The sequence below is a fragment of the Nocardioides donggukensis genome (assembly GCF_014842875.1).
Lineage (GTDB): Bacteria > Actinomycetota > Actinomycetes > Propionibacteriales > Nocardioidaceae > Nocardioides > Nocardioides donggukensis.
Genome location: NZ_JACYXZ010000002.1, coordinates 57,672 through 173,014 on the forward strand (window position 1 = coordinate 57,672; position 115,343 = coordinate 173,014).

Consider the following 115,343-nt stretch of genomic DNA (forward strand, 5'->3'; position numbering starts at 1 on the left):
TTTGGGACGACGGCCATCCTCGTTTCCCGCAGCCAGTTGCCGAGGGAACTGGCCCCTATGGCATCCCAGACGCGTCGAGTGAACTCACTAGATGGAAGAGTCTCCCGTGCTCGGGGGCTTGGATCGTCACCCCAAATGATCAGCTCCGGCAGCAGCCCGTGGTAGGCCTCGGCGAAACCTTCACGTATGCCTTCGGCAAAGTCCTCCTCGCTTCGAGGTGGTGTCGAGGGAAGTGACCCAATGGGGACGCCAGGTGTCGATCCTCGGTCGCCCAGTTCCTTCTCGACGTCGAGCCAATCTTCGTCTGGGAGGATTTCATCAATGACGGCCGCATCGGTCGCCGGCCGCTGCGGCATCACGACGTAGCGGGAGAACGTGTACACGGCCGTCGGCGCGACTCGTTCTAGGCCCGGTGAACTCGTGGGCGGGTCAAGGAGGCCGGCCAGTCGAGCTTCCAACGCGCGTGCCATTGGCTCGGAAACCACTGGGTCAGCCAACGATGACACCTCCCTGAATTCCGACGTCGGCGGGCGCAGTGCCTCGAAGCACGTCTCGGGTCCCGGGACGCCAGGACACAGCCGATTCGATGGCCGCAGCGGCAACGTCACTGTCGGACGCCGTCAGCGCGTCCGGCCCAGGCTGACCTACGCCGACAAATGAGACGTCGGCCCCGCGTGCCCAAAGTACGGCACTGACTTCGCGAAGATGCCGACGGGACGCGGCGTCCGCCAGCGGCCAGACAATGACCCGCAGTCCATTGCTACTCGGCATCGCCTCAAGAGTTGGTGGAACGGACGGGCCGGTCAGCGTCCCGACCCCCATGAAGTTAAGGCTGCGCAGGCGCTCGACGGCCGGCACTCCCTCGCACAGGATGAGCTGATTGGCAGACAGGTCTCGACTCCCGTACAGCGGCAGCAGGGCAGCCTGAGGCTGTGTCACGTTCCCCTGAGCGTCTATCCAGTCCGAACGGACGCTCACCAGACCATCTGCGAATCTGTGCTCTTGTACAACCAGTTCCCCCACGGTGCCATCCAGCAGTGTCAGTTTCAGCCGTTGAGTCGTCGGGGTGCCGCTTGCTACCGCGAGCGGGGGCCGAAGCGCGCGCCAGGGATCGACCCCGACTCCGGGCTCTGCCCGGCTCCGAGTAAGCCGCGCGGCACCTCCGGAGCGCAAGGCGGCGCGTAGTGCAATGTAGGGATCGATCTCGGTCGGCATTCGCCACCTCCTCAACTCTTGCTGTGCGCAACTCGAGTGTCGCAAGCTAGGATCCGAACCATCGCGCTTGGACCTGTACCGAGACCACAACTCCTGCGGAGCACCCCGAGACCGGCCCTCGAACCTCCGGAGGCAGAAGTCCCGCCACGACTGCCTCCCGGATCCGCTGAGTTTCCTCGGCGGTTTGACACTCGTCCGAAGCCTATGCCGGGCAACTGCTGGAGGCAGTCCCAGTATTCTGGGATCTTTCCGTCCTATGCGATGGCTGTGAAAGACTGCGGGATGGCTTCGCACGCTACTGTCGATCGAGTCTTGAATAGGCTCGACAGTAGGGCACGTCAGGGGCTACAGGTGGCAGAGTTCTTGGCTGACGTGGAGGACCTGCTTCAGTCCGTCTTGCCGCATGCTGCGGCGTGCGTCGGGATGCTCGATCCGGCCACGCGGCTGGTCACATCGGCACACAAGTACGGCGACTTGGCCGGCCGTGACGAGCACGATCGTGATTGGGGACTCATCGAGTACGGAACGCCAGAGGAAACCAGTTTCATCACTCTGAGTCGCGCTCGAGTGCCCGCCGCGTCGGTGGATCGAATCACGCACGGCGACCGCCGTAGGTCGCGTCGGACGCGAGATCTCATCGAGCCACGCTTCGGCTATGGAGACGAACTCCGATGGGTAGCACGAGACGCGGGAAGCACATGGGGCGGCGTCGCGCTGTTCCGCTCTGCTGGCGAACGAGCCTTCCAGGAAGCCGACGTCGTTTTGGCGACGAGGTTGTCGTCCATCGTGGGGGCAGGCTTGCGCTGCGGCCTCATCGCTCAAATGGCTAGTCCGCCGCATCAACGAACGGTGGCACCCCTTGTGTGGATCGTTGATCGCAACGACTCGATGACGCTGCTCACCCCAAGGGCTCAACAGGACTCTCCGGGGATCGTTCCGTCGCTGGGTCCGCCGGCCCTTGCGGGAGGGTTGGTCGCCGCGGCGCGCAGATACGGCCGAGGACTCTGCGACGAGGCACCTCACTGCTGTCTCCGTCTCGGCGATGGACGGTGGGTCAGCGTCGACGCTGTCCCCATATCCCGCCGTGACGGCCGGGGCGGGGACGTCGTGGTCACGATGGTCGAAATGGGGGCGTCCCCGATCGGTCCGCTCGTTGCCTCAGCGCTCGGGCTTTCACATCGCGAGCGCGAAGTGACCAGGCTGGTCTTGGCCGGGGAGACCACGGCGGAGATCGCAGGCCGTCTGCACATTTCGACTTACACCGTCCAAGATCACTTGAAGGCCGTTTTTGAGAAGGCAGGGGTACACAGCAGACGTGAACTCGTCTGTAAGGTGTTCTTCCACGTCTCCGCGGCATTTGCGGAGGCGCCCAAGGGCGGATAGAGCGAAAGGACGGTGGCCGGCAGCCCCTCGTCCAACATCCGGGCTGCCAGGTATTTCGCCGCGAACGCGGCCTCACCGTCTACTCAGTGGCGAGCATCTCTCCTCGCTGGAATGGGGGATGCTCTCACGACACGACTTCGAGAACACCACCCAGGCCCAGGCCGTCGAGCTGGACTGGTGCTACGGGTTCTAACAGAACGATTGGCGACACATCTTGTTGATCGGTGGTGCGGGCAAGGCTGGATCGGCTGTCCGTGTCGAGCTCGCCACTCGTGGGCACGAGATCCTTGTCGTGGGCCACAGCACGGGCGAGTTGTGTCACGACACCTGCGAACCCGGCCAGCTGGACGCGATGTGGGCCGCTGTCGGCGAGGTCGACGCCGTGGCCAGCGCCGCGGGGTCGGTGCCCCTAGTTGCCGACGCGGGACCTCACCGCAGAGGACTACCAGTCCGCCTTCGCAGGCAAGGTGTTGAGCCAGATCAGCCTGGTGAGGTCTGGTCTCGATCGCGTCGCCGAGCAGGGCTCGTTCACCTTGATCTCCGGGATCCTTGCCCGTAACCCGTAACCCCGTGCGCACCGGCGCCGCAGCCACGATGGCAAACGGAGCGGTGGAGGCGTTCGTGCGCACCGCCGCGATCGAGATCGCTCCTCGCCGTATCAACGTGATCGGCCCGTCGGTGTCATCGAGAGTCTCCACGAGTACGGCGGCACGTTCCCCGCGTTCGGCTCCACCGACCTCGCCGACGTCGCGCGCGCTTACGTGAAGTCGATCGAAGGCGCCGGGGACCGGCCAGGTCATCGCGCTGCCATTACCACCCGCCGAGTGGCGCTCGCCGTCTACCTCGCCCTCGGGGGTCCTGAGCTTCGTGTTCACGGAGGTGGCCCTCGAGGTCATTACGCCAGGGCAGACCTGCCTGCTGCGCCTGGTGCTCGGAGCGATCCCCATCGCGGCCATTGCCATCGCCCGGGGCCACCTGCGACGGTGGCACTGGCGCCACACCCAGCACTTCGCGGTCGTGTCGGTGCTCGCCGCAGGCCTGCACTTCTACTCCTTCGCCTCCGGCACGCCAGCGCCTCGACAGCGGCGTCGCGGGCGCACTCAGCGGCAACATCCCGCTGTTCGCAACGATCGGCGCCGCAGCGCTGGTCGCCGGTGAGAACATTAGCCGCGGCAAGGCCGCCGGGCTCGCGATCGCCACGACCGGCATCGTGCTGCTCGCCTAACCCTGGAGCGCCAGCTCGGTGGACCCCGGCGGCCTGCTGTTGAGGCTCCTCGGCTGCGCCAGCCTGGGTGTGTCCTTCGCCTACACAAGGCGCTTTGTGACACCACTCGGCGTCCACCCCGCCGCCTCGGCCAGCTACCAGATGGTGCTCGCCGCGCTGGGGTCCTGGTGTCTGCATTGAACCGCCCCGGGTCTGGTGGAGGCGTTGATCCCACGGAAGGGTGGAGTCATGCCAGCACCGAAGAAGTACCCGGTCGAGATGCGGGACCGGGCTATTCGACTGGTCGAGGATCTGCTTGCGGATCCCGATCTCGGGCTGTCAGTCACCGGTGCGTGTAGCCGGGTGTCTGAGCAGCTGGGCATCAACCGTGACACGTTGCGGGGCTGGGTGAAGCAGGCCCAGATCGATGCCGGGACCAAGCCGGGCCTCTCGAGCGACCAGCAGCGGCGCCTGAAGGAGCTGGAGGCTGAGAACCGTGAGCTGCGGCGGGCGAATGCGATCTTGAAGACCGCCTCGGCTTTCTTCGCGGCGGAGCTCGACCGCCCATCGCCACGCTCGTGAGGTTCATCGATGAGCACCGCCACGACACCGTCGATGGCAGGGAGTTCGGGGTCGAGCCGATCTGCAGGGTGCTGACCGAGCACGGCTGCAAGATCGCCCCGGCGACCTACTGGGCCCATGCGAAGCGACCGACATCTGCCCGGGCGGTTCGGGATGCGGAACTGATCGTCGAGATCCGCCGGGTCCATGGGGCCAACTACGGGGTCTATGGGGCTCGCAAGGTGTGGCGTCAGCTCAACCGCGAGGGCATCGCGGTGGCCCGCTGCACCGTCGAGAGGCTGATGGCTGCCGAGGGCCTGACCGGTGCCGTGCGGGGCGCGGCCAAGCGCACCACACGCCCGGACCCGGCCGCGCCGCGACCCGAGGACCTGGTCGAGCGGCAGTTCGTGGCCGCTCGTCCCAACCAGTTGTGGGTCGTTGACTTCACCTACGTGGCCACCTGGTCGGGGTTCGTCTACGTGGCGTTCTGCGTCGACGTGTTCGCCCGGGTGATCACCGGTTGGCGGGTGTCGCGGTCGATGACCACCGATCTGGTCCTGGACGCCCTTGAGATGGGGATCTGGCAGCGACAGCGGCAAGGCCATGACATCCAAGGACTGGTGCACCACTCCGACGCCGGGTCGCAGTACACCTCGATCCGCTACACCGAGCGGCTCGCCGAGGCCGGCGCGAAGCCCTCGATCGGGTCGGTCGGTGACTCCTACGACAATGCGACGGCCGAGTCGATCATCGGCCTGTTCAAGACCGAGGTGATCCGTCGCCGCGGACCCTGGCGCACCCTCGACGACGTCGAGATCGCCACCCTGGAATGGGTCGACTGGTTCAACAACCGACGCCTCTTCGAGGCACTCGGCAACGTCCCACCAGCCGAGGCCGAGACCAACCACTACCTCACAGCCGCAACAGCTGAGACCCTCGAAATGTCAGAACCCAGCCTCCACTGAACCCGGGGCGGTTCAGTCTAAGACCCGAGCGACTCACTCGTTGCAAGCCGATTCAATCGGCGGCCACCCCGCGCCTCGGGCGCCCTTTCGCGCCAGTTTGGACTATCGGTCCTTCGCCGCTTGCTGGTACTCGGATGGCGGCTTGGGTCGTCGAATGGCCGCCCGGCGCCATGAGCTCGGCAAGTCTGGCGCAGTGGCGGGAGACTTCGGTAAGCGCGCCCCGGCTGAGGTCGTGGACCCGAGTGACTTAGCGCCACGCAACCTGATGGACGTCGGCGCTTGCGCACTGCATAGTAGTAGTGCGACGCGTCAACGGGTGACGCGGATCCGGGGGTCTGCCGATGGCCGGCGACTTGCTCATCAGGGGGCAGCAGAGACTGGATGCTGCCCCCGAAGACGACTTCGCGCAGATCTACGGCGGTCAGGTTCGGTACGTGCCGCGGGTGCGGGTGATTACGCGCGCTGGTGGCGCCCGCGGCACCCAGGACCGGGTGCCGCTGGACGGCGACGACGATGACATTGTCGAGATCGAGACCGCGGATGGCGTCGTCACGTTCACCAGCCTGCGGCAGGCACGGGGCCGCGCACGCGGTGAGCGGACGCAGTACCTCGACGAGGCGTTCGGCGGGGCCCGGCGCGGCGGAAGCCCTGTGGTCGACGTACGGGTGATCGACTTCAGCCCGCTGAAGTCCGAGGTCAAGGACGACTTGACGTTGCTGCGCCAGCCCGACACCTGGGCGCTCGACAAGGCTGGCCGGCTGCTCCTGAGGGAACCGGCTCGGGCTGCGATGCAACGGATTGCGGCGTGGCTGGACAAACCGGTGCTGGACAACGCCGCCGAAGAACTGCGCAGGAAGAGGCCCAAGGTCCGCGGACTCTATGCCGTAGACAAGCAATTGCGGCTCGATCCCGGGGATCGGCTAGAAGAGGAGCGGGCACGCGCGTTGTCCGTCGATGAACCGATTCTGGTGCTGCTCCACGGCACGTTCTCCCACACCGAGGCAGCCTTTGGGGGACTGCGCGGTGCGGAGGCATGGGAGACGTTTGCCGACAAGTATGACGATCGGATCGTCGCGCTCGAGCATGCGACTTTGTGCCAGAGTCCCCTGCAGAACGCTATCGACCTGGCGACACTGCTTCCCGAGGGTGCCCGACTGCACATGATCAGTCACTCTCGGGGTGGGTTGATCGGGGACTGCCTCAGCTTTGTCCAGGCCCACGATGGCGCGGACCTCGATCTTGACCTGTTCGACAAGCGTCCCCGGCCCAGTTTCCTGCCGCAGGGTGACGCGGATCCGCGTCGCGAGCAGTTTGAGGAACTCGGGAGAGTGGTCCACGAACGGAACTTGCGGATCGAGCGGTTCGCGCGAGTTGCCTGCCCTGGTAGCGGCACTCTGTTGGTGTCGAGGCGCATCGACAAGTACGCCTCGTTCCTCTTCAATGTGCTCAAGTTGGCTCCCGGACTACAGGGCACTGGGGTTATTGAGGCGGTCAAGCTGATCGTGCTCACGTTCCTCGACCAGCGCAGCGACGTCCTGGCGGTGCCCGGCCTCGAGGCCATGATGCCGGAGTCCCCGTTTATCGGAACCCTCAACATGCGAGCCCGGACAAAGGCTGCCGACGGCATGGCGGTGATTGCCGGCGACGTGGAGGGTAGCGGCGTCCTTAAGCGACTTAAGGTGCTCGGCGCAGACGCATTCTTTCTGGCCGACCACGACATGGTCGTCAACACCCGCGCCATGATCGGGGGCGTTCCACGCGTCGACCCTCGCGTCGCAACCTTCCGTGGGTCGGCGTACTCCCACTCCAGCTACTTCACCGACGCGGCGGCTCGCGCCGCGACCCTGGGGTGGTTGGATGGCAAAGCTGAGGGGTTCGAGCCTGAGCTGGTAACGAAGCGACACCGTTGGTCGCGACGCCGAGACGCCACAATCGCGGCCGACGGCTGCGTCCTGATAGTGCCTGACCTGATGGGGAGCACGGTCAGCGTAGGCGGGCGCCGGGTCTGGCCCGTGCCGGCTGAGTTGTCTCGTGGCCTCGAGGACTTCCTGAGCAACGATGGCTGGAACGCCGACGGTCTGGTTTCACCATACGATCCGATACTCGAGGCTCTCGACGCGGTTGGATTTAGGGTGGAAGTGTTCCCGTACGACGGGCGTCGGCCCCTAAACGAGACCGCACGCCAGCTGTGCGACCGTGTGCGTGAACTGTTTGACAGACCCGAGTCCACGCTGCACGTGGTCACGCACGGGGCGGGTGGCCGGATTCTGCGGCTGGCACACGCGCTCGAGCCGGCCACGATCGGGCGGACCGGACGACGGGTGCTCCTCAGCCCGCCGCTCGAAGGATCCGTGCTCGCTGCTGCTCGGGTCGACGGACTCGATCCCCTTTCTGCGGCCCTGTCGGTCCTCACCGGGATCACGACCGATGACGTGGGAAAGCTGGTCAAGGAGCACTTCCCGAGCCTCACGGAACTTGCATCGAAGCCGGAGGATGACTCCGCGCCCTGGTTGGGCTACGTCTCGGTCTATGGGCGAGCCCGCACCACCATCGTCCCGCGCACAGTGCGACGGGGCGCCGCCGGGCGGGCCGACGGCTTCGGGCTCAGCCCTAGCGGCGACGGTCACGTACTGCCCTTGAAATCGCATGGCGAGGAGGAAGTGCTGTACGTCGACGCGCCTTTCGACGACCTCGTCAGCGCGGATGAACCCGTTGAGCTGGTCATTTCACTCCTGCTTGAGCCCGGCGCCGCACTCCGCGGTCAGGATGTGCGGGCACCCGGCAGCAACATCACCACCGACAAGGCCACCGTGGCCCCGGCTGAATACACGGCGCTGCTGCCCGACGCCGACGACCTGGTGTGGCGGAGCATGGGGGCCCCACGTCCGGCCGTCCGGCGTGGGAGGCTCGACGTTTCGGTGGTGCACGGGAACCTGACGGCCGCACGAGAGCGCCTCGTGGTGGGCACCCAGGATGGCACGCCCATGGGAGGTGCGGAGAAGGCACTGGACGAACGACTCGAGGGTGCATTGAGCCGACACCGGCTGGTTGGTCAGTACCCCGGGCGGCTCAGCAGTTGCCAACTCTTCGTCCGATCGGACCTCGAGGGCCCCGGCGCAGCGATCATCGGACTGGGCGGCCCCGGCGACCTCACGCCGGGCGCCCTTACGGCAGGCTATACACAAGCCGTTGAGCGTCTCGTTGCCGCACTCCCCGAGGACCCACAAGGTGAACGTGTGGGACGCGAGATCGAATTGGGAACTGTGCTCATTGGCACTACCAGTCTGGGCGGACTCAATGTGGCTTCGGCCGTCAACGCTGCCATCACCGGCGTTCGCCGCGCGAACCGCCGGATCCGAGACCTTGAGATGGACACACAGGTAACCACCTTGAGGATCTACGAGTTGTTCGAGGAACGGGCCAAGGAGGCGCTCGAGGCGGCCGCGAAGATCACTGACAACGACGCGGACGGCGGAGACGCTCTAGTGGTCAAGAAGGTGCTTGTGGAAGGCGTTGGCCGGCGTGCAGGCAGCCCGTCGGCGGCCTATGCCGAAGATCGATGGCGCTCGATCCGGGTCAACATCCCGAAGGTCGGCTCTGGCGGCACCGACACGATGGACCTCTTCTTCAACGAGATCGGTCGTACCGCTGGCGCCGAGACACTGCTTGGGCGCGGGCAGCGCCGGATCATCGACGAACTCATCGAGCGATGCGTCGGCACACCGTACGTCGATGAACAGACCTACAACACGCTCTACGAGCTGGTGGTGCCACGTCCCATGAAGGGCCAAGGTCGGCCTAGCGAGCACATCATGTACGTGCTCGACGACCACGCGGCAAAGTTGCCGTTCGAGATGTTCGCGACCCGCTCGTTTGACGATCGCCTGATCCCCACCGCAACCGAAGTTGGGATGATTCGTCGTCTTGAGATCGGTGCCCGCCCGGCTGCAGTCCGGCCGTCCTCAGGGCGACGAGCACTGGTGATCGGCGATCCATACGCAGGAGACGACTTCGAACCCTTGCCCGGGGCTCGGCACGAGGCAGAGGTCGTAGCCGATCTCCTCGAATCGCGCCGCTTCCGCGTGACACGGCTGATCTCACGTCGCGATCGAGACCCCAAGGTGGGAACCGTGGATGTGCTGAACGCCCTGTTTGCGCACGAATACCGCATCATTCACATCGCTGCGCACGGCACCTTCCACAGAAAGGTCCTAGTTCGCAACGGCGTGATGATCGGGCCGAACACGCGCTTGACGGCACTGGAGCTTCGGCAATTGCAGACAACTCCTGATCTGGTGTTCCTGAACGCCTGCCACTCCGGCGCCCGGGTCGACCATGCCAACGAGTTGGCAGCGAACGTAGCGCGCTCGTTCATCGACGACGGGGTCCGCGCCGTCGTGGCCACCGGTTGGGCTGTAGACGATCGCCCGGCTGGCGACTTCGCACAGGCTTTCTACAGCGGATTGTTGGGCGGAGAAAACCTCGGCATGGCGACCCTCAACGCCCGAAAATTGGTACACCGCGTCCACGGTCGTACGTCTAACACGTGGGGTGCCTATCAAGTATACGGCGAACCGGCGTTCCAGTTCGAGCGCGACACGACGCTGGTGGTCGTCGACGATCCCAAGTCCAGATTGGAGTTCCGCAGTCGGCTCGCGCTGCTTGCCGACCGGGCCCGTGGGTCCCGGAGCAGCCACCTGCAGCACACGAGCATCGCCGCACTCCAGGCCGCCGACGGCGCTGAGCTCGCAGCCATCCAAGAAGACCTCGAGAAGCTCGAGAAAGAGGCAGGGGAGAACAAGTGGCTCCAAGGGCTTGAGTACCAAGAAGTGGGCGAGGTGTGGCGCGACCTTGCGGACTATGACAATGCGATTCGGGCATACGAGTCGGCGCTTGCGGGCGGGGGATCCGCGGCCGGCCTCGATATTGTCGCCCAACTTGTCAGCGCTCACGCCCATGAGGGGGCAAACCATGTGCGGACCGGGCCGGGGAAGTGCATCGTCGACCACTTCGGACGCGCCTGCAAGCTCCTTGAGCTCTGGAACGATCTCGTCTCCGTCGACACGCAGAGGTTACCGGACGACCCACGCCCCGCCGGCGTTGGCGCGGATCATCTGCGGAGTCGGGCCAACCTCGAGCAGCACATGCTTTGGCTTTCCGTCGAAGAACACGCTGGTCTCGATGAGGCAATCGAGCGCACTCGCAGCCACTTTCAGGCCGCCTGCGACGCGAACCCCGGGGATGCAGGAGAACACTACTTAGAACTGGGGGCCACGGTCCTGGCCTGGCTTCAGTGGCACCGTCGACAGCGTCGTGCGTCCCGGCCCGCGCCGGCAACGCTGGAGAACCGGGCAGTCGCCGCGCACGAGGCAGCGGTGCAGGCCCCGTGGTCTTCTGAGCCGTTCGAACGGCAGCGGGTCGCTGACGCCGAACTCGCCCTACACCTACTGACCGGAAGGCCAGGATGGGAACAGGTGCGGGCGGGATACGAACGGGCGTTCCGAAAGTCGGTCAGCGTTCGGGAACGCGAGGCGGTCGTGCTCTACCTGGAGCTCATTCACCGGGTGCTGCCGCCGGGCTCCCCGCGCCTTGCCTCGGTCGATCGCCTTCGTCGAAGCCTCGCCACTTGGGTTCCCGGCTTCCAAGCGTCCTGACGTGAGCGTCGTGCCGATGCCGACCCGCCATGAGATTGGCCATCGTGTAGACATTACAGCCAGGTTCATGACGTCGGCCGAGGGCGTCGAATCGGCGCAGCAGCTTCGAACGCGAAAAGACTAGAACGCGTTTCCGATGACTACTCCGCCGGGGCGGGAAACCCATCGGGACAGCGACCCACGACGGTCTCGTCATCACTGCGCGGCTGCTTGACGCTGTCGCACACCTCCTCGACGCCGACGGCGACGACCTGAACGCTGACGGCAACCAGGCCGTCGCGCACTGGACCGCAGCAGCACGCCGCGCCGGCGGCATCGACCTCGACACCTACCGGCACGACGACCCCTCCTCCCTCGCGCCGGAGCTTTCCGGGCCATCCTCGCGGCAGATCTCGACTCGGCCAGACCCCTCGACATGGGCGCGGTTCTCACCGCCGCGGCCCTTCTGCCAGCACCATTGCTGTTCATCCGAACACCCGAAGCCAACGCGATTTCGGGCCGTGGACGCCGCCCGCCGAACCTGAGCCGGGCAGTGCGACGGTCGCGGTCGCCCTGGTGTCGATCGACGACACATCAGCACCCTGAACGAGACCGAGCTCCAGCGGCCCTCACTTGGTAGGGCCACCAAGACGCCGGTGACCCGGACACCTACGAAGGAACTGGCAGCCTTCACGTGCGGTACGCCGTCCCAACCCCGCAGTACGCACCGCCGGTCCTGGTGTGCCTCACCTGGCGCGGCACCGACGAGGACGGCAATCAGAAGAGCCAGCCCCTCGACGTCGCTGGCCACCCCGAGTTCCGTGTTCGGTGGCGTCTCGAGCGGGGTCGTAGGGACGCACCCAGTACGAGGTGTTCGACGAGCATTTCCCCGGGCATCTACGAGCGGCTCGCCGGCTACCCGCACAACCAGCTCCGGCCGTTCGCCCGACTCCTCAACGCCATCTCCCGCGCCGGGCTCGCCATGACCTGCAACAAGAAGTACCGCCGTGGCCAGTACGTGAGAGAGCACCAGTTCCACGACGACCTGCATGCTGCCCTCCTCGCCGACCCGACCCTCGAAGGACGAGTCGAACGGAGCACTCCGCTCGGGCACGGTTTCTCGACACCCGACATGACGGCATCACCGCCGAACTCAAGGTCGCCCGCGACCAGCCTGTCACCCGCGAGTCCGCCACCAAGTACATCGGCCAGCCCACCCAGTACGCCGCTGCCGACGGTGTCCGGCTCTCCATCCTCGTTGTCCTCGACATGAGCCGGAAAGTGCTTCCCATCGGCACCCCCCGAGAACTACCTGTTCGTCCTCGGCCCCAAGCAGCACGGGATGACCGACCCGCAGTCTGCCAGCGTCGTCGTCACCCTCGTCATCAACGGTAACCTGCCCGTGCCCAGCAGCTGGTCGCGCCGCAAGACACCGACGACCGACACCTCCTGACCCGCCGCGGCGCCTATGGCGATTGCCGAGGAGACCGTCAGCGGCCGCTACGAGGTCCGCGTCGCCTTCGTCCGACCGCGCTACTGACGCTCTGACCTGGCACTTTGCGAGCAGCGCCGCGGCTTCAACGCACAACTGCTTTACAGATAACCACCGGAAAAGGCAGTATTCTGTTATGGCGATCAGGGGCGACTTCCTGACGACCCAAGAGGTGTCCGACCTCTTGGGCGTCGAGGCGCGTCAGGTCCGCATCCTCGCCGAGGCGGGGTCCATCACTCGCATCGCCCGCGGCATCTTCGACCGCACATCAGTGGAGCGCTACCGCGCTGAACGCGGCTCCGGCCGGACCCGGACGTGGGCAGAGCACACCGCTTGGGGAGCCATCGCGATGCTCTCGGGCGCGGCCCCGTTGGGCCTTGGCGATGTCCAGACGTACCGGCTCCGCGCCACGCTGCGCGAGATCACCGACCCCACCGAACTGACCATCCGGCTGCGAGACCGCGCGACCGTCACCACCTGGTCCGGCCACCGTTCGGTCATCGAGCGCGTCCGCAACGAGCTTGTCATCCCTGGCCGCCAGCGGCTGGGGCTCGTCGAGGACGACGCCATCGTCGACGGCTACATCCATGCAGACCGGATCGCTGACCTCGTGCGCCGCTACAAACTGGGCGAGGACAGCACCGGGTCCATCACGCTGCGCTACACCTACATGGACATCGACTTCATCAAGTACCTGGCAGCGCTCAACAGGACGCTCGCCGCTGTCGATGCCGCCACATCCCTGGACCCACGCGAACGCGGCGTGGGGGAGCAGGTCCTGGTCCGCCGGCTGGAGTTGTTCCGCGAGAATGCCCGACAGTAAGCCCGCGGGCGTCGAGCGCCCCACCATCGACGTCGCCACCGCACCCGGAGGCTGGCCCGACCCGTGGCCGAACGTTGCCGAGATCGCCGCGGTACTGCCGACCGACAGGTGGACTCTGGTCGGCGGCCTGATGACCCAGTTGCACTCCATCCACCACGGCCTGGACATCGTGCGCCCGACAAACGATGTCGACATCGTCTTGCACATCGAGACCTCCCGAGGCGTTGCGAACGAGACCGCGACGGCGCTGCGCTCCCTCGGCTACGACCTGCGTTCGGCCGTCGATCCGCGCGACAACACCGCGCACCGCTTTTACCGCGGCGCAAGCAAGATCGACCTGGTCACCGACCGCCCCGACGAGGAGTCGGAGGAGGTAGTCGACGTCCTGGTCTCCGACCACCACGCCCCGAAGGTCACCGAACGACTCGCCGGACGCGACATGGTTCGCATCGAGGGTGGCACCCAGGCGCTGCGGCGCACCATCAACGCGCGGCTGGAGATCGAGCCTGGCACCGTCACCACGGTCTCGGTGCCCGGCCCGTTCGGCGCGCTCGTCTTGAAAGCAGCTGCGTACAAGACCGACTCGCGTGACTCAGACCGGCACCTGCGCGACGCCGTGGCCCTGCTGGCATGCATCGACGACCCGTTCGCCGAGCGCGAGGGATTCACCGGCTCCGACCGATCCCGGCTCCAGACCCTGCGCACCCGGCTCACACCCGGCGACATCTCCTGGACGGTACTGACCGGCCAGCCCCGCATCGACGCCGAGACGACCCTGGCGATCCTCACCGACGAGGACTGACCCGGGATCGAAGCAAACCCCGGTAGATCAAGCGGCCATTCCACACCACGGGGTGGAGCCCGGCAATGCCGCACCTCGGCCGGAGGCCGACCATGCCTCGCTCCGGCCTGAGCTCGGGTCTCTTCGATGCTGGCTGGCTGATCGGTTTCGATGCGTGTCCATCCACGGTCAGCTGTTCGGACTCTGCGCCGCTTGGCTGAGCGAGCCGGTGCACCTCAGAGGAAGGCCCTCTCCACGTACGCTCCTGCGCGTGAGCGAATTGCGCGTCCCGATGGCTGAGGAACTGGTGTGGGCCAACGTGGTTCGGCCCAAGGTCCCGATGTGCTATTTGGACCTGAATCACATCATCAATATGGCCAAGTCGCTCTCCGACCCGACAAAGGCACCCGCTGGCTCTCGCGACCTGTACGACTCCGCGAAGCGGGCGGCAGACGAGCACCGGGTGGTGTTCCCGATCTCCGCCACCCACTTCCGGGAGGTTGCGAAGATCGCCGATCACCGGCGCCGCGTCGCGCTCACGGACGTGTTCGAGCAACTGTCTGGCTTCAAGTACCTTCTCGGTCGAACTCAGATCGCGCGCCTCGAGCTGGATGCGGGAATCCGTGCCCTGTTGGGCGAGCCGACCGGTGACCCGGTGCCGCTGATCCGGCCCACCGTGGGACAGGCGTTTGGGATCGCGGGGACCCTCAAGGTCGGCGACGTTTCCGGCGCCGACCGCAGCGCCGCGGTGCGCGCACTGCTGGGCGACGACAAGTACGACGAGCTGATGGCGCAGATGAACCTCGAGCTCGAACGGCATCTGCTTCGCGGCCCGGACGACGCCCAGCGAGCCGTCTTGACGAAGGATCCGCGCTACGACCCCGACGTGATCGAGCACGGGATGCAGAGCCGGCTTGATCGTGAACTAGACACCTGGCCCACACTCGACGCGCACCCGGACTTTCCGATGGTACGAATCCGCGACGCAATCGCGGGTCGAGAGTTCTACCACGAGTGGATGACCCCGTTCTTGGAGATCCTGACCGACCGAGGGGTCGAGATAGCCGAAGACCTTCCGACGCCGGAGCAGTTCGCTGCCCTGCAGGCCGCAATGCCGCACCACCAAGTCGCGGTCAGCATCAAGACCCGCTATTTCCGTAACCGCGAGCACGCCTGGACTGTTAACGACGTCTCCGATATCGACGCCGTCTCAGTCGCGTACGCGTACTGCGAGGCGGTCTTCACGGACAAGGCGGTGCGTGCCGCGCTCGCCGACTCGACCGAGCTGCGGTCGATGGGTACGTTCCTCCCGCGCAAGATCCCTGCGTTGATCGACTGGCTCGACGCCCGGCCGGTGGTCGCGGATCCGGAGACTCAGGTCCTGCACTCGCTGGTCCATCGCTGATCTCAAAGTGCACCACCTGAACAGGTTCCTGCAGGTCGGCTGCAGGTCGTTCTCCACTCGCTCGCGGATTCGACCGGGGGACCATTTAGTGTCCAGATTGGGCCAGTCCGAGTCGGTACTAGACGGGTATACTGGGGCTGGAAGCGAGGGCGAATCTCTCACCACACCGAGCGAATCGGTAGCTTCCGGCCCGAGACCGTAGTAGCCGCGATGCCCCTGATCACGTCCAGAGGCTTCCGGTTCAAATCCCGGCGCATGTGGCGCCCTCCTGCTAATCGTTCGGCGCCGTGGGGAGCGGCGCATCCCAACGATCTCGGGTCCGCATGAGGTAACTAAGCGGGACGTTTCACCGGACAGGTCTTGCGGGACGCCGCGGGATAACGAACCTCGTGGGCTGGGCGAGTGCCGTAGCCGGTTCGGCTACCGGGACGGAGTCGCGGGGCGGGTGTTGAGGACTCTCTGGTCGGCGTGTCCGTCCTGTTGGAGTTTGCTGCGCACGGCTTGGCGAAAGCCGGATTGCCGTCCCTAGTCGCCGCGGCCGGGTGCGACCAACTCGACCAGGCGCGCGACCGGTCGGAAGGCGAGGCGCGCTGCCAGCGCCAGCGACGGGCGGATAGGAACGCGGCCGTGGCATCACCCTGCCGTCGCGCCGAGTCGATGGTGTCGATCCCGACGTCGCACAACCTCTCGGTCAAGTCAAAGACGGCGCAAACCGCGACCGTCACCTCGTCGACAACGCGCAGAGCCGCGGCCGGAGGGTCCTCGGTGTTGGCACGGACATCAGCTGGCAGATCGGCCAGCACGGCAGGGTCGAGCGGCGCTGACACCACCACGCCCGGCGCCTCGAAGCGTCTGGCGGGTACCGGTTGCTGCGTATGTGCACGACGAACAGCCGGGGGGGTCCAGTCGGTTAGCGCCGCGCGCGGACCTCGCTAGCCCGGCGCTAACCGGCGAGCATATTCGAGCCGGCTGGTGGCCTTGCGTGAACTAGGGTGGGCGCCGAGTCGCACGGTCACCTCCGACCTCGTGCTCGGATGCAAGAGGAAGTGGCGATAGTGGCGACGAACCCATCTTCGCGGACCGACCCGCGTGACCTGCTCGGGGAGTGGGGCAACTCCGCTGATGAGTGGGTGCGATACATCGTGCGGCACGTGCTCACCGGGGCGGGGCCGCTGAGCCAGGACGAGGCAGCGGGTGCCTACGCTCTCTTCCGTCAGGAGAAGGCTTTCGATCCGCGCGCGCTCCCAGTCGAGGAGCCGCTAGCCATCACGGAGTCCGAGGACGAGGCGATCGAACCGCTTGCCCTGACCTCCATCTCGCAGGTGGTCGGGGTCAACGCGCTCGTCGAGGGTGGCGTAATCGAGCCGCACGCCGGCCTGACGATCCTGTTCGGTGAGAACGGCACCGGCAAGACCGGGTACTCGCGCATCTTCAAGGCGCTCGCCGCAAGCCGCACGGTCGACGTGATCCTCGGTGACATCGAGGCAGCGACACCCAAGCCCCAGTCCGCGCTCATCACCTACACCCTCGGGTCGGACGCCAAGACCTACACCTGGACCGGCAACCAGGGCGTAGCTCCGTTCACGCGCATGTCGATCTTCGACAGCCCCTCCGTCAGCTTCCACGTCGACGACGACCTGGAGTACGTGTACGTGCCGGCCGCGCTGGCCCTTTTCAACCACGTCATCGCCGGCATCAAGTCAGTCCAGGCCACTATCGATCAAGCCGTCACGGAGCTACGGGCCACCGCCACCGGGCTCGTCTCCCGATTCCCGCGAGCAGCGAGTGTCTACCCGCTCATCGAGACCCTCGGCGCGTCCACAGATCTCGAGCACTTACGCTCCATGGCCGACACCAGCCCCGACGTCGATGCCCGCACCGGCGACCTGCGACGAACGGTCGCCGCGCTGGAGGCCGACACCATCAGCGCCGAGATCAAGATCCAGCAGCGCTTGGAAAGTATCTTGACCCAGGCATCGCTGGCCGCCACCACCATCGCCGATCTCAACGTCGACGCCTACACCCGTGAACGCGACACCCTGCGCACCCTGCAGGAGGACTACCGCACCTTCCGCACTGCGCTATTCGAAGCAGCCGATCTACCGGCTGAGCCCGATGACACCTGGAGCGCATTCATCGTCGCCGGGGAGAGCTACCAGGCGCACCTCGTGGCCGAGGGCGCCCACGACGCAGACCGCTGCCTGTACTGCCGGCAGCCCCTTAGTGAGGCCGCACGCGAGCTCATCGGCAAGTACTCGGAGTACCTCGAGGACAAGATCACCGCCGACATCACGGCATCCACCACTCGACTCAAAGCGCTGACCGCGCCGGTAACCGGCACCCAGGCAAGCGACGCGGCCGCCTTCGCCGCCGAGTACTCCGAAAGCACCATCACCAGCGCGACCGACACCGACACCGGTGCCGGCGGGTCCGGGGACGCAGGCGGCTCCGAGGACAAGCCTGCGTTCCACGTCGAGCTCGACCGGACCCTGTCGACCTTGACGCAACTGACCGAGCTGTTGAGCAACACCTCCGAGGTCAGCGGCACACTCACCGAGCACGCCGCATCCGATGCCGAGACGCTCCGGAGTGCTCTGGGCGCCACCTCCGAGAGGTTGGCCGAGCTTCGGTCGCAGGCCGAGACTCGCTCGGAGACGTTGATGGCGAAGAAGAAGGAGCTGGTTGAGCTCGAAGCAGCGGCCGAGCTCGGCAGGTCATGGTCACTAATCGACGCTCAGGTTAGCGACGCCAAGCAAGCCGACCGGCTCACGCTGCTGGCCAAGCCCATGCCAGGGCTGCTACGCGCGGTGACTGGGCTCGCCAAGACGGCGAGCGACCAGATGATTAACGAGAGCTTCGACGCCTTGTTCACCGAGGAATGCGCGGTACTTCGTGCTCCGACCCTGAACATTGAGTTCGTGGGCCGTCAAGGACGCGCGCAGCGTCGCAAGGTCCTAACCGGTAAGCACAAGCCCTCCAGCGTGCTCTCGGAGGGCGAGCAGAAGGTGCTCGCGATGGCGGATTTCCTCGCCGAGGCCCGGTTGGCCGGGATCACCGCGCCGGTAATCTTCGACGACCCGGTCTCCAGCCTGGACCATCGCCGCATCAACGAGGTCGCTCAGCGCGTCACGCTTCTCGCGGAGACCACGCAAGTCATCGTCTTCACCCACGACATCTTCTTCGCCAGCACGCTGCTCAGTCTCATGGAGAGCAGCAAGCGGTGCGCCTACTTCCAGATCACCGACGAAGACGGCAAGGGCAAAGTCACCCGTGCCACCGGACCGCGCTGGGACAGCCTGAACAACATCAAGAAGAACATCAACGAGACCATCCAAGCCGCAACCGGCCAAGACGGCGACGCGCGGGCAGCACTCGTACGCACCGGCTACGACTGGATCCGCGCCTGGTGCGAGGTGTTCACCGAGACCGAGCTCCTTCAGGGAGTCACACAGCGTTACCAGCCCAACGTTCGCATGACCAACCTGTCAAAGATCAAGGCCGAGGCGCTCCCCGAAGCGATTGAGACTGTCAACCGGGTCTTCGAGGAAGCTTGCCGCTACATCGACGGACACTCCCAACCCCTACCGGCCCTGGGCGTCAGCCCCACCCTGGCCGGACTGGAGGCGCACTGGGCCGAGCTCACCACAGCACGCAGCACCTACCTCAACGCTGGCAGCTAGAGGCGATCGCGGCCCGGCCGGTCGCGCGCCGGGCTGGGGGCTTGGTATCCCACCAGGTTGCGGCCCCACCCTCTTCTCGGGCTGGCCCCGGCCCGCCGCACATCCACGTCGCAACAACCTCATTCACCGCTCGCCGAGAGGGGGCGCCGCCGGTTGAGCGCAACCGGACCCCGGCCGACGACGACCCGAGTCACGGCGTCCCAGTTCGGGTCGACCGGCACAGGGATCAAATCAGACTTCGCGATCCACTCCATCTTGCGGACGGGCTCTAGCGCGGCATCGTCGAAGTAGATGACCTAGGCCTCGCGAGAGAGGGTCCTGCCCATTCCAGTCGAGGATCCTGATCTGGAGGTCCTGGACGAGCAGGATGACGCAGGTTCCGGCGTGGGTTCGGCCGATGCCGATGTGGTGCAGTCGGCTGTGGTGGCGCAGTGTGACCGAGCCGGCCTTGTCGACGCGGTCGTGTCGGATCCGCTCGTGGGTCTTGGGGTCGGTGGTCGGTCCCGGTAGTGCCTTGGGCATCGAGTCGTAGAGCGTCGCCGGGGTGGCCCGGTGGGGTAGTGAGCGGTGCGGGCGTCGGTGGTCGTACTCGTCGGCGAAGAGGTCCAGGAGTGCTTGGAGTTCGGCGGTGCTGCTCGGCTGTACGGGTTGGGCGCGTAGCCACTTCTTCATCGTCTGCTGGAAGCGCTCGGCTTTGCCGCAGGTGGTGGGGTGGGCTGGTCGGGAGTTCTTCTGGACGATGTGGCGGCGGCTGAGCTCGGCCTCGAAGGAGTTCTTGCCGCCCTGCCGGCCGTGGCCGGCCAGTCTGACGGTGTAGACCATGCCGTTGTCGGTGAGTGTGGACGCGGGAATGCCGTGCTGACCTGCGGTTTCCCTGAACGTCTTGAGGACGATCGGGGTGGTGACCCGGGCGTGCGCGGACACGTGCAGGGCGTAGCGGGTGCAGTCGTCGAGCCAGGTGATGATCTCGACGTCCGCCCCGGGGCGGCCGTCGGGGCGGGCCAGTCGGTAGTGGGTGAAGTCGGACTGCCAGGTCTCGTTCGGCATGGAGGCTTCGAACCGGATGTAGGAGGATCTGGGTCGCTTCTTCGGCTCGGGGGTGATCAGTCCGGCCGCGCTGAGGTGGCGGCTGATGGTCGACCTGGAGACCCGGTGTCCGTGGTGGTGGGCCAGGTGCCAGGCGATCGTGTCCGGGCCGGCGTCCAGGCCGGCGTCTGCCAGTTCCTTGCGGATCCGCACGATGAGGTCGACCAGCTCGGGCGCGAGAGCACCCGGAGAGGTCTTTGGGCGACGCGAGCGCGGCTCGAGGGCCGCTTCGCCCTCGGTCTCGTATCGGGCCTTGAGCTTGTAGACCCAGGCGCGGTGGATCCCGTAGCGGCCGGCGACCTCGGCCGGGGTCTGGTGGTCGACGAACAGGGCGGTGATGACCAGGCGGGCCTTCGACGTGGGCTGCGGCATGGCCGAGCATCGAACGGCCCTTGGCTGTCGCCGATGACTTGAGAGAGGTGTCGCCGATGTCGTGAGACATCTGTCGCCTATGTCCTGAACCAGCACACTGTCAGCCCGACCAAAAAATCGCCTCTGACCTGCGGAAACGCAGGTCAGAGGCGGTTCTGGTTGGGACGTACGACGCCACGGCGTTCGTGTACCAGTCGTAGGCGATTCAGACAGCTACCCATTGCGGACCCAGGGATCACGCCTGGCGACGGGCGACGAGCTGCTCGACCAGAATGTCGCCGTGCCCCGCATGCCGGGCGAGCTCCTGGACGAGGTGCGTGAGAACGAACCGTAGGCTCACGTCTCCGGAGTGCCACCTGTAGGTCTCGTTCAGATCGCGCCCCGAAGCGATGGCCCGCGACCGCGCGCAGGCGTCGACGTACGACGCTCGGACCGTCTCCACGGTGTCTTCGTCGCCGAGCAGGAAGCTGTCGTCGACGTCGTCCGGCAGGGCCAGGTCGGCGCGCGGCACGCCGGCCACGCGGTGGTGGAACCAGACCCGCTCCACGAAGGTGGCGTGCTTGACCAGACCGAGCGGGGTGGTCCGCGAGGGCACCAGCCGGGCCCGTGCCTCGTCCTCCGAGAGACCTTCGAGCAGGCCGACGATCTCGTTGCGCTGGCGGTCGACCATGCCCTCGAGCAGGGCCCTCTCGTCGGCAAGCAGGATGTCCATGCGGGAGCCTAACCCCGACGATGGCGCCGATGCCTGCTTCACCGCCGCCTCCTGTCGGCCCGACGAAGGACGCGGCGCCGTCCTGAGAGGGCGAGATCAGCCTGAAGGCGCCGACGAGCTCCAGGGCAGCGTCAGCGATCGGTTGCTGACGATTCCTGCCGCCGGTCGGCGGGCGCGGTCGCCTCCGGCCGGATACCGCGGATGAGGAGATACCCGATCATCCAGAACTCACCGACCGACGCCGGAAGGGTGAGCCCTTCGACCAGCAGGCTCGACCGGTCGGCGAAGGCGTGGTCGACGACGCTGCTCAGCATGTACCCGACGCCACCGACGACCAGGATCCACCCGAGCGCCCTGGGATAGCGCGCCGTGGTGATCGCGACCCACCCCATCGGGATGAGCCACAGGCCGAAGAACAGGGCGCCGACCCCCCAGGCGTTGCTGCTCAGCTCGTACAGCAGGCCCACGGTCGCGGCCGCGTCGCCGGCCGGTGCCAGCGAGGTGTCCTCGGCGACGGCGACGGCCGTGGCCAGGAAGGCGGCGCTGGCCATGATCGCCACCGCATTGACCAGTCCGAACGCGGCGATGGAGACCGCGGCGACGTTGCTGACCCCACGGAACAGCTTGTAGAACCAGATCGCCGCCAGCGCCTGCGTGACGACGATCCCCATCTCCAGCACGACGCCCAGACGGGCCAGCCCGCCCTGGTCCTGGAGATTCGCCAGCGTCGCCGCCGCGTCTGCGTCGACGTAGATCGCGGGGCGGACCAGCAGGAAGCCGAGGACTCCCGTGACGGCCAGGCCCAGGTACCACGCACCCGCGACCCGGGCGGTCCTCACCTGGTCGGTCATGGCCCCTCCTGTCGAGGAGACGGGTGCTGTGCTCGCTGCTCCCAGCGTAGGGCTGGCGGCGACCGTCGACCAGTGCCCACGGGTGGCTCGCGATGCCGAACCCGCCACCGCGGGCGGCCGCACCACTAGGCTGCCCGGATGAGCGAAGCCGATCACGAGCGCCGGGCCGTCGAGCTGGTGATGGGCACGACGCAGTACGCCGAGACACTGCATGCCCTCGTGGAGCGGACCGGGCGCAACGAGGCCGACCTGAGGGAGGACTCGCGGACCGCGCTGGCCGAGATGGCCGCCTATGTCGACGAGTCGGCCTCGCGGGTGTGGGACCGGATGGGTCGGTGGTTGACGCGCTCCTACGAGGTGGACGTCGACACCTCCACGCTGGCGGACCTGGCCGAGCTGGGTCGGCGGCACTCGCTGGTGTTCCTGCCCAACCACCGCTCCTACCTCGACCCGCTGGTGCTGCGGGCGGCCATGGCGGGGCACGGCTTCCCCAGCAACTACACGCTCGGCGGGATCAACCTCGCGATGTGGCCGCTCTCGGAGCTCGGGAGGCGCAGCGGACTGATCTTCATCCGCAGGTCCACCCGGGACGACCCGGTCTACCCGGCCATGCTGCGGCTCTACCTGGGGTTCCTGCTGCGCCAGCACGCCAACCTCGAGTGGTACTTCGAGGGCGGACGCACCCGCACCGGCAAGCTCCGTCCTCCGCGGATGGGGGTGCTGCGCTACCTCGTCGACGCCTTCCGCGCCAACGGGGACCGCGCCGACGACGCCTACCTGGTGCCGGTCTCCATCGTCTACGACCAGCAGCACGAGGTCTCGGCCCTCTCGCGCGAGGAGGGCGGCGGGACCAAGACGCCCGAGAGCCTGACCTGGCTGTACCGGTTCGCCCGCGCCCAGGGGCGGCGCCGGGGCCGGGTCCACGTGCGCTTCGGTCCGCCGCTGTCGCTGCGCGACGCCCTGGTCGACGCCGGCTCGCGCGCCGAGACCGACGACCTCACCGCGGTGGTGCCGCGGGTCGCCTTCGAGGTGGCTCACCGCATCAACGCCGCCACCCCGATCACCCCGTCCGCGCTGGTGGCCTTCGGGCTGCTCGACAACGACGGCCGGGCGATGACCCTGGCCGAGACTCTCGGCGTCCTCGAGCCGCTCGTCGCCTACGTCCGCCGCCGTCAGCTGCCGCTCACCGCCGATGTCGACCTCGGTCGACCCGAGGGCCTACGTAAGGCACTGGCGACGCTGGTGCGCGAGGGGGTCGTGGTCGAGTACGCCGGCGGGCTCGAGCCCGTCTACGCGATCGCCCCCGATCGGCAGCACGAGGCGGCCTTCTACCGCAACACCGTGACGCACTACTTCATCGACCGCGCGATCCTCGAGGTGGCGCTCGTCCAGGCCGCCGGAGAGGATCCGGACGCCGACGTCGTCGCTGCCACCTGGACCCGCGCGCTGGCCCTGCGCGACCTGCTGAAGTACGAGTTCTTCTTCGCGACCAAGCACGAGTTCGACGCGCAGCTGCGCTACGAGACCGACCTGATGCGTCCGGGCTGGGCCGAGGAGGTCGCCACCACGAGCCAGATCACCGGGCGGCTCTCGGGCTCCCACCTGCTCCTGGCGCACCGGGTGATCGGCCCGTTCCTGGAGGCCTACTCCGTGGTGGCCGACCGGCTGGTCACCCGGGAGCCCGCCGCCCCCCTGGACCGGGACGGGCTGATCGCCGAGAGCCTCGGGTTCGCGCACCAGCGGTGGCTGCAGCAGGACCTCCACTCGCCGGAGTCGATCTCCAAGGACCTCATGGGCGGCGCCCTCAAGCTGGCCGGCAACCGCGACCTCCTCGGGCCGGGGGGAGACGAGCTCCGCCGGTCGCGCCAGCACTTCGCCGACGAGCTGGCCGCGGCCGTCGAGGCCATCGCCGTGGTCCGCTCCCTCGCCCTCAAGGACTGACCCGTGGACGACATCGACGACCTCCTCGCTGCCGTCGCCTCAGGGCCGCAGGGCCCCGAGGTCGGCGCGTTCTTCGACTTCGACGGCACGCTGATCCACGGCTACTCCGCCGCCCTCTACTTCCGGGAGCGGCTGGCCAGCAGGGCGGTGAGCCCGCGCGAGCTCGTCGGCACGCTGGTCGAGGTCTTCAACATGCAGCAGCGCGGGCACGACGTCACGCGCCTGGTCGGGGTCGGCCTCGGCGCGCTGACCGGCACACCCCTGACCGACCTGGAGGAGATGGGTCAGCAGCTCTTCCGGACCCGGATCTCGGGCCAGCTCTACCCCGACGCCCGCCGGCTCGTCCGGGCCCACCTGCGCGCCGGGCACACCGTCGCCCTCGCCTCCTCGGCCACCCGATTCCAGGCACAGGCCGCCGCTGAGGACCTCGGCATCGAGCACCTGCTGGTCACCGAGGTGGAGACGCTCGACGGCATCGTCACCGGCCGGGTGGACGGGCCGATCCTCTGGGGGCCGGGCAAGGCCTCGGCCGTGCTGGCGTTCGCCGAGGAGCGCGGACTCGACCTCACCGAGTCCTACGCCTACGGCAACGGGGGAGAGGACGTCCTCTACCTCGAGACCGTGGGCCGACCCCGGCCCCTCAACGCCGACAGCACCCTCACCCGGGCCGCGGAGGAGCGCGGCTGGACCGTGCACCGGTTGCACCGGCAGCCGCGCCTGACCCCGGCCAACGTGGTCCGGTCGGCCGCGTCCTTCGCCGGCCTGGCCACGGGAGTCGCAGCGGGGCTGGGGATGGGACTGGTCAACCGCGACCGACGTACGGCGCTCACGGTGGCCGCCGCGATCAGCTCCGAGCTCGCCCTCGCCGGCGCCGGCGTCTCCCTGGAGGTCGAGGGTCAGGAGAACCTCTGGCGCTCGCGCCCGGCGGTGTTCGTCTTCAACCACCAGAGCCAGCTCGACGTCGTCGTCCTCGCCGCGCTCCTGCGCCGCGACTTCACCGCGGTCGCCAAGAAGGAGCTCGCCAAGGATCCCACCTTCGCCGCGATGGGCTGGCTCGCCGACGTCGCCTACGTCGACCGCACCGACAAGGTCGCCGCCCGCGAGGCCCTCGCGCCGGCCCTCGAGAGCCTGGCGGCGGGCACCTCCCTGGTGATCGCCCCCGAGGGCACCCGCTCGCCCACGCCCCGGCTGCTGCCGTTCAAGAAGGGGGCCTTCCACCTGGCGATGCAGGCCGGGGTGCCGATGGTGCCCGTGGTCATCCGCAACGCCGGCGAGATCATGCCGGCCCACTCGATGATCCTCTCGCCGGGCACGGTGCGGGTCCGGGTGCTCGCGCCGGTGCCCACCGACGACTGGACCGCCGGCAACCTCGACGAGCAGGTCGCCCGGGTCGAGAGGCTGTTCGCCGACACCCTCGACGACTGGGACACCTCACCGGAGTGACGGGGTGAGACCCGTGGCGGGCCCCGGCCCGGGCCAGCGGGTCTATCCCTCGCCGCCCGCGAGCAGGGACCGCCCCCGGACCAGGAAGGCGCGTGCCGCCGCCGCGGGATCCGACTCGGTGAGGAGATCGGCGTAGCGGAGGACGGCGAGCCGCCCGGCCGACCAGTACGCGTCGTCGGGCCGGTCGTCCGGGTGCCACGGGGCGACGTAGACGTAGGGCAACGGCTCGGGGCCCGGGCCGGCGTCCCTCGACACGTCTCCGGGCGAGAACCCGTAGCTCGCCCGGCTGGTGCCGGCCGGGTCGCCGATCTCGATGGCGGGATCGAAGTGCTCGGGCCAGAGCTGGGGCTCGCTGGCGTGCGTGGACGCGTCGTCCATGGAGAGGGCCTCGAGGATCCCCCATCCGAACCCGAACCACGCCGCGAGCGCCGCGGCGTCGTCCGCGTCGACACCCAGGTCGGCGTCGAGCGGGCCGGGCTCGGGGATGTCGAGCCCCGCCGCCCACGCCACGTCGGGCTCCACCCCGACCAAGGACCCGGCTGCGGCCAACGTCGTGAGCGGCTGGTGCCGGCGGCCGGAGTCGGAGTGGACGACGAGGTCCACACCCTCCACGCCCACCGTCGTCATGCCGTCCGGCCCCGCGAAGGTCGGCGTGGCCAGCCCGCCGGGGGCGACGCGCAGGCCCATCCGGCCCATCGCGTGCCGGCGGGCCGGGCTGACGACGTACGCCGCGACCCGGTGCAGCGCGAGCCTGGTGGCGGGGAAGGAGTCCGCGAGGGGGAGGAGCGGAGCGGTCATGGCGGGGCCTTCGTTCGGGATCGAGGCGGGCTCACATCAGCAGGGGGTCGGTGACGATCTCGACCAGCGAGGGGCCGTCGTGGGCCAGTGCCGAGGCGATCGCGTCGTGGAGCTGGTCGCGCTCGGTGACCCGGACGCCGTACGCGCCGCAGAGCTGGGCGAAGGCGGCGAAGTCGGGGTTGTGCAGGCTGGTCGCCCACACGTCGAACTCGCCGGCCCGCTGCTCCTTGCTGATCTTCCCCAGCTCGTGGTTGTTGAGCAGGACGTGGGTGATGCCCATCCCGTACTTGACCGCGGTCGTCAGCTCCATCGCGTACTGACCGAACCCACCGTCGCCCGAGACGGAGACGACCTTGCGGGTGTCGCCGACGGCCGCCCAGGCACCCATGGCGGCCGGGAGCGCGAAGCCGATCGAGCCCAGGTAGCCCGACATCAGGACGTCCTGGCCGGCCACCTCGAAGTAGCGGCCGAACGAGTAGGTGTTGTTGCCGACGTCGACGCAGATCACGGCGTCGTCCGGGGTCTGGTCGGACAGCTCGGCGAAGACCGAGGCGGCGTTCATGCCCCGGCCGTGGTCGTCGGTGCGGCGGCTGGCCTTCTCCTCGCGCCAGATCCGCCACCGGTCGGCGATCACCGCGCGCTGGTCGACGCACTCCCGCTCGCCGCCGAGGCCCGCGGCCAGGAGGCGGGCGGTGGTCGCCACCGCACCCTGCAGGCCGAGGTCGACGGGGTGGTGCCGACCGATGGCCATCGGGTCGTGGTCGATCTGGATGATGGGCTTGTACGGCGCGATCCCGGTGTGGTTCGAGAACGAGGCGCCGAAGGCGACCACGAGATCGGACTCGTTCATCAGCCAGCTCGCGACCGGGGTGCCGCTCCGCCCGAGGACGCCGCAGCCGAGCGGATGGTGGTCCGAGATCGCCCCCTTGGCCTTGAACGTCGTGATCACCGGCGCACCGATGAGCTCGGCGAGGGCGACGACGCCGTCTATGTCGGCGCGCGCGCCCTGGCCGACCACGATGACCGGGCGCTCGGAGCGGCGGATGCGCTCGACCGCCTCGGCGACGACCTCCGGGGGTGGGGAGATCTCGCGTGGCCCGGTCCGACCATCGGGTCCGGACGCCTGCTGGTTGGAGGGCTCGACCTGCACCTCGTCGGGGAAGATCAGGTGCGCGACGTCCTTGTCCACGATCGCGGTCTTGCACGCGAGCGTCATCAGCTCGGCGTGGTCCGCGGAGGCCAGCACCACCTCCCCGAAGCGGGCCACGTCCTTGAACGCGTTAGCCAGGTCCATGTCCTGGAACGCGCCGCGCCCCTTGGTCTTCGACGGGACCTGCCCCGACAGCGCCAGCACGGGTGCGCGGTCGACCTTCGCGTCGTAGAGGCCGGTCAGCAGGTTGGTGGAGCCGGGCCCCGCGATGCCGAAGCAGGCGGCCAGCCGCCCGGTGAGCTTGCCGTACGCCGTGGCGGCGAACGACGCCGCGCCCTCGTGCCGGATCCCGAAGTAGCGCAGGTCACCGCGTTGCTCGGCGCGGTGCATCGCGTCGGCGAACCCGAGGTTGGAGTGGCCGACCATCCCGAACACGGAGTCCACTCCCCAGTTGACCATGGTCTCGACCATCACGTCCGACACGGTGCGCCCGGGGGCGACCTCGGCGGGGAGCGCCACGTAGACGCCGTCGTCGCGCACCTCGCTGGCGTACGCCTCGGGGGCGTCGTCGAAACCCTCCGGCGGCTGGCCGTTGCACGGGCTGTAGTCATAGCCGTGCCAGGGGCACCGCAGCCACCCCTTCTCGATCGACCCCTCGCCGAGCGGACCACCCTGGTGCGGGCAGCGGTTGCTCATCACCCCGAACGCGCCGGCCGCGTGCGTCACCGCCAGGGTGCGTCGACCCACGCTCACCGTGGTGACGCGACCCTCCGGGAGCTCGTCGACGCCGAGCACCCGGTGCCACTCGAATGCTCCCTCGGGCACGGCGACGGGTTCGGCGGACGGTCGATCGGTGGCGCTCATCCTGACCCACTCCTGTGGCTGGTCGCGGGCACCGCGCCAGCTCCTCCTCACCTCACCATGGCACTGCGCGCGGCGCCGGGCAATGCCGGAGGGGCGCCGTACGCCGGGCGCCGTACGTCGCCCTCGCTCGTGGCCGAGGCAGCGCTCAGAGCATGGAGCCCAGGTCCGACCCGACGGTGGGGTAGGCGGCCGTCGCGGACCTCAGCTGTCGGGTCGTGAGGCCGAGCTTGATGGCCAGGCCGAAGGTGTTGACCAGCTCGGCGTACTCCGGCCCCAGCAGGTGCGCGCCGACGACCCGGTCGTTCGACCGGTCGACCAGGATCTTCGCGGCCGCCGTCGTCTCCCCGATCCGGTACTGCGAGTACCAGCCGCTGGTGTCGGAGTAGCGGACACCGAGGTCGATGCCCCGGTCGCGCGCCTCCTGCTCGAGCATGCCGACGCGGACCAGCTCGGGGATGGTGAAGACCGCGGTGGGGATCCCGGAGTAGTCCGGGGCGGCGCTGGTCCCCTTGAGCATGTTGGACGCGGCGACCTTGGCCTCGGAGACCGCGACCGGAGTCAGGGGCATCCCGGCGGTGTCCGCGGAGTCCCCGGCCGCCCAGACCGCGGGGTTGGTCGTGCTCCGGAGGTGGTCGCTCACCCTCACCCCACGGTCGCCCCACTCGACCTCGGCGTGGTCGAGTCCCAGGTCGGACAGGTCGGGGACCCGTCCCGCGCCGTGGACGACGAGGTCGGTCTCGATCGTCTCCCGGACGCCTGAGCGTTCCAGCGTGACCCGGTGGCCGCGATCGGTCCGCTCGACGCCGGCGATGGTGGTGGAGCGGCGCAGGTCGACGCCGACCTCGTCGCCACGGTCGACGAGGAGCTCCACGAGGTCCGGGTCGAAGCTCTTCAGCGGGCGCTCCCCGCGGTCCACGATGACAACCGAGCTCCCGGCCCGGGCCGCGAGGTGCGCGAACTCGAAGGAGATGAATCCACCCCCGACGAACAGGATCCGCGGCGGGAGGGCCTCGAGGTCGAGGAAGTCGGTGCTGTCGACCAGGTGCTCGTGACCGTCGAAGTCGAGGAGGCGGGGCCGTGCTCCCGTGGCGATCAGGAAGCGGTCGGCGTCGACCGGGACTCCGTCGATCTCCATCCGGTGGGTCCCGGTGAACCTCGCGCGGCCGTGGAGCGTGTCGACGCCGTTGCCGGTCAGCCCGTCCTCCATGGTCGTGGGGACCGGGTCGGTGAAGCCGTGCTTGTGCTTCATCAGGTCCGCCCAGTTGATGGACAGCCCGGCCTCGTCGATGCCTCTGCCGCGCATCAGGCGCGCACCGTCGATGACCTCGGCGGCCCGGCGCAGGATCTTCTTGGGGTCGCACCCCCGGAGGGCGCACGTTCCTCCGTAGGGGAGGGAGTCGACGATCGCCACCCGCCACCCCTGGGCGGCGCACTTGTTCGCGGCGGCGACGCCGGCCATGCCGGCCCCGACGACCATCAGGTCGTACCTCTGCGTCATGCCTGGTGCTCCTTCGCGGTGACCTCGGTGGTCGGCACCGGGCGCCGCCCGTGCCTCGCCCAGCGTGCCCCGCCGACCAGGGCCAGCAGGAGCCCGAGGCCGATCAGTGCCCAGCTCTGCAGGGACAGGCCGGCGACCGCCCCGAGCACCCCCAGGGACAGCAGCAGCGGCAGTCCGCAGCACAGTCCGACGGCCCCGGCGACGGCGGCGATCGGCCCGAAGGTCGTCATCCGCTCAGGCACCCGTGAGCGCCTCTCGCATCTGCTGCAGCGTGGGCGCACCCTCGAACCCGTCGGGGGTGGGGTACCTCCGGCACGACAGCCCGACCTGCAGGCCGGGCTGGGCGAAGGCGTCCACGCCGTCGACCAGGATGCTGGGGGAGCCGAGGAAGCCGATGCGCTCGGCCTCCTCCGGGGTCGAGACGAGGTGACGCGTCACGCTCAGGTCGGGACGCTCGGCCGAGAGCTCCCTCAGCCGCTCGTCTGCGAGCCTCCAGTTGGGGCAGTCGTCGAAGTAGAGCAGTGTGATGTCCATGTCAGCGACGCTAGACCTTGATCCACGGTGCAAGGTCAAGCCGTAGGATGGGGACATGCGCATCGGAGAAGTCGCCGACGCCGCGGGCCTGCCGGCGCAGACCATCCGCTTCTACGAGCGCCGGGGCCTGCTCCCGTCACCGCGACGCGGCCCCAACGGCTATCGCGAGTACGACGCCTCGGTGCTGACCCAGCTCGCCTTCATCCGCAGCGGTCAGGCGGCCGGGCTCACCCTCGTCGAGCTGGCGGGGATCCTGGACCTGCGTCGCGACGGCGCCGTCCCCTGCGCCCACGTCGACGAACTGCTCCGCACCAAGCTCGGGGTCGTGCACGAGCGGCAACGAGAGCTCGTCCTCCTCGAGCAGGAGATCGAGGGCCTCCTGGGCCGCAGTGGCCGGCTCGACCCCGCGGACTGCACCGACAGCACCATCTGTCACATCCTCGTGCCGGACTCCTGAGGGGTCGGCGTCGCCGCCGGACCGCGGGAGCGGAGCGTCTCCGGCCGGCCCGTTGCGCTCCGGTGGCGCACGGAGGAGTGTGTGGACACGGGGAGTCGCACACCCCAGTGGCCGGTGGGCCACCTGCCGGCCGCCATCGCGGGGCCAGAGAGGCCTCGGGTTCCTGCTCTGGAGGAGGCATCATGCGCACATCTCATCTCGTGGCGACGGCCACGCTCGCCCTCGGGCTGGTGGCCGGGACGGGCGGCACCGCGTGGGCGGGGGGTGTGGAGCGCTTCACGCTGCCGGACGAGCAGTTCCCGGTCGACAACCCGTGCACGGGCGCGTCCACCCTGCTCACGCTCACCGACCAGCAGCTGCTCGTCCGGGAGGCCGAGGACGGCAACGGCGCGTTCCACATCACCCAGCACGTCGCTGCCGACTGGCACACCGAGGACGGCTTCAGCGGGCGCTTCCGCGACAACTTCGGCGTCACCGACGCCGACCCGGGCACGTTCACCGACTTCGTCCTCCACCAGCAGGTCCGCTTCGTCGGCCGGAACGCGTCCGGTCGGGTCGCCAAGTTCCGCGGCAGCTACGTGGTGCGGCAGACGCCGGACGGTCCCCGCGCGCAGGTCGAGTTCGAGGAGGCGACCTGCGTCGGGCGGTAGCCGCCCGGAGCCCGATCGCGGTCGGGAGTCAGAAGATCCCGGCGTAGGCGTTGAGGGCGGGCTGCCCGCCGAGGTGGGCGTAGAGCACGGTGGAGTCGCGGCCGATCTCCCCGGAGCCGACGAGGTCGATCAGGCCGGCCATCGACTTCCCCTCGTAGACCGGGTCGATGATCATGCCCTCGAGCCGCCCGGAGAGACGGATGGCCTCGATCGTGGAGTCCACGGGGATGCCGTAGAGATCCCCGGCCCAGCCCTCGAGCACCTGGATCTCCTCCTCGCGCAGCTCGCGGCCGAGGTCGATCAGCTCGGCTGTGGACCGGGCGATCCGCGCCACCTGGTCGCGCGTCCGGGCCAGCGTGGCCGAGGCGTCGATGCCCAGGATCCGCCGCGGACGGGTGTCGCCGCTCTCCTGGAGGGCGGCGAAGCCGGCGATCATGCCGGCGTGGGTGGAGCCGGTCACCGTGCAGACGACGATCGTGTCGAAGAAGACGCCGAGCCGGCGCTCCTGCTCGGCCACCTCGAAGGCCCAGTTGGCGAAGCCGAGCCCTCCGAGCCGGTGCTCCGAGGCCCCGGCCGGGATGCCGTACGGCTTGCCGCCGGCGGCCTCGACCTCGTGCAGGGCGTCCTCCCACGACGTACGGATGCCGATGTCGAAGCCGGCGTCGTCGAGGCGCACGTCGGCGCCCATGATCCGCGACAGCAGGATGTTGCCGACCCGGTCGTTGCCGGGGTCGTCCCAGTCGACCCACTTCTCCTGGACGAGCCGGCACCCCATGCCCAGCCTGGCGGCGACGGCGGCGACCTGTCGGGTGTGGTTGGACTGGTATCCGCCGATGGAGACCAGCGTGTCGGCGCCCTGGGCCAGCGCATCCGGGACGATGTACTCGAGCTTGCGGGTCTTGTTGCCACCGAACGCCAGGCCGCTGTTGCAGTCCTCGCGCTTGGCCCAGAGCTCGGCGCCACCGAGGTGGTTGCTCAGCCGCTCGAGCGGGTGGACCGGGCTGGGCCCGAAGGTGAGCGGGTGGCGGGGGAAGTCGGCCAGTGACATGGACGGGCTCCTGGGTCGGGTCAGACGACGGTGGGCAGCTTCGACAGCGCCTCCGCGACCGACGCCTGGATGTCGTCGTCCTCGAAGGCGTGGTCGGTGACGTCGCCGGCCAGGTACGCGTCGTACGCCGCCAGGTCGAGGTGGCCGTGCCCGCAGAGGGCGGTGAGGATCACCTTCTCCTCGCCGGTCTCGACGCAGCGCTGCGCCTCCTCGACGGCGGCGGCGATCGCGTGCGTCGGCTCCGGCGCCGGCACGATGCCCTCGGTGCGCGCGAAGAGGACGCCGCCCGCGAAGCACTCGGTCTGGGGCTTGGCCACCGCCTCGATCTCGCCGGTCTCGTAGAGGTGCGAGATCAGCGGGCTCATGCCGTGGTAGCGCAGGCCGCCGGCGTGGATCGGGTCGGGGACGAAGTCGTGGCCGAGCGTGTGCATCTTCATCAGCGGGGTCATGCCCAGGGTGTCGCCGAAGTCGTAGGCGTAGGTGCCCTGGGTCAGTGACGGGCAGGCGGCCGGCTCCACGGCCCGGACCGTCGGCGACATCCGGCCGGCCCACTTCTCGCGCAGGAACGGGAACGCCAGGCCGCCGAAGTTCGAGCCGCCCCCGGTGCAGCCGACGAGCAGGTCGGGGGTCTCGCCGATCTTGGCCAGCTGGAGCAGGGCCTCCTCGCCGATGATCGTCTGGTGCAGCAGGACGTGGTTGAGCACGCTGCCCAGCGCGTAGTTGGTGGCCGGGTCCTGCGCGGCCATCTCCACCGCCTCGCTGATGGCGATCCCGAGCGACCCCGTGGAGTCGGGGTCGCGGGCCAGGATCGTGCGCCCCGCCTCGGTGAGGTCCGACGGGCTCGGGTGCACGGTGCCGCCGAAGACCTCCATCATGATCTTGCGGTAGGGCTTCTGGTCGTACGACGCCCGCACCTGCCAGATCTCGCACTCCATGTCGAACTGCGCGCACGCGAAGGCCAGGGCCGTGCCCCACTGTCCGGCGCCGGTCTCGGTGGTCAGCCGCCGCACCCCGGCCTTGGCGTTGTAGAAGGCCTGCGGGACCGAGGTGTTCGGCTTGTGCGAGCCGGCCGGCGAGACGCCCTCGTACTTGTAGTAGATGCGGGCCGGCGTGCCCAGGGCCCGCTCCAGCCGGTGCGCGCGGTAGAGCGGGCTCGGCCTCCACAGTCGGTAGACGTCGAGCACCTCGGGCGGGATCTCGACGTACTGCTCGGTCGAGACCTCCTGCAGGATCAGGTCCATCGGGAAGAGCGGGGCCAGGTCCTCGGGGCCGACCGGCTGACCGGTGCCCGGGTGCAGCACCGGGGGAGCGGGCGAGGGCAGGTCGGCGAGGACGTTGTACCAGCGGGTCGGCATCTCGTCCTCGTCCAGCAGGATCTTGTGCTGCTGCGGATCTCCCATGGCCGGCCTCCCGTGCCTCGCGTGTCCCCCCACGACTCCTCGGACCCTAGTGGGTGGCGCTGGGCCGGTCGAGGGATCGTCGCCGGCTGGTCGCTCTGCTCGTCGCGGCACCTCTGCCATCGTGGGCCCATGACCACGCCAAGGACCGAGGGACGGACCGCACTGCCGGAGCGGATGCGGGCCGCGGTGACCACCCGCCACGGCGGGCTCGACGCGATCGAGGTGCGCGAGCTGCCGGTCCCGGAGCCGGGCCCGGACGAGGTGCTGGTGCAGGTGGGTGGGGCCGGGTGCAACAACACCGACCTGTGGACCCGGGAGGGTGCCTACGGCACCGCGGAGGACCCGGACGCGAAGGCCGGCTGGCTCGGGCCGATCGACTTCCCACGGATCCAGGGCGGGGACGTCGCGGGGACCGTGGTGGCCGCGGGGGAGCGGGCCCCCGGGTCGCTGGTGGGCTCACGGGTCCTGGTGGACCCGGCGCACTACGACGGGCCCGGCCCGGACGCCCTGCCCGACGACATCCTCGGCAGCGAGCGGGACGGCGGCTTCGCGGAGTACGTCGTGGTGCCGGCCGCCCGGGCCCACCCGGTGGACGGGTCGCCGCTCACCGATGTCGAGCTCGGCGCCCTGCCCATCGCCTACGGCACCGCCCTGGGCATGCTCGAGCGCGCGGCTGTGGCGCAGGGCCACACCGTCCTGGTCACGGGCGCCTCCGGCGGGGTCGGCCTGGCCGCGGTCCAGCTGGCCACGGCCCGGGGCGCGCGGGTGGTGGGGGTGTGCAGCGGCAGCAAGCGGGACGGCGTACGGCGGGCCGGCGCCGAGGCGACCGTGGACCGCACGCGCGGTGCCGTCCTGGCCGACGCGTCGGCGGCCGTCGGGACCGGCTACGACGCGGTGATCGACGTCGCGGCCGGCCCGCTGGTGGGCCCCGGACTCGGGCTGCTGCGCCCCGGGGGCCGCTGGGTGGTGGCCGGGGCGCTCGACGGGTGGGCGGTCGACCTCGACGTCCGCCGGCTCTACCTGACGAACCTGGCGCTGCTCGGCTCGACCATGCACACGCCCCGGATCTTCGAGCTGTTGGTGGAGATCGCCCGGCGGGGCGAGGTCCGCCCCGTCGTCGCCGCCACGTTCGGCCTCGACGAGGTGCCGGCCGCCCAGGAGGAGCTGGCCCGGCGCGGGCACGTGGGCAAGCTCGTCATCGTGCCCTGAGAGCGCCCCGGACGAACGCTGGACAAAGATTGGACAAATTCCCATCCGCGGGTGGAGTGTGCTCCGAATCACGGTCGGAACCAGGTGCGGGGACCCGGCTCCACACTCCATCCGAACCGAAGGGAAAGAACGATGAAGAACCGCATCGCAGCCATCGGCCTCACGGCCGCCCTCGCGTCCGCCGCCGTGGCGGTCCCTGCCTCGTCGGCCTCGGCCGGCGACGGCCACCCCCACCCCGGGACGACCAGCCTGGTCGAGGTGCTGGCCGCCGACGGCGTCGGCTTCGACCGCAACTGGAAGGACTTCGACATCGTCGAGCGGGCGGCGCTCACCGTCCTCGAGGCCAAGCCGTCCAGCCCGGTCGGCGTGCTCGCCGACGGCCGGGAGGCGCTCACGGCCTTCGTGCCGACCGACCGTGCGTTCCGGCGGTTGGTGCGTGACGTCACCGGCACGCCGCCGCGCAACGAGCGGCAGACCTTCCAGGCCGTCGCCACCCTCGGCGTCGACACGATCGAGGCCGTGCTGCTCTACCACGTCGTCCCCGGCGCCACGATCGACTCCGCGCAGGCGGCGAAGTCCGACGGCGCGAGGCTCGACACGGCGCTGGGCGAGACCGTGACGGTGGACGTCCGTCCGAACCGGATCTACCTGATCGACAAGGACTACGACGACCGCAACCCGCGTCTGGTCCCGAAGCTGCTCGACATCAACGAGGGCAACCGGCAGATCGCGCACGGCATCCACCGGATGCTGCGCCCGATCGACCTCTGACCGGGTCGCGCCGGTCCCTCGACCGGCCACTCGATCGGCCAGTCCCCGCGACCCGGGGGCGGGCCGGTTGACGTCAGAGCACCTCGGTGCCGTACATCTCCCCGAGCGGATCGGCGATGAGCTCGATCCGGGCGCCGTCGGGGTCGCGGAAGTAGACCGAGACGTCGCTGTGCACCTCGTGCTCGACACCGGCGTCCTGCAGCCTGCGGACCAGTCGCCGCCACCGCTCCGGGGCGACCGAGATCGCCACGTGGTGCAGGCCGCCCAGCACCTCGGCGTACGGGCCGACGTCGAGGCCGGGGAAGTCGAAGAAGGCGAGCAGGTTCTGGTTGCCGATGTCGAAGAAGAAGTGCGAGGAGCCGGGGTAGTCACGGTTGTCGACGAGCTCGGTCAGCGGGAACTCCAGCACTCCCTGGTAGAACTCGACGGTCCGCTCGACGTCGCTGCTGATCAGGGCGGTGTGGTGCAGGCCGCGAGCCGAGGAGTCGGGTCGTTCGGCCGCGGGGCGCAGGTGCCGCTCCCGGATCCGGTCCCGCTCGGCCTCCAGCGCGGCCAGGTCCGGCGTCCCCGACGCGGGGTGATTCTCGCTCACGGCGTCCTCCTCGGTCGTCTGCCCTCAGGATGACAGGTGCGCGGGCTAGCCTCACGCCATGGAGCCCGACGAGTACCAGCGCCACGACGCGACCGACCTGGCCGGCATGGTGAGCCGCGGTGAGGTCACCGCCGCCGAGCTGCTGGCCCTGGCCCGGCGGCGCCGGGACGAGGTGAACCCCTCCCTGAACGCCGTGGTCGCCGATCTCGGCGGAGAGGCCGACGAGCGGGCCGCCGACCCCTCGCTGGCCGGGCCGTTCGCCGGTGTCCCGTTCCTGGTGAAGGACCTCGGGCAGGAGTACGCCGGGTTCCCGACCTCCAACGGCTCCCGGTCGCTGGCCGCCGACGTGGCGGACCGGCACGCGCTCGTGACCCAGCGGTTCCTCGACGCCGGGCTGGTCGTCTTCGGCAAGACCAACACGCCGGAGTTCGGCGCCAAGGGCGTCACCGAGTCAGAGCACTTCGGCCCGGCCCGCAACCCCTGGCACACCGGGCACACGCCCGGCGGCTCCTCGGGCGGGTCCGGTGCGGCGGTCGCGGCCGGGATCGTGCCCGCCGCCGGCGCCAACGACGGGGGCGGGTCGGTGCGGATCCCCGCCGCCTGCAACGGGCTGGTCGGGCTGAAGACCAGCCGAGGTCTGGGCCCCTACGGTCCGCAGACCGGCGAGGTGATGTTCGGGATGGTCACCCAGGGGGTGGTGTCGCGGACGGTCCGGGACAGTGCCGGGCTGCTGGACGCGATCATCGGGCCGGACCCGCGGGCCGGCTACCAGGGTGCGACCCACGACGTCGCGTTCGTCGACCGGATCCGCGAGGCGCCGGGCCGGCTCCGGATCGGCTACTCGGCGTCCTCCGCGATCAACGCCAGCCCCGACCCGGAGGCGGTCGCGGCCGTCGAGGGTGCCGCCCGGCTCCTGACCGAGCTGGGCCACGACGTCGAGGAGGTGGCGCCGCCACACGACGACGAGGCCCTGGCCCGGGACTTCCTGACGATCTGGTTCGCCCAGCTCTACGGCCAGGTCGCCGACGTCAAGCAGCGGCTCGGCGCCAAGGACAGCCAGTTCGAGGCCGACACCCTCGCCACCGCCGAGCTCGGCCGGGCCGCCGGCATGCTCGGGCTGCTGCGCGCGCTGCAGAACGTGAACGGCTACATCCACTCCCTCGCGGACTTCCACGAGCGCTACGACTACTTCCTCACGCCGACCCTGGCCACCCCGCCGCTGCCGGTCGGCGTGACCACGACACCGGACCGGCTCCAGAAGGCGTCGCGGATCGTCAGCCGGCTCCGCGGCGGCAAGGTCCTGGCCGCGACCGGCGTGCTGGAGGAGATCATCTCCGAGAACATCGGCTGGGTCCCCTACACCCAGCTGGCGAACCTCACCGGACGGCCGGCGATCAGCGTGCCGCTGCACTGGACCGCGGCCGGACTGCCGCTCGGCGTCCAGTTCGTCGGCCGCCTCGGCGCGGACGGCGACCTGCTGCGGCTGGCGGCGCAGCTCGAGGAGGCCCAGCCCTGGATCCAGCGCTTCCCGGCCCCGGTCACCGCGGGCTGAGCGCCGCCGCGCGATCAGGCTACGAGCAGCCCGACCCCGAGCACGCTGAGGCCGAGCGCCAGCACCAGCCCGCCGGCGTACACCAGCGCGACCAGGCGATTCGGACGCTCGCGTCCCCTGCCCATGGAGGACAGGAAGAAGCCGGCCGGCATCAGGATCGCCGCGATCGGCACACCGCTCCGTGCCGCCCAGTCCCAGCCGACGGGCAGATCGGCGGCGTCGGCGAGCGGCTGGCAGAGCAGGCCGAGGATGAGCAGCACGCCGGCGTGCGCGTGCCCGGCGCGGGCGAAACCCGCCTGGAACTCGGTCACGCCCCCGCGCTGCCACAGCCGGACCAGGTACACGCCCCCGGTTTCCACGGTGACGAGGGACAGCAGCAGGATCCCCGCGAGGATCCGGCCCTCGTCCGAGAGCACGAGCTCCGACATCTCGACCTCCTCGCGGGCGACGACCGGCCGCTCCTGCTGGCCCTCCATCGTAGGCCCGATCCCGCGGGGTCCGGCCGGCCGCTGGAAGCCGGGGGCCGTCCCGCCGGGTTACCGTGCCGGTCAGGTCACGAGGGACGGGACGAGGTCGCATGCTCGAGATGATCGCCACCGGCGCGTTGGCGGGAGCCCTCATGGGCTTCGTGCTTCAGCGCTCCGACCTCTGCTTCCACTCGATGTTCGCCGGCGCGTGGCAGGGGCGCACCCGTCTGCTGCGCGGCTGGCTGCTGGGCGTCTCCCTCGCCTCGGTAGGCCTGTCGCTGGTCTACCTCACCGAGTGGTCGTCGGGGCTCAACACCGGCCTGGCCTTCCGCCCGGTGCAGAACGTCGTCGGCGGCGTGATCATCGGCGTCGGCATGGTGGTGGCCCGCTCCTGCGTCTCCGGGCTGTTCTACAAGCTCGGTGCCGGGATGCTCGGCGCGGCGGTCGGGATCACGGCCTGGGTGCTGGGGGAGCTGGCCGCGACCAACGTCTCCCTCGACGGACCGACCGTCCTGGCCGGGGGTGAGGCGGGCACCCTCCCGGCCGTCCTCGGTCTGCCCCGGCTGCTGGTGGCCCTGGTCCTGCTCGGCGGTGTCGTGGCGCTGCTCTGGGGGCGCCGCGGCGTGCGCGGTGCCGGCTCCGATCGGAGTCGGGCCTGGTCCTGGCCGCGGATCGGTGTCGGGCTGGGCGTGGTGACCGTGGCCGGGTGGCTGCTGGCAGGCCTCGGCGGCTCCTCGTTCGGCCCGAGCACGGTCGGTGCCGCGAACAGCGTCCAGGCCGGTCGGGTCAACTGGTGGCTGGTCGCCTTCCTGTTCGGCATCGTGCTCGGCGCCCACCTCTCCGCGCGGCAGTCCGGCCGGTGGCGGCCCCGGGGCGAGAACCCGGTCCGGTTCCTCCAGCTGGCGGCCGGCGGTTTCCTGCTCGGCGCGGGTGGCTGGATCGCCGGCGGCTGCAACCTGGGGCACGGCGTCTCCGGCGTCGCCCAGCTCAACGTCAGCTCGTTCGTCGTCGTCGCCGCGATGGCGCTCGGCGTCCTGGCGGCCGGCAGGGCGCGATCCAAAGCGTCCCGTCCCGCTTGGCTCCCCACCCCCACCCGATAGTCGACGAAGTTCGAGTCGTCGGATCCGCTCCAGGACGACTCGAACTTCGTGGACTATCGAGCATGGGGGGCAGACTGGGGTGACCTCATGTCCTCCGAGACGAACGGATCCTCGATGCGCGAACTCTTCACCGACGAACACGATGCCTTCCGCTCGGCCGTGGGCTCGTTCCTCGACAAGGAGGTGGTGCCGCACCACGAGCAGTGGGAGGCGGACGGGGTGGTCTCCCGGGAGGTGTGGCAGGCCGCCGGGCGCCAGGGCATGCTCGGGATGAACCTCCCGGAGGAGTACGGCGGGGGCGGCAGCGACGACTTCCGCTTCAACGCGGTCGTCACCGAGGAGATGGCCTACCGGGGTCTGCACGGCGCGGCGTTCTCGCTGTTCAACGACATGATCGCGCCGTACTACGGCTCGCTGGCGACCGACGAGCAGAAGCGCCGCTGGCTGCCCGGACTGACCTCCGGGGACCTGATCGCCGCGATCGCGATGACCGAGCCGGGCACCGGCAGCGACCTGCAGGGCATCCGCACCACGGCCGCCGACCAGGGCGACCACTACCTGCTCAACGGCGCGAAGACGTTCATCAGCAACGGGATCCTCTCCGACCTGGTGATCGTGGTCGCGCGCACCGAGCCGGACGCGGGGGTGAACGGCTTCAGCCTGCTCGTCGTGGAGCGCGGCATGGACGGCTTCGGCCGGGGTCGCAACCTCGACAAGATCGGCCAGCACGCCCAGGACACCGCGGAGCTGTCCTTCGAGGACGTGCGGGTCCCGAAGGAGAACCTCCTCGGCGAGGCGGGCCAGGGCTTCTACTACCTGATGACGAACCTGTCCCAGGAGCGGCTCTCGATCGCGGTCGCCGGCGCCGCGGCCATCGAGGCGGTCCGGGACCTGGCCGTCGGCTACGCCAAGGAGCGGCAGGCGTTCGGCCGGGCGATCGGCTCGTTCCAGCACAACCGGTTCGTGCTCGCCGAGATGGCGACCGAGGCCAGCCTGGCTCGGGTCTTCGTCGACGACTGCCTCAAGAAGCACCTCACCGGCGACCTGGACGCCGCGACCGCGAGCATGGCGAAGTGGTGGGTCACCGAGACCCAGAAGCGGCACGTCGACACCGCGCTGCAGCTGCACGGGGGCTACGGCTACATGCGCGAGTACCCGATCGCCCGGGCGTTCCTCGACAGCCGGGTGCAGACGATCTACGGCGGGACCACCGAGATCCAGAAGGAGATCATCGGGCGGTCGCTGGGGCTCTGACCGGCCGCTGGGGCCTACGGGCGACGCCCCTGGAACGTGTCGCCGCCCGTAGGCTCCTGCCGCCGCCGCGACGAGAGTCGCGAGCGACGGGTGGAAGCAACGCTATCCGTCCCGGCCCCCAGGGGCGAGCGCGTCGGGGTGCGGGGGAGCCGAAACCGTCCGATCGGGTGAGCGGAACTGCCCGATCGGGCGACAGCGCGAGCGCGCTAGCCTCGCCGTCATGCCCGCCCCACCCCCAGTCCCACCCGCCGAGGACCTCGACGACGCCCTCGACGACGCCCGGCCGCGCGACGACCTCCGGCACCCCGTGAGGCTGGCCGGCCCGCCCCGGCGCGTGGTCTCCCTGGTCCCGTCGATCACCGAGTCCCTGGCGGCGACCGTCCCGGAAGCGCTGGCCGGGGCGACCGACTGGTGCACCCATCCGGCGGATCTCGACGTGCCGCGCGTGCGGGGCACCAAGAACCCCGACCTCGCCGCGATCGTCGACCTGACGCCCGACCTTGTGATCGCCAACCAGGAGGAGAACCGCGAGCTCGACGTACGCCGGCTGCGCGAGCGCGGGATCGAGGTCTGGGTGACCGTGACCGAGACGCTGGACGGCGCGCTCGCCTCGCTCGGCCGGCTCTTCGACGAGGCGTTCGGGGTGGCGCCGCCGTGGCTGGCCGAGGCGGCGACCGAGTGGGCGTCGCCGGGCGAGCCGCTGGGCCGGGCCTCGGTCGCCATCTGGCGGGACCCGTGGATGGTCGTCGGCCGGGACACCTTCACCGGCGACCTGCTCGCGCGGCTCGGCCTGGCCAACGTCCACGCCGACGCGCCGGACCGCTACCCAGCCGTGGAGGTGGCCGACATCGAGGCCCGGCACCCGGACGTGGTGCTGCTCCCGGACGAGCCGTACGTCTTCACCGCTGACGACGGCCCGGAGGCCTTCACGGTCCCCACCCGCCTGGTGAGCGGCCGGCTGCTCACGTGGTACGGCCCCTCACTGGTCGGGGCGCGGTCCGCCCTGGTGGCGGCCGTGGCGCCGGTCCGCTAGAATTACTAGGACGTCCTACTAATTTCGCGGGCCGCCCGACCGACGCCGTGCCCGCTCCCCAGGGAGAGCCACCCGTGAGCGACCTGCACACCCCCGTGAACCCGGTCCGCTTCGTGACCGCCTCGAGCCTCTTCGACGGCCACGACGCCTCGATCAACATCATGCGCCGGATCCTGCAGAGCCAGGGCGCCGAGGTCGTGCACCTCGGTCACAACCGCAGCGTCGCCGAGGTGGTCGACGCCTGCCTCGAGGAGGACGTGCAGGGCGTCGCCGTCTCCTCCTACCAGGGCGGCCACGTCGAGTACTTCGAGTACCTCGTCTCCTCCCTGCGCGAGCGCGGCGCCGGGCATGTCAAGGTGTACGGCGGCGGGGGCGGCGTGATCGTCCACGACGAGATCGAGCGGCTCCGCGCGTCCGGGGTGACGATCTTCAGCCCCGAGGACGGCCAGCGGATGGGCCTGGTGGGGATGATCAACTCCATGGTCCGCGACTGCGACCTCGACCTGTGGGCGCTGGGCCAGGCCCCGGCCGAGGCGGTCGTCGCCGGCGACCGGGCGTCGGTGGCGCGGGCGATCACCGGTGCCGAGCAGGGGGACCTGCCCGAGGACATGCTGGCCGCGCTGCGCGACGCCGCCGCGGCGCGGACCATCCCGGTGCTGGGCATCACGGGCACCGGAGGCTCCGGCAAGTCCAGCCTCACCGACGAGCTGGTCCGTCGGTTCCGCGTCGACCAGCAGGACAAGCTGCGGGTCGCGGTGGTCGCCGTCGACCCGACCCGCCGCCGCGGCGGCGGAGCCCTGCTGGGGGACCGGATCCGGATGAACTCCCTCGACGGGGACCGGGTCCTCTTCCGCAGCGTCGCCACCCGGGGCAGCCGCGAGCTCCCCGAGCACCTCGACGACGTGATCACCGTGCTCAAGGCGGCCGGCTTCGACCTGGTCGTCGTCGAGACCCCCGGCATCGGCCAGGGGGACGCCGGGATCCTGCCCCACGTCGACCTGCCGATCTACGTCATGACCCCCGAGTTCGGCGCCGCCTCGCAGCTGGAGAAGATCGACATGCTCGACTTCGCCGAGGTCGTCGCGATCAACAAGTTCGAGCGTCGCGGCGCCCTCGACGCGATGCGGGACGTGGGCCGGCAGCTGGTCCGCAACCGGGAGGCCTTCGGCAAGCGGCCCGAGGACATGCCGGTCTTCGGCACCAGCGCCGCGACGTTCAACGACGACGGCGTCACCGCCCTCTACCAGCACCTGCGCGGGCTCCTGCAGGAGCGCGGGCTGCCCGTGGAGGAGGGCACGCTGCCGGCGGTCGACGTCCGGCACTCCAGCGGCATCGCCCAGGTGGTGCCCACCGACCGGGTCCGCTACCTGGCCGAGATCACCGAGACGATCCGCGGCTACCACGCCCGCACCGACGAGCTGGCCGAGGCCGCCCGCCGGGTGCAGCGGCTCGAGGCGGTGCACGCCGAGCTGGTCGAGGGTGGTTTCGAGACGGGCGCTGGGGCGCCCTCCTCAACCACCGGGGTCGAGGGTGGTTTCGAGACGGGCGCTGGGGCGCCCTCCTCAACCACCGGGGTCGAGGTGCCCTCCTCAACCACCGGGGTCGAGGCGCCCTCCTCAACCACCGGGGGCGGGGCGCCCTCCTCAACCACCGGGGCGGCGGACGCGGTCGGTCGGCTCCTCGAGCAGGCCCGCAAGGACCTCCCGCACGAGCTGGCCGACCAGGTCGCCGGCTGGGCCGACGTCGTCGAGTCCTACTCCGGGGACGAGCAGGTCGTGGTCGTCCGCGACAAGGAGATCCACACGAAGCTGACCCGGGAGTCGCTCTCGGGCAACAAGATCCGGCGGGTGTCGCTGCCGCGCTGGACCGACCACGGCGAGCTGGTCCGGTTCTGGCGCCGGGAGAACCTGCCCGGCCACTTCCCGTTCACGGCCGGCGTCTTCAAGTTCAAGCGCGACGGCGAGGACCCGGCCCGGATGTTCGCCGGCGAGGGCGACCCCTTCCGGACCAACCGCCGCTTCAAGCTGCTCTCCCACGACGGCGAGGCGACCCGGCTCTCGACCGCGTTCGACTCGGTCACCCTCTACGGCCGCGACCCGGACCCGCGCCCCGACGTCTACGGCAAGGTCGGCACCTCGGGTGTCTCGGTCGCGACGCTGGACGACATGAAGGCGCTGTACGACGGCTTCGACCTGACCGCGCCCGACACCAGCGTGAGCATGACGATCAACGGCCCGGCCCCGACCGTGCTGGCGTTCTTCCTCAACACCGTCGCCGACCAGCAGGTCGAGAAGTTCACCGCCGAGCACGGCCGGGAGCCGGACGCCGAGGAGCGCGCGCTGCTCGCCGCCGACGGCCTGGCGCAGGTGCGAGGCACGGTCCAGGCCGACATCCTCAAGGAGGACCAGGGCCAGAACACTTGCCTGTTCTCGACGGAGTTCTCCCTGCGGATGATGGCCGACATCCAGGAGTGGTTCATCCAGCACAAGGTGCGGAACTTCTACTCGGTGTCGATCTCCGGCTACCACATCGCCGAGGCCGGGGCGAACCCCATCAGCCAGCTCGCGTTCACGCTCGCCAACGGCTTCACCTACGTCGAGGCCTACCTGGCGCGCGGCATGGACATCGACGACTTCGCGCCGAACCTGTCGTTCTTCTTCTCCAACGGCATGGACCCGGAGTACTCGGTCATCGGCCGGGTCGCCCGCCGGATCTGGGCGGTGGCGATGCGCGACAAGTACGGCGCGAACGAGCGCAGCCAGAAGCTGAAGTACCACGTCCAGACCAGCGGCCGCTCCCTGCACGCCCAGGAGATGGACTTCAACGACATCCGCACCACGCTGCAGGCCCTGATCGCGATCTACGACAACGCCAACAGCCTGCACACCAACGCCTACGACGAGGCCGTCACCACCCCGTCGGAGGAGTCGGTGCGCCGGGCCCTCGCGATCCAGATGATCATCAACAAGGAGTGGGGCATGGCGATGAACGAGAACCCCCTCCAGGGGTCCTTCGTCATCGACGAGCTCACGGACCTCGTCGAGGCCGCGGTGCTGGCCGAGTTCGACCGGATCAGCGAGCGCGGCGGCGTCCTCGGGGCCATGGAGACCGGCTACCAGCGCGGCCGGATCCAGGACGAGTCGATGCTCTACGAGCACCGCAAGCACGACGGCTCGCTGCCGATCGTCGGGGTGAACACGTTCCGCAAGCCCGAGTCCGGCGATGGCACCCCGGACCACATCGAGCTGGCCCGGGCCACCGAGTCCGAGAAGGAGTCACAGCTGACCCGGGTGCGCGACTTCCAGGAGACGCACCGCACCGAGGGCGAGCAGGCCCTGGCCAGGCTCAAGGAGGCCGCCATCGGCGGGGAGAACGTCTTCGCCGTGCTGATGGACGCCGCCCGCGTCTGCTCGCTGCAGCAGGTCACCGAGGCGTTCTTCGAGGTGGGTGGGCAGTACCGCCGCAACGTGTGAGGCGACCACCGGTAGGCTGACGCCTGCACCACTGACCCACTCGACCCGAAAAAGGCTGACGCAGACCTCCATGGACGGCCCGCATAGTCCCCGGCTCTCCCAGCCCTCCGAGCAGCAGCCATGATCGAGTCGCTCCTGCTCGGCGCCTCCCTCCTGCTGATCCTGGCCTGTGGCCTCTTCGTGGCCGCCGAGTTCGCGCTGGTCACGGTCGACCGGAGCGCCGTGGACAAGGCGGCCGAGGAGGGGGACGCCGGTGCCCTCGGGGTCCAGAAGGCCCTGCGCTCGCTGTCCACCCAGCTCTCCGGCGCCCAGGTCGGGATCACGGTCACGAACCTCGCGATCGGCTACCTCGCCGAGCCGGCGATCGCCGAGCTGATCGGTGACCCGCTGCGGGCGCTCGGCCTGCCGGAGGGCGGCGTCCGCCCGGTCGCGCTCACGGTGGCGCTGACGCTGAGCACCGCCCTGACGATGATCTTCGGGGAGCTGGTGCCGAAGAACATCGCGATCGCCCGCCCGCTCGCGACCGCCCGGAGGACGGCGCCGTTCCAGCGTGCCTTCACGACCGCGAACGGGCCCGCGATCCGGTTCCTCAACGGCTCGGCCAACATGATCGTGCGTCGGCTCGGGATGGAGCCCCAGGAGGAGCTGCGCTCGGCCCGGAGCTCGACCGAGCTGGCCTCGCTCATCCAGCGCTCCGCCGACCAGGGCACGCTCGACGCGGACACCGCGGAGCTGATGGAGCGCTCGGTCGAGTTCGGCAGCCGCACGGCCGGGGAGATCATGACTCCCCGGGTGCGCACCACCAGCCTGGACTCCACGGACCGGGCCAGTGCGGTGATCGAGCTGGCGCGCAGCACCGGGCACTCCCGCTTCCCGGTGCTCGACGAGGCGGAGACCGTGGTCGGGACCGTGCACGTCAAGCACGCCGTCGCGCTCCCGGTGCACGAGCGGGCCACGGCCCGGGTCCGCAACATCATGGTCCGTCCGATCGTGGTGCCCGACTCGCTGCGCCTCGACCCGCTGCTCCAGCTGCTGCGCCGGGACGGCTTCCAGATGGCGGTCGTGCTCGACGAGTACGGCGGCCAGGCCGGCATCGTCACCCTCGAGGACGTCGTGGAGGAGATCGTCGGCGACATCTCCGACGAGCACGACCGGCTCGGCTCCCGGGGACGACAGCGTCGGGACGGCTCGTGGTCGCTGTCCGGGCTGCTGCGGCCCGACGAGATCGAGGACCTGACCGGGATCACCCTGCCCGAGCACGAGGACTACGACACGCTCGCCGGCCTGGTGCTGCGCGAGCTGGGCAGGATCCCGGTGGCCGGTGACATCGCGGAGGTCGTCCTGCCGGCCCGGCTCGACGACGAGGACGAGGAGCTGCCCCAGCAGGTCGCCGTACTCAAGGTCGAGCACATGGACGGGCTCCGGGTCGACCGGGTCCGGCTGACCGTGTCCGAGCAGGAGGCGGCCGACGATGAGTGACTACACCGCCCTCCTGGTGGCCGTGGTGCTGCTGGCGCTGAACGCGTTCTTCGTCGGCGCCGAGTTCGCCCTGATCTCGGCGCGGCGGACCCAGATCGAGCCCCGGGCCGCCGCCGGGTCGTCCATGGCGCGCACCACGCTGCGGGCCATGGAGAACGTGTCCCTGGTCATGGCCGGCGCCCAGCTCGGGATCACGATCTGCTCGCTGGGTCTCGGTGCCGTCGGTGAGCCCGCCGTCGCCCACCTGATCGAGCCGGGGCTGGAGCGGATCGGGGCCCCGCCCGAGCTGCTGCACCCGATCGCGTTCATGATCGCGCTGGCGATCGTGGTCTACCTGCACGTGGTGCTGGGGGAGATGGTCCCGAAGAACATCGCGCTCGCCGGGCCGGACCGGGCCGCGCTCATGCTGGGTCCGCCCATGATGGGCATCGTCACGCTGCTGCGGCCGTTCATCGTCGCGCTCAACGCGATCGCGAACGCCACCCTGCGGCTGATGCGGATCGAGCCCCGCGACGAGGTGGCCTCGGCGTTCACGCGCGAGGAGGTGGCCGCGCTGGTGGAGGAGTCCCGGGGCGAGGGACTGCTGGCCGCCGAGGAGTACGACCGCCTCGCCGGAGCCCTGGGCTTCACCGAGCGCACGGTCACCTCGGTGCTGCTCCCGCTGGACCGGCTGACGACCCTGCCCCGCGGGGCGACGACCGCCGACGTCGAGGACCTGTGCGCGAGCACCGGGTTCTCGCGCTTCCCCGTGCTCGGCGAGGACGGGATGCCGGTCGGCTACCTGCACATCAAGGACGCGCTCGAGCCGGACCCGGAGCAGCGGGCCCGCCCAATCGACCAGAAGTGGGTGCACGCGTTCGCCAACGTCGGCCAGCACGAGGTGCTGCACGAGGCGTTGGAGACCCTGCAGCGCAAGGGGGCGCACATGGCGCGGGTCGTCGACGCGGAGGGAGCCACCCTGGGGCTGGTGACCCTCGAGGACGTGCTCGAGGAGCTGGTGGGCGAGATCCGGGACGCCGCCCACCTCGACGACGCCACGTCGTGAGCACCGGCGTCGCGCCGGTGCCGCCCCGGTGGCGGCTAGGGTGACTCGCGTCAGCCGAGCTTCGCAGAGAGTTGGTCACCAGGACGTGCAGGACACCTCGAGCAGCCGTCGCGTCTGGACGGTGCCCAACCTGCTGAGCATGGCCCGGCTGGCGGGTGTGCCGGTGTTCCTGTGGCTCGTCCTGGGCCCGGAGTGGGACGGCTGGGCGCTCGTGCTGCTCATGGTCTCCGGCGTCACCGACTACCTCGACGGCTACCTCGCCCGCAGGCTCGACCAGTACTCCACCCTCGGGGAGATCCTCGACCCGGTCGCGGACCGGCTCTACATCCTCGCGGTGGTCGTCGGGCTCGCCCTGCGCGACATCATCCCCTGGTGGGTCGCCCTGCTGCTGCCGCTGCGCGACCTCCTGCTGTGGGGTCTGGTGCCGATCCTGCGGACCCGTGGCTACAGCGCCCTCCCGGTGCACTTCCTGGGCAAGGCGGCCACGTTCAACCTGCTCTACGCCTTCCCGCTGCTGCTGCTCGGTGACGGCGAGGGCACGGTGGCCACGCTGGCCGAGGTCTTCGGCTGGTCGTTCGCCTTCTGGGGGATCGGGCTCTACTGGTGGGCCGGCATGCTCTACGCCTGGCAGGTGCGCAGACTGCTGGCGGAGACCGAGCGTCGGCCCGCGCGCCCGAAGGGCGACGACGGATCCGACCCGGGGGACGGCTGAGATGGCCGGGACCGACCAGGAGCGACGGGTCGCGCCCGGCAGTGGCGCCCCCGACGACGTCACCGACCGGATCCGGATGCCGCTGCTGGACCGCATCACCACCGGGGCCCTGGACGAGGAGTACCAGCAGGTCGCCCAGCAGCGCGCCGCGTCGGGGGAGCCGGCCGCGACCCGGTTGCCGCACCGCACGGCGGCCGTGGTGGTGGCGATCTTCGGGCTCCTGATCGTCACGGCCGCGGTCCAGACCTCCCGCAACGCCGAGGTGGCCGAGGCCGGGCGGGTCGAGCTGATCGACCAGGTCAACGGGCGTCGCGACGACCTGCGGGCCGCACAGGGCAGGATCAGCGACCTGCGCACCGAGAACGGCGAGCTCGCCGATGCCCGGGAGCGGGTGATCACCCAGGAGCGGACCGTGTCCGCGCGCCAGCTGCTGCTGGCCGGCACCACCGGCTACGCCCCTGTGAGCGGCCCGGGTGTGCGGATCACCGTCGACGACTCCCCGGACGGGACCAGCGACGGGATCGTCCGGGACGAGGACCTCGCGATCCTGGCGAACGGTCTGTGGACCGCCGGGGCAGAGGCGATCGCCGTCAACGGACAGCGGCTGACCGGCATCAGCCCGATCCGCAACGTCAACGGCGCGATCCACATCCGCACCCAGCCGCTCCGTCCGCCGTACCAGGTGCTGGCCGTCGGGAGCCCGAACACGCTCCAGGCCCGGTTCGCCGAGGCGGGCTCGGGTGCGGCGTGGTACGCGCTGGTGCGTACCTTTGGTCTCGAGTTCACCATGGAGAACGCGCAGAACCTGTCGCTTCCGGCCGCGCGGCAGCCGACGCTGCGCTCGGCGGTGCAGCTCGCGGACGAGAACGCACCCAAGATCGAGGAGACACCGTGATCGCAGCGCTCGGACTGCTGGTCGGCGTCGTCCTGGGGCTCCTGCTCCAGCCGGACGTGCCGCTCTGGCTCGAGGCCTACCTCCCGATCGCGGTCGTGGCGGCCCTGGACGCGGTGTTCGGCGCGCTCCGCGCCTACCTCGACGGGATCTTCGACGACAAGGTCTTCGTGGTCTCGTTCTTCAGCAACGTGGTCATCGCCGCCTCCATCGTCTACCTGGGGGACAAGCTCGGCGTCGGCGGACAGCTCTCGACCGGCGTGATCGTGGTGCTGGGCATCCGGATCTTCTCCAACGCCGCGGCCATCCGGAGGCACCTGTTCCATGCCTGACCAGCCTGACCAGCCTGACCGGCCCGACCGGCCGAGCGAGGAGCGCTCCGGCCGCGAGCGGCTGCTGGCCGCCCTGCGGTCCGGGCCGTCGCGCGCCCAGGCCGTCGTGGCCGTGCTGCTCGCGATGGTCGGGTTCGCGGCGATGACCCAGGTGCAGTCCACCGAGCGCGACGACGACTTCACCGGCCTGCGCCAGTCCGACCTGATCCGGGTCTTCGACGGGCTCGCGGCCAGCACCGAGCGCGCGGAGAACGAGATCGACCGGCTCACCGAGACCCGCGACGACCTGCGCTCGAGCACCGAGAGCCGGCAGGCCGCGCTGGACCTGGCCCGCGAGGAGTCGGCGACGCTGAGCATCCTGGCCGGCACCGTGCCGACGACCGGCCCCGGCATCCGCATGACGATCACCGACGAGCGCGGCGAGGTGGACAGCGAGACCCTGCTCGACATCATCCAGGAGCTGCGCGCCGCGGGTGCGGAGGCGATGGAGTTCAACGACCGGATCCGGGTCGTGGCGCAGACCTCCGTGGAGGACATCGTCACCGGGATCTCGCTGGACGGCCAGGAGGTGGAGCCGCCGTACGTGATCGACGTGATCGGGGAGCCGACCACGCTGGCCGGCTCACTCGACTTCCCGCAGGGCCCGCGCGAGAGCGTCGAGGACCGCGGCGGCACGGTATCGTTCGAGGAGCTGGACGCGGTCCTCATCGAGTCCACCGTGGAGGCCGTCGACCAGCGGTTCGCCGAGCCCCGCGAGGGGGAGTAGTGCGGCGCGGAGGTGGCGCAGTAGCCTGCCCACCAACCCGATGAGCGATCAGGCGACCGCACCCGAAGGAGACGCCGTGTACCCCGACGACCTGAAGTACTCCAGCGAGCACGAGTGGGTGCGCACGCCCGGCGAGGCCGAGGGCTCGGTGCGCATCGGCATCACCCACTACGCCCAGGACGCCCTGGGCGACATCGTCTACGTCTCCCTGCCCGAGGTGGGGGAGCAGGTCACCTCGGGCAGCACGGTCGGCGAGCTGGAGTCGACCAAGTCGGTCAGCGACATCTACGCCCCCGTCTCCGGACAGGTGGTCGCCCGCAACGAGGGTCTGGACGCGACGCCGGAGCTGGTCAACAGCGACCCGTACGCCGGTGGCTGGCTGTTCGAGGTGGTCCCGAGCGACAGCTCCGAGCTGGACGCCCTGATGGGGGCCGATGCCTATCAGTCCTCACTCGGCGGCTGATAGGTTTGTAACCGTCAACCTCGACTGAGGGTTGAGAGTCTAGCCGGAGGATGCTCCATGCCGTTCTGCACCAATTGTGGCAAGCAGAACCCCGATGACGCCCGGTTCTGCGCGCAGTGCGGACACCGCCTGGTGCCCGCCGAGGGCGGCGCCGCTCACGGGGGCGAGCCGCAGGTCGAGTCGACCGCCACCATCACCTTCGGCGCGCCGGAGAAGAGCGAGAAGACCGAGACCGGCGAGCGGGACCTGAACCCCGCCGACTCCGCGGCCGTCGACGCCCTTCCCCCCGGCCACGCCCTGCTGGTCGTGCAGCGCGGGCCCAGCGCCGGCTCGCGGTTCCTCCTCGACGCCGACCTGGTCACCGCCGGGCGGCACCCGGAGAGCGAGATCTTCCTCGACGACGTCACCGTCTCTCGACGCCACGCCGACTTCCGGCGTACGTCGGGCGGCTACACCGTCAGCGACGTGGGCAGCCTCAACGGCACTTACGTCAACCGGGACCGCATCGACGAGGTCAGCCTCCAGGACGGTGACGAGGTCCAGATCGGCAAGTACCGCCTGGTCTACTTCGCCAGCCACGCACGAGGGAACGGCTGAGGGATGTCCTCGCCCGCGGCATCGGCACGGGGACGCAAGAACATCGGGGAGGTCCTCGCCGAGCTGCGCACGGACTTCCCCGGCGTCTCGATCCCCAAGATCCGGTTCCTCGAGGACAAGGGGCTGATCCACCCGGAGCGGACGGCGGCGGGCTACCGCAAGTTCTCCGCCGCCGACGTCGACCGGCTGCGCTACATCCTGCGGATGCAGCGCGACCACTACCTGCCGCTCAAGGTCATCGGCGAGCACCTCGACGCCATCGACCGGGGCCTCGAGCCGCCGGCGATCGAGGGGGTGGTGCCGACCGTGCCCCAGGTGGCGCTGGCCACCGACGGGCTGCCCTCCGCGAGCTCGTTCACCGCCGCCTCCGACCTGCGGCTCTCCCGCAAGGAGCTGCTCAAGGTGGCCGAGATCGACGAGGAGCTGCTCGGCCAGCTCGAGACCTACGGCCTGCTCACCCCCAGCCGCACGGGTCACTTCGACGCCGATGCCCTGGTCGTGGCCAACGCCGCCGCCGAGCTGGCCGGCTACGGCTTCGAGCCGCGCCACCTGCGGGCGTTCAAGACCGCCGCGGACCGCGAGGTCGGGCTGGTCCAGCAGGTCGTCGCGCCGCTGGCCCGGGGGCGCGACACGGCTGCCTCCGCGCGGGCGGAGGAGACCGTCGCGGAGATCGCGGCACTGTCGGTCAAGTTGCACGCCACGCTGGTCAAGGCCGGCCTGCGGGCCCCCCGCTGACCCCTCCGCCGACCGCGGCTGGCCCCTGGCGGCGGGCGTCGCGGAGCCCTGTGTCCGGCGCCCGGGCCGGGAGTAGGGTGGGCGCATGCGTGAAGTGGATGTCATCGGGGTCAGGGTCGAGATGCCGTCGAACCAGCCGATCGTCCTGCTGCGGGAGGTCACGGGGGAGCGCTACCTCCCGATCTGGATCGGCGCGGTCGAGGCCACCGCGATCGCCTTCGCCCAGCAGGGCGTGGTGCCGCCGCGCCCGCTGACCCACGACCTGCTCAAGAGCGTCATCGAGGAGACCGGCAACGAGCTCACCGAGGTCCGGATCACCCACATGGCCGACGGCGTCTTCTTCGCCGCCCTGGTCCTGGGGTCGGGGGTGGAGGTGAGCGCCCGCCCGTCCGACTCGATCGCGCTCGCGCTGCGCACCGGGTCCCGGATCGTGTGCGCCGAGGACGTCCTCGACGAGGCCGGGCTGGCGGTCCCCGAGGAGCAGGAGGACGAGGTGGAGAAGTTCCGGGAGTTCCTCGACCACGTCACCCCCGAGGACTTCGAGAGCAAGGGCTGACCGACCGGTCACCCTCACCCTCAAGTGGAGGTTGAGGGTTGCGACACGCCCGTCGCGCTCGTTGACCGGCCCCGGGCCGGGGCCTACCGTGGAGTGTCTTCGCTGTAACTCCACCGTTGTGGTTGCCACCGCAGGATCCCGGCACCGTGACGACCTTCCCCCTCAGGGGTTACGCGCAGCGGAGTAGATGACCGGAGGGTCGACGTGGGAGTGAACGAAACCGGATCGGTGGACCAGGCCGAGGCGGCCTCAGCCGAGGCGGCAGGACTCGCCGAGGAGCAGGGGCTGCTCTTCACCGACGACGTCTCGCCCCTGCCCAGCGACCTCGGCTACCGCGGCCCGACCGCGTGCAACGCCGCAGGCATCACCTACCGCCAGCTCGACTACTGGGCCCGCACCGGGCTGGTCGAGCCGACCGTGCGCAACGCGTCCGGCTCCGGCTCCCAGCGCCTCTACTCCTTCCGCGACATCCTGATCCTCAAGGTCATCAAGAGCCTGCTCGACGCCGGCATCTCCCTGCAGCAGATCCGCACCGCGGTGCAGCACCTGCGGCAGCGCGGCACCGACGACCTGACCCGGGTGACCCTCATGAGCGACGGCGCGTCGGTCTACGAGTGCACCAGCAACGACGAGGTCATCGACCTGCTCCAGGGCGGCCAGGGCGTCTTCGGCATCGCCATCGGCGGGGTCTGGCGCGAGATCGAGGGCTCGCTCGCGGCGCTGCCCAGCGAGCGCGCCGCGGAGCCCGACTCCGAGGACGGCGGCACGGGCGACCGGGCCAGCGACGAGCTCGCCGCGCGTCGCGCCTCCCGCCGGACCGGCTGACCCGGCTGGTAGATTCGGCAGCGCTGACAATCCCGCACGGGAGAGTCTCCACCGGGGCCGGTGAGATCTGCCGGCCCGGGCCGGAGCGCCGAAGGGGCAACCCCTCCCCGGAACCTCTCAGGCGCCAAGGACCGTGCGGAGCTGGCAACTCTGGAGCAGCCCGCCGACGGCGGGAGGCGACAGAGGGGGAGGCGACCTGTACGACGCCTCTGCTGCCTGACGCCTGACGGAGTCCCCGTGTCCGACCACCCCACGCTGTCCGAGCTCGACCGCGCACACCCCTTCGCCACCCGGCACATCGGCCCCGGTGAGGAGGCCGTCGCCACGATGCTGGAGCGGGTCGGCTTCGACTCCCTCGAGCAGCTGATGTCCGCGGCCGTCCCGCCCGGCATCCGCAGCACCGGGGAGCTGGCGCTGCCCGGCCCGGTGACCGAGGCGGCCGCCGCGCAGGAGCTGCGCGACCTCGCGCACGCCAACCGCCCCGCCGAGGCGATGATCGGGCTCGGCTACCACGGCACGCTGACCCCCGCCGTGATCCGGCGCAACGTGCTCGAGGACCCGAGCTGGTACACCGCCTACACGCCGTACCAGCCGGAGATCTCGCAGGGCCGGCTCGAGGCCATGCTCAACTTCCAGACCATGGTCGGCGACCTAACCGGCCTCCCGACGGCGAACTCCTCCCTGCTCGACGAGGGCACCGCCGCCGCCGAGGCGATGACGCTGGTCCGGCGGGCCAACCGCAAGGCCTCCGGCCCGTTCGTCATCGATGCCGACGCGCTGCCGCAGACCATCGAGGTGGTCCGCACCCGGGCCGAGGCGATGGGCATCGAGGTGCTGGTCCACGATCTCACCGAGGGTCTCCCCGAGGGCGACGTCTGCGGCGTGCTGGTCCAGTACCCCGGCACATCCGGCCGGATCCTCGACCCGCGGCCGGTGATCGAGGCCGTCCACGAGCGGGGCGGCCTGGCCGTCGTCGCCGCCGACCTGCTCGCGCTCGCGCTGCTGGAGGCCCCCGGCGAGCTCGGCGCCGACGTCGTCGTGGGCTCCTCCCAGCGGTTCGGCGTCCCGCTGTTCTACGGGGGACCGCACGCCGGGTTCATGGCCGTGGCCGCCGGGCTCGAGCGGCACCTGCCGGGCCGGCTGGTCGGCGTGTCCGTCGACGCCGAGGGCCGGCCCGCCTACCGGCTGGCGCTCCAGACCCGTGAGCAGCACATCCGTCGGGACAAGGCCACCTCCAACATCTGCACCGCGCAGGTGCTGCTCGCGGTGGTGGCCTCGATGTACGCGGTCTACCACGGACCCGAGGGGATCCGGACGATCGCGGCCCGGGCACACCGGTACGCCGCGGTGCTGGCCGCCGCCCTGACGGGGGCCGGACTCGAGGTCACCCAGGAGCAGTTCTTCGACACGCTGACCGTGCGGGTGCCCGGCCGGGCCGGCGCCGTCGTGGCCGCCGCCCGCAGCCACGGCCTGCACCTGCGGCTGGTCGACGAGGACCACGTCGGACTCTCCACCTCGGAGACCACCACCCGGTCCACGATCGCCAGCGTCCTGCGGGCCTTCGGCGCGACCGCGGACCTTGAGGACCTCGACCGGACGGTCGCCGACTGCCTGCCCGACGACCTGCGCCGGGCCACGCCGTACCTCACCCACGAGGTCTTCTCCAGCCACCACAGTGAGACCGCGATGCTGCGCTACCTGCGCCGGCTCTCGGCCCGCGACTACGCCCTGGACCGGGGGATGATCCCGCTCGGCTCCTGCACGATGAAGCTCAACGCGACCACCGAGATGGAGCCGGTCAGCCTGCCCGGCTTCGCCGACCTGCACCCGTTCGCGCCCGCCGAGGACGCTCCCGGCTACCACCAGCTGGTGGCCGACCTGGAGGGCTGGCTGGCCGAGGTCACCGGCTACGACCGGGTCTCGATCCAGCCGAACGCCGGCTCGCAGGGCGAGCTCGCCGGCCTGCTCGCGATCCGCGGCTACCACCGCGCCAACGGCGAGCCGGCCCGCGACGTCTGCCTGATCCCCTCCTCGGCGCACGGCACCAACGCCGCCTCGGCGGTCATGGCCGGGATGCGGGTGGTCGTGGTCAAGGCCGGCGAGGACGGCTCGGTCGACCTGGCCGACCTGCACGCCCAGTGCGAGGAGCACGCCGAGGACCTGGCCGCGATCATGGTCACCTACCCCTCGACGCACGGCGCCTACGAGGACACCATCACCGAGCTGTGCGAGACCGTGCACTCGCACGGCGGCCAGGTCTACGTCGACGGCGCCAACCTCAACGCGCTCATGGGCTACGCCCGGCCGGGCGAGTTCGGCGGCGACGTGTCCCACCTCAACCTGCACAAGACGTTCTGCATCCCGCACGGCGGGGGCGGACCGGGGGTCGGGCCGGTGGCGGTCCGCGAGCACCTCGCGCCGTACCTGCCCTCGCACGGGATGCACCCGCTCGCCGACCACCGGGAGGGGATCGGCCCGATCAGCTCCGCGCCGTACGGCTCGGCCGGGATCCTGCCGATCTCCTGGGCCTACGTCCGGCTCATGGGGGCCAGCGGCCTGACCCGGGCCACCGCGGTCGCGGTCCTGGCCGCCAACTACGTGGCGCAGCGGCTCGCCGAGCACTTCCCGGTGCTCTACCGCGGGCACGGCGGGCTGGTGGCCCACGAGTGCATCCTCGACCTGCGGCCGATGACCAAGGAGACCGGCGTCAGCGTCGACGACGTCGCCAAGCGCCTGATCGACTACGGGTTCCACGCGCCGACGATGTCGTTCCCGGTCGCGGGGACGCTGATGGTCGAGCCGACCGAGTCCGAGGACCTCGCCGAGCTGGACCGCTTCTGCGACGCGATGATCGCGATCCGGGCCGAGATCGACCGGGTGGCGTCGGGGGAGTGGAGCTCCGAGGGGTCGCCGATGCGCGGCGCCCCGCACACGGCGCGCGCGCTCGTCGACGACTGGGACCGCGCCTACTCCCGCGAGGAGGCGGTCTTCCCCGCCGGCCTCGACCCGGACAAGTACTGGCCGCCCGTCGCGCGCGTCGACCAGGCCTACGGCGACCGGAACCTCGTGTGCGCCTGCCCGCCGCCGGAGGCCTTCGAGTGAGCCCCGCCCCGGTCCACGGCCCGACCGCGCACCGGCTGCGGGCCCGGCTGGCCCGGGAGCAGGTCGCCGGCCGGGCCCCGTCCGTCGTGGCCGGGCTGATCCGCGACGGCGGCCTGGCCTGGGCGGACGGGTACGGCGCGGTGCCGGGCGACGACCCGACCGACGTGCAGTACCGGATCGGGTCGATCACCAAGACCATGACCGCGGTGCTGGTCCACCGGCTGGTGCGCGAGGGGCGGCTCGGCCTCGACGACACCGTCGGGTCCGTGCTCGACGAGCTCGCGGACGGAGCGACCGGCCGCGCCACCGTGCGGACGCTGTTGTCGCATTCGGCGGGCCTCCGGGCCGAGCCCGTGGGCGACTGGTGGGAGCGCTCGGCGGGCATCTCGTTCGAGCGACTCGCGGCCGCCCACGCGGGGGTGCCGTCCGTGCTGCCGCCAGGGCAGCAGCTGCACTACTCCAACCTCGGCTACGGACTGCTCGGCGAGGTGGCGGCCCGGCTCCACGACGCGCCCTGGTGGGACTGCGTCCGCGACCAGGTCCTCGGGCCGCTGGGCATGGGCCGGACGTCGTACCTCCCCGAGGGGCCCGCCGCCCAGGGCTACAGCGTGCACCCGTGGGCCGGCACCCTCACCGAGGAGCCCGCCACCGACACCGGGGCGATGGCACCGGCTGGGCAGCTCTGGTCCACGGTCGCCGACCTCGCGACGTACGCCGCCTTCCTCGTCGCCGGCCACCCCGACGTGCTCTCGCTCGACGACCTGCGGCGGGCGGCGCACGTGCAGTCCGGGGACCAGGCCGACGGCCTCGGGGGCGGCTTCGGGCTCGGCTTCCAGCTCACGACGGGCGGCCCCGGCGGCTCCGGCACCCTGGTCGGGCACGGCGGGTCGATGCCGGGCTTCCTGGCGACCTGCCTGGTCGACCGGCGCCGCGGGACCGGCTGCGTGGCCTTCGCCAACGCCACCACGGGTCCCTCGCTGCCGGCCCTGGGGCGGGACCTGCTCGAGGAGCTGGAGTCCTCCGAGCCCGCCGTGCCCGCGCCGTGGACGCCGGCGACGCGAGTGCCGCCGCCGCTCGAGCCGCTGCTGGGCGTCTGGTACTGGGGCAACACCGCGATGACGTTCTCCCTCGAGGGCGAGGAGGTCGTGGCCCGCCGAGGCGAGCTGGAGTCGTGGCGGTTCGGGGTCCGCGACGGTCGTGTCGTCGGCACCGGCGGCTACCACACCGGGGAGCCGGTCGACGTGGTGCGCCGGGACGACGGCTCGGTCTCGCACCTCGACGTCGCCACGTTCGTCCTCACCCGGGTGCCCTACGACCCGGACGCCCCGATCCCGGGCGGGCACCCGTGAACGCCTTCCTCGGCTCCTTCGACTTCGAGCTCCGCCCGGGGGAGTCCACCGACGTCGCCGGCTCGGAGGAGGCGCGGGAGGCCGCCCTGCGGTTCCGCGACGTGCTCGGTGGCTACTGCTCCGGCGTCACGGTGGTCACCGCGGTCTCGCGCGGGGAGCCGGTCGGGATGACCTGCCAGTCCTTCGCGAGCATCTCGCTCGACCCGCCGCTGGTGATGTTCAGCCCGGCCAGGACCTCCCGTGCCTGGCCGGTGATGCAGCGGGCCGGGGTGTTCTGCGTCAACTTCCTGGCCGCCGACCAGGAGGAGCTGGCGACGGTGATGGCCAGTCGGGGCGCCGACAAGTTCGCCGGCCTGCCGTGGTCGCCCTCGCGGACCGGTTCCCCGCTCTTCGAGGGCACCGTCGGGCACGTCGACTGCACCGTCCACGCCGTGCACGAGGCCGGCGACCACTACGTCGTCATCGGGCGGGTCCAGGACATGGACCTGCACCCGGACGCCTCGGGCCGCCCGCCCGCTCCGCTGCTCTTCCACCGTGGCGAGTACCGCACCACCCGCTGACCGCGCCGGCCACGCGCCGTACCCTCGTCGCCGTGACCCCTGAGCTGGCCATCCACCGGACCGACCGGGTCGTCGAGGTCACCTTCGACCGGCCCGCGCGGCACAACGCCTTCACCCGCGAGATGTACGCCGGGCTGCGGGAGCTCTGCGCGGAGCTCCGGGAGGACCGGGGGACCCGGGTCCTGGTGCTGCGCGGCGCGGGCGGCCGGGCGTTCGCCGCCGGCAACGAGATCTCCGACTTCGTCGAGGCCGACGCGGTCGCCTACGAGACCTGGATCCGCGAGCTGCTGGGCGAGCTGTTCGCGCTGCCCCAGGTCACGGTGGCCGCGATCGACGGGGTCTGCGTCGGCGGCGGGCTGGCGGTGGCGACCCACTGCGACCTGCGGGTGGCCACGCCCGGCTCCCGGTTCGGGTACCCGATCGCCCGGACGCTGGGGAACGCCCTGTCCGCCTCCGTCGTCTACCGCTGCGCGACCGTCTTCGGCGAGTCGCTCACCCGCGAGATGCTGCTGACCTCCCGCCTGGTGGGCGCCGACCGGGCGTACGCCGCGGGCGCGCTGGCCTCGGTCACCGAGGACCTGGACGTCGAGGTGGACGGGCTGGTCACCGGGCTGCTGGCCGCCTCCGGCGTGACGCTGCGGGCCACCAAGCAGCAGCTCACCGCCCGGGCGCTGCACCTGGAGGCCTCGCCGGCCTCGGACGCCGAGCTGCTCGCCGAGGTCTACACCGGCCCCGACTTCCACGAGGGCGTCCGGTCGTTCCTGGCCAAGGAGAAGCCGACCTTCGACCCCGGTGGTTGAGCCCGGCGGTTGAGCCGCGAGCGCAGCGAGCGAGTCGAAACCCCTGCACTCCCGGTGGTTGAGCCGCGAGCGCAGCGAGCGAGTCGAAGCCCCTGCACTCCCGGTGGTTGAGCCGCGAGCGCAGCGAGCGAGTCGAAACCCCTGCACCCCCGGTGGTTGAGCCGCGAGCGCTGCGAGCGAGTCGAAACCCCCGCACCCCCGGCGGTTGAGCCGCGAGCGCAGCGAGCGAGTCGAAACCCCTGCACTCCCGGTGGTTGAGCCGCGAGCGCAGCGAGCGAGTCGAAACCCCTCCCGGCGGTTGAGCCGCGAGCGCAGCGAGCGAGTCGAAACCCCCGCACCCCCCCGGTGGTTGAGCCGCGAGCGCAGCGAGCGAGTCGAAGCCCCTGCACCCCCGGTGGTTGAGCCGCGAGCGCAGCGAGCGAGTCGAAACCCCTGCACCCGGACCGCCCTCTAGGATCGTCCCCGACCTGTCGACTCGGAGGAGGTCCCGGTGCGGGCACGCACGACCACCCTGCTGGTGCTGATGCTGTTCTCAGCGGCCGCCTGCACGTCGAGCGACGACGGCGCCGACGACGTGTCCGACGAGGGCGCCGCTGCGCTGGCCGGCGAGCTGGCGAGCGCCCTGACCGCCCGCCAAGTCGAGGGTGTGCCCGGCGCGGACCAGGAGGCGCTGGAGCGGATCCTGCCCGACCTGGCAGCCACGGTGACGGCGGGCGGCGTGGAGACCGAGGACGACACCGCCACGGCGACGCTCAGCTGGGAGTGGGAGACGCCGGGGGAGGCCTGGCGCTACGACACGCAGGCGGAGCTGACGCGCGAGGGGGAGACCTGGCGGGTCGTGTGGGACGCCTCGCTCGTCGAGCCGTCGTTGACCGCCGACGAGCGGCTCCGGGTCGACACCCTCGACGCCCGCCGCGGCGACATCGTCGGGGCGGGGGACCGGCCGATCGTCACCGACCGGTCGGTGGTGCGCTTCGGGATCGACAGGACGCGGGTCCGGCCGGCCCGTGCGGTCGCCTCCGCGAGGGCACTGGCGGCGCTGCTCGACGTGGCGGCGGCTCCCTACGCCGCCCGGGTCGAGAAGGCCGGGGAGAAGGCGTTCGTGGAGGCCATCGTCCTGCGTGCCGACGACGCCCGGCAGGTCGACGGGGCCCGGCTGAGGAGGATCAAGGGAGCCGTCGGCATCGGCACCGAGATGCCGCTGGCCCCCACGCGCGAGTTCGCGGCGCCCCTCCTGGGTCGGGTCGGACCGGCCACCGCCGAGATCGTCGAGGAGTCCGACGGCGCCGTCGAGGCGGGTGACGTGGTGGGGCTGTCCGGGCTGCAGGCGCGCTACGAGGAGCGTCTCGCCGGGCAGGACGGGATCCGGGTCCAGGCCGCCGGGGGCACCGAGGACCGGGTGCTGTTCACCGCGGACGAGCAGAACGGCGAGCCGTTGCGCACGACGCTCGACGTCCGGCTCCAGACGCAGGCCGAGCAGGCGCTCTCGGCGACCGGCCCGGCCAGCGCGCTGGTGGCCCTGCGACCCTCGACCGGTGACATCGTGGCCGCGGCCAGCGGACCCGGGTCGGGTGGCCTCAACACCGCGACGTTCGGGCAGTACGCCCCGGGCTCGACGTTCAAGGTGGTCTCCGCGCTCGCGCTGCTGCGGGCCGGCGTGGGGCCCGGGGACCCCGTGCCCTGCACTCCGTCGGTGACCGTGGACGGCAAGCGGTTCACGAACTACGACGACTACCCGGCGAGTGCCTTGGGCCGGATCCCCCTGCGCTCCGCTGTGGCCAACTCGTGCAACACCGCACTGATCTCGCAGTCCGACCGGCTGACCGGGAAGGACCTGGCGGCTGCGGCGGCCGCCCTCGGCGTCGGCGTCGACCACGACGTCGGCTTCCCGGCCTTCTTCGGCACGGTCCCGGCCCCGGGCTCGGAGACGGGCAAGGCGGCGGCACTCATCGGGCAGGGCACGGTGCAGGCCTCGCCCCTGGCGATGGCCGCCGTGGCCGCGTCGGTCGTCGAGGGGCGGGCCGTGCTCCCGCGGCTCCTGCCCGACGTCGACGTCGAGCGTGTCGACCCCTCGCAGCCGCTGACCGGCGCCGAGGCGGGTGCGTTGCGGGCGATGATGCGGGCCGTGGTCACCGAGGGCAGCGCGAGCTTCCTGGCCGACGTGCCCGGCGCCCCGGTGGGGGCCAAGACCGGCACCGCCGAGTACGGCACCGGCACCCCGCTGCCGACCCACACCTGGCTGATCGCCCACCAGGGAGACCTGGCCGTGGCGGTGTTCGTCGAGACCGGCCGGTCGGGGTCGCAGACCTCCGGTCCGATCCTCGAGCGGTTCCTGCGCGCGGCCCGCTGACCGGGGCGCCGACCGGGGATCAGCCCTGGTCGGCCTCGAGCGCCGTGATCGCCTCGTGCATGGTCAGGATCCGCTGCGCGGACTCGACGTGCAGGTTCTCGATCATCCGCCCGCGGTAGGTCACCACGCCGGAGCCGGCACCCTCCTCCCAGGCCTGCAGGATCCCGCGGGCGTCCTCGACCGCCTCCGGCGACGGGGCGAAGGCCCGGTTGGCGCCGTCGACCTGCCCGGGGTGGATCAGGGTCTTGCCGTCGAAGCCCATCTGCCGGCCCTGTCGGCACTCGGCGAGGAAGCCGTCGGTGTCCTTCACGTCGTTGTAGACGCCGTCGACGATCGCCGTGCCCGTGGCCCGGGCCGCGAGCAGCGCCAGCGACAGCCCCGTGAGCAGCGGCTGCCGGCCCGGCACGTGCTCGGCGTACAGCTCCTTCGCGAGGTCGTTGGTGCCCATCACCAGCACGGTGAGCCGGTCGGAGGCGGCGGCGATCTCCTCCGCGTGCAGCATCGCGACCGGGGTCTCGACCATCGCCCACAGCGAGGTGGACTCGGGGGCGCCGTGCTCGGCCATCGCGGCCACCAGCGTGCGGACCTCGTCGGCGGAGCTCACCTTGGGGACCACGATCGCGTCCGGGCCGGCCGCGCAGGCCGCGGCCAGGTCGTCGGCGTGCCACTCGGTCTCGGCGCCGTTGACCCGGATCGTCAGCTCGCGGCGACCGTAGGCCCCGGACCCGACGGCGGCGCAGGCGGCGTCGCGGGCGGCCGGCTTGGCGTCCGGTGCGACGGCGTCCTCGAGATCGAGGATCAGGGCGTCGCAGGGGAGGGTCTTGGCCTTCTCCAGCGCCCGCTCGTTGGAGGCGGGCATGTAGAGCACGGAGCGGCGCGGCCGGAAGAGGGTGCCGTCGGTCATCTCAGCCCTCCTCGATCGCGTCGTACTGCTTCTTCAGCTCGGGGTCGATCGCGGCCAGCTCCTCGGCCAGGTCGACCAGGACCAGGCACTGCTTGAGCGAGGCGTCGTCCTCCATCTTCCCGTCGAGCATGACCGCGCCGGTGCCGTCGCCCATGGCCGCGACCACCCGGCGGGCGTGCCGGATGTCCTCGACGCTGGGGGAGAACACCTTGTTGGCGATGGCGATCTGCTTCGGGTGCAGCGACCAGGTGCCGACACAGCCGAGCAGGAACGCGTTGCGGAACTGGTCCTCGCACGCGACGACGTCGGCGATGTCGCCGAACGGGCCGTAGTAGGGGTAGATGCCGTGCATGGCGCAGGCGTCGACCATCCGGGCGATCGTGTAGTGCCACAGGTCCTGCTGGTACGTCGTCCGGTCCGCGCCGACGTCCGCGGCGCCGTCGGCCGACGTCGGGGGGTCCTGACGGACCAGGTAGCCGGGGTGGCCGCCGCCGACCCGGGTGGTCTTCATCCGCCGGTCTGCGGCCAGGTCGGCCGGGCCGAGCGAGAGGCCCTGCATCCGCGGCGAGGCGCCGCAGATCTCCTCGACGTTGGCGACGCCGCGGGCGGTCTCGAGGATCGCGTGCACGAGGATCGGCCGCTCCAGGCCGGCCCGGGCCTCGAGCTGGGCCAGCAGCCGGTCGACGTAGTGGATGTCCTCGGCTCCCTGCACCTTCGGGACCATGATCACGTCGAGCCGGTGCCCGATCGCGGGGACCAGCGTGGTCAGGTCGTCGAGCGCCCAGGGGCTGTCGAGGGAGTTGATCCTGGTCCAGAGCTGGGTGGTGCCGCCCGGCCCGCCCAGCCCGTCGGTGTCCCGGCCGATCCGCACCAGGCCCTCACGGGCGGCGAGCTTGTTGTCGGCCTTGACCGCGTCCTCGAGGTTGCCGAGCAGGACGTCCACGGTGCCGACCATCTGCGGGATCTTGGCGGCCATCTTCTCGTTGGAGGGGTCGAAGAAGTGGATCGCCCGGGAGGGCCGGGCCGGCACCTCGCGGACCGGGGCCGGGGCGCCCACGGCGAGCGGGGCGAAGAAGTCCTTGGCACTGCGTGAGGAGCTGGGCATGGGTCGGAAACTAGCAGCCGTCCCGGCCGCCCCGGTATGACCGGTGCCACGCCGGACCGGCGCCCATCCGGGTCGTCGAGGGTGACGAACCACACACGTGGACACGATCACGTTCGAGAGCCGGGGCACCCGGTGCGAGGCCTGGCACGTCGCCGCCACGAGCTCGGCCCTCACGACCGGCCACGGCCGGCCCTGCGTGGTGATGGGCCACGGGTTCGGCGCCACCCGGGACGCGGGGCTGCTGCCGTTCGCGGAGCGGTTCGCCGCCGCCGGCTGCGACGTGGTCCTCTTCGACTACCGCGGCTTCGGCACCTCCGAGGGCTCCCCACGCCAGGACGTCGACCACCGCCGGCACCGCGAGGACTACCACGCGGCCATCGGTGCCGCCCGGGCGCTCCCGGGCGTCGACGCCGAGCGGATCGTGGTCTGGGGCAGCTCCTACTCCGGCGGCCACGTGATCGTCGTGGCCGCGCAGGACCCCTCCGTGCGGGCGGTCATCAGCCAGGGCGCCGCGATGGACGGGCTGGCCGCCCTGCTCGGGGTGCGCGAGACGTCCGGAACGGGCAAGGCGCTCGCGCTCACCGCAGCCGGGCTCCGCGACTGCGGACGCGCGATGACCCGGCGCCGGCCGCACCTGGTGCCGATCGTCGGCGAGCCCGGCTCGGAGGCGGTGATCTCCGCACCGGGCGCCCTGCGCGGCTACCGGACGATCATGGGTCCCACGTTCCGCAACGAGATGTGCGGCCGCGGGGTGCTGCGGATCGCGGCGAACCGTCCGGTCCGCTGGGCCACCAGGGTGACCTCCCCGGTCCTGCTCGTGGTGGCGGCCAAGGACAACATCGCGCCGGTGGCCGCCGTCCACGAGGTGGCCAGGCTGCTGGGGGACCGGGCGGAGACGCTCTCGCTGCCCTGCGGTCACTTCGACATCTACTCCGGCCGGTCGTTCGAGCAGTCGGTCGCCACCCAGGTGGACTTCCTGCGCCGCGTCCTCGGCTGAGCGCTCGGCCCGGGAGAGCGGAAACCAGTGGCGCGGGGGCGCCGACACGGAGCAGGCTCGGGGCATGGAGATCCGACCGTTCGGTCCGGACGACGGCACCGCCGTGGCGGCGTACGTCTCGCTCACCAACGCCGGCCGCGAGGTCGACAGCCCGTGGATGCCGCCCATGACCCCGACCGAGGCCGCCGGATGGCTGCGGCACGGCTGGGACGGGGAGCCGCCGCTCGGCTTCCTCGGGTACGCCGACGGCACCCCGGTCGGCTACGCGGAGTACTCCACCAGCACCTGGGACAACCTGCACCTGGCCTGGCTGTGGATCGGCGTCCACCCCGACCGCCGTCGTCGTGGGCACGGCACGGAGCTGCTGTGCGCCATGGAGGAGCGGGCGCGGAGCGAGGGCCGGACCAGCATCGGCGTCGACGGGTGGGACACCGCCCCCTGCGAGCCGTTCGCGGCCGCGCACGGGCTGGTGCGCCGGTCCGCGGAGGTGGTGCGCCGCCAGGTGATGGCCGAGGTCGACTGGGCCCGGGTCGAGTCGCTGCACGCGGAGGCCGCGGCCGCGGCCGCGGACTACGAGCTGGTGCGGCGGACCGGCGCCACCCCCGACGAGGACCTCGCAGCCCTCGCCGAGATCACCGCCGCGATCAACGACGCGCCGACCGACGACCTCGACATCGAGGACGAGGTCTTCCCGCCGGCGCGGGTGCGCGACTACGAGACGGCGATGATCGGCCAGGGACGGGTCCTGCACCGGGTCCTGGCGCGGCACCGCGGCACCGGCGCCCCGGCGGGGCACACCGTGGTCGTGGTGGAGGGCGAGCGCCCGCACCTGGGAGAGCAGCACGACACCGCGGTGGCCCGCGACCACCGCGGGCACCGGCTGGGGCTGCTGCTGAAGACCGAGATGCTGCTGTGGCTGCGTGAGGTCGAGCCCCGGCTCGAGCAGTTCGACACCTGGAACGCCGAGAGCAACGCGCACATGGTCGCGGTCAACGAGCTCCTCGGCTACCGCGTGGTGGGGCGGATGCTGGACTTCCAGCGCGACGTCCGGGACGCGATCCGACGGGACCCCGACCGGCCCCTATGATGGCCGGGTCGGGCACCTGGGGGGTCCTGCCCGGCGGGTTCCGGCACCGGACCCGGGCAATCCGCGACCACCAGATGATGGGACGTCTTTTCAGCATGTACGACGACCACCTCCTGCCCCCCGGCGCCCGCCTGCTCCACATCGGGCCCCCGAAGACGGGCACCACGTTCCTGCAGTCCGCGCTGGCCCAGCTGCGGGACGAGGTCGCGCAGCACGGAGTGCTGTACCCCGGCGAGGGGTGGCGCTCCAAGACCGCGGTGCGCGAGGCCGTCGGTCGCCCCGCCCGGGGCCTGACGGCCCGTGTCGACGCCCGTCGGGCCGAGCAGGCCGCGGCGGAGGACGCCACGGACGGGGACGACGGGGACGACGGGGACGGCAGCGCCGACCCGTTCTCCTGGGCGGAGCTGGCCGCGGAGGTCAGGGCCGCCGGCGACGTCCGCGTCTGCGTGAGCAACGAGACGTTCGCGGTGGCTGACGACGAGCAGGCGGCGCGGACCGTCCGGGACCTCGGCGACGAGGACGTCCACGTCGTGATGGTGGCCCGACCGCTCGGCCGGCTGCTGCCGTCCCAGTGGCAGCAGCGGGTCCGCAAGCAGCAGGGCATGGTCTCCTTCGACGACTGGCTGCGGATCGTGCTGCACGGATCCGAGGAGGAGGCCCACCACCGGCACTTCTGGCACCAGCACGACCTCGACGGCATGATCCGGCGCTGGTCGGCCGCGGCCCCCGGACGGGTGAGCGTCATCGTGTCCCGCGAGGGTGACCGGTCCTACCTGCCCCGGCTCTTCGAGGGCATGCTCGGGCTGCCGGAGGGGATGCTGGACCGGGCCACGCCCCAGGCCAACTTCTCCCTGTCGCTCTCCGAGGCCGAGCTGGTCCGCTCCCTCGACGAGGTCGCCGAGAGGCGCGGCTGGGACCCGGAGTTCTACTACGGCGGTCTCAAGCGGCAGGTGCTGCGCTTCATCCGCCGACACAAGCGCGGGCCGGACGACCGGCCTCTGGTGCTGCCCGCGTGGGTCACGGAGCGGGTCGCCGAGCTCGACGCCGAGCGGCAGGCCGTCCTGGAGTCCTCCGGGGTCCGCGTCATCGGCGATCCGGCGAGCCTCTGCGAGCCGGCCCGGACGATCCCCGACGACGAGGCGGCTCGGCCGGTCCTGATCCCGGCCGATCTGGCCGCCCGGCTGACCGGCTTCGCCGTGCACCGGGTGCTGAGTGACGTCCCGGCCGAGACCGAGCCGCCCGCGGCCCCGGTCCGGACGGCCCTGGAGCAGGCCTCCACACTTGACCTGGCCGCGGCGCTGGCCCGGCGGGCCCGACGCGGGCGCCGGTGATGGCCCGGTGATGGCCCGGTGATGGGCCCGGTGAAGGTGAGCGGCCCGGTTCCCCGGACCGACAGGGCCAACCGCTCGAAGCCCTAGGATGGGCGCCACCTCGGACGACCGCCCGCGGTCCTCTCCCGCTCAGACACACCGATGGGAAGGCACGATCATGCCGGCCGGCACGCATGCGCGCGCGACCAGCGCGACCTCCGGGGGCCCCACCCGTGACCGGGAGTGGGGCTACCGGCCCGAGCTGGACGGGCTGCGCACGATCGCGGTCTACGCGGTCGTCATCTTCCACTCCGGGTCGGCGGCCGTCGGCGGCGGATTCATCGGCGTCGACCTGTTCTTCGTGCTGTCGGGCTTCCTGGTCACCGGTGTCCTGATCTCCGAGATCGACGCGACCGGAGGCCTCCGGTTGGGGGCCTTCTTCGCGCGGCGGGTGCGCCGGCTCCTGCCGGCCGCCCTGCTCGTGGCCCTGGCCACCTCGTTCCTCTACGTCCTGGTCGCCTCCCAGCCCCAGCGGCTGGAGCTGGTGCGGGACGCGCAGGCGGCGCTGGTCTACCTCGCCAACTGGAACTTCGTCGCCGAGGCCAACGACTACTTCGCGGCGGAGACCGACCGCAGCCCGTTCCTGCACTACTGGTCGCTGTCGATCGAGGAGCAGTTCTACGTCGTCTACCCGCTGCTGCTCCTCCTGCTGGTCCGGGTCCGCGCCACCCGCCGCGGCTTTCTCGTCGCCGTGCTCGCCCTGGGGCTGGTCTCGGTGGCGGCCCAGGTCCACTGGGCCTCGGTCGACCCGACCCGCGCCTACTACGGCACCGACGCCCGGCTCTACCAGCTGCTCGCCGGCGCGGCCCTCTCGATGCTGCTGGTGTGGTGGGGCGGACGGCTCGAGGGACGGGCGGCGTGGCAGCTGGTCGGGCGCACGACGGGGGCAGCGGGTGTGCTGGGCCTGCTGCTGCTGGCCAGCGGACTCGTGGACGTCTCGGCCTCGCACCGGGGACTGCTGGCGACCCTCGCCTCGGTGGCCGCGATCGGCGGCGTCTTCCTCGTCCCCGGGTCGGCCACCGGCCGCCTGCTGGCCCGCCGGGCACCGGTCTACCTCGGGAAGATCTCCTACAGCACCTACCTCTGGCACTGGCCGATCGTGCTGATCACCGGGATGCTCTTCGACATCCCGCCGTGGGTGCTGGCGGTCCTGGCGGCGGTCGGAGCCACCGCGCTCGCCGCGCTGTCGCAGGACGTCTTCGAGGGGCCCATCCGCCGGGTGCGGATCCTGCCGGGGTGGGGGTGGCCGATCGCTCTCGGCGGCCTGGTCTCCGGCGTCCTGGTGGCCCTGTTCATCGTGCCGCCGGTGCTGGAGACGGACCGTCGTCCGGCCGCGACGCAGGCCGTCGGCGGGGACGCCGCCGGCAGCGCCGAGGCGCTCGCCGGCCGCGCCGACCGGCTGGACCGGGCGGTCCCCTCCGGCCTCGACTTCGAGAAGATCGCCCTCGACCGGGGACCCGACGACCAGTGGTGCACACCCGAGGATCCCGAGGCGTGCGAGGTGCTCGACGGCGACGGGCTCTCCGTGGTCCTGGTCGGGGACAGCCACGCCCGGATGCTCGCTCCTGCCTTCCGGGCGCTCGCGGAGGACCAGGGCTGGCGGCTCTCCTACAACATCGTCTCGTCGTGCCCGTGGCAGGACGGGGTGATCAACCTCAACGCGGCGAACCTCAACGAGAAGCAGTGCCGGGAGGCGACCGAGGGCTTCTACGACGAGACGCTGCCGGCGCTCGAGCCCGACGTGGTGGTGCTGGCGGCGCAGGAGCGCACCCAGCGGAAGCGTTGGGGCGGTCGGGTGGTCGACACCCAGGGCGGCGACCTGCCGCTGATCCAGATGCTCGAGCAGACGACGAAGCGGACCGTCGACAAGGTCTCGGAGCTCGGCGCGCGGACGGTCCTCGTGCGCACGGTGATGGGCACCGACGGCTACGGGGTGGGCGGACCCGACCCCCTGGACTGCCTGGCCCGGGCCGAGAAGCTGGTCGACTGCGCGGTGGTCCCTCCAGCCGAGGCGCCGATCGTGGACAGCTTCTACGACGCCCTCGCGGTCGGCCGCAACGACGTCTCGACGCTGGACGTGAACGCGGCGGTGTGTCCGGGGGCGCCCCTCTGCGCACCGATCCTCGACGGCCGCGTGGTGTGGCGGGTGGGGGACCACATCACCGGCACGATCGCACGCCACGTCCGCGAGGATCTCCTCGAGCAGCTGGTGGCCTCCGGAGCGGTGCCCGAGGGCGACCGATAGGCGGCGGGTCCGGCGAGTCGGTCCTGTCTAGAGTGTGCTCGTGAGCCCACCCGTCGACGCCCCGGAGGCGATGCTGCCGGCGGGATCGCTGCTGCTCCACGTCGGGCCGCCCAAGACCGGCTCCACGACCCTGCAGGCGGCGTTCGACCGGAACCGGCAGGCTCTGGCCGAGCGCGGGGTCGTCTACGCCGGCGAGGGGGAGCGCCCGAGGATGGCGGTCCGCGAGCTCGTCGGCCGGGACAGGCACACCCGCATCGCGACCGGGGCCTGGGACGGTCTGGTCGCCGAGGTGCGGGCGGCAGGTGAGGCGACGGTCGTGGTCAGCAACGAGACCCTGGCCTTCGCGAAGCGACCGGCCGCAGAGCGCGCCGTCCGCGAACTGGGGGGCGAGCGCGCGCACGTGGTCATGGTGGTGCGTCCGATCGCGCGCCTGCTGCCCTCCCAGTGGCAGCAGCGGGTCCGCAACCAGCCCACGATGCCGCCGTACGAGGAGTGGTTGCGGGCGGTGCTCTCCGATGATCCGGAGGATCGCCACCACCGGCACTTCTGGCGGGTGCACGACCTCGGCCGTCAGGTCCGACGGTGGTCGAGGGCCGCCGCCCCCGACCGGGTCGTGGCCGTCGTGTCCGACGAGGGCGACCGGGCGTTCCTGCCCCGCACCTTCGAGGCGCTGCTGGGCCTCCCCTCGGGACTGCTGGCCGCACCCAAGGCGGTGCACAACGTGTCGCTGCGGCACGGCGGGGCGGAGCTGGTGCGCGCGCTGTACCACAGCGTCCGCGAGCGGGGCTGGGACGAGGGGATGCTCCCGGACGAGCTCAAGGAGAGGATCGTGCGGGGCATCGCCACCTCCCCGGCGGGCGCCCGCGACGTCCCGATCCGGTTGCCCGCCTGGGCCGCGGACCGGGTCGCCGAGCTCGACGCCCAGCGAGCCGAGGTGCTCGCGAGCTCGGACGTCCGGGTGATCGGCGACCCTGGGTCCCTGCGGGACCGGCCCGAGCACGGCTCCGCCGAGGAGGCGGCCGCGCCCACGACGGTGCCCATCGAGCTCGCGGTCGAGGCCCTCGCGGCAGCGATCGCCCGGGACCCGAGGGCCGACGGGAGCCCCTAGCCGCCGGCCAGGGTCTGGCTAGGGTGTGGCCATGACCGACCAGCCCAGCCCCGAGCACCGGGTCCCCGACGGCGTCGACCGGGCCACGGTGGAGGCCGTGGGCCGGTTGACCGAGGGCCTGGAGACGATCGAGCGGGCCCGGGGTCACCTCTACTCCTTCCACCAGCTGACCGGCGCCGCGGACTTCCAGATCGGCGACGCCGCCGAGCAGCTCCGGGCCGCGGGTCACGGCGACCTCGCCGACCGCATCGAGCGCGAGCTCGTCGGCCGCAACGTGATCGAGGGGCGCTGGACCTTCCAGGTCGTCGAGGAGTACGACGACGGCTACTGGTCGGCGGTCCGGGAGACCGAGCGGTCGGTCCGCGAGGAGCTGCTGGACGGCCGGCGGCACGTGTTCGAGGCCGGCCTCAAGGAGGAGCGGCGTACCCACGGCGACCCCCGCCACACGGCCCGCCCGGCCGGCCGGGGTGAGTGACGTCACGTGTCCGGGGGACCGCTCCCTCACCTAGCCTTCGGGGCATGATCGCCGACAAGCTCACCCTGCCCTGCGGGGCGGTCCTGCCGAACCGGCTGGCCAAGTCCGCCCTGTCCGAGCAGCTCGGCGACCGTGCGGCCGGCCCCTCGGACCGGCTGCTGCGGCTCTACGAGCGGTGGGGTGGCAGCGGGTGCGGGCTGCTGGCGACCGGCAACGTCATGGTCGACCGGTCGGCCCTGGGCGAGCCGGCCAACGTCGTGGTCGAGGACGACCGGCACGGTGCCGCGCTCACCGAATGGGCCCGGGCCGCCAAGGCCGGTGGCGCGACGGCGATCGTCCAGGTCAACCACCCCGGCCGGCAGTCGCCGCGGTCCCTCTCGCCGCGACCCGTCGCACCCTCCGCGGTCCCGCTGACCGGCATGGGCGGCGTGTTCTCCACGCCCCGGGCCCTCACCGTCGCGGAGATCGAGGCGCTGGTGCGCCGCTACGCCGCCACCTCGCGGATCGTGGTCGAGGCGGGTTTCGACGGGGTGCAGCTGCACGCCGCCCACGGGTACCTGATCAGCCAGTTCCTCTCCCCGCGCGTCAACCGGCGCGACGACCGGTACGGCGGCGACCCGGAGCGGCGCCGTTCGTTCCTGCTGGAGCTGGTCGCCGCGACCCGGGAGGCCATCGGCCGGCACCGGATCCTGTCGGTCAAGATGAACAGCGCCGACTTCCAGCGCGGCGGGTTCTCCGAGGACGAGTCGATCCTGGTCGCCCGCGACCTGGCCGACGCCGGCGTGGACCTGCTGGAGATCTCCGGCGGCACCTACGAGAAGGCCGCGATGATGGGCCTCACCCAGCGGGACAGCACCCGGGCCCGCGAGGCCTACTTCCTGGAGTTCGCCGAGAGGCTGCGGGCCGAGGTGGACATCCCCCTGTGGGTGACCGGCGGGTTCCGCTCCCGGACCGGGATGGACCAGGCGCTGTCCTCGGGCGCGGTCGACGTGATCGGCCTCGGGCGGCCGTTGGCCGTCGACCCGGAGTTCCCCCGCCGCCTCCTGGCCGGAGAGGTGGACCGGGTGGCGGAGCTGACGCCGAAGCGGGTCGGCGTGCGGAAGCTCGACGGGATGGCCGAGACCGTCTGGTACACCACCCAGCTCTGGCGGATGGGCGACGGCAAGGAGCCGGCCACCCAGCGGCACGCCGCCCTCGGGGTCGCCCACTACCTGCTCGCCGGTCAGCTGCCGGCCCTGGCCCGGGGCCGAGCCACCCGGAAGGGGTGACCGGCCGATGACGGGGGTCCGGTCCTTCCACCTGCCGGTCCTCGAGGTCCGGCACGAGACGGCCGACGCGGTCTCGGTCCTGCTCGGCACCACGCCGGAGGCCGAGGGCCACTTCGACTACCGCGCCGGCCAGTTCCTCACCGTCGCCGTGCCGAGCGAGGAGACCGGGCTGGCCGCCCGCTGCTACTCGCTGAGCAGCTCCCCGGCCGAGGACGGGCCGATGACGATCACGGTCAAGCGCACCGTGGACGGCTACGCCTCGAACTGGATCGCCGAGCACCTGGCCGCGGGCGACACCCTCCAGGTGCTCCCCCCGAGCGGCATCTTCACGCCCGCGGACCTCGACGCCGACCTGCTGCTGTTCGCCGGCGGCAGCGGGGTCACGCCGATCATCTCGATCGCCCGCACCGCCCTGGCCCGGGGGACCGGTCGGATCGTGGTGCTCTACGCCAACCGCGACGAGTCCTCGGTCATCTTCGCGCCCGAGTGGGCCGCGCTCGCGGCCGCGCACCCCGACCGGCTCCAGGTCGTCCACTGGCTCGAGTCGGTCCAGGGCCTGCCGAGCCAGGACCAGCTGCGGGCGTTCGCGGCCGAGCGGACGTCGTACGACGCGTTCTGCTGCGGGCCGGCACCGTTCATGAAGAGCGTGTCCCTGGCGCTGCGCTCGCTGGACTTCCCGCGGGCCCGCCGACACCAGGAGAAGTTCGTCTCGCTGGGCGGCAACCCGTTCGCCTGAGGCCCCAGGTGCGGCGGAGGCGCGGGCGCGGCCGGAACTACGACCCTGTAGTTCAGCCGAACCGCTTGCCGGGGCTCCGGTCCATCGTGTGACATGTGAGCCTGATGTGAAAGTTGTTGCCTCTCGAGGAGCTCCGCCGTGCCTGTGCCCACCCTCCGCCGTCCCCACGGTCGCCCCCTCGGGACCCGCACCGGGTGGCTGCGACCCGTCGGCATGCTGGCCGCCGTCGCCCTGCTCGCGGCCGGCCTGGCGGGGGTGCCGGCCTCGGCCGGTGCCGCCCCACCGGACCGCTACAGCCCGCGGCCGGGGGTGATCTTCAACAAGCCGATCGGCACCCGCGCGAAGCAGTACCGGCTGTTCACCCACATCAACCGCTCCATCAACAGCGCACCGCGGCGCTCGGTGATCCGGATCGCGGTGTTCTCGTTCTCCGACATGCGCACGGCCGACAACCTGATCGCCGCGCACCGGCGCGGAGTGGCCGTGAAGCTGGTCTTCGACGACCACGCCGTGTGGGACGCCCAGCGCAAGCTCACCCGGGTCCTCGGCACGAACCCCAGGGCCCGGTCGTTCGCGGTGACCTGCGAGAAGAGCTGCCGCAGCACCGGCGGCGAGATGCACGGGAAGTTCTTCCAGTTCTACCGGACCGGCGGCGTCAAGCACGTGACGATGGTGGGCTCCAACAACCTGACCAGCCACAACGCCGAGCGCCAGTGGAGCGACCTGCTGACCTTCGCGCGGAACCGCGAGGTGTACCGGACCTTCCGCGGCTGGTTCAACGAGCTCAAGTGGGACACGCCCGTGGAGCGTCCCCGGATCGCCGAGCTGCACGACAAGCACCTGGTCCTGATCACGCCGAACAACGACGACGCCGAGGACGGCGACCCGGCGCTGAACGCGCTGCGCCCGGTGGTGTGCCGCTACGAGGACGGCGACCGGACCCGGTCGACCCGGGTGATGATCTCCGCGCACGCCTGGTTCGGCCCGCGCGGCCACCGGATCGGCCAGCGGGTCGCCCAGCTCGCCGACGAGGGCTGCCGGGTGCGGGTGTTCTACGCGGACGAGGCCTTCGGCAACGAGATCGAGAAGATGCTGCGGGCGACCTCGGCGACGCTGCGCACCTCACGGCACAAGGGGGTCCGGACCCACCAGAAGCTGCTGATCGTCCAGGGCCGCTACGGCGGCAACTCCGACGCGCACTACGCGTGGACCGGCTCCCACAACTGGACGCCGTGGGCCCTGAAGCTCGACGACATCATCGTGCGGACCGCACGGCGCAGCGTGGTGAAGGACTACATCCGGCACTTCGGGTGGATGTTCCGCAACGCCTGAGCGGGAGAGCCGCTCGGCCTTCACCCGGTCTCGGCGCGTCAGGCTCTACGTTCTGCAGGTTCTACGGCCCCAGAACCTGCAGAACGTAGAGCCTGACCTCACCAGCCGCGCTCGCGCCACTCGGCCAGGTGCGGCCGCTCGTCGCCGAGCCGGCCGTCGTTGCCGTGACCGGGGTAGAACCAGGTGTCGTCGGGCAGCCGGTCGAACACCTTGGTCTCGACCTCGTGCACCAGCGTGGCGAAGGCCTGCTCGTCGCCGAAGGTGTTGCCGACACCGCCGGGAAACAGCGAGTCGCCGGTGAACAGGTGCGCGTGCCCGTCCGGGTCGGCGTACAGCAGCGCCACCGAGCCGGGGGTGTGCCCGGCGATCGCCAGCACCTCCAGGCTCTGGTCGCCGACCACGATCCGGTCGCCGTGCTGGAGCCGGACGTCGACGGCGATGCCGGTCTGCTCGGAGATCGCGTCCGCGTCCGGCGCCCCGGCGTACGTCGTCGCGCCGGTCGCCGCGACCACCTCGGCCAGGCCGCGGTGGTGGTCCCAGTGCTGGTGGGTGGTCACCACCCCCTCGAGCGCCGCGTCGCACAGCCGCAGCAGCGCCGCGGCGTCGTCGGCCGCGTCGACCAGCACCGACTCGCCGGTGGACCGGCAGGTCAGCAGGTAGCAGTTGTTGGACATCTGCGGGTCGACGGCGAGCTTGGTGATCCTGAGGTGGGGGAGCTCCCGGACGTCCGGGGCCCCGCCCGGCGTCACGTCGCCGGTGTACGTCGTGTCCATGGGCCCAGCGTAGGCAACTCCCCGTCGGTGGTGAGGCCGCGGCCCTCCCCGCGACCGAGCAGCCACCAGGTCAGGTCGGCCCGGCTGCCGGTCACCGCCGGGCCGTAGCCGCTGCCGATCAGGACGTCACCGTCGGGTGTGCGCAGCATCATCGAGGGACCGTCCTGGCGGTCGTCGACGACGGTGTTGAACGCCCGGTCGAGGAACGCGTCCGGCCAGTCGCCCGGGCCGTAGTCGCACCCGAGGTCGGCGTGGTGGATCTCCACCTCGAACAGCCGCATCCCCACCGAAGCCGCGGCGGTGAGGCGGCGGCCGCCGGGGAAGAGCTCGAGGACCGCGTCCGGGTCCGGTGCGTGCTCGGCGGCATCCCGCCACCGTCCGCAGGCATCGAGGGAGAACTCCCGCAGGTCGTCGGCGGGGAGCGCCGCGGTCTCCTCGATGCCGGCCTCACGGGCCTCGGGGGAGTCGTAGACCGGCACCGGCGCGGACCGCCGGGCGCCGTCCAGGGCCCGGGTGAAGCCCAGGGCGTGCCGGGCCAGGTGCGCGACGACGTGGGCGCGGCTCCATCCCGGCAGCAGGCTGGGCTCGGCCAGGCTCTCCGATGTCAGCCCGTCGAGGGTGCGCAGGTACCGTGTGGTGGCGTCGTACACCTCGGTGAGGTCGGGCTGCGGATCGTCCATGGGCGAAGCCTTCCACGCCGGTCACCGCGCGTCGAACGAACACCTGTTCGACTGCGCGGCTAGGATGTCCGCGACGCAGCAGTCCCGCACTCGTCCCCGTCCGCCCGCCCCACCAGGAACCGCTACCACCATGGCCGACCAGCTGATCATCCGCGGCGCCCGCGAGCACAACCTGAAGGACATCTCGCTGGACCTCCCGCGCGATGCCCTCATCGTGTTCACCGGCCTGTCCGGCTCCGGCAAGTCGAGCCTGGCCTTCGACACGATCTTCGCCGAGGGGCAGCGCCGGTACGTCGAGTCGCTCTCGGCCTACGCGCGTCAGTTCCTCGGCCAGATGGACAAGCCCGACGTGGACTTCATCGAGGGGCTCTCCCCGGCCGTCTCGATCGACCAGAAGTCCACCTCCAAGAACCCGCGCTCCACCGTCGGCACGATCACCGAGGTCTACGACTACCTGCGCCTGCTCTACGCCCGGGCCGGTCGGCCGCACTGCCCGGTCTGCGGCGCCCCGATCGAGCGGCAGACGCCGCAGCAGATCGTCGACCGGATCATGACGATCGAGGAGGGCACCCGCTTCCAGGTGCTGGCGCCGGTGATCCGGGGCCGCAAGGGGGAGTACGTCGAGCTGTTCCGGTCGCTGCAGTCCCAGGGCTTCTCGCGGGCCCGGATCGACGGCGAGACGCACACCCTCGACACGGTCCTGGCCGACGGGCCGAAGCTCGACAAGCAGAAGAAGCACACGATCGAGGTGGTCGTCGACCGGCTGGCGGTCAAGGCGTCGGCCAAGCGGCGGCTCACCGACTCGGTGGAGACCGCGCTGCAGCTGGCTGCCGGGCTGGTGCTCTTCGACTTCGTGGACCGCGACGCCTCCGCCGAGGACCGCGAGCTGAAGTTCTCGGAGAAGATGGCCTGCCCCAACGAGCACGCCCTCGAGACCGACGAGCTGGAGCCGCGGTCGTTCTCGTTCAACTCGCCGTTCGGCGCCTGCACGGTCTGCCACGGACTCGGCACCCGGATGGAGGTCGACCCCGAGCTGGTGATCAGCGACCCCGCGGCCACGCTCGGCGAGGGCGTCATCCAGCCGTGGAGCGGCGCGCACGTCGCCGACTACTTCATCCGACTGCTCGGCGCCCTCGGCGAGGAGCTCGGCTTCGACCTCGACACGCCGTGGGAGAAGCTGCCCGCCAAGATCCGCACGATCATCCTCGACGGGCACCGGACCAAGGTGCACGTCCGCAGCCGCAACCGCTACGGGCGGGAGCGGTCCTACCACGCCGCCTACGAGGGGGTCCGGCCCTACATCGAGCGCCGGCACCGCGAGGCCGAGACCGACACCAGCCGGGAGCGCTTCGAGGGCTTCATGCGCGAGGTGCCGTGCCCGGCCTGCTCGGGGAGCCGGCTGCGACCGGTGTCGATGGCGGTCACCCTCGGCAGTCGCGAGGCGGGCGGCCTGAACATCGCCGAGCTGTGCGCGCTGCCGATCAACGAGACCGCCGAGCACCTGCGCGGGCTCGACCTGTCGGTGCGCGAGCGGCAGATCGGCGAGCGGGTGCTCAAGGAGATCCAGGAGCGGCTCAACTTCCTCCTCGACGTCGGCCTCGACTACCTCAGCCTGGACCGTCCGTCCGGCTCGCTGTCCGGCGGCGAGGCGCAGCGGATCCGGCTGGCCACCCAGATCGGCGCCGGCCTGGTCGGGGTGCTCTACGTCCTCGACGAGCCGTCGATCGGTCTGCACCAGCGCGACAACCAGCGGCTCATCGAGACCCTGGTCCGGCTCCGCGACCTGGGCAACACCCTGATCGTCGTCGAGCACGACGAGGACACGATCCGGGCCGCCGACTGGGTCGTCGACATCGGCCCCGGCGCCGGCGAGCACGGCGGGCAGGTCGTCGTCTCCGGCACGGTCAAGGAGCTGCTCTCGCACGCCGACTCCTCCACCGGCGCCTACCTCGACGGGCGCCGGCAGATCCCGCTGCCGGAGGTACGGCGCCCGCGCACCAAGGGCCGTCAGCTCACCGTGCACGGCGCCCGGGAGCACAACCTCCAGGACGTCACCGTCGACTTCCCCCTCGGCCTGTTCGTGGCGGTCACCGGCGTCTCCGGGTCCGGCAAGTCGACCCTGGTCAACGACATCCTCTACACCAGTCTCGCGAAGCAGATCTACAACGCCCGGACCGTCCCCGGACGGCACCGCAGGATCACCGGGACCGAGCACGTCGACAAGGTGATCCACGTCGACCAGTCCCCGATCGGGCGGACCCCGCGCAGCAACCCGGCGACGTACACCGGGGTGTTCGACCACATCCGCAAGCTCTTCGCCTCCACCCCCGAGGCCAAGATGCGCGGCTACCTCCAGGGCCGGTTCTCCTTCAACGTCAAGGGCGGGCGCTGCGAGGCGTGCGCCGGCGACGGCACGATCAAGATCGAGATGAACTTCCTGCCCGACGTCTACGTGCCCTGCGAGGTCTGCCACGGCGCCCGGTACAACCGGGAGACGCTCGAGGTGCACTACAAGGGCAAGACCATCGCCGAGGTCCTCGACATGCCGATCGAGGAGGCGGGGGAGTTCTTCGCCGCCGTGCCGGCGATCTCCCGGCACATGAAGACGCTCGGCGAGGTGGGGCTCGGCTACGTCCGGCTCGGGCAGCCGGCGACCACGCTCTCGGGCGGCGAGGCGCAGCGGGTGAAGCTCTCCTCCGAGCTTCAGAAGCGCTCGACCGGCAGCACCGTCTACGTGCTCGACGAGCCCACCACGGGTCTCCACTTCGAGGACATCCGCAAGCTCCTCGGCGTGCTGTCCAGTCTGGTCGACAAGGGCAACACGGTCCTGGTCATCGAGCACAACCTCGACGTGATCAAGACCGCCGACTGGCTGGTCGACATGGGCCCCGAGGGGGGCTCGCGCGGCGGCCTGGTGGTCGCCACCGGGACCCCGGAGCAGGTCGCGAAGGACCCGGCGAGCCACACCGGCCGCTTCCTCGCCCCGCTACTCTGAGGGCCATGAGCCTGAATCGCCGCCATGTCCTCGGCTCCGGGGCCGTCCTCGGTCTGTCGCTTCCGGTCCTCGCCGCCTGCGGCGGCGACAGTGGCGACGGGGGCGACAGCAGCGGCGCCGACTCGGGGGCGGACTCCGGTTCCGGCGACGGCGGCGGTGACGCGCCGGACGCCGGCTCGTCGCTGGCCAGCACCGACCAGGTGCCGGTCGGGGGTGGCGTCATCCTCGCCGAGGTGGTGCTGACCCAGCCCACCGAGGGGGAGTTCAAGGCGTTCACCAACGTCTGCACCCACCAGGGCTGCAAGGTGAGCTCGGTCGAGACCACGATCAACTGCCAGTGCCACGGCAGCGCGTTCTCGATCACCGACGGGTCGGTCGAGGCCGGGCCCGCGAACGCGCCTCTCGAGGAGGTCGCGATCACCGTCGACGGCGACGAGATCAGCACCGCCTGACCTCGCGCACCACCACCGCCGACGTCGGTGCGTCCCCGTAGGGTTGGGGCGTGGCCGGCTCCCGTTCTCCGTTGTCCTACCGCCCCGAGCCGGGGTCGATCCCGACCCAGCCCGGCGTGTACCGGTTCCGGGACTCCCAGCAGCGGGTCGTCTACGTCGGCAAGGCGAAGAACCTCCGCGCCCGGCTGTCGTCGTACTTCCAGGACGTCGGGCACCTGCACCCGCGCACGGCGACGATGGTGACCACCGCCGCGAGCGTGGAGTGGACGGTGGTCAACACCGAGGTCGAGGCGCTCCAGCTGGAGTACTCCTGGATCAAGGAGTTCGACCCCCGCTTCAACGTGAAGTACCGCGACGACAAGTCCTACCCGTGGCTGGCGGTCACGATGGACGAGGAGTTCCCGCGGGTGATGGTCGGTCGCGGCGCCAAGAAGAAGGGGTGGCGCTACTTCGGCCCGTACAGCCACGCCTGGGCGATCCGGGAGACCGTCGACCTGCTGCTCCGGGTGTTCCCGATGCGCTCGTGCAGCAAGGGCGTCTTCAACCGGTCCGCCCAGATCGGCCGACCCTGCCTGCTCGGCTACATCGACAAGTGCTCGGCCCCCTGCGTCGGCAGCGTCAGCGCCGAGGAGCACCGGGCGATCGTCGACGACTTCTGCGACTTCATGGGTGGCCGCACCAGCGCCTTCCTCAAGCGCGTCGAGAAGCAGATGTACGCCGCCTCGCAGGCCCAGGACTACGAGAGGGCGGCCCGGCTCCGCGACGACCTCGGCGCGCTGAACAAGGCGCTGGAGAAGCAGGCCGTCGTGCTCGGCGACGGCACCGACGCCGACGTCGTGGCCCTCGCCGAGGACCCGCTCGAGGTGGCGGTGCAGATCTTCTACGTCCGCGGCGGTCGGATCCGCGGGCAGCGCGGCTGGGTGGCCGACCGGGTCGAGGAGGGCGGCACGGACGTGCTCGTCGAGCACTTCCTCCTCCAGCTCTACGCCGGCGAGGAGGGGGACTCCATCCCGCGCGAGATCCTGGTGCCGACGCTTCCCCCGGACCCGGTCACGCTGGAGACGCTGCTCGAGGAGCGACGCGGCGGCCGGGTCTCGATCCGGGTCCCGCAGCGCGGCGACAAGCGCACTCTCCAGGAGACCGTGGCCCGCAACGCCAGCCAGTCCCTGGTCCTGCACAAGACCCGCCGCGCCAGCGACCTCACCACCCGCAACCGGGCGCTCGAGGAGATCCAGCAGGCGCTGGAGCTGCCCGAGGTGCCGCTGCGGATCGAGTGCTACGACGTGTCGAACCTCCAGGGCACCGAGGTGGTGGCCAGCATGGTGGTCTTCGAGGACGGGTTGGCCCGCAAGGGCGAGTACCGCCGGTTCGTGATCCGCGGGGTCGAGGGCCAGAACGACGTGGCGTCGATGCACGAGGTGATCACCCGACGCTTCCGCCGACTGCTCGACGAGCGGGCCCGCACCGGCGACCTCGAGCCGGTCGGCGACGGGGGAGCGGAAGCCGGCGAGTCGGGGCCGATGCTGGTCGACCCCGAGACCGGGCGGCCCCGGAAGTTCGCCTACGCGCCGGGCCTGGTCGTGGTGGACGGCGGCCCGCCGCAGGTGGCCGCCGCCGCCCGCGCGCTCGACGAGCTCGGCATCGACGACATCCCGGTGTGCGGGCTGGCCAAGCGGCTCGAGGAGGTGTGGCTGCCGGGCTCGGTGGAGGGCTCGGAGGAGCCGGTGATCCTCCCGCGCAGCTCCGAGGGGCTCTACCTGCTCCAGCGGATCCGGGACGAGGCACACCGGTTCGCGATCACCCACCACCGCGGCCGCCGGTCGAAGACGATGGTGGAGAGCGTCCTGGACGACGTCCCCGGCCTGGGCGAGGTCCGCCGCCGGACGCTGATCAAGCACTTCGGGTCGCTGCGCAAGCTGCGGGCCGCGACCGTGGAGGAGATCGCCACCGTGCCCGGCATCGGACCGACCACCGCGTCGGCCATCAAGGATGCGGTCGCTGCCGGGAGCGGCCAGACTGTCGCCGTCAACACCGCGACCGGAGAGATCGAGGAGAGCTGATGACCCCAGCGGGGGATGTGGCAGGGACCGAGGAGCCGCGCGGCGAGCTGGTCGTGGTCACGGGCATGACCGGTGCCGGGCGGAGCACGGCCGCGAAGGAGCTGGAGGACCTCGGCTTCTACGTGGTGGACAACCTGCCGCCGACGCTGGTGCGCGACGTGGTCCGCCTGGTCGACGAGAGCAAGGGGGTGCGGATGCCGATCGCGGTGGTCGTCGACGTCCGGTCCGGCTCGTTCTTCGCCTCGCTCCAGGCCAACCTCGCCCAGGGCGCCACCGGGCGTCGGACCACGTTGCTGTTCCTCGAGGCCGACGACGACGTCCTGGTGCGACGCCAGGAGGCAGCCCGACGCCCGCACCCGCTGCAGCAGGGCGGCCGGCTGCTGGACGGGCTGCACCGTGAGCGGGTGGTCCTCGCGGACCTGCGGGGGGACGCGGACGTGGTGATCGACACCAGCAACCTCAACGTGCACCAGCTGACCGACAAGGTCGCCGAGGCCTTCGGCACGCCGGAGACGGTCACGCTGAAGATCACCGTGGTCAGCTTCGGCTTCAAGTACGGCATCCCGGTCGACGCCGACTTCCTGGCCGACATGCGGTTCCTGCCGAACCCGTTCTGGGTCCCCGAGCTGCGGCCGCTGAACGGCCGCGACGAGGCGGTCTCGACGTACGTCCAGGGTCGCCCGGGCGCGACCGAGTTCCTCGACGGCTACGTGCCCCTGATCGGTGGTGTCGCGGCCGGCTACCTGCGCGAGGGCAAGCGCTTCATGACGGTGGCCGTGGGGTGCACCGGCGGCAAGCACCGCAGCGTGGCCATGACCGAGGAGATCACCCGCCGGCTGGTCGCCGAGGGGTACGACGCCCGCGCGACGCACCGCGACCTGGGCAGGGAGTGAGCGTCGGGTGACCGACCCGGAGGGCCCGTCGGTCGTCGCCCTCGGCGGCGGTCACGGCCTGCACGCCACGCTGTCCGCGCTCCGCCGGGTCACCGGCGACGTCACCGCCGTGGTCACCGTGGCCGACAACGGCGGCTCGTCGGGCCGGTTGCGCGGCGAGTTCGGGGTGTTGCCGCCCGGGGACCTGCGCATGGCCCTGGCCGCCCTGTGCGGCGACGACGACTGGGGGCAGACCTGGGCGCGGGTGCTGCAGCACCGCTTCGACGGCCAGGGGGAGATGAAGGGCCACGTCGTCGGGAACCTGCTCATCGTGGCGCTCTGGGAGCTGCTCGGCGAGCACGTCGACGGGTTGGACTGGGTAGCTCGGCTCCTCGACGCCCGGGGCCGGGTGCTGCCGATGGCGATCACGCCCATGGACATCACCGCGGAGGTGCGCGGCGCCGACCCGGCCGAGCCGGACCGGGTCAGCCTGGTCCGCGGGCAGGTGCAGGTGGCCACGACCGCAGGCAGGCTGACCTCGATCAGGCTGGACCCGCCGGACCCGTCCGCGTGCCCCGAGGCGGTCGCGGCGGTGCGGGCGGCGGACTGGGTCGTGCTCGGCCCGGGCAGCTGGTACACCTCGGTGATCCCGCACCTGATGGTGCCCGACCTCCGCGCGGCGCTGGAGCAGACCGCGGCCCGCCGGCTGGTCGTGCTCAACCTCGGCGAGCAGACCGGCGAGACCAGCGGATACGGCCCGGAGGACCACCTCGGGGCGCTCTTCGAGCACGCCCCGGACCTGCGCGTGGACGCCGTCCTGGTCGACCCCACCTCGGTGCGGGACCACGACCCGCTGGAGGGGGCGGTCGCCAGTGCCGGCGCCCGGCTGGTGGTGGCCGACGTGGCTCTCGGGGACGGCACGCCACGTCACGACCCGGTCAAGCTGTCCCGGGTCTGCGCACGGATCTTCGGGAATGTGTCAGGATCAGCCGCATGGCGATGACAGCACAGGTGAAGTCTGAGCTGGCGAGCACCCAGGCCACGAAGACCTGCTGCCGCAAGGCCGAGGTCTCCACCACCCTCCGCTTCGCCGGTGGCCTGCACATCGTGAGCGGTCGGATCGTGGTCGAGGCGGAGCTGGACACCGGCGCCGCTGCCCGCCGCCTGCGCACCGACCTCGCGGAGGTCTTCGGGCACCCCTCCGAGGTCGCCGTCGTGCAGGGCAACGGGATCCGCAAGGGCAGCCGCTACGTGCTGCGCGTGGTCAAGGACGGCGAGGCGCTGGCCCGCCAGACCGGGCTGCTCGACCAGCGGGGCCGCCCGGTGCGCGGGCTGCCGCCCCAGGTCGTCTCCGGCGGTGGCTGCGACGCCGTCGCCGCCTGGCGCGGGGCCTTCCTCGCCCACGGCTCCCTGACCGAGCCGGGCCGGTCCTCCTCGCTCGAGGTGACCTGCCCGGGCCCTGAGGCCGCCCTCGCCCTCGTCGGCGTCGCCCGCCGGCTCGGCATCCAGGCCAAGGCGCGCGAGGTGCGCGGCGTGGACCGGGTGGTGATCCGCGACGGCGACGCCATCGGCGCCCTGCTGACCCGGCTCGGTGCGCACGAGTCGCTGATGGCCTGGGAGGAGCGCCGGATGCGACGCGAGGTGCGGGCCACGGCCAACCGGCTCGCGAACTTCGACGACGCCAACCTGCGCCGCTCGGCCCGGGCCGCGGTCGCCGCCGGCGCCCGCGTGGAGCGGGCCCTGGAGATCCTGGCCGACGAGGTCCCCGACCACCTGAGGCTGGCCGGTCACCTGCGCCTGGAGCACAAGCAGGCCTCGCTGGAGGAGCTCGGGCAGCTGCACGAGCCGGTGCTCACCAAGGACGCGATCGCCGGCCGGATCCGCCGGCTGCTGGCCATGGCCGACAAGCGCGCCGAGGAGCTCGGCATCCCCGACACCGAGTCCTCGCTGACCGCGGAGATGCTGGCCGACGAGGGCTGAGCCCGGGGCCCGGCTCCGGGCGCCGCCGGTTACCGGCACGTACCGTGAGCACCCGATCCGGGCCGGTCGTCGTACCCGATAGGGTTCGTCGCCAGACCGCAACCGCACCGAGGAGCACCCACAGTGACCGTTCGCGTAGGCATCAACGGATTCGGCCGGATCGGCCGCAACTTCTTCCGCGCCGTGCGCGCCCTCCAGGCGCAGGGCGAGGCCGACATCGAGATCGTCGGCGTCAACGACCTCACCGACAACGCGGTGCTCGCGCACCTGCTCAAGTACGACTCGATCCTGGGCCGCCTCGACGCCGACGTCTCGGCCACCGAGCGGTCGATCGTGGTCGGCGGCACCGACATCCACGCGTTCGCCGAGCGGAACCCGGCGGACCTGAAGTGGGGCGACATCGGCGCCGACATCGTCGTGGAGTCCACCGGCCTGTTCACCGACGCCACCAAGGCGCGGGCGCACGTCGAGGGCGGTGCCAAGAAGGTGATCATCTCCGCGCCGGCCTCGCACGAGGACATCACCGTCGTCATGGGCGTGAACCACACCGCCTACGACCCGGAGCAGCACACGGTCATCTCGAACGCCTCCTGCACGACCAACTGCCTGGCACCGATGGCGAAGGCGCTCCACGACGACCTCGGCATCGTCAAGGGCCTCATGACCACGGTCCACGCCTACACCGCCGACCAGAACCTGCAGGACAACATCCACAAGGACCTGCGCCGGGCGCGGGCGGCGGCGCTGAACGTGATCCCCACCTCGACCGGTGCCGCCAAGGCGATCGGCCTGGTCATGCCCGAGCTCAAGGGCAAGCTCGACGGCTACGCCCTGCGGGTGCCGGTGCCGACCGGGTCGGCCACCGACCTGACCTTCGAGGCCGGCCGCGAGACCAGCGTCGACGAGGTGAACGGCATCATCGAGGCCGCCGCCGACGGACGGTTCCTGCGGTACTCCACCGACCCGATCGTCTCCGCCGACATCGTCACCGACCCGGCGTCGTGCATCTTCGACGCACCGCTCACGAAGGTGATCGGCAACCAGGTCAAGGTGGTCGGCTGGTACGACAACGAGTGGGGCTACTCCAACCGGCTCGCCGACCTGATCACGCACGTCGGCAGCACCCTCTAGCCGGCCCGGCAGGTCTTGGCAGTGGCAGACATGACGGGCACCAGCGGCCTCTCGGGCCTGACGACCGCCCTCGGGGGCAGCCTCCGCGGCAAGCGGGTGCTGGTCAGGTCCGACCTCAACGTGCCCCTGGACGGCAGCACGATCACCGACGACGGCCGGATCCGGGCCAGCGTCCCGACGATCCGGGCCCTGCTCGACGAGGGCGCCCGGGTGGTCGTGACCGCCCACCTCGGACGTCCGAAGGGCGCGCCGGACCCGGCGTACTCGCTGGCCCCGGTCGCCGGCCGACTCGGTGAGCTGCTCGGCGCCGAGGTGGCGTTCGCCACCGATACGGTGGGCGAGAGCGCCCGGGCGACCGTCGCCGGGCTCGGCGACGGCCAGGTCGCGGTGCTGGAGAACGTGCGGTTCAACGCGGGGGAGACCAGCAAGGACGACGGCGAGCGGGCCGCGTTCGCCGACGCGCTGGCCGGTCTCGCCGACGCGTTCGTCAGTGACGGCTTCGGAGTGGTGCACCGCAAGCAGGCCTCGGTGTACGACGTCGCGCAGCGCCTGCCGCACGCGATGGGCACCCTGGTCGGCACCGAGATCGACGTGCTGCGCCGGCTCACCGAGGACCCGGAGCGGCCCTACGCGGTCGTGCTGGGCGGCTCGAAGGTCTCCGACAAGCTCGGCGTCATCGACAACCTCCTCGGCAAGGCGGACCGACTGCTCATCGGGGGTGGCATGGTGTTCACCTTCCTCGCCGCCCAGGGCCACGAGGTCGGCAGGAGCCTGCTCGAGGCGGACCAGCTCGACGTCTGCCGCGCCTACCTGACCCGGGCCGAGGAGAGCGGGGTGCAGATCCTGCTGCCCACGGACGTGGTCGTCGACACCGCCTTCCCCTCGGGTGACCGGGAGCCGGAGCCCCGGGTGGTGCCGGCCGACCGGATCCCCGCCGACAGCCTCGGCCTCGACATCGGGCCGGAGTCCGCAGCCGCCTTCGCGGCGGCGCTGGCCGACGCCCGGACGGTGTTCTGGAACGGTCCCATGGGGGTCTTCGAGACCGACGCGTTCGCGGGCGGCACCCGCGCCGTGGCGCAGGCCCTCACCCGGATCGACGGCCTGTCGGTCGTCGGCGGGGGCGACTCCGCGGCGGCGGTCCGGCAGCTCGGTTTTGACGAGGCCGCATTCGGGCACATCAGCACCGGGGGCGGCGCCAGCCTGGAGTACCTCGAGGGCCGGGAGCTGCCCGGCATCCAGGTCCTGGACGCCTGAGCCCGGCCCGTCCCGCCCTGTCCGTCCCGCCCCGCCACCTCGAGCCCGTCGAGCCGCACACCAAGGAGCCCCATGGCCAAGAACGCACGCACGCCGCTGATGGCGGGCAACTGGAAGATGAACCTGAACCACCAGGAGGCGGTGGTCCTGGTGCAGAAGCTGGCCTGGACCCTCTCCGACAAGCGGCACGACTACAGCAAGGTCGAGGTGGTCGTGGTGCCGCCGTTCACCGACCTGCGCTCGGTGCAGACCCTGGTGGACGGCGACCGGCTGCTGGTCCGGTACGGCGCCCAGGACGTCTCCGCGGAGGACTCCGGCGCCTTCACCGGCGAGATCTCGGCCGGCATGCTGGCCAAGCTCGGCTGCAGCTACGTCGTCGTGGGGCACTCGGAGCGCCGCGAGCAGCACGCCGAGAGCGACGAGCTGGTGAAGGCCAAGGCCCGCAAAACCCTCGAGGCGGGGATGACGCCGATCGTGTGCGTCGGCGAGGGCCTCGACGTCCGGCAGGCCGGCGACCACGTGGCGTACACCCTGGCGCAGGTCGACGGCTCCCTGGCCGGGCTGAGCTCCGAGCAGGTGGCCGGGCTGGTCGTCGCCTACGAGCCGGTCTGGGCGATCGGCACCGGGGAGGTGGCCACGCCCGACGACGCGCAGGAGGTCTGCGCCGCCATCCGCGCGCGGGTCACCGAGGTGCACGGGGACGAGGCCGGGGCGGCCGTCCGGGTGCTGTACGGCGGCTCCGTGAAGGCCGCGAACATCGCGGCGATCATGGAGAAGGCCGACGTCGACGGCGCCCTCGTGGGCGGCGCCAGCCTGCAGGCCGACGAGTTCGGCGGGATCTGCCGCTACTACGACATGCCGGTGCTGTGAGGGCCGTGGCGTGAGTTAGGGTTGTTGATCGTGGAACTCGTCTTCACCATCCTCCTCGTCATCACGAGCTCGGCGCTCATCCTGCTCGTCCTGCTGCACAAGGGCCGCGGCGGTGGGCTCTCGGACATGTTCGGCGGTGGCGTCTCGAGCAGCCTCGGCGGCTCGTCCGTCGCCGAGCGCAACCTCGACCGGCTCACGGTCGGCATCGGTGCCATCTGGTTCGCCTGCGTCGTAGCGCTGGGCCTGCTCCTGGCCTACGGCTCCTGAGAGAAGAGGACGACACATCGTGGTTGGTGGCGGTAACGCGATCCGGGGAAGCCGGATCGGATCGGGCCCCATGGGCGAGGCGGAGCGCGGCGAGGCCGCACCGCGGCAGAGCGTGACCTACTACTGCTCCCACGACCACCGCTCGGTGGTCACCTTCTCGATCGAGGCCACGGTCCCGGAGTCGTGGGACTGCCCGCGCTGCGGCCTCCCGGCCAGCATGGACCAGGACAACCCACCCCCGGCGCCCAAGATCGAGCCCTACAAGACGCACCTGGCCTACGTGAAGGAGCGCCGTTCCGACAAGGAGGCGGCCGACATCCTCGACGAGGCGCTGCAGCTCCTGCGCTCGCGCCGCAAGTCCGGCGACATCATCTTTTAGGGCCACGACGCCGGGTAGCCCCGGGAGGCCCCCGTCGGCGGGGCCAGCAGCTGCGGCACCCCACCGCCACTCCTCCGCGGCGGGGTTGTCACCGGCCGGAGCCGGGCGCAGGATGGTCGGGTGGCCACCCTGCCCAGCCGTCCCCGGAGGTCTCCCATGTCCCGCACGCTCCGGCGGCTCGCCGCGGGCTCGGCCCTCGCCCTCGTGCTCGCGACCCCCGCCGCGATGGCGACCGCCACCGCCGACGGCCCCGCCGACGGACCCGCCGGAGGTCCCGCCGACCGGGGTCCGCACCGGTGCTCTGCCGGGCCCGACCGCATCGACCTGCCGCAGGGCTGGCAGCCGGAGGGCATCACCACCGGCGGCCGGCGCCTGTACGTCGGATCGCTCGCCGACGGCCGGATCCTGCGGGCCGATCCGCGCACCGCCCGGGTGCGGGTGCTGCCCCGGAGCGGGACCGGGACCGCTGCGGTCGGCATCGACCACGACAGCCGTCGCCGGGTGCTCTGGGTCGCGGGCGGCGCCGAAGGTGAGGTCCGCGTCCACAGCAAGCGGTCCGGCCGCCTGCTGCGCACCTACACGATGCCGACCGACCCGGACGGCCGCTTCGTCAACGACCTGGTGGTGACGCGCCACGGGGCCTACGCCACCGACTCACGCAACGCCGAGCTCGCAGTCGTACCGCTCGGCGGCAGGGGACTGCCGCCGAGCGGTGCCGCCGACACCCGGCCGGTCACCGGCGACTTCGAGCTGGTCGACGGCTTCAACCTCAACGGGATCGTCCGATCGGGTCGCTGGCTCCTCGCCGTGCAGTCGGCGACGGGGGACCTGTTCCGGATCGACCCCGCGTCCGGAGACTCGACCCGGGTCGACCTCGGCGACTACGCGTTGGCCAACGGGGACGGCCTCGAGCTCGACGGCGACCTGCTCTTCGTCGTGCGCAACCGTGACAACCTGGTCGCGGCCGTGCGGCTCGCCGAGGACCGCGCCTCCGGGCGCGTGGTCGCGGAGATCACCGACGAGGACCTCGACGTCCCGACGACCGCGGCGCACCTGGGCAAGGGGCTCTACGCCGTCAACGCGCGCTTCGGGACCCCCGACCCGGCCAGCGCCGACTACTGGATCACCCGGCTGACCGCCGTGAGGTGAGGCCCGCCGGCGAGGTCTCAGAGCCGGCCGGCGGCCGCCTCGTCGAGGTGGAGGACGGTCTCCTCGAGGCCGTGCACGGCCGCCGCGGGCACCTCGAAGGCGGGCGCCCCGGCGAGCGCGCCGGCCACCGCCTCGGCCTTCTCCGCGCCGGCCGCGACCAGCCACACCGCCCGGGTCCGGTTCAGCCTGTCCAGGGTCAGGCTGATCCGCTCGGGCGGCGGCTTGGGGGAGCCGGTCACGCCGACCACGTCGAGGTCCTCGGCCGCCAGTGCCGGGTGGCCCGGGAACAACGAGGCCACGTGTCCGTCCGGGCCGACGCCGAGCATGACCACGTCGAAGGTCTCCGGTCCGTGCGCGGCCAGGGTCGCGGCGTACGCCGCGGCGCCCTCCTGCACGTCCGCCGCGTCCGCGCTCGAGGGCATCTCGTGCACCAGTGCCGGGTCCGGCGCCACGGCGTCCAGCAGCGCCGCCCGGGCCTGGCCGGCGTTGCGGTCCGCGTCGTCGGGGGCGACGAAGCGCTCGTCGCCCCACCACAGCCCGACCCGCGACCAGTCCACCCGCGTCTGCGGCGTCAGCCGGGCCAGCGCCCGGTGCACCGCGTCGGCGACCGAGCCGCCGGTCAGCACGACCTGCGGCACCCGGCCCTCGGCCTGGGCGACGGCCAGCCGCTCCAGCAGCCGGGCGGCGACCGCCTCGGCGAGCGCCTCCTTGTCGCCGTACCGCTCCACCACGGGGTTCATGTGCGCCTCCTCCGGGAGCCGACCCGCCGTGCGAGCGCGGCGTAGACCTCGTCCTCGTCCAGTCGTCTCAGCTCCTCGCCGAGCAGGTCCGGCAGCTCCCGGCGGGGCAGCGCCACCGACTGGTCGGGGCGTCCGGGCGAGGAGAGCGTCGCCAGCCCGCCGCCGGGTCGGGTGATCCGCACCTCCCCGTCCGCGAGCGTGAGCGAGGTCTCGGTGATCCCGGGCCCGGACGTGGTGACCCGCTCCACCGTGATCTTCAGCCGCAGCTCCAGCCAGGCGGCGAGCAGGTCGGCGCTCGGGCTGTGCGCCTCCGCGCCCACTCGGGCGCTGCGGACCCGGCCGGGGTGCAGGTCGAGGGAGGCCGCCAGCAGGGCCCGCCACCGGGTCAGCCGGGTCCAGGCCAGGTCGGTGTCGCCGGGCGAGTAGGCGCCGCACTGCGTGCGCAGCACCGTCGTACGCCGGCGGGTCGCGGCCGCGGCATCGGTGATCCGCCGCTGTCCCAGCGCGCCGAGCGGGTCGGCCGCCGGGTCGGCGGGAGCGTCGGCCGGCCACCACACGGCGACGGGTGCGTCCGGGAGCAGCAGCGGCAGGACCACCGACGAGGCGTGCCTGACCACCTCGCCACGCAGCCGGATCAGCGCCACCTCGCCGCTCCCTCCGGTGCCGGTCCGGACGTGGGCGTCGACGTGCCCGCGGCCCCGACCGTCGCCCAGCACCACCCCGAGCAGGCGGGCCGGGTGCTCGCGGGAGGCCGCCCGGGCGGCGTCCATGGCCGCCTCGGCGCCGTCCTCGTCGGTGACGACGACCAGCGTCAGCACCATGCCCATGACCGGGCTGCCGGCCCGGGTCCGGGCCCGGACCAGCTCGGCCGCGATCTCCGCGGAGGTGACGTCGCTCAGCTCGGTCATGGTCTCCTCCAGGCGCGGCCGTCGCGCTGCAGCAGGGCGTCGGCGCCGGCCGGGCCCCAGCCGCCGGAGGGATACTGCTCGGGCCTCCCGCGGTCGGCCCAGTGGGCGATCAGGGGGTCGAGGATCTGCCAGGACAGCTCCACCTCGCGCTGCCGTGGGAACAGCGGCGGCTCACCGAGCAGCACGTCGAGGATGAGCCGCTCGTAGGCCTCCGGGCTGGCCTCCGCGAAGGAGCTGCCGTAGGCGAAGTCCATCGTCACGTCCCGGATCTCCAGGGCGGTGCCCGGCACCTTGGAGCCGAACCGCAGCGTCATCCCCTCGTCGGGCTGGACCCGGATCACCAGGGCGTTGTGGGTCAGCTCCTCGGTCGCATGCGGGCCGAACGGCAGGTGCGGGGCCCGCTTGAACGTCACCGCCACCTCGGTGACCCGGCGGCCCAGGCGCTTGCCGGTGCGCAGGTAGAACGGCACCCCCGCCCAGCGGCGGGTGTCGACGTCCAGCCTGAGGGCGGCGTAGGACTCGGTGGTCGAGGTCTTCCGGACGCCGTCCTCCTCGAGGAAGCCGGCCACCTTCTCGCCGCCCGCCCAGCCCGCGGCGTACTGGCCCCGGGCCGCGGCCAGGTCGAGCCGGCGGGGGAGGGAGACCGACTCGAGCACCTTCTGCTTCTCCACGCGCAGGCTCTCCGCCGAGAACGACGTCGGCTCCTCCATCGCGACCAGGGCCAGCAGCTGCAGCAGGTGGTTCTGGATGACGTCGCGGGCGGCGCCGATGCCGTCGTAGTAGCCGGCCCGGCCGCCGATGCCCCCGTCCTCGGCCATCGTGATCTGGACGTGGTCGACATAGCGGGAGTTCCAGATCGGCTCGAACATCTCGTTCGCGAAGCGGGTGGTGAGGATGTTCTGGACCGTCTCCTTGCCGAGGTAGTGGTCGATCCGGAACACCGCCTCGGCCGGGAACACCCCCTCCAGGACCTCGTTCAGCTCGCGGGCCGAGGCCAGGTCGTGCCCGAAGGGCTTCTCCACCACGAGCCGCCGCCAGGCGGAGCCGGAGTCCTCGGCGAGTCCGTTCGCCTTGAGCTGGCCGACCACGTCCCCGAAGTACCGCGGCGGGATGGACAGGTAGAAGACGTGGTTCCCGCCGGTGCCACGGCGCTCGTCCAGCTCCTCGATCGTGCGCCGGAGCCGGGCGAAGGCCTGGTCGTCGGAGAACTCGCCCGAGACGAAGCGCAGGCCGTCGCTGAGCTGCGCCCAGACCTCCTCGCGGAACTCGGTGCGGGCGTGCTCGCGCACCGCGTCGTGCACGATCCGGGAGAAGTCCTGGTCGTCCCAGTCCCGTCGCGCGAACCCGACCAGGCTGAAGCCCGGGGGGAGGAGCCCGCGACTGGCCAGGTCGTAGATCGCGGGCATGATCTTCTTCGTCGCCAGGTCGCCGGTCACTCCGAAGAGCACCAGGCCGCACGGCCCGGCGATCCGGGGCAGGCGCCGGTCGCGCTCGTCGCGCAACGGGTTGCCGCCCACCCCGGAGCGGCTCACACCAGCTCCCTCACCAGGGCGTCGAGGTGCTCGGGCGAGGCCACGTGCAGACGGAGCACCGGTCGGCCCTTGCCGGCCAGCACCCGGCCGTCGCCGACGGCCTGGGCGGTGAGGAACTCCGCGAACGTGAACGGCCGGCCCGGGACCTCGAGGTCGGCCTCCGGCTCGGTCGTCACCTGCAGGTAGACGCCCGTGGCCGGACCGCCCTTGTGGTACTGCCCGGTCGAGTGCAGGAACCGCGGACCCCACCCGAAGGTCGTCGGCCGGCCGGTGCGCACCGCCAGCGCGGGCCGGAGCCGGGCCAGGCCGGCGTCGCGGTGCCGGTCGGCGTACACCTGCACCGACAGGTAGCCCTGCTCCGGATCGAGCCGGTCCAGGAGGGCGGAGACCGCGTCCGGGACCGAGTCGGTGCCGTCCGGGAGCCAGTCGCCGCCGGAGGCGCCGTCGGCGAAGACCGACACGGCACCGGAGCTGAAGCGCAGCCGGGGCGGCTCGCCGGCCCCGTCCAGCATCTCGCGGGCCGCGGCCTTGGCGCTCTCGACGTCGGGCTGGTCGAAGGGGTTGATCCCGAGGATCCGCCCGGCGACGGCGGTGGCGTACTCCCACAGCAGCAGCTGCGCCCCGAGCGGGCCGTCCACCGCGACGGTGTAGCCGGAGGGAGGCTCGAGGCCGTCGAGGAACGTGGTGCGCGGGCCGATCGCCGTGAGCACGCTGTCCGGGGTGGCCTGGCGGCCGAAGTCGGGGGCGTCGAGGTGCTCGACGACGACCGGGAGGATGCCGGTGCCGTCCTTGCCGGTGGACTCCGCCACCAGCTGCTCGATCCAGTCGCCGAGACCCGGGTAGGCGGAGCCGGCGTCGGCCAGCACGAGCTTGTCGACGCCGTCGACGGCGGCCCGGCCCATGAGGACCCCGAGCCGGGTGCCCGGGTTGTCGGCACTGTCCGCCTCGAGGTCGGGCCGGGCGGCCTCGGCCTCGTCGAGCAGGCCGCCGATGTCGGCGCCGGCCAGCCCGCTCGGGACCAGGCCGAAGGCGGTCAGTGCGGAGAACCGGCCCCCGACCTCCGGGTCGGCGCGGAACACCCGGTAGCCGTCCTGGGTCGCGGACTCCTCCAGCGGCGAGCCCGGGTCGGTGACGACCACGATCCGACCGGCGGGATCGATCCCGGCGTCGCGGAAGGCAGCCTCGAAGGCCCGCTTCTGGCTGTCGGTCTCGACGGTGCCACCGGACTTGCTGGACACCACGACGACGGTCTCGGAGAGCCGCTCGCCGGCGGCGCGCCGCACGAAGTCGGGGTCCGAGGAGTCCACGACGTCCAGCGGCACGCCCGCCGCCTCGCAGATCACCTCGGGGGCGAGCGACGAGCCGCCCATGCCGCACAGCACCACGCGGTGCACGCCCTGCGTCGCGAGCTCGGCATGCAGGGCCTCGATGTCCGCGACCAGCGGCCGGGAGGCGGTCGCCAGGCCGGTCCAGCCGAGCCGCTTGCCGGCCTCCTCGGCCGCCTCCGGACCCCACAGGTCGGCGTCGTGGGACGCGATCCGGGAGGCGAGACCCTCCGCGACCGCGCCGGCCACGGCCTCGTCGTACGCCGCGGTGTCGGGCACCCCGGTGCGCAGGACCAGGCCGGGGGCCGCGGAACCCGTGTGCGAGCTCATCGCGGGCTCAGCGCCGGGCCGCGGACAGCTGTCCGCTGACGGTCTCGACGAGCTCGTCCCACGACGCGGAGAACTTCTCCACGCCCTCGCGCTCGAGGACGCCCAGCACGTCGTCGAAGTCGATCCCGACCTCGGCGAGCGCGGCGAAGGTGGCCGCGGCCTCCTCGGCGCGACCGCTCACGGTGTCGCCGGTGACCTCGCCGTGGTCGGCGAACGCCTCGAGCGTCTTCTCCGGCATCGTGTTCACGCAGCCGTCGACGACCAGCTCCGAGACGTAGAGCGTGTCGGGGTAGGACGGGTCCTTCACCCCGGTCGAGGCCCACAGCGGCCGCTGGACGTTGGCGCCCCCGAGCCGGGCGAACCGCTCGGACCCGAAGACCTCCTGGTAGGCGGCGTAGGCGAGCCGGGCGTTGGCCAGGGCGGCCTGGCCCTTGAGGGCGGTGGCGGCGTCGGTCCCGATGGCGTCGAGCCGCTTGTCCACCTCGGAGTCGACCCGGGAGACGAAGAACGACGCGACCGAGTGGATGCCGGACACGTCGAGCCCGTCGGACTGCGCCTTCTCGAGGCCGGCCAGGTAGGCGTCCATGACCTCGCGGTACCGGTCGATGCCGAAGATCAGGGTCACGTTGACGCTGATCCCCTCGGCGATGGCCGCCGTGATCGCCGGGAGCCCCTGGGGAGTGGCCGGGATCTTGATCAGGGCGTTGGGCCGGTCGACCGCGGCCCACAGCTTCCGGGCGGCGTCGGTGGTGCCGTCGGTGTCGCCGGCCAGCCCCGGCTCGACCTCGATGGAGACCCGGCCGTCGAACGCGTCGGCGGCGTGGACGTCGGCCAGGACGTCGCAGGCGTCCCGGACGTCGTCGGTGGTCAGCGCGAAGATGGCCGCGTCGACGTCGGCGCCCTCCGCCGCCAGCCGCCGCACCTGGTCGTCGTACCGCTCCCCGTCGGCGAGGGCGGAGGCGAAGATCGTCGGGTTCGTGGTGACCCCGACCACGGAGCGCTCCTTGACCAGGTCGGCCAGGTTGCCGGACTCGATGCGCTCTCGCGAGAGATCATCGAGCCAGATGGACACGCCGGCATCGGCGAGTGACGTGAGACGTTCGGACATGAGTGGTTCCTCTCCCTGGGTTCCCTGAATGGTCATGCCGGGCACCTCATCCGGCGCTCCGCCCGGTGGCGGCAAGGCTCTCCTCGGCGGCGCGCACGACCGCCTCGGTGGTGATTCCGAACTCCGTGAACAGCGTGCCGAAGTCGGCCGAGCCCCCGAAGTGCTCGAGGGAGACGCTGCGGCCGTGGTCGCCGACGATCTCGCGCCAGCCGGCCGCGATCCCGGCCTCGACGCTGACCCGGGCCTTGACGATGGGCGGGAGCACGGTGTCCCGGTAGGCCTGGTCCTGGGCGTCGAACCACTCGCGGCACGGCATCGAGACCACGCGGGCGCCGATGCCGCGCTCGGCGAGCAGCCGCCGCGCCTCGACGGCCAGCTGCACCTCCGAGCCGGTGCCGACCAGGACCACGTCCGGCGTGCCCCCGTCGGCGTCCACGAGGACGTACCCGCCGCGCGCCACGTCGTCGGTGCCGGCGAAGCCGTCCTCACCGCGCGGGAAGGTCGGGACGTCCTGCCGGGTCAGCGCCAGGCCGGCGGGCCCGGTCGGGTTCTCCAGGACCGTCCGCCAGGCCGCCACCGTCTCGTTGGCATCGGCCGGCCGGACGACGGCCAGGCCGGGGATCGCCCGCAGCGCGGCGAGGTGCTCCACCGGCTGGTGGGTGGGCCCGTCCTCGCCGAGCCCGATGGAGTCGTGGGTCCACACGTAGGTGACCGGCAGCTGCATGAGCGCGGCCAGCCGGACCGCGGGACGCATGTAGTCCGAGAACACGAGGAAGGTGCCGCCGTAGACGCGGGTGCCGCCGTGCAGCGCGATGCCGTTCATGATCGAGCCCATCGCGTGCTCGCGGATCCCGAAGTGCAGCACGCGGCCGTAGCGGTCGCCCCGGAAGTCGTCGGTCGAGAACGCCTCCGGGACGAACGACGGCTCGCCCTTGGGGGTGGTGTTGTTGGAGCCGGCCAGGTCGGCCGAGCCGCCCCACAGCTCGGGCAGGGCCGGTGCGATCGCGGAGAGCACCTGGCCGGAGGCCTTGCGGGTGGCCACGCCCTTCTCGTCCGCCTCGAAGGTCGGGAGGGCCTCGGTCCATCCTTCGGGCAGGCTGCGGTCCCGCATCCGGTGCAGCAGCGCTGCGCGCTCCGGGTTCGCCGCGGCCCACGCGGCGTACTGCTCGTCCCAGGCGGCGCCGGCGGCCTTGCCGCGCTCGCGGAGGGCCCGGGTGTGGGCCAGGACCTCGTCGCTGACCTCGAAGGTCTGCTCGGGGTCGAACCCGAGCACCTTCTTGGTGGCCGCGACCTCCTCGTCGCCCAGGGCCGAGCCGTGCGAGGCGCCGGTGTTCTGCGCGTTCGGGGCCGGCCAGGCGATGACCGTGCGGAGCACGATCATGCTGGGCTGCTCGGTGGCCGACTCCGCCTGGTCCAGCGCCGCCCACAGGGCGTCGAGGTCCTCGGAGTAGCCCTCGCCGTCGTGGGTCCAGTCGACGACGTGCACGTCCCAGCCGTAGGCCCGGTAGCGGGCCGCGACGTCCTCAGTGAAGGCGATGTCGGTGTCGCCCTCGATCGAGATCTGGTTGGCGTCGTAGATGACCGTGAGGTTGCCGAGCTGCTGGTGGCCGGCCAGCGACGAGGCCTCGGCGCTGACGCCCTCCTGCAGGTCGCCGTCGCTGCAGATGGCGTAGACGTGGTGGTCGAAGGGGCTCTCGCCGGGGGCCGCGTCCGGGTCGAGCAGGCCGCGCTGGCGGCGGGCGGACATCGCCATCCCGACGGCGTTCGCCACCCCCTGTCCGAGGGGTCCGGTGGTGGTCTCGACCCCGGCGGTGTGCCCGTGCTCCGGGTGGCCGGGCGTCTTGCTTCCCCAGGTGCGCAGGGCCTGGAGGTCCTCCAGCTCGAGGCCGAAGCCGCCGAGGAACAACTGGGTGTAGAGCGTGATGCTGGAGTGACCGGCCGAGAGCACGAACCGGTCCCGGCCGATCCACGCCGGGTCGGCCGGGTCGTGCCGCATCCGCTTCTGGAAGAGGGTGTAGGCCACCGGCGCGAGGCTCATCGCGGTGCCCGGGTGGCCGTTGCCGACCTTCTGCACCGCGTCCATGGCCAGGACCCGAGCCGTGTCCACCGCCCGCTGGTCGATGTCGGTCCACTCGAGTCGGGAATTTCGGGGGCTCACAGGGGTTCCTCTCATCGCGGGGGACGGCTCCGCCGAGCCTACCGAGGGGGAGCGATAGACTCGACCCCGCACCTGCCCTCCAGCCCGCACTGCTCCAGTGCCATCCCGAGGTAACTTCCGTGACGTACGTCGGCCCGTCGGCCTCCGCACCTGAGCGCCAGGGGCCGGGCTCCACCGAGCGAGCCCGGGTGGTCGACGTCGTGGCCGCCTACGTCGGCCTCACCAAGCCCCGGGTGATCGAGCTGCTGCTCCTCACCACGGTGCCGGTGATGTTCTTCGCGGCCCGGGGGATCCCACCGTTCTGGCTCGTGGTCGCGACGGTCGTCGGCGGCACCCTCTCGGCGGGGTCCGCCTCGGTGCTCAACTGCGTCTACGACCGCGACATCGACGAGCAGATGCGCCGGACCCGGCGGCGGGCCCTGCCTCGGCACCTGGTCTCGCCGCGGGCGGCCCTGGTGTTCGGCCTGGTGCTCGGGGTGACGTCGACGGTCGTGCTGGCGGTGTGGGTGAACTGGCTCTCGGCGGCCCTCGCGCTGCTGGCCAACGCGTTCTACGTGCTTGTCTACACGATGGTGCTCAAGCGACGCACCACCCAGAACATCGTGTGGGGCGGGCTGGCGGGATGCTTCCCGGCGCTCATCGGCTGGACCGCGGTGACCGGGGAGCTGGCCTGGGCTCCGGTGGTGCTGTTCGCCGTGGTGTTCTTCTGGACCCCACCGCACACCTGGGCTCTCGCCCTGCGCTACCGCGAGGACTACCGCGAGGTGGACGTGCCGATGCTGCCGGTGGTCGCGCCCGCCGCCGAGGTGGGTCGGCAGATCGTCCTCTACTCGTGGGTCATGGTCGCCACCTCCCTGCTGCTGTGGCCGGTCGCGGACACCGGGTGGTTCTACCCGGCGGCGGCCGCGCTGCTCGGGGGGATCTTCCTGGTGGAGGCGCACCGGATGTGGGGCCGGGCGCGGGGCACGGAGACGCTGTCGGCGATCGCGCCGATGCGGCTCTTCCACAGCTCGAACCTCTACCTCTCGCTGCTGTTCGTCTCGGTCGCGCTGGACCCGCTGCTCACCCGCTGAGACCGGTGCGCGGACCAGGCCGGGTCCGGTGTGAGGCCGGTCACGATTGCGGGAACATTCCCATCCGCTCGTAACGTTGGGGACGAACGAGAGTTGAAGGACCGGCCGGAACGACCGGCCTCTCGGGGGAGAAATGAAAAGGCGTGGGGGGACATCAACCACAGCAGCATGCGTGTAACCAGGCGCGCATCAGGCCATGAGCACCACAACCACAACCACACCCAGCGGGGCACCGGGGACGGCGCGCACGCGGGACACCCCGGGGGGGCTCGACGGAGCGGGCGGCCGGCGAGGCCGCGCGTCTCGCTCGTCGTGCCGACCCTCAACGAGGCCCGCAACCTCCGCGAGGTGATGCCCCGGCTGCCGCAGGTGCACGAGGTGATCCTCGTGGACGGCGGCTCCGTGGACGACACGGTGGCGGTCGCCCGGGAGCTGATGCCCGACATCACGGTGGTCACCCAGACCCGTCGCGGCAAGGGCAACGCACTCGCGTGCGGCTTCGCGGAGGTCACCGGCGACGTCGTCGTGATGTTCGACGCCGACGGCAGCGCCGACCCCGAGGAGATCCCTCGCTTCGTCGCCGCCCTCGTGGCGGGTGCCGACTTCGCCAAGGGCAGCCGGTTCCGGGAGGGTGGCGGGAGCGTGGACATCACGCCGATCCGTCGGCTCGGCAACGGCTTCCTCAACCGGCGTGCCAACGCGCTCTTCGGCACCGCGTTCACCGATCTCTGCTACGGCTACAACGCGTTCTGGGCGGACGTCGTACCGGTGCTCGCCCTGCCGGAGCCGGCGTTGGCGCCGCGACCGGACGGGGCCATGCACTGGGGCGACGGCTTCGAGATCGAGACCATGATCAACTGCCGGATCGCGGCCGCGGACCTGCGGATCACCGAGGTGCCGAGCGTCGAGCTCGAGCGCATCTGGGGGGTCAGCAACCTGAACGCGGTCAAGGACGGTCTCCGGGTCCTGCGCACGATGTACGCCGAGCGGCGCCGGGCGGCGACGCCGACCGGCACCCACCGAGCCGAGGACCCCGTGGACCCCGTGGACCGGAACGGTGATCGGGACGGTGACCGCAGCGGGGGGCAGGTGCCCGCCCAGCGCTCGGCCGGCTCGGTGCCGGAGGGCAGGCCCTCGAGCCGGGCCCGGGCCGCGTCGTGAGCCGGGCGGGACCAGACCGCCCGGTCGTCCCGCCGCAGGCCCCGCACCGATCCGCCGACTCCCGTCGCGTCGTCATGGCCACGGCCAGGACGGTGCCCGACATCGGCGGCATCGAGTCGCACGTGGCCGAGGTGGCGACGCGCCTGGGCGGCGAGCGCGCCGGGGTGGAGGTGTTCGCGACCGACCGCACGGGGACGCTGGCGCGTCGGGAGGTGCGGGCCGGGATGGCTCTGCGCCGGTTCCGGGCGTTCCCCCGGAGCCGCGACTACTACCTGAGCCCCGGCCTGTTCGGGGCGCTGCTCCGAGACCGTCCGGCCCTGCTGCACGTCCAGGGCATCCACACGCTCGTGCCGCCGTTGGCGATGCTGGCCGCGATCCTGGGCCGGGTGCCGTTCGTCCTGACCTTCCACACCGGGGGGTCCTCGAGCGCGTTCCGTGAGCGGTCCCGTGGCCTGCAGTTCCGGCTCCTGGCGCCGCTGCTGCGCCGGGCCGCGTGCCTGGTGGCGGTCTCCAGGTTCGAGGCCGAGCGGTTCGAGGCGGTGCTCGGGCTCCCGGCCGGGTCGATCCGGGTGATCCGCAACGGGGGCGCGCTGCCCCCCGCCCCGGCCGGCACCGCACCGGTCCCCGGACGGATCGTGAGCATCGGGCGGCTCGAGCGGTACAAGGGCCACCACCGGGCGATCGAGGCGCTGCCGCACCTGGTCGCCTCGGTCCCCGAGGCGCACCTGCGGATCCTCGGCAGCGGGCCCTACGAGGCCGAGCTGCGGGCCCTGGCGGACCGGCTCGGCGTGGCCGACCGCGTGGAGATCGTCTTCGTCCCCCCGGTGGAGCGCGAGGCGATGGCCACCGAGGTCGCCCGGGCGTCGGTCGTGGCCCTGCTCAGCGACTACGAGGCCCACCCGGTGGCCGTGATGGAGGCGCTGACGCTCGAGCGTCCGGTGCTGGTGCTGCGCACCTCGGGCCTCACGGAGCTCGCGGACCAGGGCTGGGTGCTCGGGATCCACCGGGGCTCCGGCGCCACCGAGACCGCCGACGCCCTGGCGGCTCAGCTGGTGGATCCGGTGCGGGCGGACGTGGCGGACCTGCCCACGTGGGAGACCTGCACCCAGGAGCTGTCCGAGGTCTACGACTCCGTGCTCGAGGTCGGGCGGGGATCGCACCGATGACCGTGCTCCCCCCCGGCGCCGCACCCGGCGTCCGGTCGACGCCCGGCGCGCGCCGGATCCGCCGGTCCGACCGGACCCTCGTGCCCACCCGGCTCGGGCGTCATCCGGTGGCTGCGGCCAGCCTGGTCGGCGGGACCGGGCTGCTGCTGCAGGCCGTGGGCTACGCCCTGGGCTGGTCGGCGGCGCCCGGCGCACTGGCGCTGTTCTACGTGGGGCACGTGGTGCTGGTCGTGCCGTTCGCCCTGCTGCTGGCTTCGGGCTCGGTCGGCCGCGGCCAGCGGATCGCCGGCGCGGTGATCTACTCGCTGACGCTCTACCTCTCCTGGTTCCTCAGCAACCCGGTGCTGGCCACGCGGTTCGACGAGACCCTCCACGTGGCCACGCTGCGGGACCTCGTGGCCGGCGGCGGGTTCTTCGCGCCGAACACGATGCTGCCGGTCAGCCCCTACTACCCGGGCATCGAGCTGGTGGCCGGCGCCCTGCACTGGCTCACCGGCGTCCCGTTCGTCGCGGCGCAGTTCCTGGTCGTGGTGATCGCCCGGGTCGCGCTGGTCCTGCTCCTGTTCGGGCTGGCCGAGCGGCTGACCCGGTCGTCCCGGGCGGCGGCCCTGGCGGTGCTGCTGTACTCCGCGAGCTCGCAGTTCTACTTCTTCAACGCCCAGTTCTCCTACCAGACCGTGGCGCTGCCCCTGGCCGTGGCCGCGGTCCTGCTGACCGTCCGTGCCGTCGACGCCCGGGGCCGGCGCTGGCCGGTGCCGGCCATGGCGGCCGCGGTGGCCTCGCTGGCCGCGCTCGTGGTCACCCACCACCTCACCAGCTGGCTCACGCTGGCGGCCCTGTGGGCCTGGGGACTGGCCCACCTGTCGGGGGAGGAGCGCCGCCCGGCCCGGATCGTGCTCACCGTGGCCGGCCTCGGCACCCTGGCGGCGACGGCGTGGACGGCCGTGGTCGGCCGGCTGCTCGCGGTCTACCTGCTGCCGCTCTTCGACGACGCCCGCACGGAGCTCGGGTCGATCATCACCGGCCAGGGCGGGGAGCGCGAGCTGTTCGCCGACCGCAGCGGCTACGCCACGCCGCTGTGGGAGCGCGGTGTCATGTTCGGCTCCCTGCTGCTGTGGCTGGCCCTGCTGGTCCCCGCCGGGTGGTACGCCTACCGCGGCCTGACGCTCGGCCGGTCCCGGGCCCGGCTGCTGCCGCTGGCGGTCGCCGTGGTCTTCCCGGCCCTGCTCGGGGCCCGGTTCTCCCCGACCGCCTCCGACGTCGCGGAGCGGGCATCCTCGTTCGTCTCGATGGCGATGGCGGTGGTCATCGCGGCCTGGTTGGTCGCACACCTGGACCGGGTGCCCCGTGCCGCCGTGGCGCTGGGTGCGGTGGTGATGGTGCTCGGAGGCACGATCCTCGGCGGCGGCCCGGACTGGAGCCGGGTGCCCGGGCCCTACCTGCCCGCGGCCGAGCAGCGCTCGGTCGACGGCGAGACCCTGGCCGTCGCCCGGTGGTCGGCCGAGAACATGCCGCCCGGATCCCGCTTCGCCGCCGACACGACGATGAACCGGGTGATCCCCGACTTCGCCGAGGTCTCGGCCGTCACCGGCGTGGGCGGAGGCACCAACGTCACCCCGATCTTCGGCGCCGACGAGGTCGACACCGAGACCGTCGCCCTGATCCGCTCCGCCGAGATCGACTTCATCGTGGTCGACACCCGCCTCGCGGACGAGCCGCCGCGCTCGGGCAGCCTCTACGAGGCCAGCGACGGCTACGGCGTCTTCGAGGTCAGCGCCGCCCAGCTGGCGAAGTTCGACGGCCAGCCCGGCTTCGAGAAGGTCCTCTCCGGACCGGTCGAGGTCTACGACGTCCGGTCGCTGCGGGCGGTCCCCGTGACGTACGCCGACGGGGAGGCGCCGCTCCTCCCCGGGCCGCACAGCGTCTGGCGGATGCTGGTGGCCGTGGCTCTGGCCGCCGCGCTGGTGGCCGCGGCCCGGACCCTGCGGCACAACGGGAGACCGCGGCACCGCCCGCGGCCCCGGCTGCACCACCTGAGCCTCGCGCTGCCCGGGCTCATGGCCGTCGGCGTGCTCGCCGCGCTCTCGGGCTTCTCGGCGATCCTCGGCAGCCTGGTGCTGGAGGCGGCGGCCGTGGCCGGCATCCTCCGGCTGCACGCCCGGCCGCTCGACCTGCCGACCCCGTCCCGGCCCGCGGTGCTGCGCTGGGGCGTGATCTCGGGCGTCTACCTGGTCGCGTTCGCGGTCGCTGCCTGGGCGGCGTGGCACGGCCTGGTGGTGGCCGAGCCGACCCCGCCCGGACCGGGGACGCCATGAGCGCCGTGACGCGCGAGGTCCCGCGCCGGATCCTGAGGCCCTTCCTGTCCCTGGTGAGCGGTCAGGTGATCGGCACCGCGCTCGGCTTCGCCTTCTGGGTGCTGACCGCCCGCACGGTGCCGGTCGAGACCGTGGGCGTCGCCGCCGCAGCCATCACCGCTCAGCCCCTGCTCGGCAAGCTCGCCACGCTGGGCACCGGCAACCATCTCATCGCCGAGCTGCCGCTCCTGCGCGGCTCGGCGCAGCGGCACCTGCTGCGCGCCGCCGCCGGCACGGTGGCCGGTGCCGCCCTGGTGGTCGGCGCCGTCGCGGCACTGATCGCCGGGCTGGCGAGCGACCACCTGCGCGAGGGCCTCGGCGGAGCGCTCCCGGTGGGGACGTTCCTGCTGGGCGTGGTCGCCACCAGCCTGGGCTTCATGGTGGACAAGGCGGTCCTCGGCCTGGACCGCTCCGACCTGCAGGTCCTGCGCAACCTGGTCGCGGCCGGGCTCCGGCTCCCGCTCACGGCCGGACTGCTGACCGCCGGCCTGACCTCGGCCCCGACCCTGCTGCTGGCCTGGGTGCTGCCGCTGGCGGTCGGACTGGTCGTCGTCGGGGTCCGGCTCGGCCGGCTGACCCGGGACCCCGACCCGGTCCCGAGACCCCGATGGCGCGAGCAGGTCTCGCGGCACGGAGCCGGGGCGCTGCGCAACCATGCCCTCGACCTGTCGCTGGCGGCCAGCCCGCTGCTGGTGCCGGTCGTCGCCGCGATGACGCTGCCCGCCCGCGCCAACGCCGAGTTCACCGTCGCCTGGCTGATCGCGACCTTCGTGTTCATCCCGCCGTACATGCTCGCGACCGCGCTCTTCGCGGCCAGCGTGAACCGCACGCTGGAGGACTTCCTGGGCCGCATGCGGACCACCCTGCCCGCGGCCCTCGGGGTGAGCGCGGCCCTGTGCGTCGCCGCCTGGGTCGCGGGGGAGCAGCTGCTCCGGGTGTTCGGCAGCGAGTACGCCGAGCAGAGCGCCCGGCTCCTGTCCCTGCTCGTGGTGGCCGGACTCTGGATGGTGGTCAAGGACCACCTCGTCGTCATGTGCCGGGTCGAGCGCAGGTTCGACGTGATCACCCGGCTCGCCGGTGGCGCGGTCCTGCTGGAGCTCCTCGGCGCCACCCTGGGCGCCGCCGTCGGCGGCGTCACCGGGCTGTGCGTGGGCTGGCTGCTCGCGCAGGCGCTGGAGGTGTACGCCATCGCGCCGGTCCTGGCGGGGATGGCCGTCTCGGTCGTGGACCCGCCGGGCCGCGAGAGCCCGGGCGAGGCGGACGTGGAGGAGCGCCGGGAGACAGCGGCGCCGTCGATGGAGGAAGTGACGTGAACGTGTCCCACCCCGAGAGCCACACCGGGCGGGTGCCGGCCCTGGACGGGCTGCGAGCGCTGGCCATCGGGCTCGTGGTCGGCCTGCACGCCGGCGTCCCCGGCATGCGGGGCGGCAGCCTGGGCGTCACCGTGTTCTTCGTGCTCAGCGGGTTCCTGATCACCGGCATCCTGCTGCGTCCGGGGGCGCTGGGAGCCCGGGGGATCGGGCGCTTCTACGTCCGACGCTGGCTCCGCCTGTTCCCCGCGCTCGCGGTCGTCGTCGGCTTCGCGGTGGGCTACGCGCTGCTCGCGCTGGACGGCGAGGACCGGCGGTTCCTGCTCCAGCAGTCGCTGACCAGCATCACCTACACGACGAACCTGCTCATGGGCCGCGGCGCCACGACCGAGGACTACGGGCTCCTCGGGCACACCTGGTCGCTCGGCGTCGAGGAGCAGTTCTACCTGGTCTGGCCGCTGCTCCTGCTCGTGCTGCTGCGCTGCACCCGGTCGGCGTCGGTGCGCGCCGGTGTGGTGCTCGTCCTGGCGACCGGCTTCCTGGGCTGGCGGATGTACCTGAGCTCGCAGGGCCTGGCCGCGCACGTCGGGATGAACATCGACGCCCAGGCCGACAGCCTGCTCGTCGGCAGCGCCCTGGCCCTGGTCTGGCCGGCGGTGCGCGAGCGGGCCGGCCGCCGGCCACGGCTGGTCGCCGGGCTGGCCGTCGGGTCCCTGGTCCTGCTGCTGGCCGAGACCGCGGTGCCCGGGCTGCACCACGTGCTGCCCCTCGACGCCAACTACACGCTCGTGGCTCTGGCCAGCGCCGCCCTGATCGTCTGGCTCCTCGTCCCCGGGCCGGGACCGGTCTCCACCCGGCTGCACCGGGCGTTCACCTGGCGCCCCGTCGTGTGGATCGGGCTGGTCTCCTACAGCCTCTACCTGTGGCACCGGGTGGTCTTCGAGATCGTGCGCGAGCAGGCGGGCGTGGACACCTTCGCCGAGCAGCTCCTGTGGGGACCGGCGGCCCTGGCCGTCTCGCTGGCGGCGGCGGCCCTGTCGTTCCACCTCGTCGAGCGCCCGTTCCTCGGACTGAGGAGCCGTTTCGGCGGCGACGGGGACCCGGCCCCGGGTACGCCGCCACTGTCCCGCCGCCCGGTGCGGGTCGCGGTGGTCGGCGCCGTGCTGCTGGCCGTCGTGGGCGCCGGCGGTGCCGTCGTGCTGCGCCTGGGGAACGACAGCGGAGCCGCGGCCTCCGACCCGGTGGGCTGCGCGCCGGGCCCGCAACGGTCGGGTCCGGTCGTCGACCTCGGTGTGCAGACGGCCGGGGACGGTCGGGCCGTCCCCTCGCTCGGGCCGCGTGAGCTCGACCGGCTGCTCGACCGCGCCGAGGAGGCCGGCGCCGGCATCATCTCGACCGCCGCGGCCTGGCGCACCATCCAGCCCACCCGGGGCGGCGGGTACGACTTCGAGCGGGTCGACGAGATCGTCGACGCCGCCGCGGAGCGGGATCTGAAGGTCCGACTCCAGGTGGTCTCGATGCCGTTGTGGGCGGCCGAGGGCGGTGGCCTCGACGACTACTGGCGGCCGCCGCTGTCGGTCGGCGAGCTGGCCGCCTGGGAGGTGTTCGTCGAGGACCTCGCACGGCACGTCCGCGGCCGGGTGGACTACCTCGAGATCTGGAACGAGCCGAACGAGTACGCCTTCTGGCCCACCGGCCCGGACCCGGCGGCGTACGCGCGACTCCTCGGGGCCGCCCACGGCGCGGTCAAGGCGGTCGCCCCCGGGCTGCAGGTCGTGACCGGGGGACTGAGCAACAACGACATCGGCTTCCTGGAGAACCTGTACGCCGACATCTCCGTCGAGCTCGGCCCGGACGCCCGCCCGTTCGACATGGTGGGCGTGCACCCCTTCGCCGGCGACCGGGCACCGGACGTGCGGCTCGCCGAGTGGTCCTACACGCGGGAGCCGTTCGGGGAGTTCGACCAGAACTTCCTCGGCTACATCAGGCTGCACGAGGTCATGGCCGAGAACGGCGACGCCGACGTGCCGCTCTACATCGGGGAGTTCGGCTACAACACCGAGCCCTGGCGGGAGTTCGGCCCGGTGCCGGACCGGACCCGGGCCGACTATCTCACCCGGGCGTTGGAGGCGATGACCTGTCATCGGTACGTCGGCGTGGTCAGCTGGTACTACTTCCACCCCACGCCCTGGAACGAGGACTCGTGGACGCTGGTGGACGAGGACGCCGTGCCGAACCTGACCTTCGACGCGCTCCGGACCTGGACCCGGCGTGCCGAGCGGGCGGCCCGGTGATGCGGCCCACGAACGGGCGCGCGGCCCCCTACGATGGGTCGCGTGGGACCACTGACGCGCCTGCGGCGCGCGGTCGCCGGACGACGGCGCCGCGACTGCCGATGCGGACATCCGGCGGCGGCGCACCAGCACCTGCGGGCCGGCACCGAGTGCAGCCTCTGCCTGGCCGGGGACTGCCTGCGCTACCGGCCGGGTCGGCGGTCCGGGCATGACGCCCCTGGGGGCGAGCGCGCCTGAGCACAGCGTCTCGGTCGTGGTGTGTGCCTACACCCGCCAGCGCTGGGAGAGCCTGTGCGCGGTCGTCGAGGCGGTGCGCCGCCAGGACCGCCCGGTGCTGGAGGTGCTGCTCGTGATCGACCATGCACCGGAGCTGCTGGCGGAGTGCCGGTCGGCCTTCCCCGGGGTCCGGGTGCTGCCGAGCTCGGGCCCCCGCGGCCTCTCGGGCGCCCGGAACACCGGCGTCGCGGCGGCCCGGGGCGACGTGGTGGCGTTCGTCGACGACGATGCGGTCCCGGAAGCCGACTGGCTCACGCTGCTGCTGGCGCCGTACGCCGACCCGCGGGTGCTCGCGGTCGGCGGCGCGGCCCACCCGGTGTGGCCGGTGCGCCGCCCCGCCCACCTGGTCCCCGAGCTGGACTGGGTGGTCGGCTGCTCCTACCGCGGCCAGCCCGTGCGCCGGGCCCGGGTCCGCAACGTGATCGGCGCCAACATGTCGTTCCGACGGGGTGCCCTCGACGTGGTGGGCGGCTTCGACGAGTCGATCGGTCGGCTCGGGCTGCTGCCGCTGGGCTGCGAGGAGACCGAGCTGTGCATCCGGCTCACCCAGCGCAACCCCGGCGCCCGGATCGTGCTCGAGCCCCGGTCCCGGGTCCGGCACCGGGTCACGGTGGACCGGACCCGTCCGGCGTACCTGTGGCGTCGGGCCTACGCCGAGGGGCTCTCCAAGGCCCGGGTCACCCGGCTGGTCGGCGCCGGTGACGCCACCTCCACGGAGCGCCGCTACCTCAGCCACAGCCTGCCCGCCGCGGTGCTGCGCGAGCTGGGTCGCGCCGTCACCGGGCACCCGTCCGCCCTGGCGGGTGTGGCCGGGGTGGTCGCCGCCCTGCTGGCCGCGGGACTGGGCTACCTGCGCGGCAGCCTGGACTGCTCGGGGCGGCGGCTGGGCCGGCTCCGGGCTCGGGAGGCGGTGGCATGACCGGCCGGAGCACCGGTGGCCGCGTCCGGCTCCCGGTCCTGATGTACCACGCCGTCGGCAGCCCGCTGCCGCGCGGCCTGGAGGCGCTCACCGTGCCGCCGACCGTGCTCGCGGACCAGCTGGCCGTCCTGCGCGGGGCGGGCTACGAGCTGCTCGGTCTGACCGAGGCGCTGGCGGCGGCAGCCACCGGCCGACGGGTGGCCGCGCTGACCTTCGACGACGCGTTCCTCGACTTCCACGAGCGCGGGCTCGAGGTGGTTGCCGGCGCCGGTGCCCGGGCCACGCTCTACGCGCCGACCGCCCACCTCGGCGGCACCGCCTGCTGGCTGCCCGGCCCGGGGGTGCCGCTGATGAGCGGCACGCAGGTCCGCGAGCTCACCGGGGCGGGGATCGAGGTCGGCAGCCACGGCCACGTGCACCACCCCCTGGACGCCCTGCCCACGGCCGAGCTCCGCGACCAGCTGCGGCGCAGCCGGTCCGAGCTCGAGGACCTGGTCGGTCACGACGTCGTGTCGCTGTGCTACCCGCACGGCTACCACTCGCGCCGGGTCCGGGCGAAGGCCGCGGCAGCCGGCTACCGCAACGCCTGCGAGATCGGGCACCGGGTGCACCACAGCGGCCGGAGCCCGTTCGCGGTCTCCCGCCTGCTGGTCGGGCCCGACCACCACGACGCGGCACTCCTGCACCTCGTGGAGCGGGGCCCGGCCCAGGCGCTTCCGCGCGGCAAGCGGGTCGCGCAGCCCGCCTGGCGCGCGGTCCGGCGCACCGTTCGAGCCACCACAGGGGAGACCTGGACATGAGCCCGCAGCAACCGCCCGAGGGGCGCCCCGAGACGCTGGGCGTCGTGGTCTGCACCTACACCGAGGAGCGACTCGACCAGGTCGTCGACGCGGTGGCCTCCGTGCGCCGTCAGACCCGGGCCCCCGACCGGGTCCTGGTCGTGGTGGACGGCGACGAGGAGCTGGCCGGCACCGTCGGGGCGGCCCTGCCGGGGGAGGAGATCCTCTGCCTGGGCCGGAACTCGGGAGTGTCGGTGGCCCGCAACCGGGGAGTGGCCGCCCTGGACACGGACCTGGTGGCCTTCCTGGACGACGACGCGGTGGCGCGCCCGGCGTGGCTGGCCGAGCTCGTCGGGCCGCTGGCCGACCCCCGGGTCATGGGGGTGAGCGGCAGCTCGGAGGGCATCTTCGGGCGCCGGCACCCCGCGTGGCTGCCCGACGAGTTCCTGTGGACGGTCGGGGTCAGCTGGCGGGGGATGCCCACCGAGCCGGCCCGGATCCGCAACTTCTACGGCGGGTGCGCCGTCGTCCGCCGCAGCGTCTTCGAGGCCGTCGACGGGTTCGCCACCGACATCGGGCACCGGGAGGGTCGGGTCGGCGGGGGCGAGGAGGCCGACTTCTGCCTCCGGGCCAGCCGGGCCCACCCCGGCGACTGGTTCCTCTTCGCGCCGTCCGCCGTCGTCGGGCACCGGGTCCCCCCGGCCAGGCTGACGCTGCGCTACTTCCTGCGGCGCTGCTTCGACGAGGGCGTGATGAAGCGCCAGGTCTCGGCCCGGCTCAAGGACGGCGCCCTCGGCGCCGAGCGGCAGTTCGCGCTCCGCCTGCCGGCGGCGGCGGGGCGGTACCTGCGCACGCCGTCCCGGCGGCCCGCGGCCGGCGGGGTGCTCCTCGGCGTGCTCGCCGTGCTCGCCGGCCTGCTGCGGGGCAGCGTCGACACGTGGACCGGTGGCCGCCGATGAGGGTGCTGCTGCTGGCCCAGTTCTACCCCCCGGTCATCGGTGGCGAGGAGCGCCACGTGCGCAACCTCGCGCTGGCCCTGGCCGGGCGGGGCCACGACGTGCACGTCGGGACCCTGAGGGTGGGGGCCGGCGAGCCCCCGGTCGACGATCCCGGCGTGACCGTGCACCTGCTCGACAACGTCGGGCACCGGGCGCCGGGCCTCTACCCGACCGCGGACCGTCCGCTCGCGCTCCCGGTGCCGGATCCGCTGACCACCCGGGACCTGGCCGGGCTGGCCCGCCGGATCCGGCCCGACGTGGTCCACAGCCACAACTGGATCCTGGGCTCGTGGCTCCCGGTCCCCGGGTCCCGCCGGCTGCCGCTGGTGCACTCGCTGCACGACTACTCCCACGCCTGCGCGACCAAGCGGCTGATGTTCGAGGGGGCGCCGTGCGCCGGTCCCACGCCCGCCCGCTGCCTGCCCTGCACGCGCGGCCACTACGGGTCGCTCCGCGGACCGGTGATGTACGGCGCGGTCCGCGCCGGCCGACCGGCCCGGGAGCGACGGGTGGACGTGTTCACCCCGGTCAGCCGGTTCGTCGCCGAGGCCAACGGCCTGCCGGAGTCGGGGGTCGACTGGGAGGTGGTCCCCAACTTCGTCCCCGACGCCCTGCTGGGGGAGCGCCGGTCCGAGGGGACGGCACCGGGCCTGCCGGGGCTGCCGGGGGCGCCGTACCTGTTCTTCGCCGGGGACCTCAGCCAGCAGAAGGGGGTGCCGACGCTCCTGGACGCCTGGTCCCGGCTGCCGGCCGACCGGCCGGACCTGCTGCTCGCGGGACGGCCCGACGCGGCCCTCCCGGCCCCGTTGCCCGCCGGTGTGCACGTCGCCCACTCCTGGCCGCACGAGTCGGTCGTGGCGGCGTTCCAGGGTTGCCTGGCGGCGGCGCTGCCGAGCGAGTGGCCGGACCCCTGCCCGACCACGGTGCTCGAGGCCATGGCCCTGGGCGCGCCGCTGGTGACCACCCACGAGGGTGGGATCGCGGACATGGTCGAGGACGGTGACTCCGCCCTCGTCGTGCCGCCGGGCGACCCGGCCGCGCTCGCCCGAGCGCTGGCCAGGCTGGTCGAGGACCGGGCGCTGCGGGCCCGGCTGCGGGCCGGCGCCGCCGAGAAGGTCCGCGGCTTCGTGCAGAGCGAGGTGGCCGCGCGGTTCGAGGGCATCTACGCCTCGCTGGCCTCGGGGGAACGGTCCGCCCGATGACGGTCCTGGTCAGTGACGCGCTCGCCGACCGCCCGACCGAGGGGGCCCAGGTGATCGCCGGTCAGGTCGCGGAGCACGTGCTCTCCCACGGCGGCAGCGTCCTGGCCGGGCGCGCGGCATCCGTGCGGGCCGGCTGGCGGGCGCTGCTCTCGCCCAGGACGGTCCCGGTCGCGGTGTGCTGGTGGCTGCTGCGGCACCCGCGGCAGCCGGTGGTCTACCTGCCGGTCGGCGGCCTGAGTCACGTGGTCCTCGCCAGGGCGCTGCTGTTCTGCCTCGCGGGCCGGGGCGCGCCGGTCCAGCTGGTGCTGCTGCAGCGCTACAGCGACCCGCCGGGCTGGCTGCTGCGCCGGGTCCGGCGCCGGATCACGGCCCTGGCCGCCAACGAGCACGACGTCGCGGCGCTGCGGGCGCGCGGCCTGCGCACCGAGCTGCTCACCCCCTCGGTGGACCCGGCCCGGGTCTCGACCCTCGCCCGGGACGAGGCGCGGCGCGCGCTCGACCTGCCGGAGGGTGACGTGTGGCTGCACGTGGGCCACGGCCGGGCCGGGCGGAACCTGACGAGCCTGGCGCCCCTGGCCGGCGACGGGCTGCTGGTGCTGGTCCTCAGCCCCTACTCCGACCTCGAGCCGGGGTCGTTCCCCAGCGGGCCCGGTGTCCGGGTGGTGCACGAACGCGTCGACGTGGCGACCTACTACCGGGCGGCGGACGTCTACCTGTTCCCGACGGTCGCACCGGACTCGGTCATCGGGGTGCCGCTCTCGGTGCTCGAGGCGCTGGCCAACGGGCTTCCCGTGGTGGCCCGGGACAGTCCGCTGACCAGGCGCTGGGCCGACGACCCGCGGGTGCACCTCGCGGCCGACGACGACTCCCTGGTGGCGGCCGCGCGCACGGCCACGACCGCGCTCCGACCGGCCGCGCCCGACCGGGCCAGCCGGCTGGCCGGGTGTCGGCCGGAGTGCCCGCCCGTGCTGTGAGGCGGCCTCAGCGCTCGTGGGCGCCGAGGTCGGCCCGGGTCCGCCCGTCCGCGTCGCCGTCCCTGGCGACCCGCCGACCACGGACGTCGCGGTGCTCGGGACCACGGCGGACCCGGTCGACGGCGACGCTGTGTCGGCGCAGCCGGAGGTCGAGCCGGGCGGCGTCCCGGAAGCCGGGGGCGGCGTAGCGGTCCCCTCGGCCGAGCGGGGTCTCCAGCGACCCCTGCCAGTAGACGTTGCTGCGCGAGGCGAACGGGCCGTCGGCGTACCCGATCCGCCCGTGGCTGACGATGATGTTGCGGGTGAGCCGCAGGACTCCGGTGCCGCAGCCGCCGTCGCACCAGAAGCCCTCGGTGCGCCGGCCCGTGAGCAGGACGGTGTTGTGCCGGGCGACGGTGCCGAGGACAGGGCCGTGCCGGCTGCCGCCGCCCCGGGTCACGAGGAACTCCGAGGCCGGGAGGTCGGAGGTCACCGCGTTGTAGGCGTAGACGGTGTCCGCGGTGCGGGCGTGGCCGAGCTCGGTGAAGGTGCGGTTGTCGCTGGCCCGGTTGTGGTGGATCCGGGTGCCGACGGCACCGTAGACCTCGATGCCGGCGCCGTCGGTCCCGTAGTCGTGGGAGGAAGCCCAGTTGTCGCGGAGCTCGTTCCAGCCGATGTCGGTGTGGTCGCCCTTCACCTCGATGCCGTAGGCGCCCCAGTCGTCGTGGGGCTCGGGGGTGTCGGTGTCCATCCGGTTGTTGGCCACCAGCTCGTTGCGTCGGATGCGGGTGCGCTCGGCCCCGCTCTTCACCGTGATCCCGGCGACGTTGCCGGTGGCCCGGCTGCGCTGGATGCGGTTGTCGTCCCCCCTGACCGTGATCCCGGCCCAGGTGCAGTCGTGCACCTCGACCCCGCGCAGGGTGAGGAACGAGCCCTCGAGATGCACGCAGTCCCCGGTGATCCTGGGGCGGGCGCCCACGCCGTACGTCGAGACCCGGATCCGCGCACCCGGCTGCCCGGACTCGGCGAGGACGAGGCGGCCGGTGAACGCCGCTCCACGGCGCAGCAGCAGCCGGTCGCCGGGCGTCAGGACGGCGGCGGAGGCTCGCTCCAGCGTCCGCCAGGCGGTCTCCGGCGAGGTGCCGTCGGCCTGGTCCGATCCGCCCGGCGAGACGTGGTAGCTGGTGGACGCGTCCGCGGTGCCGGCGGCCGCCGGCACCGCTGCCCCCGGCACGACCACCAGGGCCCACGCCGCCAGGACCGGCAGGCTCAGCAGGGTGGCGGTGACGCGCGGACCGGTGCGGTGCACGGTGGCTCCTCCGGGGATCGAGGTGCCTGCGGGGCCGCAGACCCGGCTCAACCTAAGGAAACCCTCAACACTTCGGGCCTCCCCAGTCAGAGATGGCCCGAACGGTCCATCAGGTGCCGGCCCTGGTGGCCCTTCCCGTGCTGGTCCCGGCCTCGGCCGGGTCATGCGCGCGGGCCGTGAGGATGACCCAGGCCAGTGCCGCCGACGTCAGCGCGGCGCCGAGCAGGTGCGCGGCGACGAGCAGCACCGGCAGGCCCTGGGCGTACTGCACGAAGCCCACCGCCCCCTGCCCGATCTCGATGGCGAGCAGGACGCCGACAGCCCGACGCAGGTCGGGGCGTCCGGCCCGGTGCGCGAGGACCAGCAGGCCGACGGTGAGCGCCACGAACAGGTACACCGCACTCGCATGGACGTGGGAGAAGACCTGGGGGTCCAGGCCCGTGCGGGGCGAGTCCTCGTCACCCGCGTGCGGCCCGGAGCCGGTCACGACCGTGCCGAGGTAGAGCACCAGCCAGCCGGAGCCGACCACGAGCCAGGCCGTCGGCCCCAGCCGGTCCCGGGCGGCGGCGGCCGCACCGGTCTCACCGGCCGGCACGACCGGGTGCGGTGTCAGGGTCCACACCAGCCAGGTGCACAGGGCGATGAGGAGCATCGAGAGCAGCAGGTGGAAGGCGACCAGCCAGGGGTTGAGGTCGGTGAGGACGGTCAGCCCTCCGAGCACCGCCTGGGCGGGGATGCCGAGAGCCACGGCGGTCGCCAGCCTGAGCGGCAGGCGGCCGGCGACCGGCTCGGTCCGGCGGTGGGCCACCGCGGCCGCCCAGCAGGCGATGGCGATCACGACCAGCACGAAGGTCAGCAGGCGGTTCCCGAACTCGATCGCGCCGTGCAGCCCGAGCTCGCCGTGCGGCACGTAGGACGAGTCCGTGCACCGGGGCCAGGTGGGGCAGCCCAGCCCGGAGGCGGTCAGCCGGACCGCCGCGCCGGTGAGCACGATCCCGATGTTCGCCACCAGGTTGGCGATCGCCAGCGGGCGCAGGTACGTCGCGAGCACGGTCACTCCCACCTGAAGTAGCGTCCGGCGAGCACGGACCCGACAGCGGCCCACACGAGCAGCACCAGCAGCCCGGACAGGTCCGCCGAGCCGTCGACCAGGGCGGCCCGCATGACGTCACCCAGGGCCGCCGACGGCAGCACCTGCAGCACGTCGCCGGCCGCGCCGTACGACGACCTCGGGAGCACCACGCCGCCGCCCATGAGCAGCAGCAGGTAGACCAGGTTCGCCGCCGCCAGGGTCGCCTCGGCACGCAGCGTCCCGGCCAGCGCCAGCCCGAGCGAGGCGAACGCCGCGGTGCCCAGCAGGACCCCGGCCACCGTGAGCGGGAGGCCGAACGGACCGGGGTCGGGGCTCCAGCCGAGGCCGAGGGCCACCGCGCCGATGACCACGAACTGCCCGGTCTGCACGACGAGCAGGGCCCCGATCTTGCCGAGGAGCAGACCGACCCGGGGGAGCGGCGACGCCCCGAGCCGCTTGAGCAGCCCGTAGCGGCGCTCGAAGCCGGTGGCGATCGCCAGCGAGGTGAACGAGGTCGACATCACCGCCAGCGCCAGCACGCCGGGGGTGAGCACGTCGACCGGCTCCCGGGAGAGGTCCAGGCCCAGGCTGCGCGCCCCAAGGACCCCGCCGACCAGGGCGAGGACCGGGATCACCACGGCCAGCAGCAGCTGCTCGCCGTTGCGGACCAGCAGGCGGCACTCCGTGGCCGTCTGGACCCGGACCTGCCTCGACAGGGGCGCGGCGCCGGGCGCCGGGGTGAAGGCGCTGACCGGCCCGCTCATGGGCTCAGCTCCCGTCCGGTGAGCTGAAGGAAGACGTCCTCGAGGGTGCGCTGGGCCAGGGTCAGGGACTCCGGCAGCACGCCCTGCTCCTCGCACCACGCCGAGACCTTGGCCAGCGTCGAGGCGTCCGCCGGACCGGTGACCAGCAGGCTCTGCTGGTTGA

At 72.0% G+C, this 115,343-nt stretch carries 93 protein-coding genes and 1 riboswitch (2 of these 94 cut by a window edge); of the genes, 66 read left to right on the forward strand and 27 right to left on the reverse strand.

Features of this window, described 5'->3' with window-relative positions; genetic code table 11:
• Positions 1 to 383, reverse strand: the beginning of a protein-coding gene (locus tag IE331_RS06685; protein WP_192141905.1) for a hypothetical protein. The gene continues 2,239 nt to the left of window position 1, outside the view; 383 of the gene's 2,622 nt are visible here — the first part of the coding sequence; its start codon is at positions 381 to 383; its stop codon lies beyond the left edge, outside the window.
• A gap of 1,183 nt (positions 384 to 1,566) precedes the next feature.
• On the opposite strand from IE331_RS06685, the gene IE331_RS16935 reads away from it, so the two are divergent.
• From IE331_RS16935 to IE331_RS16940, 7 genes are all read left to right on the forward strand, one after another.
• Positions 1,567 to 2,598 (forward strand): helix-turn-helix domain-containing protein, encoded by a 1,032-nt coding sequence (locus IE331_RS16935; RefSeq protein WP_192141907.1) that lies wholly within the window; start codon positions 1,567 to 1,569, stop codon positions 2,596 to 2,598.
• 1,453 nt (positions 2,599 to 4,051) lie between these two features.
• Positions 4,052 to 5,328, forward strand: a protein-coding gene (locus IE331_RS06695) for an IS3 family transposase (protein ID WP_192141909.1) whose coding sequence is annotated in 2 segments (ribosomal slippage) — positions 4,052 to 4,340 and positions 4,340 to 5,328 — 1,278 coding nt in all. Because the reading frame shifts where the segments join, the coding sequence is not laid out codon by codon here.
• A 341-nt stretch (positions 5,329 to 5,669) separates the two neighbouring features.
• Entirely contained in the window at positions 5,670 to 10,982 is a 5,313-nt protein-coding gene (locus IE331_RS06700) for a CHAT domain-containing protein (protein ID WP_192141911.1), read from the forward strand.
• A gap of 1,607 nt (positions 10,983 to 12,589) precedes the next feature.
• Positions 12,590 to 13,276, forward strand: a complete 687-nt coding sequence (locus IE331_RS06705; protein ID WP_192141913.1) for a hypothetical protein — start codon at positions 12,590 to 12,592, stop codon at positions 13,274 to 13,276.
• Complete coding sequence (locus IE331_RS06710; RefSeq protein WP_201931318.1) at positions 13,182 to 14,078, forward strand: hypothetical protein; 897 nt, start codon at positions 13,182 to 13,184, stop codon at positions 14,076 to 14,078. Before IE331_RS06705 ends, IE331_RS06710 begins: the two co-directional genes overlap by 95 nt.
• Positions 14,079 to 14,328: 250 nt before the next feature.
• Entirely contained in the window at positions 14,329 to 15,462 is a 1,134-nt protein-coding gene (locus IE331_RS06715; RefSeq protein WP_192141915.1) for a hypothetical protein, read from the forward strand.
• Between the two features lie 1,130 nt (positions 15,463 to 16,592).
• The gene (locus tag IE331_RS16940; protein WP_201931331.1) at positions 16,593 to 19,142 is read left to right on the forward strand and encodes an AAA family ATPase; all 2,550 of its coding nucleotides are present in this window, start codon (positions 16,593 to 16,595) and stop codon (positions 19,140 to 19,142) included.
• A gap of 231 nt (positions 19,143 to 19,373) precedes the next feature.
• Here the strand turns inward: IE331_RS16940 and IE331_RS06725 are convergent, their stop codons facing one another.
• The 3 genes from IE331_RS06725 to IE331_RS06735 all read right to left on the reverse strand — a co-directional run bounded on the left by IE331_RS06725 (position 19,374) and on the right by IE331_RS06735 (position 22,163).
• On the reverse strand, positions 19,374 to 20,600 hold the full coding sequence (locus IE331_RS06725; RefSeq protein ID WP_201931333.1) for a helix-turn-helix domain-containing protein: 1,227 nt from the start codon (positions 20,598 to 20,600) through the stop codon (positions 19,374 to 19,376).
• Between the two features lie 235 nt (positions 20,601 to 20,835).
• A complete protein-coding gene (locus tag IE331_RS06730) occupies positions 20,836 to 21,312 on the reverse strand; it encodes a DinB family protein (protein ID WP_192141919.1) in 477 nt (158 codons plus the stop codon).
• Positions 21,313 to 21,443: 131 nt separating this feature from the next.
• The gene (locus tag IE331_RS06735) at positions 21,444 to 22,163 is read right to left on the reverse strand and encodes a DUF4386 domain-containing protein (protein ID WP_192141921.1); all 720 of its coding nucleotides are present in this window, start codon (positions 22,161 to 22,163) and stop codon (positions 21,444 to 21,446) included.
• Positions 22,164 to 22,301: 138 nt separating this feature from the next.
• Here IE331_RS06735 and IE331_RS06740 point away from each other — a divergent pair, with 138 nt between their 5' ends.
• Together IE331_RS06740 and IE331_RS16945 are read left to right on the forward strand one after the other, a co-directional pair.
• Positions 22,302 to 24,104: a 1-acyl-sn-glycerol-3-phosphate acyltransferase gene (locus tag IE331_RS06740; protein ID WP_192141922.1), complete on the forward strand. Its 1,803-nt coding sequence runs from the start codon at positions 22,302 to 22,304 to the stop codon at positions 24,102 to 24,104.
• 3 nt (positions 24,105 to 24,107) lie between these two features.
• Entirely contained in the window at positions 24,108 to 25,547 is a 1,440-nt protein-coding gene (locus IE331_RS16945) for an HAD-IB family hydrolase (protein ID WP_192141923.1), read from the forward strand.
• A 42-nt stretch (positions 25,548 to 25,589) separates the two neighbouring features.
• On the opposite strand, the gene IE331_RS06750 is transcribed toward IE331_RS16945, so the two are convergent.
• The 5 genes from IE331_RS06750 to IE331_RS06770 all read right to left on the reverse strand — a co-directional run bounded on the left by IE331_RS06750 (position 25,590) and on the right by IE331_RS06770 (position 30,391).
• Positions 25,590 to 26,345 carry a hypothetical protein gene (locus tag IE331_RS06750; RefSeq protein WP_192141924.1) on the reverse strand — a complete coding sequence of 252 codons (756 nt, stop codon included), beginning with the start codon at positions 26,343 to 26,345 and terminating at the stop codon, positions 25,590 to 25,592.
• Between the two features lie 31 nt (positions 26,346 to 26,376).
• The gene (locus IE331_RS06755; protein ID WP_192141930.1) at positions 26,377 to 28,359 is read right to left on the reverse strand and encodes a thiamine pyrophosphate-dependent enzyme; all 1,983 of its coding nucleotides are present in this window, start codon (positions 28,357 to 28,359) and stop codon (positions 26,377 to 26,379) included.
• Between the two features lie 145 nt (positions 28,360 to 28,504).
• Positions 28,505 to 29,857: a dihydrolipoyl dehydrogenase family protein gene (locus IE331_RS06760; RefSeq protein WP_192141932.1), complete on the reverse strand. Its 1,353-nt coding sequence runs from the start codon at positions 29,855 to 29,857 to the stop codon at positions 28,505 to 28,507.
• Complete coding sequence (locus IE331_RS06765; RefSeq protein ID WP_192141935.1) at positions 29,854 to 30,099, reverse strand: hypothetical protein; 246 nt, start codon at positions 30,097 to 30,099, stop codon at positions 29,854 to 29,856. Before IE331_RS06765 ends, IE331_RS06760 begins: the two co-directional genes overlap by 4 nt.
• Positions 30,092 to 30,391 (reverse strand): thioredoxin family protein, encoded by a 300-nt coding sequence (locus IE331_RS06770; protein ID WP_192141937.1) that lies wholly within the window; start codon positions 30,389 to 30,391, stop codon positions 30,092 to 30,094. The genes IE331_RS06765 and IE331_RS06770 overlap by 8 nt, the downstream gene beginning before the upstream one ends.
• A gap of 55 nt (positions 30,392 to 30,446) precedes the next feature.
• Here IE331_RS06770 and IE331_RS06775 point away from each other — a divergent pair, with 55 nt between their 5' ends.
• A complete protein-coding gene (locus IE331_RS06775) occupies positions 30,447 to 30,848 on the forward strand; it encodes a heavy metal-responsive transcriptional regulator (protein ID WP_192141939.1) in 402 nt (133 codons plus the stop codon).
• A gap of 182 nt (positions 30,849 to 31,030) precedes the next feature.
• Complete coding sequence (locus IE331_RS06780) at positions 31,031 to 31,498, forward strand: hypothetical protein (RefSeq protein WP_192141941.1); 468 nt, start codon at positions 31,031 to 31,033, stop codon at positions 31,496 to 31,498.
• A gap of 28 nt (positions 31,499 to 31,526) precedes the next feature.
• Here the strand turns inward: IE331_RS06780 and IE331_RS06785 are convergent, their stop codons facing one another.
• Together IE331_RS06785 and IE331_RS06790 are read right to left on the reverse strand one after the other, a co-directional pair.
• Positions 31,527 to 32,546, reverse strand: a complete 1,020-nt coding sequence (locus IE331_RS06785) for a 1-aminocyclopropane-1-carboxylate deaminase (protein WP_192141944.1) — start codon at positions 32,544 to 32,546, stop codon at positions 31,527 to 31,529.
• Between the two features lie 20 nt (positions 32,547 to 32,566).
• Positions 32,567 to 33,946 carry a TrpB-like pyridoxal phosphate-dependent enzyme gene (locus IE331_RS06790; protein WP_192141946.1) on the reverse strand — a complete coding sequence of 460 codons (1,380 nt, stop codon included), beginning with the start codon at positions 33,944 to 33,946 and terminating at the stop codon, positions 32,567 to 32,569.
• A 129-nt stretch (positions 33,947 to 34,075) separates the two neighbouring features.
• On the opposite strand from IE331_RS06790, the gene IE331_RS06795 reads away from it, so the two are divergent.
• Together IE331_RS06795 and IE331_RS06800 are read left to right on the forward strand one after the other, a co-directional pair.
• A complete protein-coding gene (locus IE331_RS06795; protein WP_201931335.1) occupies positions 34,076 to 35,155 on the forward strand; it encodes a zinc-binding dehydrogenase in 1,080 nt (359 codons plus the stop codon).
• Between the two features lie 132 nt (positions 35,156 to 35,287).
• The gene (locus IE331_RS06800; RefSeq protein ID WP_192141948.1) at positions 35,288 to 35,926 is read left to right on the forward strand and encodes a fasciclin domain-containing protein; all 639 of its coding nucleotides are present in this window, start codon (positions 35,288 to 35,290) and stop codon (positions 35,924 to 35,926) included.
• 73 nt (positions 35,927 to 35,999) lie between these two features.
• Here the strand turns inward: IE331_RS06800 and IE331_RS06805 are convergent, their stop codons facing one another.
• Positions 36,000 to 36,518, reverse strand: coding sequence for a VOC family protein (locus tag IE331_RS06805; RefSeq protein ID WP_192141950.1), 519 nt, complete (start codon positions 36,516 to 36,518; stop codon positions 36,000 to 36,002).
• A gap of 58 nt (positions 36,519 to 36,576) precedes the next feature.
• Between IE331_RS06805 and IE331_RS06810 the strand changes: the two genes are divergently transcribed.
• Complete coding sequence (locus IE331_RS06810; protein WP_192141952.1) at positions 36,577 to 38,070, forward strand: amidase; 1,494 nt, start codon at positions 36,577 to 36,579, stop codon at positions 38,068 to 38,070.
• 14 nt (positions 38,071 to 38,084) lie between these two features.
• On the opposite strand, the gene IE331_RS06815 is transcribed toward IE331_RS06810, so the two are convergent.
• Positions 38,085 to 38,546: a hypothetical protein gene (locus tag IE331_RS06815; protein ID WP_201931337.1), complete on the reverse strand. Its 462-nt coding sequence runs from the start codon at positions 38,544 to 38,546 to the stop codon at positions 38,085 to 38,087.
• A 101-nt stretch (positions 38,547 to 38,647) separates the two neighbouring features.
• Here IE331_RS06815 and IE331_RS06820 point away from each other — a divergent pair, with 101 nt between their 5' ends.
• The 20 genes from IE331_RS06820 (at position 38,648) to IE331_RS06920 (ending at position 61,960) form a co-directional block, all read left to right on the forward strand.
• Positions 38,648 to 39,637, forward strand: a complete 990-nt coding sequence (locus IE331_RS06820; protein ID WP_192141954.1) for a YeeE/YedE thiosulfate transporter family protein — start codon at positions 38,648 to 38,650, stop codon at positions 39,635 to 39,637.
• A gap of 114 nt (positions 39,638 to 39,751) precedes the next feature.
• Complete coding sequence (locus IE331_RS06825; RefSeq protein ID WP_318646787.1) at positions 39,752 to 40,891, forward strand: acyl-CoA dehydrogenase family protein; 1,140 nt, start codon at positions 39,752 to 39,754, stop codon at positions 40,889 to 40,891.
• 220 nt (positions 40,892 to 41,111) lie between these two features.
• Entirely contained in the window at positions 41,112 to 41,924 is an 813-nt protein-coding gene (locus IE331_RS06830; protein WP_225579664.1) for a helical backbone metal receptor, read from the forward strand.
• 74 nt (positions 41,925 to 41,998) lie between these two features.
• Positions 41,999 to 45,397 (forward strand): methylmalonyl-CoA mutase family protein, encoded by a 3,399-nt coding sequence (locus tag IE331_RS16485; protein WP_318646788.1) that lies wholly within the window; start codon positions 41,999 to 42,001, stop codon positions 45,395 to 45,397.
• 120 nt (positions 45,398 to 45,517) lie between these two features.
• On the forward strand, positions 45,518 to 46,876 hold the full coding sequence (locus tag IE331_RS06845) for a hemolysin family protein (protein ID WP_192141958.1): 1,359 nt from the start codon (positions 45,518 to 45,520) through the stop codon (positions 46,874 to 46,876).
• On the forward strand, positions 46,869 to 47,921 hold the full coding sequence (locus tag IE331_RS06850) for a hemolysin family protein (protein ID WP_192141960.1): 1,053 nt from the start codon (positions 46,869 to 46,871) through the stop codon (positions 47,919 to 47,921). Before IE331_RS06845 ends, IE331_RS06850 begins: the two co-directional genes overlap by 8 nt.
• 40 nt (positions 47,922 to 47,961) lie before the next feature.
• A complete protein-coding gene (locus IE331_RS06855; protein WP_404821740.1) occupies positions 47,962 to 48,633 on the forward strand; it encodes a CDP-alcohol phosphatidyltransferase family protein in 672 nt (223 codons plus the stop codon).
• A gap of 1 nt (position 48,634) precedes the next feature.
• Positions 48,635 to 49,528: a DUF881 domain-containing protein gene (locus IE331_RS06860; RefSeq protein WP_192141964.1), complete on the forward strand. Its 894-nt coding sequence runs from the start codon at positions 48,635 to 48,637 to the stop codon at positions 49,526 to 49,528.
• Positions 49,525 to 49,857 (forward strand): small basic family protein, encoded by a 333-nt coding sequence (locus IE331_RS06865; RefSeq protein WP_192141966.1) that lies wholly within the window; start codon positions 49,525 to 49,527, stop codon positions 49,855 to 49,857. Before IE331_RS06860 ends, IE331_RS06865 begins: the two co-directional genes overlap by 4 nt.
• Entirely contained in the window at positions 49,850 to 50,623 is a 774-nt protein-coding gene (locus IE331_RS06870) for a DUF881 domain-containing protein (RefSeq protein ID WP_192141968.1), read from the forward strand. Before IE331_RS06865 ends, IE331_RS06870 begins: the two co-directional genes overlap by 8 nt.
• 40 nt (positions 50,624 to 50,663) lie before the next feature.
• Positions 50,664 to 51,086, forward strand: coding sequence for a glycine cleavage system protein GcvH (gene gcvH / locus IE331_RS06875; RefSeq protein WP_192141970.1), 423 nt, complete (start codon positions 50,664 to 50,666; stop codon positions 51,084 to 51,086).
• Between the two features lie 57 nt (positions 51,087 to 51,143).
• Positions 51,144 to 51,683, forward strand: coding sequence for an FHA domain-containing protein (locus IE331_RS06880; RefSeq protein WP_192141972.1), 540 nt, complete (start codon positions 51,144 to 51,146; stop codon positions 51,681 to 51,683).
• Between the two features lie 3 nt (positions 51,684 to 51,686).
• Positions 51,687 to 52,418: a transcriptional regulator FtsR gene (gene ftsR, locus IE331_RS06885; RefSeq protein WP_192141974.1), complete on the forward strand. Its 732-nt coding sequence runs from the start codon at positions 51,687 to 51,689 to the stop codon at positions 52,416 to 52,418.
• 85 nt (positions 52,419 to 52,503) lie between these two features.
• The gene (locus tag IE331_RS06890; protein ID WP_192141976.1) at positions 52,504 to 52,974 is read left to right on the forward strand and encodes a bifunctional nuclease family protein; all 471 of its coding nucleotides are present in this window, start codon (positions 52,504 to 52,506) and stop codon (positions 52,972 to 52,974) included.
• Positions 52,975 to 53,202: 228 nt separating this feature from the next.
• Entirely contained in the window at positions 53,203 to 53,799 is a 597-nt protein-coding gene (locus tag IE331_RS06895; protein WP_318646807.1) for a MerR family transcriptional regulator, read from the forward strand.
• Positions 53,800 to 53,826: 27 nt separating this feature from the next.
• Positions 53,827 to 53,943: riboswitch (glycine riboswitch) on the forward strand.
• A 93-nt stretch (positions 53,944 to 54,036) separates the two neighbouring features.
• On the forward strand, positions 54,037 to 56,901 hold the full coding sequence (gcvP, locus tag IE331_RS06900; protein ID WP_192141980.1) for an aminomethyl-transferring glycine dehydrogenase: 2,865 nt from the start codon (positions 54,037 to 54,039) through the stop codon (positions 56,899 to 56,901).
• Positions 56,898 to 58,250: a serine hydrolase domain-containing protein gene (locus tag IE331_RS06905; RefSeq protein WP_192141982.1), complete on the forward strand. Its 1,353-nt coding sequence runs from the start codon at positions 56,898 to 56,900 to the stop codon at positions 58,248 to 58,250. Before gcvP ends, IE331_RS06905 begins: the two co-directional genes overlap by 4 nt.
• Entirely contained in the window at positions 58,247 to 58,810 is a 564-nt protein-coding gene (locus tag IE331_RS06910) for a flavin reductase family protein (RefSeq protein ID WP_192141984.1), read from the forward strand. Before IE331_RS06905 ends, IE331_RS06910 begins: the two co-directional genes overlap by 4 nt.
• Positions 58,811 to 58,842: 32 nt before the next feature.
• Positions 58,843 to 59,610, forward strand: a complete 768-nt coding sequence (locus IE331_RS06915) for an enoyl-CoA hydratase-related protein (protein WP_192141986.1) — start codon at positions 58,843 to 58,845, stop codon at positions 59,608 to 59,610.
• Positions 59,611 to 60,100: 490 nt separating this feature from the next.
• Complete coding sequence (locus tag IE331_RS06920) at positions 60,101 to 61,960, forward strand: penicillin-binding transpeptidase domain-containing protein (RefSeq protein WP_201931341.1); 1,860 nt, start codon at positions 60,101 to 60,103, stop codon at positions 61,958 to 61,960.
• Positions 61,961 to 61,979: 19 nt separating this feature from the next.
• On the opposite strand, the gene IE331_RS06925 is transcribed toward IE331_RS06920, so the two are convergent.
• The gene (locus IE331_RS06925) at positions 61,980 to 62,864 is read right to left on the reverse strand and encodes an HpcH/HpaI aldolase/citrate lyase family protein (protein WP_192141988.1); all 885 of its coding nucleotides are present in this window, start codon (positions 62,862 to 62,864) and stop codon (positions 61,980 to 61,982) included.
• A 1-nt stretch (position 62,865) separates the two neighbouring features.
• On the reverse strand, positions 62,866 to 63,969 hold the full coding sequence (locus IE331_RS06930; RefSeq protein ID WP_192141990.1) for an HpcH/HpaI aldolase/citrate lyase family protein: 1,104 nt from the start codon (positions 63,967 to 63,969) through the stop codon (positions 62,866 to 62,868).
• 97 nt (positions 63,970 to 64,066) lie between these two features.
• On the opposite strand from IE331_RS06930, the gene IE331_RS06935 reads away from it, so the two are divergent.
• The 9 genes from IE331_RS06935 (at position 64,067) to IE331_RS06975 (ending at position 74,587) form a co-directional block, all read left to right on the forward strand.
• Positions 64,067 to 64,966 carry an alpha/beta hydrolase gene (locus IE331_RS06935; protein ID WP_192141992.1) on the forward strand — a complete coding sequence of 300 codons (900 nt, stop codon included), beginning with the start codon at positions 64,067 to 64,069 and terminating at the stop codon, positions 64,964 to 64,966.
• Positions 64,967 to 65,030: 64 nt separating this feature from the next.
• The gene (locus tag IE331_RS06940) at positions 65,031 to 66,053 is read left to right on the forward strand and encodes a GNAT family N-acetyltransferase (RefSeq protein ID WP_201931344.1); all 1,023 of its coding nucleotides are present in this window, start codon (positions 65,031 to 65,033) and stop codon (positions 66,051 to 66,053) included.
• Between the two features lie 95 nt (positions 66,054 to 66,148).
• A complete protein-coding gene (locus tag IE331_RS06945) occupies positions 66,149 to 67,384 on the forward strand; it encodes a hypothetical protein (RefSeq protein WP_192141994.1) in 1,236 nt (411 codons plus the stop codon).
• A 157-nt stretch (positions 67,385 to 67,541) separates the two neighbouring features.
• Positions 67,542 to 69,668, forward strand: a complete 2,127-nt coding sequence (locus tag IE331_RS06950) for an acyltransferase family protein (RefSeq protein ID WP_192141996.1) — start codon at positions 67,542 to 67,544, stop codon at positions 69,666 to 69,668.
• A gap of 40 nt (positions 69,669 to 69,708) precedes the next feature.
• A complete protein-coding gene (locus IE331_RS06955; RefSeq protein ID WP_192141998.1) occupies positions 69,709 to 70,776 on the forward strand; it encodes a hypothetical protein in 1,068 nt (355 codons plus the stop codon).
• A 31-nt stretch (positions 70,777 to 70,807) separates the two neighbouring features.
• Positions 70,808 to 71,251 carry a hypothetical protein gene (locus IE331_RS06960; protein WP_192142000.1) on the forward strand — a complete coding sequence of 148 codons (444 nt, stop codon included), beginning with the start codon at positions 70,808 to 70,810 and terminating at the stop codon, positions 71,249 to 71,251.
• Positions 71,252 to 71,295: 44 nt separating this feature from the next.
• Positions 71,296 to 72,519, forward strand: coding sequence for an NADH:flavin oxidoreductase/NADH oxidase family protein (locus tag IE331_RS06965; RefSeq protein WP_192142002.1), 1,224 nt, complete (start codon positions 71,296 to 71,298; stop codon positions 72,517 to 72,519).
• Positions 72,520 to 72,526: 7 nt separating this feature from the next.
• Positions 72,527 to 73,255, forward strand: a complete 729-nt coding sequence (locus IE331_RS06970) for an FAD-binding oxidoreductase (protein WP_192142004.1) — start codon at positions 72,527 to 72,529, stop codon at positions 73,253 to 73,255.
• A gap of 138 nt (positions 73,256 to 73,393) precedes the next feature.
• Entirely contained in the window at positions 73,394 to 74,587 is a 1,194-nt protein-coding gene (locus IE331_RS06975) for a phospholipase D-like domain-containing protein (RefSeq protein WP_192142005.1), read from the forward strand.
• A gap of 98 nt (positions 74,588 to 74,685) precedes the next feature.
• Here the strand turns inward: IE331_RS06975 and IE331_RS06980 are convergent, their stop codons facing one another.
• Positions 74,686 to 75,360 carry an MBL fold metallo-hydrolase gene (locus IE331_RS06980; RefSeq protein ID WP_192142006.1) on the reverse strand — a complete coding sequence of 225 codons (675 nt, stop codon included), beginning with the start codon at positions 75,358 to 75,360 and terminating at the stop codon, positions 74,686 to 74,688.
• Entirely contained in the window at positions 75,333 to 76,040 is a 708-nt protein-coding gene (locus tag IE331_RS06985; RefSeq protein WP_192142007.1) for a maleylpyruvate isomerase family mycothiol-dependent enzyme, read from the reverse strand. Before IE331_RS06985 ends, IE331_RS06980 begins: the two co-directional genes overlap by 28 nt.
• Positions 76,041 to 76,170: 130 nt before the next feature.
• On the opposite strand from IE331_RS06985, the gene uvrA reads away from it, so the two are divergent.
• The 12 genes from uvrA to IE331_RS07045 all read left to right on the forward strand — a co-directional run bounded on the left by uvrA (position 76,171) and on the right by IE331_RS07045 (position 89,449).
• Complete coding sequence (gene uvrA / locus IE331_RS06990; RefSeq protein ID WP_192142008.1) at positions 76,171 to 79,035, forward strand: excinuclease ABC subunit UvrA; 2,865 nt, start codon at positions 76,171 to 76,173, stop codon at positions 79,033 to 79,035.
• Positions 79,036 to 79,040: 5 nt separating this feature from the next.
• Positions 79,041 to 79,487 (forward strand): Rieske (2Fe-2S) protein, encoded by a 447-nt coding sequence (locus IE331_RS06995; RefSeq protein ID WP_192142009.1) that lies wholly within the window; start codon positions 79,041 to 79,043, stop codon positions 79,485 to 79,487.
• A gap of 50 nt (positions 79,488 to 79,537) precedes the next feature.
• Positions 79,538 to 81,547 carry an excinuclease ABC subunit UvrC gene (gene uvrC / locus IE331_RS07000; RefSeq protein ID WP_192142010.1) on the forward strand — a complete coding sequence of 670 codons (2,010 nt, stop codon included), beginning with the start codon at positions 79,538 to 79,540 and terminating at the stop codon, positions 81,545 to 81,547.
• A complete protein-coding gene (rapZ, locus tag IE331_RS07005) occupies positions 81,547 to 82,440 on the forward strand; it encodes an RNase adapter RapZ (protein WP_192142012.1) in 894 nt (297 codons plus the stop codon). The genes uvrC and rapZ overlap by 1 nt, the downstream gene beginning before the upstream one ends.
• A gap of 7 nt (positions 82,441 to 82,447) precedes the next feature.
• Positions 82,448 to 83,422 carry a gluconeogenesis factor YvcK family protein gene (locus IE331_RS07010; RefSeq protein WP_192142014.1) on the forward strand — a complete coding sequence of 325 codons (975 nt, stop codon included), beginning with the start codon at positions 82,448 to 82,450 and terminating at the stop codon, positions 83,420 to 83,422.
• The gene (gene whiA / locus IE331_RS07015; protein WP_192142016.1) at positions 83,413 to 84,399 is read left to right on the forward strand and encodes a DNA-binding protein WhiA; all 987 of its coding nucleotides are present in this window, start codon (positions 83,413 to 83,415) and stop codon (positions 84,397 to 84,399) included. Before IE331_RS07010 ends, whiA begins: the two co-directional genes overlap by 10 nt.
• 123 nt (positions 84,400 to 84,522) lie before the next feature.
• Positions 84,523 to 85,530 carry a type I glyceraldehyde-3-phosphate dehydrogenase gene (gene gap / locus IE331_RS07020; RefSeq protein WP_192142018.1) on the forward strand — a complete coding sequence of 336 codons (1,008 nt, stop codon included), beginning with the start codon at positions 84,523 to 84,525 and terminating at the stop codon, positions 85,528 to 85,530.
• Positions 85,531 to 85,560: 30 nt separating this feature from the next.
• Positions 85,561 to 86,784, forward strand: a complete 1,224-nt coding sequence (locus IE331_RS07025; RefSeq protein ID WP_192142020.1) for a phosphoglycerate kinase — start codon at positions 85,561 to 85,563, stop codon at positions 86,782 to 86,784.
• 72 nt (positions 86,785 to 86,856) lie between these two features.
• Positions 86,857 to 87,654: a triose-phosphate isomerase gene (gene tpiA / locus IE331_RS07030; RefSeq protein WP_201931351.1), complete on the forward strand. Its 798-nt coding sequence runs from the start codon at positions 86,857 to 86,859 to the stop codon at positions 87,652 to 87,654.
• A 30-nt stretch (positions 87,655 to 87,684) separates the two neighbouring features.
• Complete coding sequence (gene secG / locus IE331_RS07035; RefSeq protein WP_192142022.1) at positions 87,685 to 87,921, forward strand: preprotein translocase subunit SecG; 237 nt, start codon at positions 87,685 to 87,687, stop codon at positions 87,919 to 87,921.
• Positions 87,922 to 87,940: 19 nt separating this feature from the next.
• Positions 87,941 to 88,300, forward strand: coding sequence for an RNA polymerase-binding protein RbpA (locus IE331_RS07040; protein ID WP_192142024.1), 360 nt, complete (start codon positions 87,941 to 87,943; stop codon positions 88,298 to 88,300).
• 156 nt (positions 88,301 to 88,456) lie between these two features.
• The gene (locus IE331_RS07045; RefSeq protein WP_192142026.1) at positions 88,457 to 89,449 is read left to right on the forward strand and encodes an SMP-30/gluconolactonase/LRE family protein; all 993 of its coding nucleotides are present in this window, start codon (positions 88,457 to 88,459) and stop codon (positions 89,447 to 89,449) included.
• A 17-nt stretch (positions 89,450 to 89,466) separates the two neighbouring features.
• Here IE331_RS07045 and pgl read toward each other — a convergent pair whose 3' ends face one another.
• Genes pgl through tkt form a run of 6 tightly spaced genes read right to left on the reverse strand, consistent with a single transcriptional unit; the run spans position 89,467 to position 97,550 of the window.
• Positions 89,467 to 90,189: a 6-phosphogluconolactonase gene (gene pgl / locus IE331_RS07050; protein ID WP_192142028.1), complete on the reverse strand. Its 723-nt coding sequence runs from the start codon at positions 90,187 to 90,189 to the stop codon at positions 89,467 to 89,469.
• Positions 90,186 to 91,097: a glucose-6-phosphate dehydrogenase assembly protein OpcA gene (locus tag IE331_RS07055; RefSeq protein WP_192142030.1), complete on the reverse strand. Its 912-nt coding sequence runs from the start codon at positions 91,095 to 91,097 to the stop codon at positions 90,186 to 90,188. The genes pgl and IE331_RS07055 overlap by 4 nt, the downstream gene beginning before the upstream one ends.
• Positions 91,094 to 92,629: a glucose-6-phosphate dehydrogenase gene (gene zwf, locus IE331_RS07060; RefSeq protein ID WP_318646789.1), complete on the reverse strand. Its 1,536-nt coding sequence runs from the start codon at positions 92,627 to 92,629 to the stop codon at positions 91,094 to 91,096. The genes IE331_RS07055 and zwf overlap by 4 nt, the downstream gene beginning before the upstream one ends.
• Entirely contained in the window at positions 92,626 to 94,284 is a 1,659-nt protein-coding gene (locus IE331_RS07065; RefSeq protein WP_192142032.1) for a glucose-6-phosphate isomerase, read from the reverse strand. Before IE331_RS07065 ends, zwf begins: the two co-directional genes overlap by 4 nt.
• Before the next feature lie 7 nt (positions 94,285 to 94,291).
• Positions 94,292 to 95,392 carry a transaldolase gene (tal, locus tag IE331_RS07070; RefSeq protein WP_192142034.1) on the reverse strand — a complete coding sequence of 367 codons (1,101 nt, stop codon included), beginning with the start codon at positions 95,390 to 95,392 and terminating at the stop codon, positions 94,292 to 94,294.
• Positions 95,393 to 95,438: 46 nt separating this feature from the next.
• Positions 95,439 to 97,550 carry a transketolase gene (gene tkt / locus IE331_RS07075; RefSeq protein ID WP_318646790.1) on the reverse strand — a complete coding sequence of 704 codons (2,112 nt, stop codon included), beginning with the start codon at positions 97,548 to 97,550 and terminating at the stop codon, positions 95,439 to 95,441.
• Between the two features lie 119 nt (positions 97,551 to 97,669).
• On the opposite strand from tkt, the gene IE331_RS07080 reads away from it, so the two are divergent.
• The 11 genes from IE331_RS07080 (at position 97,670) to IE331_RS07130 (ending at position 112,056) form a co-directional block, all read left to right on the forward strand.
• Positions 97,670 to 98,623: a heme o synthase gene (locus IE331_RS07080; RefSeq protein ID WP_192142038.1), complete on the forward strand. Its 954-nt coding sequence runs from the start codon at positions 97,670 to 97,672 to the stop codon at positions 98,621 to 98,623.
• Positions 98,624 to 98,791: 168 nt separating this feature from the next.
• Complete coding sequence (locus tag IE331_RS07085) at positions 98,792 to 99,784, forward strand: glycosyltransferase family 2 protein (RefSeq protein ID WP_192142039.1); 993 nt, start codon at positions 98,792 to 98,794, stop codon at positions 99,782 to 99,784.
• A 74-nt stretch (positions 99,785 to 99,858) separates the two neighbouring features.
• Complete coding sequence (locus tag IE331_RS07090; protein ID WP_192142040.1) at positions 99,859 to 100,950, forward strand: glycosyltransferase family 4 protein; 1,092 nt, start codon at positions 99,859 to 99,861, stop codon at positions 100,948 to 100,950.
• Positions 100,947 to 103,265, forward strand: coding sequence for a glycosyltransferase family 39 protein (locus IE331_RS07095; protein ID WP_192142041.1), 2,319 nt, complete (start codon positions 100,947 to 100,949; stop codon positions 103,263 to 103,265). The genes IE331_RS07090 and IE331_RS07095 overlap by 4 nt, the downstream gene beginning before the upstream one ends.
• The gene (locus IE331_RS07100; RefSeq protein ID WP_192142042.1) at positions 103,262 to 104,617 is read left to right on the forward strand and encodes a lipopolysaccharide biosynthesis protein; all 1,356 of its coding nucleotides are present in this window, start codon (positions 103,262 to 103,264) and stop codon (positions 104,615 to 104,617) included. The genes IE331_RS07095 and IE331_RS07100 overlap by 4 nt, the downstream gene beginning before the upstream one ends.
• On the forward strand, positions 104,614 to 106,908 hold the full coding sequence (locus IE331_RS07105) for an acyltransferase family protein (protein ID WP_192142043.1): 2,295 nt from the start codon (positions 104,614 to 104,616) through the stop codon (positions 106,906 to 106,908). Before IE331_RS07100 ends, IE331_RS07105 begins: the two co-directional genes overlap by 4 nt.
• A 208-nt stretch (positions 106,909 to 107,116) precedes the next feature.
• Positions 107,117 to 108,103, forward strand: a complete 987-nt coding sequence (locus IE331_RS07110; RefSeq protein WP_192142044.1) for a glycosyltransferase family 2 protein — start codon at positions 107,117 to 107,119, stop codon at positions 108,101 to 108,103.
• Positions 108,100 to 108,903 carry a polysaccharide deacetylase family protein gene (locus tag IE331_RS07115; protein WP_192142045.1) on the forward strand — a complete coding sequence of 268 codons (804 nt, stop codon included), beginning with the start codon at positions 108,100 to 108,102 and terminating at the stop codon, positions 108,901 to 108,903. Before IE331_RS07110 ends, IE331_RS07115 begins: the two co-directional genes overlap by 4 nt.
• Positions 108,900 to 109,841 (forward strand): glycosyltransferase family 2 protein, encoded by a 942-nt coding sequence (locus IE331_RS07120; RefSeq protein WP_192142047.1) that lies wholly within the window; start codon positions 108,900 to 108,902, stop codon positions 109,839 to 109,841. The genes IE331_RS07115 and IE331_RS07120 overlap by 4 nt, the downstream gene beginning before the upstream one ends.
• A complete protein-coding gene (locus IE331_RS07125; RefSeq protein WP_192142049.1) occupies positions 109,820 to 111,082 on the forward strand; it encodes a glycosyltransferase family 4 protein in 1,263 nt (420 codons plus the stop codon). The genes IE331_RS07120 and IE331_RS07125 overlap by 22 nt, the downstream gene beginning before the upstream one ends.
• Complete coding sequence (locus IE331_RS07130) at positions 111,079 to 112,056, forward strand: glycosyltransferase (RefSeq protein ID WP_201931357.1); 978 nt, start codon at positions 111,079 to 111,081, stop codon at positions 112,054 to 112,056. The genes IE331_RS07125 and IE331_RS07130 overlap by 4 nt, the downstream gene beginning before the upstream one ends.
• A 7-nt stretch (positions 112,057 to 112,063) precedes the next feature.
• Here the strand turns inward: IE331_RS07130 and IE331_RS07135 are convergent, their stop codons facing one another.
• From IE331_RS07135 to IE331_RS07150, 4 genes are all read right to left on the reverse strand, one after another.
• Positions 112,064 to 113,344, reverse strand: coding sequence for a right-handed parallel beta-helix repeat-containing protein (locus tag IE331_RS07135; RefSeq protein WP_192142051.1), 1,281 nt, complete (start codon positions 113,342 to 113,344; stop codon positions 112,064 to 112,066).
• A gap of 109 nt (positions 113,345 to 113,453) precedes the next feature.
• On the reverse strand, positions 113,454 to 114,407 hold the full coding sequence (locus IE331_RS07140; RefSeq protein WP_192142053.1) for a COX15/CtaA family protein: 954 nt from the start codon (positions 114,405 to 114,407) through the stop codon (positions 113,454 to 113,456).
• Complete coding sequence (locus tag IE331_RS07145; protein WP_192142055.1) at positions 114,398 to 115,180, reverse strand: ABC transporter permease; 783 nt, start codon at positions 115,178 to 115,180, stop codon at positions 114,398 to 114,400. Before IE331_RS07145 ends, IE331_RS07140 begins: the two co-directional genes overlap by 10 nt.
• On the reverse strand, positions 115,177 to 115,343 hold the 3' portion of the coding sequence (locus IE331_RS07150) for an ABC transporter ATP-binding protein (RefSeq protein ID WP_318646791.1). The gene runs 781 nt beyond the window's last position; only the last 167 of its 948 coding nucleotides appear in the window; its start codon lies off the right edge, out of view — the gene reads right to left on this strand; the stop codon is at positions 115,177 to 115,179. The genes IE331_RS07145 and IE331_RS07150 overlap by 4 nt, the downstream gene beginning before the upstream one ends.

Bases quoted from the DNA above. Each gene is read 5' to 3' on its own strand.
- IE331_RS06700 (WP_192141911.1), top strand. From the start codon at position 5,670: ATGGCCGGCGACTTGCTCATCAGGGGGCAGCAGAGACTGGATGCTGCC.
- IE331_RS06705 (WP_192141913.1), top strand. From the start codon at position 12,590: ATGGCGATCAGGGGCGACTTCCTGACGACCCAAGAGGTGTCCGACCTC.
- IE331_RS06710 (WP_201931318.1), top strand. From the start codon at position 13,182: ATGCCGCCACATCCCTGGACCCACGCGAACGCGGCGTGGGGGAGCAGG.
- IE331_RS06725 (WP_201931333.1), bottom strand. From the start codon at position 20,600: ATGCCGCAGCCCACGTCGAAGGCCCGCCTGGTCATCACCGCCCTGTTC.
- IE331_RS06730 (WP_192141919.1), bottom strand. From the start codon at position 21,312: ATGGACATCCTGCTTGCCGACGAGAGGGCCCTGCTCGAGGGCATGGTC.
- IE331_RS06735 (WP_192141921.1), bottom strand. From the start codon at position 22,163: ATGACCGACCAGGTGAGGACCGCCCGGGTCGCGGGTGCGTGGTACCTG.
- IE331_RS06740 (WP_192141922.1), top strand. From the start codon at position 22,302: ATGAGCGAAGCCGATCACGAGCGCCGGGCCGTCGAGCTGGTGATGGGC.
- IE331_RS06750 (WP_192141924.1), bottom strand. From the start codon at position 26,345: ATGACCGCTCCGCTCCTCCCCCTCGCGGACTCCTTCCCCGCCACCAGG.
- IE331_RS06755 (WP_192141930.1), bottom strand. From the start codon at position 28,359: ATGAGCGCCACCGATCGACCGTCCGCCGAACCCGTCGCCGTGCCCGAG.
- IE331_RS06760 (WP_192141932.1), bottom strand. From the start codon at position 29,857: ATGACGCAGAGGTACGACCTGATGGTCGTCGGGGCCGGCATGGCCGGC.
- IE331_RS06770 (WP_192141937.1), bottom strand. From the start codon at position 30,391: ATGGACATCACACTGCTCTACTTCGACGACTGCCCCAACTGGAGGCTC.
- IE331_RS06775 (WP_192141939.1), top strand. From the start codon at position 30,447: ATGCGCATCGGAGAAGTCGCCGACGCCGCGGGCCTGCCGGCGCAGACC.
- IE331_RS06780 (WP_192141941.1), top strand. From the start codon at position 31,031: ATGCGCACATCTCATCTCGTGGCGACGGCCACGCTCGCCCTCGGGCTG.
- IE331_RS06785 (WP_192141944.1), bottom strand. From the start codon at position 32,546: ATGTCACTGGCCGACTTCCCCCGCCACCCGCTCACCTTCGGGCCCAGC.
- IE331_RS06790 (WP_192141946.1), bottom strand. From the start codon at position 33,946: ATGGGAGATCCGCAGCAGCACAAGATCCTGCTGGACGAGGACGAGATG.
- IE331_RS06795 (WP_201931335.1), top strand. From the start codon at position 34,076: ATGACCACGCCAAGGACCGAGGGACGGACCGCACTGCCGGAGCGGATG.
- IE331_RS06800 (WP_192141948.1), top strand. From the start codon at position 35,288: ATGAAGAACCGCATCGCAGCCATCGGCCTCACGGCCGCCCTCGCGTCC.
- IE331_RS06810 (WP_192141952.1), top strand. From the start codon at position 36,577: ATGGAGCCCGACGAGTACCAGCGCCACGACGCGACCGACCTGGCCGGC.
- IE331_RS06815 (WP_201931337.1), bottom strand. From the start codon at position 38,546: ATGGAGGGCCAGCAGGAGCGGCCGGTCGTCGCCCGCGAGGAGGTCGAG.
- IE331_RS06820 (WP_192141954.1), top strand. From the start codon at position 38,648: ATGCTCGAGATGATCGCCACCGGCGCGTTGGCGGGAGCCCTCATGGGC.
- IE331_RS06825 (WP_318646787.1), top strand. From the start codon at position 39,752: ATGCGCGAACTCTTCACCGACGAACACGATGCCTTCCGCTCGGCCGTG.
- IE331_RS06830 (WP_225579664.1), top strand. From the start codon at position 41,112: ATGCCCGCCCCACCCCCAGTCCCACCCGCCGAGGACCTCGACGACGCC.
- IE331_RS06845 (WP_192141958.1), top strand. From the start codon at position 45,518: ATGATCGAGTCGCTCCTGCTCGGCGCCTCCCTCCTGCTGATCCTGGCC.
- IE331_RS06850 (WP_192141960.1), top strand. From the start codon at position 46,869: ATGAGTGACTACACCGCCCTCCTGGTGGCCGTGGTGCTGCTGGCGCTG.
- IE331_RS06860 (WP_192141964.1), top strand. From the start codon at position 48,635: ATGGCCGGGACCGACCAGGAGCGACGGGTCGCGCCCGGCAGTGGCGCC.
- IE331_RS06870 (WP_192141968.1), top strand. From the start codon at position 49,850: ATGCCTGACCAGCCTGACCAGCCTGACCGGCCCGACCGGCCGAGCGAG.
- gcvH (WP_192141970.1), top strand. From the start codon at position 50,664: ATGAGCGATCAGGCGACCGCACCCGAAGGAGACGCCGTGTACCCCGAC.
- IE331_RS06880 (WP_192141972.1), top strand. From the start codon at position 51,144: ATGCCGTTCTGCACCAATTGTGGCAAGCAGAACCCCGATGACGCCCGG.
- ftsR (WP_192141974.1), top strand. From the start codon at position 51,687: ATGTCCTCGCCCGCGGCATCGGCACGGGGACGCAAGAACATCGGGGAG.
- IE331_RS06890 (WP_192141976.1), top strand. From the start codon at position 52,504: ATGCGTGAAGTGGATGTCATCGGGGTCAGGGTCGAGATGCCGTCGAAC.
- IE331_RS06925 (WP_192141988.1), bottom strand. From the start codon at position 62,864: ATGACCGACGGCACCCTCTTCCGGCCGCGCCGCTCCGTGCTCTACATG.
- IE331_RS06930 (WP_192141990.1), bottom strand. From the start codon at position 63,969: ATGCCCAGCTCCTCACGCAGTGCCAAGGACTTCTTCGCCCCGCTCGCC.
- IE331_RS06940 (WP_201931344.1), top strand. From the start codon at position 65,031: ATGGAGATCCGACCGTTCGGTCCGGACGACGGCACCGCCGTGGCGGCG.
- IE331_RS06945 (WP_192141994.1), top strand. From the start codon at position 66,149: ATGTACGACGACCACCTCCTGCCCCCCGGCGCCCGCCTGCTCCACATC.
- IE331_RS06950 (WP_192141996.1), top strand. From the start codon at position 67,542: ATGCCGGCCGGCACGCATGCGCGCGCGACCAGCGCGACCTCCGGGGGC.
- IE331_RS06960 (WP_192142000.1), top strand. From the start codon at position 70,808: ATGACCGACCAGCCCAGCCCCGAGCACCGGGTCCCCGACGGCGTCGAC.
- IE331_RS06965 (WP_192142002.1), top strand. From the start codon at position 71,296: ATGATCGCCGACAAGCTCACCCTGCCCTGCGGGGCGGTCCTGCCGAAC.
- IE331_RS06970 (WP_192142004.1), top strand. From the start codon at position 72,527: ATGACGGGGGTCCGGTCCTTCCACCTGCCGGTCCTCGAGGTCCGGCAC.
- IE331_RS06980 (WP_192142006.1), bottom strand. From the start codon at position 75,360: ATGGACACGACGTACACCGGCGACGTGACGCCGGGCGGGGCCCCGGAC.
- IE331_RS06985 (WP_192142007.1), bottom strand. From the start codon at position 76,040: ATGGACGATCCGCAGCCCGACCTCACCGAGGTGTACGACGCCACCACA.
- uvrA (WP_192142008.1), top strand. From the start codon at position 76,171: ATGGCCGACCAGCTGATCATCCGCGGCGCCCGCGAGCACAACCTGAAG.
- IE331_RS06995 (WP_192142009.1), top strand. From the start codon at position 79,041: ATGAGCCTGAATCGCCGCCATGTCCTCGGCTCCGGGGCCGTCCTCGGT.
- rapZ (WP_192142012.1), top strand. From the start codon at position 81,547: ATGACCCCAGCGGGGGATGTGGCAGGGACCGAGGAGCCGCGCGGCGAG.
- whiA (WP_192142016.1), top strand. From the start codon at position 83,413: ATGGCGATGACAGCACAGGTGAAGTCTGAGCTGGCGAGCACCCAGGCC.
- IE331_RS07025 (WP_192142020.1), top strand. From the start codon at position 85,561: ATGACGGGCACCAGCGGCCTCTCGGGCCTGACGACCGCCCTCGGGGGC.
- tpiA (WP_201931351.1), top strand. From the start codon at position 86,857: ATGGCCAAGAACGCACGCACGCCGCTGATGGCGGGCAACTGGAAGATG.
- IE331_RS07045 (WP_192142026.1), top strand. From the start codon at position 88,457: ATGTCCCGCACGCTCCGGCGGCTCGCCGCGGGCTCGGCCCTCGCCCTC.
- pgl (WP_192142028.1), bottom strand. From the start codon at position 90,189: ATGAACCCCGTGGTGGAGCGGTACGGCGACAAGGAGGCGCTCGCCGAG.
- IE331_RS07055 (WP_192142030.1), bottom strand. From the start codon at position 91,097: ATGACCGAGCTGAGCGACGTCACCTCCGCGGAGATCGCGGCCGAGCTG.
- IE331_RS07065 (WP_192142032.1), bottom strand. From the start codon at position 94,284: ATGAGCTCGCACACGGGTTCCGCGGCCCCCGGCCTGGTCCTGCGCACC.
- tal (WP_192142034.1), bottom strand. From the start codon at position 95,392: ATGTCCGAACGTCTCACGTCACTCGCCGATGCCGGCGTGTCCATCTGG.
- IE331_RS07085 (WP_192142039.1), top strand. From the start codon at position 98,792: ATGCGTGTAACCAGGCGCGCATCAGGCCATGAGCACCACAACCACAAC.
- IE331_RS07090 (WP_192142040.1), top strand. From the start codon at position 99,859: ATGGCCACGGCCAGGACGGTGCCCGACATCGGCGGCATCGAGTCGCAC.
- IE331_RS07095 (WP_192142041.1), top strand. From the start codon at position 100,947: ATGACCGTGCTCCCCCCCGGCGCCGCACCCGGCGTCCGGTCGACGCCC.
- IE331_RS07100 (WP_192142042.1), top strand. From the start codon at position 103,262: ATGAGCGCCGTGACGCGCGAGGTCCCGCGCCGGATCCTGAGGCCCTTC.
- IE331_RS07110 (WP_192142044.1), top strand. From the start codon at position 107,117: ATGACGCCCCTGGGGGCGAGCGCGCCTGAGCACAGCGTCTCGGTCGTG.
- IE331_RS07115 (WP_192142045.1), top strand. From the start codon at position 108,100: ATGACCGGCCGGAGCACCGGTGGCCGCGTCCGGCTCCCGGTCCTGATG.
- IE331_RS07120 (WP_192142047.1), top strand. From the start codon at position 108,900: ATGAGCCCGCAGCAACCGCCCGAGGGGCGCCCCGAGACGCTGGGCGTC.
- IE331_RS07130 (WP_201931357.1), top strand. From the start codon at position 111,079: ATGACGGTCCTGGTCAGTGACGCGCTCGCCGACCGCCCGACCGAGGGG.
- IE331_RS07145 (WP_192142055.1), bottom strand. From the start codon at position 115,180: ATGAGCGGGCCGGTCAGCGCCTTCACCCCGGCGCCCGGCGCCGCGCCC.